99 protein-coding genes and 2 pseudogenes (1 of these 101 running past the window's edge) are annotated in these 112,674 nt (G+C 70.4%); 63 read left to right on the top strand and 38 right to left on the bottom strand.

Annotation, left to right across the window (positions count from 1 at the left end):
- Positions 1 to 39 precede the first annotated feature (39 nt).
- From ACWD02_RS12710 to ACWD02_RS12695, 4 genes are all read left to right on the top strand, one after another.
- Positions 40 to 618: a TetR/AcrR family transcriptional regulator gene (locus ACWD02_RS12710; protein WP_451208336.1), complete on the top strand. Its 579-nt coding sequence runs from the start codon at positions 40 to 42 to the stop codon at positions 616 to 618.
- Positions 619 to 711: 93 nt separating this feature from the next.
- Positions 712 to 1,494 carry an oxidoreductase gene (locus ACWD02_RS12705; RefSeq protein WP_451208334.1) on the top strand — a complete coding sequence of 261 codons (783 nt, stop codon included), beginning with the start codon at positions 712 to 714 and terminating at the stop codon, positions 1,492 to 1,494.
- 93 nt (positions 1,495 to 1,587) lie between these two features.
- On the top strand, positions 1,588 to 2,157 hold the full coding sequence (locus ACWD02_RS12700) for a TetR/AcrR family transcriptional regulator (RefSeq protein WP_451208331.1): 570 nt from the start codon (positions 1,588 to 1,590) through the stop codon (positions 2,155 to 2,157).
- A 100-nt stretch (positions 2,158 to 2,257) separates the two neighbouring features.
- Entirely contained in the window at positions 2,258 to 3,454 is a 1,197-nt protein-coding gene (locus ACWD02_RS12695) for a GDSL-type esterase/lipase family protein (protein ID WP_451208328.1), read from the top strand.
- A gap of 45 nt (positions 3,455 to 3,499) precedes the next feature.
- Here ACWD02_RS12695 and ACWD02_RS12690 read toward each other — a convergent pair whose 3' ends face one another.
- Positions 3,500 to 4,249, bottom strand: a complete 750-nt coding sequence (locus ACWD02_RS12690) for an ankyrin repeat domain-containing protein (RefSeq protein WP_451208326.1) — start codon at positions 4,247 to 4,249, stop codon at positions 3,500 to 3,502.
- A 295-nt stretch (positions 4,250 to 4,544) separates the two neighbouring features.
- Between ACWD02_RS12690 and ACWD02_RS12685 the strand changes: the two genes are divergently transcribed.
- Both ACWD02_RS12685 and ACWD02_RS12680 read left to right on the top strand, forming a co-directional pair.
- The gene (locus tag ACWD02_RS12685) at positions 4,545 to 4,742 is read left to right on the top strand and encodes a hypothetical protein (protein WP_451208324.1); all 198 of its coding nucleotides are present in this window, start codon (positions 4,545 to 4,547) and stop codon (positions 4,740 to 4,742) included.
- A 692-nt stretch (positions 4,743 to 5,434) separates the two neighbouring features.
- Positions 5,435 to 5,779: a MerR family transcriptional regulator gene (locus ACWD02_RS12680; RefSeq protein WP_451208321.1), complete on the top strand. Its 345-nt coding sequence runs from the start codon at positions 5,435 to 5,437 to the stop codon at positions 5,777 to 5,779.
- Positions 5,780 to 5,849: 70 nt separating this feature from the next.
- Here the strand turns inward: ACWD02_RS12680 and ACWD02_RS12675 are convergent, their stop codons facing one another.
- Complete coding sequence (locus tag ACWD02_RS12675; protein ID WP_451208318.1) at positions 5,850 to 6,578, bottom strand: sigma factor-like helix-turn-helix DNA-binding protein; 729 nt, start codon at positions 6,576 to 6,578, stop codon at positions 5,850 to 5,852.
- Positions 6,579 to 7,154: 576 nt separating this feature from the next.
- On the opposite strand from ACWD02_RS12675, the gene ACWD02_RS12670 reads away from it, so the two are divergent.
- Entirely contained in the window at positions 7,155 to 9,227 is a 2,073-nt protein-coding gene (locus tag ACWD02_RS12670; RefSeq protein WP_451208316.1) for a SpoIIE family protein phosphatase, read from the top strand.
- On the opposite strand, the gene ACWD02_RS12665 is transcribed toward ACWD02_RS12670, so the two are convergent.
- Positions 9,224 to 9,403, bottom strand: coding sequence for a hypothetical protein (locus ACWD02_RS12665; RefSeq protein ID WP_451208313.1), 180 nt, complete (start codon positions 9,401 to 9,403; stop codon positions 9,224 to 9,226). The two genes, ACWD02_RS12670 and ACWD02_RS12665, sit on opposite strands and share 4 nt — an antisense overlap.
- A 257-nt stretch (positions 9,404 to 9,660) precedes the next feature.
- Between ACWD02_RS12665 and ACWD02_RS12660 the strand changes: the two genes are divergently transcribed.
- A complete protein-coding gene (locus tag ACWD02_RS12660; RefSeq protein WP_451209187.1) occupies positions 9,661 to 10,500 on the top strand; it encodes an endonuclease/exonuclease/phosphatase family protein in 840 nt (279 codons plus the stop codon).
- A gap of 58 nt (positions 10,501 to 10,558) precedes the next feature.
- A complete protein-coding gene (locus ACWD02_RS12655; RefSeq protein ID WP_451208311.1) occupies positions 10,559 to 11,446 on the top strand; it encodes a DUF2268 domain-containing protein in 888 nt (295 codons plus the stop codon).
- 8 nt (positions 11,447 to 11,454) lie between these two features.
- Here the strand turns inward: ACWD02_RS12655 and ACWD02_RS12650 are convergent, their stop codons facing one another.
- From ACWD02_RS12650 to ACWD02_RS12635, 4 genes are all read right to left on the bottom strand, one after another.
- The gene (locus ACWD02_RS12650; protein WP_451208308.1) at positions 11,455 to 12,462 is read right to left on the bottom strand and encodes a DMT family transporter; all 1,008 of its coding nucleotides are present in this window, start codon (positions 12,460 to 12,462) and stop codon (positions 11,455 to 11,457) included.
- A 118-nt stretch (positions 12,463 to 12,580) separates the two neighbouring features.
- Complete coding sequence (gene uvrA / locus ACWD02_RS12645; protein ID WP_451208305.1) at positions 12,581 to 15,073, bottom strand: excinuclease ABC subunit UvrA; 2,493 nt, start codon at positions 15,071 to 15,073, stop codon at positions 12,581 to 12,583.
- Between the two features lie 68 nt (positions 15,074 to 15,141).
- The gene (locus tag ACWD02_RS12640; RefSeq protein ID WP_451208302.1) at positions 15,142 to 15,636 is read right to left on the bottom strand and encodes a hemerythrin domain-containing protein; all 495 of its coding nucleotides are present in this window, start codon (positions 15,634 to 15,636) and stop codon (positions 15,142 to 15,144) included.
- Positions 15,637 to 15,796: 160 nt separating this feature from the next.
- Entirely contained in the window at positions 15,797 to 16,285 is a 489-nt protein-coding gene (locus tag ACWD02_RS12635) for an ATP-binding protein (protein ID WP_451208299.1), read from the bottom strand.
- Between the two features lie 377 nt (positions 16,286 to 16,662).
- Here ACWD02_RS12635 and ACWD02_RS12630 point away from each other — a divergent pair, with 377 nt between their 5' ends.
- From ACWD02_RS12630 to ACWD02_RS12620, 3 genes are all read left to right on the top strand, one after another.
- The gene (locus ACWD02_RS12630) at positions 16,663 to 17,472 is read left to right on the top strand and encodes an alpha/beta fold hydrolase (RefSeq protein WP_451209184.1); all 810 of its coding nucleotides are present in this window, start codon (positions 16,663 to 16,665) and stop codon (positions 17,470 to 17,472) included.
- Between the two features lie 119 nt (positions 17,473 to 17,591).
- Complete coding sequence (locus ACWD02_RS12625) at positions 17,592 to 18,791, top strand: SpoIIE family protein phosphatase (RefSeq protein ID WP_451209181.1); 1,200 nt, start codon at positions 17,592 to 17,594, stop codon at positions 18,789 to 18,791.
- A complete protein-coding gene (locus tag ACWD02_RS12620; RefSeq protein WP_451208296.1) occupies positions 18,788 to 19,165 on the top strand; it encodes an STAS domain-containing protein in 378 nt (125 codons plus the stop codon). Before ACWD02_RS12625 ends, ACWD02_RS12620 begins: the two co-directional genes overlap by 4 nt.
- On the opposite strand, the gene ACWD02_RS12615 is transcribed toward ACWD02_RS12620, so the two are convergent.
- Together ACWD02_RS12615 and ACWD02_RS12610 are read right to left on the bottom strand one after the other, a co-directional pair.
- A complete protein-coding gene (locus tag ACWD02_RS12615) occupies positions 19,159 to 19,626 on the bottom strand; it encodes a peroxiredoxin (RefSeq protein WP_451208293.1) in 468 nt (155 codons plus the stop codon). The two genes, ACWD02_RS12620 and ACWD02_RS12615, sit on opposite strands and share 7 nt — an antisense overlap.
- A 252-nt stretch (positions 19,627 to 19,878) precedes the next feature.
- Positions 19,879 to 20,721: a SigB/SigF/SigG family RNA polymerase sigma factor gene (locus ACWD02_RS12610; RefSeq protein WP_451208290.1), complete on the bottom strand. Its 843-nt coding sequence runs from the start codon at positions 20,719 to 20,721 to the stop codon at positions 19,879 to 19,881.
- Positions 20,722 to 21,092: 371 nt separating this feature from the next.
- On the opposite strand from ACWD02_RS12610, the gene fdh reads away from it, so the two are divergent.
- Genes fdh through nrfD form a run of 3 tightly spaced genes read left to right on the top strand, consistent with a single transcriptional unit; the run spans position 21,093 to position 26,199 of the window.
- The gene (gene fdh / locus ACWD02_RS12605) at positions 21,093 to 24,341 is read left to right on the top strand and encodes a formate dehydrogenase (protein ID WP_451208286.1); all 3,249 of its coding nucleotides are present in this window, start codon (positions 21,093 to 21,095) and stop codon (positions 24,339 to 24,341) included.
- Positions 24,338 to 25,258 carry a 4Fe-4S dicluster domain-containing protein gene (locus ACWD02_RS12600; RefSeq protein ID WP_451208282.1) on the top strand — a complete coding sequence of 307 codons (921 nt, stop codon included), beginning with the start codon at positions 24,338 to 24,340 and terminating at the stop codon, positions 25,256 to 25,258. Before fdh ends, ACWD02_RS12600 begins: the two co-directional genes overlap by 4 nt.
- Before the next feature lie 50 nt (positions 25,259 to 25,308).
- A complete protein-coding gene (nrfD, locus tag ACWD02_RS12595) occupies positions 25,309 to 26,199 on the top strand; it encodes an NrfD/PsrC family molybdoenzyme membrane anchor subunit (protein WP_451209179.1) in 891 nt (296 codons plus the stop codon).
- Positions 26,200 to 26,238: 39 nt separating this feature from the next.
- On the opposite strand, the gene ACWD02_RS12590 is transcribed toward nrfD, so the two are convergent.
- The gene (locus ACWD02_RS12590) at positions 26,239 to 26,478 is read right to left on the bottom strand and encodes a DUF5133 domain-containing protein (protein ID WP_451208279.1); all 240 of its coding nucleotides are present in this window, start codon (positions 26,476 to 26,478) and stop codon (positions 26,239 to 26,241) included.
- Positions 26,479 to 26,568: 90 nt separating this feature from the next.
- Positions 26,569 to 27,507: a LysR family transcriptional regulator gene (locus tag ACWD02_RS12585; protein ID WP_451208275.1), complete on the bottom strand. Its 939-nt coding sequence runs from the start codon at positions 27,505 to 27,507 to the stop codon at positions 26,569 to 26,571.
- 73 nt (positions 27,508 to 27,580) lie between these two features.
- Here ACWD02_RS12585 and ACWD02_RS12580 point away from each other — a divergent pair, with 73 nt between their 5' ends.
- Entirely contained in the window at positions 27,581 to 28,408 is an 828-nt protein-coding gene (locus ACWD02_RS12580) for an EamA family transporter (RefSeq protein ID WP_451208272.1), read from the top strand.
- A gap of 75 nt (positions 28,409 to 28,483) precedes the next feature.
- Here the strand turns inward: ACWD02_RS12580 and ACWD02_RS12575 are convergent, their stop codons facing one another.
- On the bottom strand, positions 28,484 to 29,392 hold the full coding sequence (locus ACWD02_RS12575; protein WP_451208270.1) for an RNA polymerase sigma factor SigF: 909 nt from the start codon (positions 29,390 to 29,392) through the stop codon (positions 28,484 to 28,486).
- A 307-nt stretch (positions 29,393 to 29,699) separates the two neighbouring features.
- Between ACWD02_RS12575 and ACWD02_RS12570 the strand changes: the two genes are divergently transcribed.
- Entirely contained in the window at positions 29,700 to 30,860 is a 1,161-nt protein-coding gene (locus ACWD02_RS12570) for a PP2C family protein-serine/threonine phosphatase (protein WP_451208268.1), read from the top strand.
- 43 nt (positions 30,861 to 30,903) lie between these two features.
- Here ACWD02_RS12570 and ACWD02_RS12565 read toward each other — a convergent pair whose 3' ends face one another.
- Positions 30,904 to 31,401 (bottom strand): MarR family winged helix-turn-helix transcriptional regulator, encoded by a 498-nt coding sequence (locus ACWD02_RS12565; protein ID WP_451208266.1) that lies wholly within the window; start codon positions 31,399 to 31,401, stop codon positions 30,904 to 30,906.
- A gap of 708 nt (positions 31,402 to 32,109) precedes the next feature.
- Here ACWD02_RS12565 and ACWD02_RS12560 point away from each other — a divergent pair.
- The 3 genes from ACWD02_RS12560 to ACWD02_RS12550 all read left to right on the top strand — a co-directional run bounded on the left by ACWD02_RS12560 (position 32,110) and on the right by ACWD02_RS12550 (position 34,843).
- Entirely contained in the window at positions 32,110 to 32,352 is a 243-nt protein-coding gene (locus ACWD02_RS12560; RefSeq protein WP_451208263.1) for a hypothetical protein, read from the top strand.
- Between the two features lie 64 nt (positions 32,353 to 32,416).
- Positions 32,417 to 33,154 carry a FadR/GntR family transcriptional regulator gene (locus ACWD02_RS12555; RefSeq protein ID WP_451208260.1) on the top strand — a complete coding sequence of 246 codons (738 nt, stop codon included), beginning with the start codon at positions 32,417 to 32,419 and terminating at the stop codon, positions 33,152 to 33,154.
- Positions 33,155 to 33,391: 237 nt separating this feature from the next.
- Complete coding sequence (locus tag ACWD02_RS12550; RefSeq protein ID WP_451209177.1) at positions 33,392 to 34,843, top strand: exo-alpha-sialidase; 1,452 nt, start codon at positions 33,392 to 33,394, stop codon at positions 34,841 to 34,843.
- Here ACWD02_RS12550 and ACWD02_RS12545 read toward each other — a convergent pair.
- Positions 34,833 to 35,552, bottom strand: a complete 720-nt coding sequence (locus ACWD02_RS12545; protein WP_451208257.1) for a FadR/GntR family transcriptional regulator — start codon at positions 35,550 to 35,552, stop codon at positions 34,833 to 34,835. The two genes, ACWD02_RS12550 and ACWD02_RS12545, sit on opposite strands and share 11 nt — an antisense overlap.
- 188 nt (positions 35,553 to 35,740) lie before the next feature.
- On the opposite strand from ACWD02_RS12545, the gene ACWD02_RS12540 reads away from it, so the two are divergent.
- The 4 genes from ACWD02_RS12540 (at position 35,741) to ACWD02_RS12525 (ending at position 39,898) form a co-directional block, all read left to right on the top strand.
- Positions 35,741 to 36,700 carry a dihydrodipicolinate synthase family protein gene (locus ACWD02_RS12540; protein WP_451208254.1) on the top strand — a complete coding sequence of 320 codons (960 nt, stop codon included), beginning with the start codon at positions 35,741 to 35,743 and terminating at the stop codon, positions 36,698 to 36,700.
- Entirely contained in the window at positions 36,697 to 37,653 is a 957-nt protein-coding gene (locus ACWD02_RS12535; RefSeq protein ID WP_451208251.1) for an ROK family protein, read from the top strand. Before ACWD02_RS12540 ends, ACWD02_RS12535 begins: the two co-directional genes overlap by 4 nt.
- Positions 37,650 to 38,348: an N-acetylmannosamine-6-phosphate 2-epimerase gene (locus tag ACWD02_RS12530; protein ID WP_451208249.1), complete on the top strand. Its 699-nt coding sequence runs from the start codon at positions 37,650 to 37,652 to the stop codon at positions 38,346 to 38,348. The genes ACWD02_RS12535 and ACWD02_RS12530 overlap by 4 nt, the downstream gene beginning before the upstream one ends.
- A 62-nt stretch (positions 38,349 to 38,410) precedes the next feature.
- Entirely contained in the window at positions 38,411 to 39,898 is a 1,488-nt protein-coding gene (locus tag ACWD02_RS12525) for a sialate:H+ symport family MFS transporter (RefSeq protein WP_451208246.1), read from the top strand.
- A 6-nt stretch (positions 39,899 to 39,904) separates the two neighbouring features.
- On the opposite strand, the gene ACWD02_RS12520 is transcribed toward ACWD02_RS12525, so the two are convergent.
- A complete protein-coding gene (locus ACWD02_RS12520) occupies positions 39,905 to 41,530 on the bottom strand; it encodes a VWA domain-containing protein (RefSeq protein WP_451208244.1) in 1,626 nt (541 codons plus the stop codon).
- A 15-nt stretch (positions 41,531 to 41,545) separates the two neighbouring features.
- Positions 41,546 to 42,745 (bottom strand): AAA family ATPase, encoded by a 1,200-nt coding sequence (locus ACWD02_RS12515; RefSeq protein WP_451208242.1) that lies wholly within the window; start codon positions 42,743 to 42,745, stop codon positions 41,546 to 41,548.
- A gap of 214 nt (positions 42,746 to 42,959) precedes the next feature.
- Between ACWD02_RS12515 and ACWD02_RS12510 the strand changes: the two genes are divergently transcribed.
- Positions 42,960 to 45,371: a phosphoketolase family protein gene (locus ACWD02_RS12510; protein ID WP_451208239.1), complete on the top strand. Its 2,412-nt coding sequence runs from the start codon at positions 42,960 to 42,962 to the stop codon at positions 45,369 to 45,371.
- A 79-nt stretch (positions 45,372 to 45,450) separates the two neighbouring features.
- A complete protein-coding gene (locus tag ACWD02_RS12505) occupies positions 45,451 to 46,068 on the top strand; it encodes a TOPRIM nucleotidyl transferase/hydrolase domain-containing protein (protein WP_451208236.1) in 618 nt (205 codons plus the stop codon).
- A gap of 6 nt (positions 46,069 to 46,074) precedes the next feature.
- Here ACWD02_RS12505 and ACWD02_RS12500 read toward each other — a convergent pair whose 3' ends face one another.
- Positions 46,075 to 46,317 carry a DUF6411 family protein gene (locus tag ACWD02_RS12500; RefSeq protein ID WP_367047630.1) on the bottom strand — a complete coding sequence of 81 codons (243 nt, stop codon included), beginning with the start codon at positions 46,315 to 46,317 and terminating at the stop codon, positions 46,075 to 46,077.
- Between the two features lie 173 nt (positions 46,318 to 46,490).
- Between ACWD02_RS12500 and ACWD02_RS12495 the strand changes: the two genes are divergently transcribed.
- A complete protein-coding gene (locus ACWD02_RS12495; RefSeq protein WP_451208233.1) occupies positions 46,491 to 47,714 on the top strand; it encodes a phospholipase D-like domain-containing protein in 1,224 nt (407 codons plus the stop codon).
- A gap of 70 nt (positions 47,715 to 47,784) precedes the next feature.
- On the opposite strand, the gene ACWD02_RS12490 is transcribed toward ACWD02_RS12495, so the two are convergent.
- Complete coding sequence (locus ACWD02_RS12490; protein ID WP_451208229.1) at positions 47,785 to 48,435, bottom strand: hypothetical protein; 651 nt, start codon at positions 48,433 to 48,435, stop codon at positions 47,785 to 47,787.
- Positions 48,436 to 48,503: 68 nt separating this feature from the next.
- Positions 48,504 to 49,580, bottom strand: coding sequence for a methyltransferase (locus ACWD02_RS12485; RefSeq protein WP_451208226.1), 1,077 nt, complete (start codon positions 49,578 to 49,580; stop codon positions 48,504 to 48,506).
- A gap of 200 nt (positions 49,581 to 49,780) precedes the next feature.
- Here ACWD02_RS12485 and ACWD02_RS12480 point away from each other — a divergent pair, with 200 nt between their 5' ends.
- The 5 genes from ACWD02_RS12480 (at position 49,781) to ACWD02_RS12460 (ending at position 54,888) form a co-directional block, all read left to right on the top strand.
- A complete protein-coding gene (locus tag ACWD02_RS12480; RefSeq protein ID WP_451208223.1) occupies positions 49,781 to 50,773 on the top strand; it encodes a GlxA family transcriptional regulator in 993 nt (330 codons plus the stop codon).
- Between the two features lie 115 nt (positions 50,774 to 50,888).
- The gene (locus ACWD02_RS12475) at positions 50,889 to 51,518 is read left to right on the top strand and encodes a cysteine hydrolase family protein (protein WP_451208221.1); all 630 of its coding nucleotides are present in this window, start codon (positions 50,889 to 50,891) and stop codon (positions 51,516 to 51,518) included.
- A 145-nt stretch (positions 51,519 to 51,663) separates the two neighbouring features.
- The gene (locus ACWD02_RS12470; RefSeq protein WP_370443954.1) at positions 51,664 to 51,741 is read left to right on the top strand and encodes a 50S ribosomal protein bL37; all 78 of its coding nucleotides are present in this window, start codon (positions 51,664 to 51,666) and stop codon (positions 51,739 to 51,741) included.
- A gap of 162 nt (positions 51,742 to 51,903) precedes the next feature.
- The gene (locus ACWD02_RS12465) at positions 51,904 to 52,314 is read left to right on the top strand and encodes a VOC family protein (RefSeq protein ID WP_451208218.1); all 411 of its coding nucleotides are present in this window, start codon (positions 51,904 to 51,906) and stop codon (positions 52,312 to 52,314) included.
- A gap of 180 nt (positions 52,315 to 52,494) precedes the next feature.
- Positions 52,495 to 54,888 carry an ATP-binding cassette domain-containing protein gene (locus tag ACWD02_RS12460; RefSeq protein WP_451208215.1) on the top strand — a complete coding sequence of 798 codons (2,394 nt, stop codon included), beginning with the start codon at positions 52,495 to 52,497 and terminating at the stop codon, positions 54,886 to 54,888.
- Between the two features lie 551 nt (positions 54,889 to 55,439).
- Here ACWD02_RS12460 and ACWD02_RS12455 read toward each other — a convergent pair.
- Positions 55,440 to 55,730, bottom strand: coding sequence for a hypothetical protein (locus tag ACWD02_RS12455; RefSeq protein WP_451208213.1), 291 nt, complete (start codon positions 55,728 to 55,730; stop codon positions 55,440 to 55,442).
- A gap of 289 nt (positions 55,731 to 56,019) precedes the next feature.
- On the opposite strand from ACWD02_RS12455, the gene ACWD02_RS12450 reads away from it, so the two are divergent.
- From ACWD02_RS12450 to ACWD02_RS12430, 5 genes are all read left to right on the top strand, one after another.
- Positions 56,020 to 57,552 carry an alpha/beta hydrolase gene (locus ACWD02_RS12450; protein WP_451208210.1) on the top strand — a complete coding sequence of 511 codons (1,533 nt, stop codon included), beginning with the start codon at positions 56,020 to 56,022 and terminating at the stop codon, positions 57,550 to 57,552.
- Positions 57,553 to 57,877: 325 nt separating this feature from the next.
- Positions 57,878 to 59,041, top strand: a complete 1,164-nt coding sequence (locus tag ACWD02_RS12445) for an ATP-grasp domain-containing protein (RefSeq protein WP_451208207.1) — start codon at positions 57,878 to 57,880, stop codon at positions 59,039 to 59,041.
- A 165-nt stretch (positions 59,042 to 59,206) separates the two neighbouring features.
- Positions 59,207 to 61,945: an alpha/beta fold hydrolase gene (locus tag ACWD02_RS12440; protein WP_451208205.1), complete on the top strand. Its 2,739-nt coding sequence runs from the start codon at positions 59,207 to 59,209 to the stop codon at positions 61,943 to 61,945.
- 14 nt (positions 61,946 to 61,959) lie between these two features.
- Positions 61,960 to 62,922 carry an NAD-dependent epimerase/dehydratase family protein gene (locus ACWD02_RS12435; RefSeq protein ID WP_451208202.1) on the top strand — a complete coding sequence of 321 codons (963 nt, stop codon included), beginning with the start codon at positions 61,960 to 61,962 and terminating at the stop codon, positions 62,920 to 62,922.
- A 1-nt stretch (position 62,923) separates the two neighbouring features.
- Complete coding sequence (locus tag ACWD02_RS12430; RefSeq protein WP_451208199.1) at positions 62,924 to 64,894, top strand: aminotransferase class I/II-fold pyridoxal phosphate-dependent enzyme; 1,971 nt, start codon at positions 62,924 to 62,926, stop codon at positions 64,892 to 64,894.
- Positions 64,895 to 64,900: 6 nt separating this feature from the next.
- Here the strand turns inward: ACWD02_RS12430 and ACWD02_RS12425 are convergent, their stop codons facing one another.
- Positions 64,901 to 65,347 carry a hypothetical protein gene (locus ACWD02_RS12425; protein ID WP_451208196.1) on the bottom strand — a complete coding sequence of 149 codons (447 nt, stop codon included), beginning with the start codon at positions 65,345 to 65,347 and terminating at the stop codon, positions 64,901 to 64,903.
- Positions 65,348 to 65,439: 92 nt separating this feature from the next.
- Between ACWD02_RS12425 and ACWD02_RS12420 the strand changes: the two genes are divergently transcribed.
- Positions 65,440 to 67,221 carry a carbamoyltransferase family protein gene (locus ACWD02_RS12420; protein ID WP_451208193.1) on the top strand — a complete coding sequence of 594 codons (1,782 nt, stop codon included), beginning with the start codon at positions 65,440 to 65,442 and terminating at the stop codon, positions 67,219 to 67,221.
- Positions 67,222 to 67,262: 41 nt separating this feature from the next.
- Here the strand turns inward: ACWD02_RS12420 and ACWD02_RS12415 are convergent, their stop codons facing one another.
- A complete protein-coding gene (locus ACWD02_RS12415) occupies positions 67,263 to 67,934 on the bottom strand; it encodes a hypothetical protein (protein WP_451208190.1) in 672 nt (223 codons plus the stop codon).
- Between the two features lie 195 nt (positions 67,935 to 68,129).
- Here ACWD02_RS12415 and ACWD02_RS12410 point away from each other — a divergent pair, with 195 nt between their 5' ends.
- Together ACWD02_RS12410 and ACWD02_RS12405 are read left to right on the top strand one after the other, a co-directional pair.
- A complete protein-coding gene (locus tag ACWD02_RS12410; protein ID WP_451208187.1) occupies positions 68,130 to 69,608 on the top strand; it encodes an esterase in 1,479 nt (492 codons plus the stop codon).
- Between the two features lie 109 nt (positions 69,609 to 69,717).
- Positions 69,718 to 70,527 carry an SDR family NAD(P)-dependent oxidoreductase gene (locus tag ACWD02_RS12405; RefSeq protein ID WP_451208184.1) on the top strand — a complete coding sequence of 270 codons (810 nt, stop codon included), beginning with the start codon at positions 69,718 to 69,720 and terminating at the stop codon, positions 70,525 to 70,527.
- Between the two features lie 58 nt (positions 70,528 to 70,585).
- On the opposite strand, the gene ACWD02_RS12400 is transcribed toward ACWD02_RS12405, so the two are convergent.
- Positions 70,586 to 71,716, bottom strand: coding sequence for a hypothetical protein (locus tag ACWD02_RS12400; protein ID WP_451208180.1), 1,131 nt, complete (start codon positions 71,714 to 71,716; stop codon positions 70,586 to 70,588).
- 176 nt (positions 71,717 to 71,892) lie between these two features.
- Between ACWD02_RS12400 and ACWD02_RS12395 the strand changes: the two genes are divergently transcribed.
- Together ACWD02_RS12395 and ACWD02_RS12390 are read left to right on the top strand one after the other, a co-directional pair.
- The gene (locus tag ACWD02_RS12395) at positions 71,893 to 72,078 is read left to right on the top strand and encodes a hypothetical protein (protein ID WP_451208178.1); all 186 of its coding nucleotides are present in this window, start codon (positions 71,893 to 71,895) and stop codon (positions 72,076 to 72,078) included.
- Positions 72,075 to 72,920, top strand: a complete 846-nt coding sequence (locus tag ACWD02_RS12390; RefSeq protein WP_451208176.1) for an aldo/keto reductase — start codon at positions 72,075 to 72,077, stop codon at positions 72,918 to 72,920. Before ACWD02_RS12395 ends, ACWD02_RS12390 begins: the two co-directional genes overlap by 4 nt.
- Before the next feature lie 16 nt (positions 72,921 to 72,936).
- Here the strand turns inward: ACWD02_RS12390 and ACWD02_RS12385 are convergent, their stop codons facing one another.
- Together ACWD02_RS12385 and ACWD02_RS12380 are read right to left on the bottom strand one after the other, a co-directional pair.
- Positions 72,937 to 73,491: a GNAT family N-acetyltransferase gene (locus ACWD02_RS12385; RefSeq protein WP_451208173.1), complete on the bottom strand. Its 555-nt coding sequence runs from the start codon at positions 73,489 to 73,491 to the stop codon at positions 72,937 to 72,939.
- A gap of 49 nt (positions 73,492 to 73,540) precedes the next feature.
- A complete protein-coding gene (locus tag ACWD02_RS12380; RefSeq protein WP_451208170.1) occupies positions 73,541 to 74,860 on the bottom strand; it encodes an aminotransferase class I/II-fold pyridoxal phosphate-dependent enzyme in 1,320 nt (439 codons plus the stop codon).
- A gap of 46 nt (positions 74,861 to 74,906) precedes the next feature.
- Here ACWD02_RS12380 and ACWD02_RS12375 point away from each other — a divergent pair, with 46 nt between their 5' ends.
- Positions 74,907 to 76,223 carry an MFS transporter gene (locus ACWD02_RS12375; protein ID WP_451208167.1) on the top strand — a complete coding sequence of 439 codons (1,317 nt, stop codon included), beginning with the start codon at positions 74,907 to 74,909 and terminating at the stop codon, positions 76,221 to 76,223.
- 86 nt (positions 76,224 to 76,309) lie between these two features.
- On the opposite strand, the gene ACWD02_RS12370 is transcribed toward ACWD02_RS12375, so the two are convergent.
- Positions 76,310 to 77,377, bottom strand: coding sequence for a YncE family protein (locus ACWD02_RS12370; RefSeq protein ID WP_451208164.1), 1,068 nt, complete (start codon positions 77,375 to 77,377; stop codon positions 76,310 to 76,312).
- Positions 77,378 to 77,572: 195 nt separating this feature from the next.
- On the bottom strand, positions 77,573 to 78,532 hold the full coding sequence (locus ACWD02_RS12365) for an aminoglycoside phosphotransferase family protein (RefSeq protein ID WP_451208161.1): 960 nt from the start codon (positions 78,530 to 78,532) through the stop codon (positions 77,573 to 77,575).
- A 73-nt stretch (positions 78,533 to 78,605) separates the two neighbouring features.
- Between ACWD02_RS12365 and ACWD02_RS12360 the strand changes: the two genes are divergently transcribed.
- Positions 78,606 to 79,709, top strand: a complete 1,104-nt coding sequence (locus ACWD02_RS12360) for a hypothetical protein (RefSeq protein WP_451208159.1) — start codon at positions 78,606 to 78,608, stop codon at positions 79,707 to 79,709.
- A gap of 9 nt (positions 79,710 to 79,718) precedes the next feature.
- Here ACWD02_RS12360 and ACWD02_RS12355 read toward each other — a convergent pair whose 3' ends face one another.
- The 3 genes from ACWD02_RS12355 to ACWD02_RS12345 are packed head-to-tail and all read right to left on the bottom strand — an operon-like array spanning position 79,719 to position 82,723.
- Positions 79,719 to 80,663: an aldo/keto reductase gene (locus ACWD02_RS12355; protein WP_451208156.1), complete on the bottom strand. Its 945-nt coding sequence runs from the start codon at positions 80,661 to 80,663 to the stop codon at positions 79,719 to 79,721.
- Positions 80,664 to 80,708: 45 nt separating this feature from the next.
- Positions 80,709 to 81,647: an adenosine kinase gene (locus ACWD02_RS12350; protein ID WP_451208154.1), complete on the bottom strand. Its 939-nt coding sequence runs from the start codon at positions 81,645 to 81,647 to the stop codon at positions 80,709 to 80,711.
- 35 nt (positions 81,648 to 81,682) lie between these two features.
- Positions 81,683 to 82,723, bottom strand: a complete 1,041-nt coding sequence (locus ACWD02_RS12345) for a LacI family DNA-binding transcriptional regulator (protein WP_451208151.1) — start codon at positions 82,721 to 82,723, stop codon at positions 81,683 to 81,685.
- 335 nt (positions 82,724 to 83,058) lie between these two features.
- Between ACWD02_RS12345 and ACWD02_RS12340 the strand changes: the two genes are divergently transcribed.
- The 7 genes and pseudogenes from ACWD02_RS12340 to pulA all read left to right on the top strand — a co-directional run.
- Positions 83,059 to 84,330, top strand: coding sequence for an extracellular solute-binding protein (locus tag ACWD02_RS12340; RefSeq protein WP_451208148.1), 1,272 nt, complete (start codon positions 83,059 to 83,061; stop codon positions 84,328 to 84,330).
- Complete coding sequence (locus tag ACWD02_RS12335; protein WP_451208145.1) at positions 84,331 to 85,374, top strand: carbohydrate ABC transporter permease; 1,044 nt, start codon at positions 84,331 to 84,333, stop codon at positions 85,372 to 85,374.
- 5 nt (positions 85,375 to 85,379) lie between these two features.
- Positions 85,380 to 86,273: a sugar ABC transporter permease gene (locus tag ACWD02_RS12330; RefSeq protein WP_451209174.1), complete on the top strand. Its 894-nt coding sequence runs from the start codon at positions 85,380 to 85,382 to the stop codon at positions 86,271 to 86,273.
- A gap of 48 nt (positions 86,274 to 86,321) precedes the next feature.
- Complete coding sequence (locus ACWD02_RS12325) at positions 86,322 to 87,971, top strand: glycoside hydrolase family 13 protein (RefSeq protein ID WP_451208142.1); 1,650 nt, start codon at positions 86,322 to 86,324, stop codon at positions 87,969 to 87,971.
- Positions 87,959 to 89,044, top strand: a complete 1,086-nt coding sequence (locus tag ACWD02_RS12320) for a LacI family DNA-binding transcriptional regulator (RefSeq protein ID WP_451208139.1) — start codon at positions 87,959 to 87,961, stop codon at positions 89,042 to 89,044. Before ACWD02_RS12325 ends, ACWD02_RS12320 begins: the two co-directional genes overlap by 13 nt.
- A 392-nt stretch (positions 89,045 to 89,436) precedes the next feature.
- Positions 89,437 to 90,834, top strand: a pseudogene (locus tag ACWD02_RS12315) (alpha-amylase); the annotation flags it as partial.
- Positions 90,835 to 91,149: 315 nt separating this feature from the next.
- Positions 91,150 to 93,726 (top strand): annotated as a pseudogene (gene pulA, locus ACWD02_RS12310) (pullulanase-type alpha-1,6-glucosidase); the annotation flags it as partial.
- A gap of 37 nt (positions 93,727 to 93,763) precedes the next feature.
- Here the strand turns inward: pulA and ACWD02_RS12305 are convergent.
- Positions 93,764 to 94,681, bottom strand: a complete 918-nt coding sequence (locus ACWD02_RS12305; protein ID WP_451208136.1) for an MBL fold metallo-hydrolase — start codon at positions 94,679 to 94,681, stop codon at positions 93,764 to 93,766.
- A 164-nt stretch (positions 94,682 to 94,845) separates the two neighbouring features.
- On the opposite strand from ACWD02_RS12305, the gene ACWD02_RS12300 reads away from it, so the two are divergent.
- From ACWD02_RS12300 to ACWD02_RS12275, 6 genes are all read left to right on the top strand, one after another.
- Entirely contained in the window at positions 94,846 to 95,055 is a 210-nt protein-coding gene (locus ACWD02_RS12300; RefSeq protein ID WP_451208133.1) for a hypothetical protein, read from the top strand.
- Positions 95,042 to 96,451 (top strand): amidase, encoded by a 1,410-nt coding sequence (locus ACWD02_RS12295; protein WP_451208130.1) that lies wholly within the window; start codon positions 95,042 to 95,044, stop codon positions 96,449 to 96,451. The genes ACWD02_RS12300 and ACWD02_RS12295 overlap by 14 nt, the downstream gene beginning before the upstream one ends.
- Positions 96,452 to 96,505: 54 nt before the next feature.
- Positions 96,506 to 97,066, top strand: coding sequence for a TetR/AcrR family transcriptional regulator (locus ACWD02_RS12290; RefSeq protein WP_451208126.1), 561 nt, complete (start codon positions 96,506 to 96,508; stop codon positions 97,064 to 97,066).
- A 245-nt stretch (positions 97,067 to 97,311) separates the two neighbouring features.
- A complete protein-coding gene (locus ACWD02_RS12285) occupies positions 97,312 to 98,193 on the top strand; it encodes an MEDS domain-containing protein (RefSeq protein WP_451208123.1) in 882 nt (293 codons plus the stop codon).
- Positions 98,193 to 98,621: an ATP-binding protein gene (locus tag ACWD02_RS12280; RefSeq protein ID WP_451208120.1), complete on the top strand. Its 429-nt coding sequence runs from the start codon at positions 98,193 to 98,195 to the stop codon at positions 98,619 to 98,621. Before ACWD02_RS12285 ends, ACWD02_RS12280 begins: the two co-directional genes overlap by 1 nt.
- A 208-nt stretch (positions 98,622 to 98,829) precedes the next feature.
- Entirely contained in the window at positions 98,830 to 99,297 is a 468-nt protein-coding gene (locus ACWD02_RS12275) for a GNAT family N-acetyltransferase (RefSeq protein ID WP_451208117.1), read from the top strand.
- Positions 99,298 to 99,300: 3 nt separating this feature from the next.
- On the opposite strand, the gene ACWD02_RS12270 is transcribed toward ACWD02_RS12275, so the two are convergent.
- Positions 99,301 to 99,996 carry a class I SAM-dependent methyltransferase gene (locus ACWD02_RS12270; RefSeq protein WP_451208114.1) on the bottom strand — a complete coding sequence of 232 codons (696 nt, stop codon included), beginning with the start codon at positions 99,994 to 99,996 and terminating at the stop codon, positions 99,301 to 99,303.
- Between the two features lie 84 nt (positions 99,997 to 100,080).
- Here ACWD02_RS12270 and ACWD02_RS12265 point away from each other — a divergent pair, with 84 nt between their 5' ends.
- Positions 100,081 to 100,701 (top strand): helix-turn-helix domain-containing protein, encoded by a 621-nt coding sequence (locus tag ACWD02_RS12265; RefSeq protein ID WP_451208111.1) that lies wholly within the window; start codon positions 100,081 to 100,083, stop codon positions 100,699 to 100,701.
- A 20-nt stretch (positions 100,702 to 100,721) separates the two neighbouring features.
- On the opposite strand, the gene ACWD02_RS12260 is transcribed toward ACWD02_RS12265, so the two are convergent.
- A complete protein-coding gene (locus ACWD02_RS12260; RefSeq protein WP_451208109.1) occupies positions 100,722 to 102,779 on the bottom strand; it encodes a phosphocholine-specific phospholipase C in 2,058 nt (685 codons plus the stop codon).
- Between the two features lie 102 nt (positions 102,780 to 102,881).
- On the opposite strand from ACWD02_RS12260, the gene ACWD02_RS12255 reads away from it, so the two are divergent.
- A complete protein-coding gene (locus ACWD02_RS12255) occupies positions 102,882 to 104,051 on the top strand; it encodes a damage-control phosphatase ARMT1 family protein (RefSeq protein ID WP_451208106.1) in 1,170 nt (389 codons plus the stop codon).
- A 300-nt stretch (positions 104,052 to 104,351) separates the two neighbouring features.
- Positions 104,352 to 106,037 (top strand): ABC-F family ATP-binding cassette domain-containing protein, encoded by a 1,686-nt coding sequence (locus ACWD02_RS12250; protein ID WP_451208103.1) that lies wholly within the window; start codon positions 104,352 to 104,354, stop codon positions 106,035 to 106,037.
- A gap of 33 nt (positions 106,038 to 106,070) precedes the next feature.
- Here ACWD02_RS12250 and ACWD02_RS12245 read toward each other — a convergent pair whose 3' ends face one another.
- The 5 genes from ACWD02_RS12245 to ACWD02_RS12225 form a co-directional block, all read right to left on the bottom strand.
- Positions 106,071 to 106,538, bottom strand: coding sequence for an RDD family protein (locus ACWD02_RS12245; RefSeq protein ID WP_451208100.1), 468 nt, complete (start codon positions 106,536 to 106,538; stop codon positions 106,071 to 106,073).
- Positions 106,539 to 106,769: 231 nt separating this feature from the next.
- Positions 106,770 to 107,330, bottom strand: coding sequence for a DoxX family protein (locus ACWD02_RS12240; RefSeq protein WP_451208096.1), 561 nt, complete (start codon positions 107,328 to 107,330; stop codon positions 106,770 to 106,772).
- 82 nt (positions 107,331 to 107,412) lie between these two features.
- Positions 107,413 to 107,829, bottom strand: coding sequence for a hypothetical protein (locus ACWD02_RS12235; RefSeq protein ID WP_451208092.1), 417 nt, complete (start codon positions 107,827 to 107,829; stop codon positions 107,413 to 107,415).
- A 181-nt stretch (positions 107,830 to 108,010) separates the two neighbouring features.
- Positions 108,011 to 109,567 carry an alpha/beta hydrolase gene (locus tag ACWD02_RS12230; protein WP_451208089.1) on the bottom strand — a complete coding sequence of 519 codons (1,557 nt, stop codon included), beginning with the start codon at positions 109,565 to 109,567 and terminating at the stop codon, positions 108,011 to 108,013.
- An 80-nt stretch (positions 109,568 to 109,647) separates the two neighbouring features.
- Positions 109,648 to 110,481: a helix-turn-helix domain-containing protein gene (locus ACWD02_RS12225; RefSeq protein WP_451208086.1), complete on the bottom strand. Its 834-nt coding sequence runs from the start codon at positions 110,479 to 110,481 to the stop codon at positions 109,648 to 109,650.
- Between the two features lie 116 nt (positions 110,482 to 110,597).
- Here ACWD02_RS12225 and ACWD02_RS12220 point away from each other — a divergent pair, with 116 nt between their 5' ends.
- From ACWD02_RS12220 to ACWD02_RS12210, 3 genes are all read left to right on the top strand, one after another.
- Positions 110,598 to 110,969: a cupin domain-containing protein gene (locus ACWD02_RS12220; RefSeq protein ID WP_451208083.1), complete on the top strand. Its 372-nt coding sequence runs from the start codon at positions 110,598 to 110,600 to the stop codon at positions 110,967 to 110,969.
- A gap of 185 nt (positions 110,970 to 111,154) precedes the next feature.
- Positions 111,155 to 112,423 carry an aminotransferase class I/II-fold pyridoxal phosphate-dependent enzyme gene (locus ACWD02_RS12215; RefSeq protein ID WP_451209171.1) on the top strand — a complete coding sequence of 423 codons (1,269 nt, stop codon included), beginning with the start codon at positions 111,155 to 111,157 and terminating at the stop codon, positions 112,421 to 112,423.
- A 121-nt stretch (positions 112,424 to 112,544) separates the two neighbouring features.
- Positions 112,545 to 112,674, top strand: the 5' end (the start) of a protein-coding gene (locus tag ACWD02_RS12210) for a hypothetical protein (protein ID WP_451208081.1). It continues 806 nt past the right edge of the window; the window shows 130 of its 936 coding nt (coding positions 1-130); it begins with the start codon at positions 112,545 to 112,547; its stop codon lies off the right edge, out of view.

The raw sequence follows: 112,674 nt of genomic DNA, 5'->3' as shown, positions 1-112,674 counted from the left end.
TCTTGACCTCTAGGTCAAGAACCGTCTAGTCTCCTGGGCATGGGCAGGCCGAAGCAGTTCGATCCGGAGGCCGCCGTCGAGCAGGCCATGGACGTGTTCTGGCGCAAGGGGTATGCCGCCACCACGCCCCAGGACCTGGTGGACGCGCTCGGCATCGGCAAGGGCAGTCTCTACAACACCTTCGGCAGCAAGCACGCCCTCTTCGAGCGGGCGCTGCGCCGCTACCGCGACAGTCAGGCCGCGGCTCTCGTCGAGATGCTCGAGGAGTCGGGCCCCGTGAAGGAGCGGTTGCGTGCGGCGCTGTGGCTGCTCGTCGAGATGGACCTCGCCGACCCGGACCGGCGCGGCTGCATGGCGGTGAACGCTGCCGCCGAGCTGGCCGGGACGGACGCCGTGGCGACCGATCTGGTCCGGCGCATGTTCGACCGCACCGAAGACGCCTTCTCCGCGCTGGTGGAGAAGGGGCAGCGGGCGGGCGAGGTCGACCCCGGCCGTGACGCTCGCGCCATCGGGAGCCTGCTGCTGACCACGGTCGTCGGCCTGCGGCTGATGGCGCGGGTCGTGGAAGGTCCGGAGCGTCTCACCAGGGTGATCGACGCGACGATCGACTCTCTCTGAACCGACTGAACCCTCCCGTGTCTGAACCTCGTTGACGCGTACCTATGTTTTGTACCTGTAATTCAAAAATTGGTGTGAAGGAGCTTGAGAAGCATGGAACTCGACCTCAACGGCAAGACCGCCGTCGTCACCGGCGCCAGCCGAGGGATCGGCCTGGCCACCGTCAGGGCACTGATGAGTGAGGGCGTACGCGTCGTGGGCGCGGCCCGCACCATCACCCCCGAACTCAAGGAATCGGGAGCCTTCGCCGTGTCGGCCGACCTCAGCACCCCGGACGGGGTGGCCGTGCTCATGGACGGTGCCTTCGCCGAACTGGGCGGCATCGACCTGCTGGTGAACAACGTCGGCGCCGGTGACGCCGTGAAGCCCGTTGGCTTTCTCGACACCGACGACGACCAGTGGCACGGCGTCTTCGACCTCAACCTGCTGAGCGCGGTCCGCGTCAGCCGCGCCGCACTGCCGAGCCTGATCGAGCGCGGCGGTGCGATCGTCAACGTCTCCTCCATCAACTCCCGCCTCCCGGCGGCCGGTCCCGTCGCCTACAGCGCCGCCAAGGCGGCGCTCACCTCGCTGGGCAAGTCGCTGGCCGAGGAGTTCGGGCCGCGGGGCGTACGGGTCAACACCGTCTCGCCCGGCGCGGTGCGCACCGCCATCTGGGAGGACCCCGACGGCTTCGGGGGTGAGATCGCGGCCGGCGCCGGGATGGAGCACGGGGCGTTCCTCGCCCAGATCCCGACGGCGTTCGGCATCACCAGTGGGCGGATCACCGAGCCCCGGGAGGTGGCGGCGCTGATCACGTTCCTGCTCTCGGGCGTGGCGGGCAATGTCACCGGAGCGGATTACGTGATCGACGGGGGCACGGTTAAAACGGTCTGACCTCGCGCGCCCAGCTCTTCCTTCAGTGCTTGCTCATTTGCCTAAAGGTATTAGGTAGACGCATAATCGGTTAAGCCGAAGGAAGGGAAGGGCATGGTTCGCGCAGGACTGACCGCGGAGCGCCTGGCGCAGGCCGGAGCGGAGCTGGCCGACGAGGTCGGCTTCGAGCAGGTGACCGTCTCGGCACTCGCCAGGCGCTTCGACGTCAAGGTCGCGAGTCTCTACTCGCACCTGAAGAACTCGCAGGACCTCAAGACGCGGATCGCCCTTCTCTCCCTGGAGGAACTCGCCGACCGGGGCGCCGCCGCGCTGGCCGGGCGGGCCGGGAAGGACGCGCTGACCGCGTTCGCCGATGTCTACCGCGACTACGCGAGGGAGCACCCCGGGCGCTATGCCGCGGCCCGGCTGAGGCTCGACCCCAAGACGGCGGCCGCCAGCGCGGGTGTCAGGCATGCGCAGATGACGCGGGCGATCCTGCGCGGCTACGACCTGACGGAAACCGACCAGACCCACGCGGTCCGGATGCTGGGCAGCGTCTTCCACGGTTACGTCAGCCTGGAGATGGCGGGGGGCTTCAGCCACAGCGAGCCCGGCTCGCAGGAGTCGTGGGAACGCATCCTGGATGCCCTCGACGCACTGCTCCGGAACTGGCCCGCGGCCTGACCGGGGCCATATCGGCGGCCTCGGCGGCCCAGCTCAGCCGTGCCCCGCACCCCCACCGGCAGCCCCCCCAGACACGATGATCAGCAAGTGGAGACCGACCATGGACACCGAGCACGACGACTGGATCACCACGCCCATCACCGCCGACATCCTGCGCGGCGCCCTCGACCTGGAGCGCACCGAGCACGGCGTCCTGCCGCATCGGCTGCCCGCATGGGCCCGCGCCCAGTGCGCCGACGGGCAGCTGGCCATGGCGGAGTCCCAGCCCTCCGGCGTACGCCTTGCCTTCCGGACCCGCGCCACCGTCATCGAACTGGACACGTTGCCCACCAAGCGCGAATACGTGGGCGCCCCGCCTCGCCCGCAGGGCCTTTACGACTTGCTCGTCGACGGCCGCCTGGCGGATCAGGCCTCCGTGAGCGGCGGCAACGTCCTGACCATCGACATGACGAACGGGAAGACCGAGACCCGGCTCGGCCCGCCCGGCACCATCCGTTACGCCCAACTGCCGGACCGCGCCAAGGACATCGAGATCTGGCTGCCGCACAACGAGACCACCGAACTCGTCGAACTGCGCACCGACGCACCTGTCGAGCCCGCACCGGACCGGGGCCGCAAGGTGTGGCTCCACCACGGCAGTTCGATCAGCCATGGCTCCGACGCGGCGAGCCCCACCGCTGTCTGGCCCGCCGTGGCGGCTTCCCTCGGCGGCGTCGAGCTGATCAACCTCGGCCTGGCCGGCAGCGCGCTTCTCGACCCGTTCACCGCCCGCACCCTGCGGGACACCCCCGCCGACCTGATCAGCATCAAGATCGGCATCAATGTGGTCAACGCCGACCTGATGCGTCTGCGCGCCTTCGGTCCGGCTGTCCACGGCTTCCTCGACACCATTCGTGAAGGCCACCCCGGCACGCCGCTGATGGTCGTCTCGTCCGTGCTGTGTCCCATCCACGAGGACACGCCCGGCCCCAGCGCGCCGGACTTCAGCGACCTCAGCGCGGGACGGCTGACGTTCAGCGCCATGGGCGATCCGGCGGAGCGCGCCGGCGGGAAGCTGACGCTGCGCGTCATCCGCGAGGAGCTGGCACGGATCGTGCAGCAGCGATCGGCCGAGGACTCCAACCTGCACTACCTCGACGGTCGGGAGCTGTACGGGGAGGCCGACGTCGCCGAGCTGCCGCTGCCGGACCAGCTGCACCCGGACGCCGCCACTCACCGTCGTATGGGCGAACGCTTCGCCGAGCTGGCCTTCGCGGCCGACGGTGCCTTCGGGGCCTCGGCGGTCCGAGGGGCCTGACCAACTTCAGGTCGGCCGCCCCGGCGCACTGTTGGGGCAGGTGCCTCACCCGAGGTCCGCGCGCGCCTTGGATCCCTGGGTGAGCAGCCACTGGACGACGTCATCGGCGTCCTGCGCGCGGGCGATGTCCAGGGGTGTCATGTCGTCGTAGCCGATCCAGTTCACATCCGCCCCATGGCGCAACAGGAGCTTGGCCATGGGGAGTTGGTTGCCGTGGCAGGCACCCCAGAAGGCGCTGGTGATCGCGGCCTCGGTGGGGGTGGGGGAGTCCGGGGCGGAGAGGAGGGTCTCCACCTGGTCGAGCAGACCGAGGGTGGCCGCGTCCTGCAGGTCCGCGCGGGCCCCGTGCTCCAGGAGCCTAAGGGCCGCCCGCCACTGGCCGAAGCCGCGCGCGTCGGCGAGCGGGGTGCCGCCGCCGATGACGGCGCCGGACGCCTCGATGTCGGCGCCGGCGGCGATGAGGGCGTCCAGGGCGGCGACGTCGTCGTTGCTGGCGGCCCAGTGCAGGGGCGTCTCGGTGTGGGCGCCGACGAAGCGGGCGTCGGGGTCGGCGCCCGCGGCGACGAGGGTGGCGATGACCTCCGCGGTGTGCGGGCGGTGGCCGGGCCAATCGGTGGCGATGTGCAGCAGGCTGCGCCGACCCGCTGCGGGTCCGTCCTGACTGATCCGGCTGGTGGCCAGAGTGGGGTGGTCGGCCAGGAGCTGACGCAGCACTGGGACGTCGCCCTTCTGGATCGCCTCGGTCACCGAGACGGCCAGCGGATCCGGGGAGTCGAGGATGTGTTCGATGTGCATGACGAGGAAGCCTCCTGCTCGGTGCTGCTAGGTGCTGGTAGGTCCTGCCGGACTGCCTGGCCCAGCACTTTGCACCCCACTGCGAGCCACCATTCACGGCGCAGCGCTGCCCACGCACGGACATCATCCCGCCGTGAGCGACGGCTGCAGCAACAACGGTACGAACAGGACCCCCACCCAAAGCCTGAAGCAGCAGAATGCGGCGGCCTGTTCATGGTGTCGGCGGGTATGCGAACCCCACTGTCGTGGTGGCGGCGAGAGGTCCACCGACGCCACGAATACTGAAGGAGCCCCCATGATCTCTCTCCCCAACCGCAAGCGTCTCGCCACCTTGACCGCCGTCTCGACGGCTGCGATCGGTGGCACGACAGCTGCCACGATCGGCGCGGGAGCACCCGATGCCGTGACCCTCGCAGCCGCGGTCGCCGCCTTCGGAGTCGCAGCAGTCGTAGGCGCTGTCCGCCTCGGCGCCAAGCCGGCTCCCGCAGCCTGAACCCGCCGCGCACTCCTCGTCCCGCCCCTGGGCGACATCGACTACCTGTCTGACGGACACGCGTAAATCTATGTCGGCCGGAGTAGACATTGGGTGGCGGTGTGGTTATGGTTTCTCTCGTAGCCGAGATCGAGCAAGGCCCGGCAGACACGAACTGCCGGGCAGCATTACCAGCAGTACGAGCAGTGCCAGCAGTACGCAGGACGGTGCGGTGGTGGAGTTTCGAAGCCAGAGCGGTTGCAGGACGGCGACGGGACTGGCGACCGGACCGGGTGGCCCGCAGTGATCAGGGGCCGCCGTGAGCAGTACCGCAGGTTGCAGGAACAGCAGTAGGCAGTACGAGCAGTAGCAGTACATGCAGTTCGAAGTACCCGCAGTAACAGCAGTACGCAGTTCCCGTGTTGCAAGATCAGAGGGAAAGAACGGAGGGGCAACGCCATCAGGATCGCCCGGGCGGAAGTTTGAGTCCGGGTACCGCAGGACATCGACAGTGAGGTGGTCTTCGGTCGAGCAACGATCCCCGTACCCCCGGCGGCAGTTCGGTCGGGCTTGCGGAAACAGAGGGCCGACGCAGTATCAGGGTCGGCAGATGGTGTAGCAGTTCCTTCGGGGCCCGGGTGCAGACAAGGCATCCGGGCCCCTCCACGCGTTCCAGGCATACAAGCGTTCCATGCGTTGCATAGAGAGGTGCGATGACAGCAGACGACTTGTTCGGGCGTCTCGAAGACGATGACTATCCCGCGTTCACCATGGGCCGAGCCGCCGAGATGCTCGGCACCACCCAGGGATTCCTGCGCGCCATCGGCGAAGCCCGTCTCATCACCCCGCTGCGTTCCGCGGGCGGCCACCGCCGCTACTCCCGCTACCAGCTGCGCGTCGCCGCACGCGCCCGCGAACTCGTCGACCAGGGCACGCCCATAGAGGCCGCCTGTCGCATCGTCATCCTCGAGGACCAGCTCGAAGAGGCCCAGCGTCTCAACGACCAATACCGCGTCGCCGCCGAAACGGCAGAATCGTCCAGCTCACCCGCGGCCTGAGACAGGGCCCGTCGACGCCGGTGACCGGCGGCCTGCGAAGGTGAGCCACGGCCCGGTGGTCAGCGAACCATCACGGCGTGGTGGCGATGGTGAACGTGACGAGGGCGATGAGGATTGTCACGGCTGCCCAGACGCTGCGCGTGAGCGTGCGGATCCGGCGTTCGCCGTCCTCGCGTACGGAGGCCGGGTGACTCACGGTGCTGCCCGACATGCTTTCGAGGAACACGACGAGTGCTTGCCGCGTCGCGTCCCACGGTTGATCGGGGCGCAGTTCGCGGAGCGCCGCGCGCGCATACAGCAGTCTGTTGCGGGTGGCGGCGGTGCCGGCCTCGGTCTCGGCGGCTGCTTCGGACACGCGCAGGCCCAGTCCGTCGCACAGCATGAGCGCGCGGCGCTGCCGGGGAGGGAGATCGAGTATCGCGCGCAGGAGCGGGTCGGCCGGGACCGGGGAGGAGCGGAGGAAAATTCTGCGAAACCGGTGCCAGGGTGACAGGGCATAGGCGTGTGCCCGTATGCGTACCCATCCCACCGGGTCGGTGTCCCGGGCGACTTCGGGCCAGTGGTCCCACGCTTGGTGGAACGCGTGCTCCGCCGATTTGAAGGCCAATCGGAGACTCCCCGTAAGCACGTGTGCCTGGCGGATCAACCCAGGGGCGGCGTAGACGTACAGAGCGTCGAACGCGTCTTCCGGGGTGAGTTCCGGAGTGGGTGTACGAGGTGCGGGAAGGGCCGGGTGCGGAATACCGCCCGCGGGTGGAGCGGCTGTCACGGGCTCCGCGCCGAGCGCACGCAGCAGCATGATGCGGCTCCTGGCCGACGGCTCGGCGCGTGCGGTTCGGGGACGGTCGGCCGGGGGGCTCTCGTGAGGCGTCTCTCCTGGAGCGTCGAGGCGCCCGACTTGTGCAGCGATCTCTCGTCTCCTTGCTAGGGCCTACGCCTGCGCGGGCGGCCGACCGTCCGCATGCCAACGCTTCCAACACCGCTTGCCCTCAAGGGGTTTCGCCCCCGCGTTCCGGAATTGACGTTCGAGCAAAGGCAGTTGGCGACTGCCTCGCTGACATGGCTGACATGCGTGGTCCCGAGAAGGCGCCACGGCTCGGCGCTCGGGTCATATCGACCATACCGGCTCTGGATCATGTGGTGGTTCTCGGCATCCCCGGGGGAACTGGTGCAGCTCCCTGGCATATGACCCACAGGGCGCGACAGGCTTCTGATCAGGTGTGATGACCTTTGGAATATGCCAGAGGCGCGACCTTCACCGCTTCCGCCTCCGCCCTGGCAGCCCTGTCGGGTCGTGCTGAGCCCAGGCGCGGGTGAGCATGGAAGGGCCGTGCCCCGGCGATGGGCAGGGTGCGCGAGGCGGGAGGTGTTCGGCATGCGCGACAGCGAAGCGGAATCCGACGCCGATGGCCTCGGCGGGACCGTGCCACCGGGCGGGCTCATGGACCTGCTGGGTGTCTGCGCGGTCGTCCTGGACCAGTCAGGGCGCATCGTGCTGTGGAGCCCGCAGGCCGAAGAGGTCTTCGGTTACACGGCCAAGGAGGCGCTGGGGTGCTACGCCGCGCACCTGCTCGTCGACGAGCGGCACCGCGATCTGGCGGCCGGACTGTTCTCCGAGGTGATGGCCACCGGGACGAGCTGGGCCGGTGCCTTCCCGGTCCGCCACAAGGACGGGGTCAACCGACTCGTGGAGTTCCGCAACATGCGGCTGCTCGACGAGGACGGCGAGGTCTACGCGCTCGGGATCGCGGCCGGCCGGCAGGTGCTCCACCGCATGGAGACGGGCCTGGCGCTGTGCGAGAAGCTGGTGTCCCAGTCACCCATGGGCGTAGCGCTGCTCGACCGCGAACTGCGCTACCTCCTGGTCAATCCCGCACTGGAACGGATCAACGGCCTGTCGGCGGCCGACCACGTCGGCCGCCACCCCCGCGACATCCTCACCTTCCTCGACGTCGAAACGATCGAGTCCTGCCTGCGCGAGGTTCTCGCCACCGGGACACCGATCATCGACCGCTACGCCGTGGGCCGTACCCCCGCCGATCCGGATCACGACCATGCCTGGTCGGTGTCGTACTACCGCCTGGAGGGGGCCCACGGGCAGCTGATGGGGGTGGCCAACTCGGTGGTGGACATCACCGAACGCCACCGTGCCGAGGCCGAGGCGGAGCGGGGACGCCGCAGACTCGCCCTGCTCGCCACGGCCGCCGCGAGCGTGGGCACGACGCTGGAGGTGGAGCGGACAGCCCAGGAACTGGCCGACGTGATGGTGCCCGACCTGGCCGACATCGCGGCGGTGGACATCCTCGACTCGGCACTCGAACTGCGGCACGGCGCCGATGCCGACGGACCGCGCCGGTTCAGGGCGCTGGGCCTGGCGAGGGCCTATCCCTCCGAAGCGGCCGAGGCCGCCGACCAACTCGGCGGCCTTGCCTCATACCGCGCGGACCGCCTGATCACCCGCTGCGTCCGCACCGGCCGACCCGTCCTCGTGCCCGATGTCGGCGCGGCGGACCTGGAGCACATCGCCCGTGACCCGGACGCCGCGCGGCTCCTGGCCCGTTCCGGCGTCCACTCCTATCTCGCGGTGCCGCTCACCGCCCACCAGGAGGTACTGGGAGCCGTGGACCTGGTGCGCGCCCGCAACGCGGAACCGTTCGACGACGACGATGTCCTGCTGGCCGGCGAACTCGCCCACCGGGCCGCCATCGCCATCGACAACGCCCGCTGGCACCAGAGCATCCGTCTCACCGCGGAGACCCTCCAGCGCAGTCTGCTGCCAGGGCCCCCGCCACCGCTGCACGGACTGGACATCGCGTCGCGCTACCAGCCGGCCCAGATCTCGTGCGCGGTGGGCGGCGACTGGTACGACGTCATCCCCCTGGACGGCGACCGCACCGCACTGGTCGTGGGCGACGTCATGGGCCACGGCATCGACGCCGCCGCCACGATGGGCCGCCTGCGTACCGCCACCCAGGCCTTCGCCGACCTGGCCATGCCTCCCGACGAGGTACTGCGCCACCTCGACACGACCACCGCCAGACTGGAAACCCACATCGCCACCTGCGTCTACGCCGTCTACGACCCCCATCGCCACGCCTGCCACATCGCCAACGCCGGTCACATGCCCCCGGTGCTGATCCCCCTTGGCGGCCCGCCGCGCCTGCTGGCACTGCCCGAGGGCACTCCTCTCGGGGTCGGTCACGCGCAGTACCGCACCATCGAACTCGATTTGAACCCCGGCGACCGCCTCGTCCTGTACACCGACGGCCTGGTCGAGACCCGCCATCACACCATCGACGAACGCCTGGACGAGCTCCTGCGCCTCCTCGACCACAGTGGCCCCCTGCAGGCCACCTGCACCCACCTCCTGGAGGCTTTGCGCGACGGGGACACCACCGACGACATCGCGCTCCTCATCGCACAGGCCAGGCAGGGCACCGAGCGTTAGGCCCGCTTCGGAGGGCAGAGGATCGTCGTGTCCAGCGGACCCAGGGTGACGACGGACTCGGAGATCCCGGAGGTCCAGACGGTGTCGCAGACCGTGCAGGTGAAACGGTTGGAGAGGCCGTCCGTGTGACGGCCGCAGCTCGGGCACTGCTCCGTCGTGAAGTACGCGTCTGCCATGGCTGTGCACCCGTCACTAGGCTTTTCGTCCGATCAGGTCGCCGGGTCCCGCTGTGCGCCCTGAACATCTACGAGGACATGTACGGATGATGCCTCACCAGTGAAGCGGACGGGCAGGGCGGACGCGGTGGTGATGGTGGTGCCCGGTCGGCGTGCCGTAGCGGTGAAGGAACGGAAGCGCGTGTTGCCGGCGACCTCGTCCCATAACCTCGTGCGTGGAGACGTCAGATGCTCTGTGCAGCCACACCAAGGAGGCGATGGTGCTCGCAAGGACCACACGGTTGCTCGCGGGCGCCATGACCCTGGCCTGCATGGTGCTCATCGGTCCCAGCGCGCCGAGCGACGCCCTCTTCGGTGGATCGCGGCCTGTCGAGGCCGTCAGGGACGTCGTGCCGAACCGGGTGATGACGTGGAACATCTGCAACCCCTGCGAGGAGAGCGATGTGGACCGGGCCGCGGAGATCGCCTCGTACGCGCCTCAGGTCATCGGTCTGCAGGAAGCGTGCGTGGGTGACGTCCAACGGATCCGGGACTATCTGGAGTACCTGCACGGGCTGGTCTACCACGTCGAGTACGGCTCGGTGCTTAGCAGTTGGGGTCGCTGTGGGGGAGTGCCCTGGAGCCCCGGGGGCTTCGGTCAGGCGGTTCTCTCGGCGGCGCCGATGACCGACCGCGTGAACGAGGAGTACCCCGACGGCGGCTCCGAGGACCGCGGCTACATGGCGGTCACCACGACGGTGGGCGGGCGGTCCGTGCGGGTCTTCAACACACACCTCGCCCAGCGGCAGCAGGAAGAGGTCCGGGCGGACCAGGTCGGCGTACTGGCCACCGCCGTCGCCCGGCACGACCGCGCCATCGTGCTCGGCGACTTCAACGCCGTGCCCCAGGCTCCCGAACTCTCCCGGATATGGGATCTGGCAGCGGACACGGACGAGCAGTGCCGTCCCGTGTCCGCCGGCACCTGCAAGCCGACCACCGACTGGCTCAGCAAGTTCGACTACGTCTTCCTGCGCGGCATCGCCCCGCTGAGGCACCGCGTACACCTCACCTCGTACTCGGACCACAATCTGCTGCACACCGATGTGGACCCGGGCTGAGCGGTGCGCGAAGCGGCACTTGAACCTCCCGCTGCGTGAGGTCCTACGGTCCTGAGCCATGAAGATTGTTGTTCATGACACCGCGTCCGCCATGCACGACCTCCTGAAGCGACCGCTGGACGAGCGGCCCGACGCCCTGCGGGACATGCTCGCCCCTCTCCAGGGCGCGATGTCCGTGATGGGCGACCCGGACCTCGTCGCGATGCACCAGCAGGGCAGCGGCTTTCGGCTCGACCGTGACGATCCGCGGTATCTGCCCGCCCTGCGTCAGATGCGGGACGCGGGGGTGTGGGACCGGGTCGAGGAGTCCCTCGTGACCTCGTGGGAGCGGATCAGCGGCGCCGTGCCCGGCATCAAGCACGCCGACACCGTGCACGTCGTCCTCGTGCTGGGCAATCCCGACGACCCCCACCTGACGGAGCGCAGCGCCGGTTACTTCGGCATGGGCGGGATTCCGGGCGCGATCCATCTGACGATGTGGCCCACCGGCACGAGCCTGCGGAAGATCGGCCACGGCGCCGCGCACGAGCTCCACCACAACGTCCGCTACGCCAACGTGGCCTGGGACCCGGTGGCTGTCACCGTCGGGGAGTGGGTCGTCTCCGAGGGCCTCGGCGAGGCGTTCGTGCGGGAGATGGCCGGCGAGGAGGCCATGGGGCCGTGGTCGAAGGCGCTGACCGGCGCCGATCTCGACCACGCCCACAGGAAGATCACTGCCGACATCGACGTGGCAGGGATGGAGAAACTGACCGCGTACGTACTCGGTGACGCCACCGCCCAGCTCATGGGGCAGCAACCCGTGGGACTGCCGGACTTCGCCGGGTACGCGGCCGGGCTGCGCATCGTGGACGCCCACCTGGCGGCCTCCGGTCTGACCGCCGCGCAGAGCACCGCTCTGCCGGCCCGCGAGATCCTCGCCAACGCGGGCGTGCCGACCGGCGCGTGACGATTCGCTCACTGGCGCGCGGACGGGCCGTCCACTCGCTCCGCGTCCGCGGTACGCACCGCGCTGCCCGAGGCGACCACCCGGCCCGTCCGCGTGCCCGTCAGCGCCGCGAGCGCCACCGCCGCCAAGGCCAGCGCGACGCCCGCGACGGTGGCCGCCGTGACATCCGTGTCACCGTGCGGCAGCAGCAGATCGAGCGCCAGCGAACCGACCAACTGGCCGGTGATCGTGCACAGTCCGAGGAGCAGGACGCCGAGTTTCTGCACGGCGGCGACCGCGATGGTGATGAAGGAGATGCCGACCAGGCCGCCGAGGTAGACGTACGGCTCGGTCGGCAGGCGGGACGGCACCCCGGCGGCCACGGCGTGCACCAGGAAGATCACGCTCAGCGCGGCGGTACCGGCGACGAAGTTGAAGAACGTCCCCGCGTACGCGGACCCGGCGGCGTTCTTCACATGGCCGTTGACCGCCTGCTGCCAGCTCACGCACACGCCCGCGACCAGCGGCAGCAACAGCATCAAGTAGGGGAATCCGCCGCCCAGTTTGTCCGCCATCGACAGGCCCACGGCCGCGAGCACGAGCACCGCACCGACGACCCTGCGTCGGGTGGGCCGCTGCGGTCCGGCGGGACCGAGCCCCATCCGGTCGAAGAGCAGACCTCCGGTGACCTGGCCCGCGACGATCGCGACCGTGAACAGTGCGACCCCGAGCGCTCCCACGGTCAGTCCCTGCGCGAGCAGGAAGGCGGCTCCTCCGAAGCCGCCGAGCACCTGCCACCACTTGAGCCGCCTGCCCCGTACGTCCGCGAGCACCAGGCCGACCCCACGGCGCGGCCCGCGCAGGACGAGGAGCCCGAGGGTCAGTACGAGGAATCCCGAGCCGAACGAGATCACCGCGGCTGCGAAACCGTCGCCGCCGAGCCCGGCGGCGAGCTCACCGGTGATGCGCGCTTGCAGGGATATCAGGGTGCCGGAGAAGACGGCGAGGAGCAGCCAGGGGGCTGCGGCGGCGGGCATGTGCGTACGACCTCTGGGCGGGGGCGACTGATCGCTCCTTTCTAACCGATCAGTCGGCTCTCGGGCGGGGCGGGCCGGATGACGAGACAACCGGGGCCGCCCGCGTCGCCGACCCCGCTCAGGAGCGCCGCAACCGCGGCGCGAGGTAGGGGGCGGTGGCGCTGCGCCGTGACCGGGCGACCTTGGCGGGTGTGCCGGTCGCCACCACCCGGCCGCCCGCGTCGCCGCCGCCCGGCCCGAGGTCGACGACCCAGTCGGCGGTGGCGATCGTGTCGAGGTCGTGCTCGACCAGGACGACCGTGTTGTCGGCGTCGACGAGCCGGTGCAGCTGGCGGAGCAGCAGGGCGATGTCCGCGGGGTGCAGGCCCGCGGTCGGCTCGTCGAGCAGGTAGAGCGCGTGGCCGCGGCGGGCCCGCTGGAGCTCGGTGGCGAGCTTGATGCGCTGGGCCTCACCACCGCTGAGCTCCGTCGCCGGCTGGCCGAGGCGCAGGTATCCCAGGCCCACCTCCCGGAGTGTTTCGAGGCTTCGGGAGGCAGCGGGCACATCGGCGAGGAACGTGGCGGCGTCGTCGACGGACAGCGCGAGCACGTCCGCGATGTGCTTGCCCCGGTAGGTCACTTCCAGGGTCTCGGCGTTGTACCGCGCGCCGTGGCACGTCGGGCACGGGGCGTAGGTTCCCGGCAGGAACAGCAGCTCGACCGTGACGAAGCCTTCGCCCTGGCACGTCTCGCACCGGCCGTCGGGAACGTTGAAGGAGAAGCGGCCGGGCGAGTAGCCGCGCTCCCGGGCCTCGTCCGTCGCCGCGTACACCTTGCGTACGGCATCGAACATCCCGGTGTACGTCGCCAGGTTGGAGCGGGGTGTGCGGCCGATGGGCCGCTGGTCGACGCGGACGAGACGGTCGAAGGATTCGAGGCCTTCCGCGTCCCGTACGTCGACTTCGAGCGCCGCCTGGCCGGGCTCCCCGTGGTCCGCGTGCTCCTCGTCTTCGGGCGCGAGCCCGAGGTGGGTGCGCACGACCTCGGCGAGCACCTGCGTGACCAGCGTCGACTTCCCGGAGCCCGAGACGCCGGTGACCGCCGTCAGCACGCCGAGCGGCACGTCCACGGACACGTCCCGCAGGTTGTGCCGGGACACCCCGCGCAGGTGCAGCCACCCCTGCGGCTTGCGGGGGCGATGGGCGACCGGCTCGGCGCGTCCGAACAGGTAGCGGCTCGTGGCCGACTCCTCGACCTTTTCCAGACCGGCCACCGGACCGCTGTACAGCACCCGGCCGCCCGCCTCGCCGGCGCCGGGCCCGATGTCGACGACCCAGTCCGCCCGCCGTACGACGTCCATGTCGTGCTCCACGACGAACAGCGAGTTGCCCGCGGCCTTCAGCCGGTCCAGGACGTCGAGCAGTGGCTCCGCGTCGGCGGGGTGCAGCCCCGCCGACGGCTCGTCCAGCACGTAGACGACGCCGAACAGCCCGGACCGCAGCTGGGTGGCGATCCGCAGGCGTTGCGCCTCGCCGGGGGAGAGGGTCGTCGAGCGGCGGCCGAGGCTGAGGTAGCCGAGCCCGAGGCCGAGCAGCACCTCGACGCGTGCGACCACGTCGGCGCAGATCCGTACGGCGACCTCGGTGCTCTCCCCGGATCGGGCGGACGAGATCGCGGCCGAGGCCTCCGGCAGTTCCGCGACGGGCCGCAGCAGGTCCGCGACCTCGGCGAGCGGCAGCGCGTTGACCTCGGCGACGGAATGCCCCGCGAAGGTGACCGCGAGCGCCTCGGGCCGCAGACCGCTGCCCTCGCACTCGGGGCAGGGCACCCCTTGGACGAACCGCATCGCGCGATCGCGCATCCGCTGGCTCTTGGAGTCGGCGAGGACATGCATGACATGCTTGCGGGCGCTCCAGAACTTGCCGTAATAGCCGTAGTCGACGCGCCCCGGCTCGGGCTCGATGAGCACGGACGGCTGCTCGTCGGTATACAGCAGCCACTCCCTGTCCTTCTTCTTGAGCCTGCGCCACGGCCTGTCGATGTCGATGCCGAGGCCGCTCACGATGCTGCGCAGGTTCGCCCCCTGCCAGGCGCCCGGCCAGGCCGCGATGGCACCGTCCCGGATGCTCAGCGACGGGTCAGGGACGAGCAGCTGCTCGGTGACGTCGTGCACGGCGCCGAGCCCGTGGCACTCGGGGCAGGCGCCCGCCGACGTGTTGGGCGAGAACGCCTCGGCCTCCAGCCGTTCGGCGTCCGGCGGATAGGTCCCGGCCCGGGAGTAGAGGATGCGCAGCAGGTTGGACAGCGTGGTGAGCGTGCCGACCGTGGACCGCGAACTGGGTGCCCCGCGACGTTGCTGCAGCGCCACGGCGGGCGGCAGCCCGGTGATCTCCTGCACGTGCGGCGCACCGACCTGCTGCAGCAGCCGACGGGCATAGGGCGCGACGGACTCGAAGTACCGGCGCTGGGCCTCGGCGTAGAGCGTGCCGAAGGCGAGCGAGGACTTGCCCGAGCCGGAGACGCCGGTGAAGGCGACCATCGCGTCCCGGGGAATGTCCACGTCCACGTTCCGCAGATTGTGCTCGTTGGCTCCCCGGACACGCACGCAATGGCCGGCCGCGTTTTCTTCCATGGAATGTTCTTTAACCGTTTCGGCCGTGACGGCTGGCCGCCACGCGAATGAAACGGCTCTCAGGGACGTCAGTCCTTCACGATGCGGCGGACGTTGTCGACGCTTCCGCAGCCCGCCTTGAGGTGCTTGTCGCGTTCCTTGGTGAAAGCGGTGCCCAATTCCTCGCGGCGTTCCATGGCCACGTTCTCGCGTGCTCCGTTGAGGATCGTCCGCTCCTCCTCGTCGGTGTGGTGGGTCACCGCCTCGACGAGCTTCTCCAGTTTCTCGTCCCAGTCGTCGGAGCCGACGTCGTCCACCTCCAGGAGGGCAAGCAGCGCTTCGTTGCCCTCCTCGTGCTCCTCGACGCCGTGTTCGACCTCTTCGTTGTCGATGTCCCGGTAGCGCCTGAGGGCCGGGTAGACCTCGGCTTCCTCCGCGAGCGCGTGCGCGATGAGCAGGTCGGCGAACTTCTTCAGGGCCTCTGCCCGTTCGGCCTCCACGCTGCGCATGGCGCGGAACAGTTCTTCCATCCGCCGGTGATCGTCGAGGATCAGCTCCACGACGTCCGTTGCCTTGTCCGGCATGTCGGTTCTCCTTCTCGGCAGGGGGCAGCGGGCTCGGCACGCGAGCGCCGTACAGATACCTAGCGCGCTCGCCGTTCCACGAGGTGCCTCGTGTACCCGGCCGTCGCGTGTGTCACTCCTGCGGCCTACCGAGGGCGGGAGGTCCGGCGCTGTGAGCCGATCAGTGGGCGCTGTGGGGGACGCCGGCTTCTCGGACGCCTGTGGCCGGTTCGCCGGCCAGGGCGATGCGGGCGGTGACGCGCTTGCCGGCCGGTTCGAGCTGGACGTGGAAATCTTGGGCGACGGCCTTGACGATCTCCAGGCCGTGCCCGCCGATCCTGCGCGGGTCCTCGGAGCGTGCGACGGGGCGGGTACGGGCGCTGTCGTGCACGGTCACCGCCACCGTGGAGTCCACGATGCGCAGCTCCATCAGCATCGGCCCGGGTGCGTACTTGCGGGCGTTGGTGACCAGTTCGCTGACCACCAGCTGCGTCAGGTCCATCGCGCGGGCGGAGATGTCGACGTCCTGGTCCGCCTGGGCGCGGGTGAGGAAGTCGAGGGCGAGGTGACGTGCTTGCGCGATGGAGGAATCCACGTCGTTCAAAGGAACGGCGAGGCCCATGAGCTGTGCTGCCGTCGACCCCTCGCCGCCACTACCGGCTGACTCCATGTCCTCTCCACCTTCGTCCCCGCGTCCCCGTTTCCTGCTCCCTTACCCTGCTGGACGCGTCACATTCTGCTCCGGCCCCGGATCGACGGCCCCATCGAGCGAAGCCGTCCGCCCGAACCGTCGGGCACACCCGGCGCATGCCCGGGCCCCGCGCCGCACCAGCGAGTGCAGTCGAGAACATGGTGACAGACACACGCCAGGCACGCCCCGTGCTTCACGTGCGTACCCATCGCGAGATGAATGACGTGCGACACGCGGCGCGGGCCTGGTCGGGCGACCCGCCGGCCGGCGCGGCGGTGGAACAGGGCGTGACCAGGCACGGGCCGTACGGCGGCCTCGATGAAGCAGTCGGCGGGGATTCTGCGACGATGTGGCCCATGGCTGCAGTGAGCAGGAATCATGTGACGGTCACCGGCCGCGCCGGAGGGCCCGTGGTGATGCTGGCGCACGGCTTCGGATGCGACCAGAACATGTGGCGGCTCGTGGTGCCGATCCTCGAGCGCGATTACACCGTGGTCCTGTTCGACCACGTCGGAGCCGGGCGCTCCGATCTGTCGGCGTGGAGCGAGGAACGCTATTCCTCGCTCGAGGGCTATGTGGAAGATGTGCTGGAGATCTGCCGTGAGCTGGCGCTCGGCCCGGTGACGTTCGTGGGTCACTCGGTGAGCGCGATGATGGGCGTCCTTGCCGCGGCGCGGGAGCCGGAGGCATTTGCCGGGCTGGTGCTGCTGGCGCCGTCGCCGTGCTTCATCGACGATCCGGCCGAGGGATATCGCGGCGGCTTCAGCGCCGAGGACATCGATGAACTCCTCGGCTCGCTGGATGCGAACTATCTGGGCTGGTCGGGTGCCATGGCCCCGGTGATCATGGGCAATCCCGAGCGGCCGGAACTGGGCGAGGAACTGACCAACAGCTTCTGCCGCACCGATCCGGACATCGCCCGCGTCTTCGCCCGTGTCACATTCCTTTCCGACAATCGTGAGGACCTCGCCAAGGTCAGCGTGCCCACTCTGATCGCGCAGTGCTCCCGTGACGCGATCGCGCCCCCGGAGGTCGGAGCCTTCGTCCACGACCGGATCCCCGGCAGCCGTATCGTCACCCTGAACGCGACCGGCCACTGCCCCCAGCTCGCCGCACCGGAGGAAACGGCCGCCGCGATCACCGGCTTCGTCGGAGGCGCGAGATGATGAGCAGGACCAGCGACGGCGGGGGCGGCGAGCCCTCGGAGCCGGAGGAACAGTCGGAGGAACAGCCCGAGGAGTGGGTCGGAGAACAGCGTGAGGAGCGGTCCGCGGATCCCTCGGCGATGTTCTCCGCTCTGCTGGAGGACAGCGTCGAGGACCTGTACGAGCACGCCCCGTGCGGATACCTCTCCACGCTCCTCGACGGCACCATCGCCAAGATCAACATGACGTTGCTCGACTGGCTCGGATACGCCCGTGAGGACCTTGTGGGCCGCAAGACGTTCTCCGACCTGCTGACCGTGGGCGGCCGGCTCTACCACGAGACGCATTTCGGGCCCCTGCTGCAGATGCAGGGCGAGCTCAGCGGTGTCGCCCTGGAACTCAAAAGGGCCGACGGCAGCCGCCTGCCCGTCCTGGTGACCTCCACGGTCAAGACCGGCAGCGACGGGCAGCCGCTGCTCATTCGCACCACTGTCTTCGACGCACGCGACCGACGCTCGTACGAGACCGAACTGCTGCGCGCCCGGCAGGAAGCCGAACGCGAGCGCGAAGAGCTCAAGCGACTCAACGCCGTCCTCCAGCAGACGCTGTTGCCCCCGGCGCTCGTGAGCGTGCCCGGTCTTGAGGTGGCCGCGCACTACCACATCGCCTCCACGGACATGGTCGGCGGCGACTTCTACGATCTGTTCCCCCTGGCCGCCGGTACGTGGGGACTGTTCCTGGGGGACGTGTGCGGCAAGGGCGCCGCCGCCGCGGCCATCACCTCCCTGGCCCGCTACACCCTGCGTGCCGCCGCCGTCTACGACCCCGATCCGGCCGCGGTCCTCGCCAACCTCAACACGGTCCTCAACCACGAGTACAACGGCGACGACCCCCGCTTCTGCACGGTCATCTTCGGGCTGCTCACCCCCGACCCCGAGGGGGGCGGCTTCCGCGTCACCCTGGCCAGCGGCGGCCACCCCCCGGCCCTGCTCATGCGGGCGGACGGCAGCGCCGATCATCTGCCGACCCCCGGCGGGCAGCTCATCGGGGTCCTGCCCGACGCGCACATCGCCACCACGACCATCTGCCTCGCGGCGGGCGACACCCTGCTGCTGTACACCGACGGCCTCACCGAAGCCCACACGGCTTCGAACAGCGACGACGACCGCTACGGGGACGAAGCCCTCCTCGGCTTCACCCAGGCGCTGGCGCCGACGACGGCTCCGGCCACCGTGGCATCGATCCGCGACCTGCTCGACACCTTCGGCGCCGGCGTCGAGGACGACACCGCTGTCCTCGCCATCAGCGTGCCCCTACCGATCAGTGAAGAGCAGCAGTGACCCAGCTAGCCGTCCGCACCCGGACCACCGCCACGGGACCCGTCGTCGAACTGACGGGAGAGCTGGACCACGAGAGCTGCTCCCAGCTCCGCGGTGTCCTGCCCGGCCTTTCCGTGCGGCGTGGCCAGCAGCTCGTCGTCGACCTGACGGGCGTCACCCTCTGCGATTCGAGCGGCATCAGCGCACTGATCGCCGCCCGCAACCACGCCCTCGCCGCCGGTGCGGCCATTGCCCTGGCGGCGGTGCCGGGGCGCATCAGCCGCATCCTCGCACTGGTGGGCCTGAGCCAGGTCTTCCCCACGTACCCCACGGCGCTCGCGGCGGAAGAGGCCTGGTCAGCTTCCGCCGCCCGTCCTGGAGGGCGGGCCTACTGACCGGCGGCCGACCGCAGTGCCGCCAGCGCCCGGTCCGCGTGGGCGCTCATCCGGAACTCGCTGCGGACCACCTCGATCACGCGCCGGTCGGTGCCGATGACGAACGTGGTCCGCCTGGTCGGCAGGGGGCCGAAGCCGCGTGCCACGCCGAACCGCCCACGTACGACGCCCTCCGGGTCGGACAGCAGCGGGAACCCGAAGGTGTGCCGCCCCGCGAACTCGCGCTGGCGTTCCACGGCGTCCGAGCTGATCCCCACCGGCCTGGCGCCCACCGCCGCGAACTCCGCCGCAAGGTCCCGGAAGTGACAGGCCTGGGCGGTGCAGCCGGGGGTCATGGCCGCCGGGTAGAAGAACACCACGACGGGGCCTTCGGACAGAAGCGCCGTGAGGGACGTGGACGCGCCCGTCTCGTCGGGCAGGGTGAAGTCCTCGACGAGTGAGCCGACTTGCACGCGGGTCATCGCTGCACTCCTCGGCCGGGGCGGAGGAGGGCGGGAGCGGGGAGAGGCGGCGACGCGGACACAGGGTCTCCAGATGGCTCGGCATCACAAGGCAGCGTGACTCGCGATACTACTCGCCGGTAAGGAGTCGTGTGCTCGGCTGGGTTGGCCGTGAGGGGGAGCTCGGGGTCGGGCGGTGGTTGCTGAGCCCCTGGGGCGGCCCTGGCGCCCCAGGGACTCGGCGCGGGCGGCGCGTGGTTCACGCGCCCGCGGTCATGCGGCCTGAGCGTGCCCGGCGCCGTCTTCTCCGCGGACGGCTTCCGCGCGCACACGGGCGCAACTGGTGGTGATGAGGCGGGAGACGTGCATCTGGGAGATGCCGAGCTCCTCGGCGATCCTGCTCTGCGTCATGTCCTCGAAGAAGCGCAGGTACAGGATGGTCCGTTCACGCTCCGGCAGCCGTCGCAGACCCGTCTTGGCGGCCTCCCGGTCGGTGATGCAGTCGTAGGCGGGATCGGTGGCCCCAAGAGTGTCGGCCAGGCTGAAGCCATCGGGGTCGAAGGACATCTCGGCGTCCAGCGACAGGGCGCTGTAACTCGTCATGGCCTCCATCCCCTCACGGACCTCGCCCTCGGTCAGCCCCGCCAGTTCGGCGACGTCCGCCGACCTGGGCTCGGTGTCGCTGCCCGGCCGGTCCATGAGGTCGCGGCGCGCGACCCGGACCTTGTTGCGCAGCTCCTGGACGCGACGGGGCACGCGTACGTCCCACATGCGGTCGCGGAAGTGCCGGCGCAGCTCACCGGTGATGGTGGGCACGGCGTAGCTCTCGAAGGCGCCGCGCTCCGGCTCGTACCGGTTGACCGCCTTGATCAGGCCCATCGCGGCGACCTGCCGCAGATCCTCGAGGTTCTCCCCCTTGTTGCGGAAGCGGCCGGCCAGCCGGTGTGCCATCGGCAGCCAGGCCGTCACGATCTCCTCGCAGAGCAGGTCGTACTCGGGTCCGCCGTCAAGAGCGGCGAGCCGCGTGAAGGCCGCCGCGGTGTCGGGAGCGTCCTCGTGGAGGTGCCGGGGGCCATTGCGACGGCGGGCGGCGGGTGCGTTGAGATCGGTAAGCATCTGGAATCGCTCCTAAGCGGTGGGCTGGCAGGTGACCGCGGAGGAACGGAGTGGCCCGGAGCCGGGCATCCGACGGGAGAAGACATACCGCTCCCCGCGAATGCGCCTCCGGTCCGAAGCACGAAGTCCGCCTGCCCCTGGACTCGGAGGGGAAACAAAAAGCAGCTGAGGGCATGCGCACAGAACCGTCGGCGAAGGCCCATAGGCGAGGTGGTGGAGCATGTGGGGCGATGTATCGGCCGGCCGTTCACGGGTACCTGGTCGCACGCAGCGGCGGGACGCCCGGCTCGCCGCCCCAGCCGTACTGGGCGAGCCTGGAGCAGGTGCCCGTCGCCGGACGCGGGCGCCATGGACGCAGGGAAGGTCGTGCCATGGGCGTGCGCAGGCGGATCAGCCGATGGCCTGTCTACCGGCAGTTGTCCGAGAAGGACCCGCTGGGCCGCGGGCGGGCCGCCATGTCCGGGCACACGGAGCACATTCGGCCGCGTACGGACACCGCTGACCGGGTGGTTTCCTCGGTGTGTCCGTACTGTGCGGTCGGCTGCGGGCAGGAGATCTACGTCAAGGACGAGCGGGTGGTCCAGATCGAGGGCGACCCGAACTCGCCCGTCAGCCGCGGCAGGTTGTGCCCCAAGGGCTCGGCGACGCTCCAGCTCACCACCGGGGACGCCCGACGCCACCAAGTGCTCCACCGGCGCCCGTACGCCAAGGACTGGGAGCCGCTCGACCTCGACACCGCCATGGACATGGTGGCCGAGCGGGTGATCCGGACACGGCGCGCCACCTGGGAGTGGGACAACGGGCAAGGGCTGCGCACCGCCCGGACCATGGGCATCGCCAGCCTCGGGGGAGCGACCCTGGACAACGAGGAGAACTACCTCATCAAGAAGCTCCTCACGGGGCTCGGCGTGGTGCAGGTGGAGAACCAGGCCCGCGTCTGCCACAGCTCCACGGTCGCGGGCCTCGGCACCTCGTTCGGACGAGGGGGCGCGACCACTTTCATGCAAGATCTCCAGCACGCCGACTGCATCGTCATCCAGGGGTCCAACTTCGCCGAGGCGCACCCCGTGGGTTTTCAGTGGGTGATGGAGGCCAAGGCGCGCGGCGCCCACGTCATCCACGTCGACCCGCGCTACACCCGCACCAGCGCCCTCGCCGACCTGCACGTACCGATCAGGGCAGGCAGCGACATCGCCTTCCTCGGCGGGATCATCAATCATGTCCTCGCCGAGGAGAAGGACTTCAGGGAGTACGTCCTCGCCTACACCAACGCCGCCACACTCGTCGGCGAGGACTTCCGCGACACCGAGGACCTGGACGGCGTCTTCTCCGGCCTGGACGAGAACACGCGCCACTACGACCCGTCCAGCTGGCAGTACGAGGGAGTCCACGTACAGGCGCCCGCTGGTGACGTCGACGTGCAGTACGAGAAGCGCGTACGCGAATCAGGTGAGCCGGAGACGCACGGTTCGGGAGGGGCGCGGACGGGCGGGGAGCCGCCCCGCGACGAGACCCTGACGCATCCGCGCTGCGTCTACCAGATCCTCAAGCGGCACTACGCCCGCTACACGCCCGAAGTGGTCGAGGAGAGCTGCGGGGTGCCGCGTGAGACCTTTCTGCGGGTCTGCGACGCCCTGACCGCGAACTCCGGCCGCGAGCGGACCAGCGCGTTCGCCTACGCGGTCGGCTGGACCCAGCACTCGGTCGGCTCGCAGTACATCCGGGCCGCCAGTGTCCTGCAACTGCTCCTCGGGAACATCGGCCGGCCCGGAGGCGGCATCCAGGCGCTGCGCGGTCACGCCTCCATCCAGGGGTCGAGTGACATCCCGACCCTCTACAACCTGCTGCCGGGCTACCTGCCGATGCCGCACGCCCACGAGCGCCAGACGCTCGACGCGTTCATCGACGCCAGTCGTACGGACAAGGGCTTCTGGGCCGACATGCGCGCCTACTTCGTGAGCCTGCTGAAGTCCTACTACGGCGACGCGGCCACCGCCGAGAACGACTTCTGTTTCGACCACCTGCCACGGCTGACCGGCTCGCACTCCACGTACGAGACGGTCATGGCGCAGCTGGACGGCGTCTGCAAGGGCTACTTCCTGATGGGCGAGAACCCCGCGGTGGGTTCCGCCAACACCCGGCTGCAGCGCCTCGGGATGGCCAACCTGGAATGGCTGGTCGTACGCGACTTCTCGCTGATCGAGTCCGCGACCTGGTGGCAGGACGGCCCCGAGATCGAGACGGGCGAGATGCGTACCGAGGACATCGGCACCGAGGTGTTCTTCTTTCCCGCCGCCGCGCACACGGAGAAGTCGGGTTCGTTCACCAACACCAACCGCTGGGTGCAGTGGCATCACGCGGCCGTCGAGCCGCGCGGGGACGCGCGCAGCGACCTGTGGTTCACGTACCACCTGGGCCGGCGCATCAAGGCGAAACTGGCCGGGTCCAGCGACCCGATGGACCAGCCCGTGCACGACCTGACCTGGGACTACCCGGTCGAGGGGCCGCTGGAGGAGCCGGTGGCCGCCACCGTGCTCGCCGAGATCAACGGTCACGGCGCCGACGGCGCCCCGCTGTCGGCGTACACGGAGCTGAGGGACGACGGTTCGACGCGGTGCGGCTGCTGGATCTACTGCGGGGTGTACGCGGACGGCGTCAACCAGGCGGCCCGCCGCAAGCCCGGCAAGGAGCAGGACTGGGTCGCCGCCGAGTGGGCCTGGGCGTGGCCCGCCAACCGCCGCATCCTCTACAACCGGGCATCGGCCGCCCCCGACGGCACACCGTGGAGCGAGCGCAAGGCCTACATCTGGTGGGACGAGGCCGACGGGAAGTGGAAGGGGCACGACGTCCCGGACTTCGTGCCGGACCGGGCCCCGGATCACGTACCCCCGAAGGGCGCGACCGGTGCCGACGCGCTGCGCGGCGACGACGCCTTCATCATGCAGGCCGACGGCAAGGGCTGGCTGTACGCACCCGCGGGCCTTGAGGACGGTCCGCTGCCCACCCACTACGAACCGCAGGACTCGCCGTTCCCCAACGCGCTCTACCCCTCGACGCCGCGTTCTCCGGTACGGCAGTTGCTGCCACGGGAGGGCAACCGCTACCACCCCAGCGCGGGCGAGCCCGGCAGTCACGTCTTCCCGTACATCGTCACGACCCACCGCCTCACCGAGCACTTCACGGCCGGCGGCATGAGCCGCTGGTCGCCCTATCTCTCCGAACTGCAGCCCGAGTTCTTCTGCGAGGTCTCGCCGCAGCTCGCCGCGGAGCGCGGTCTCGAACACGCCGGGTGGGCCACCATCATCACGGCCCGCAACGCGATCGAGGCCAGGGTCATGGTCACCGCACGGATCAAGCCCCTCACCGTGCACGGGCGCACGGTCCATCAGATCGGCCTGCCCTTCCACTGGGGCCCCAACGGCGTGGCCACCGGGGACGCGGCCAACGAACTGGTGGCCATCGCGCTGGACCCCAACGCCCACATCCAGGAGGACAAGGCCCTCACCGCGGACATCCGGCCCGGGCGCCGCCCGCGCGGTCCGGCACTGCCCGAGCTGGTCGCCGAGTATCGCAGGCGGGCCGGCATCACTGCGACCACGGGTACGGAGGCCAGGAAATGACGGAGCGCCACCTGCTGAGCGGGCTCGAACCCGACCCGGCGCGCGACGCCGGTCACCCGGAGCCGCCCCCTCGGGTCGGCTTCTTCACCGACACCTCCGTGTGCATCGGCTGCAAGGCCTGCGAGGTGGCCTGCAAGGAGTGGAACGCGCTCCCGGAGGACGGGCTCTCCCTGACCGGGATGAGTTACGACAACACCCAGGGCCTGGGCGCGTCCACCTGGCGGCACGTGGCCTTCATCGAACAGACGGTGCCCGAGCCGCAGGGGCGTACGCAGCTTCCGCTCGCCGACGGGGACGGCGCCGCCCCGGCCGCCGCGCAGGGCATGGGGGAGACCCGCTGGCTGATGTCGTCCGACGTGTGCAAGCACTGCACGCACGCGGCGTGCCTGGACGTCTGCCCGACCGGCTCCCTCTTCCGCACGGAGTTCGGCACGGTCGTCGTGCAGGACGACATCTGCAACGGCTGCGGCTACTGCGTGCCCGCCTGCCCGTACGGAGTCATCGAGCAACGCCCGTCGGACGGCCGGGCGTTCAAGTGCACCATGTGTTACGACCGGCTCGGCGCCGGACAGGAGCCCGCCTGCGCCAAGGCCTGCCCCACCCAGTCCATCCAGTTCGGGCCGCTGGAGGAGCTGCGGGAGCGGGCCGCGCTGCGTGTCGACCAACTGCACGAGGCGGGCGTGACCGGCGCCCACCTGTACGGGGACGACCCTGACGACGGGGTCGGCGGCGACGGCGCCTTCTTCCTGCTGCTCGACAGACCCGAGGTGTACGGGCTGCCCCCCGACCCCGTGGTGACCACCCGCGACCTCCCCGCCATGTGGAAACACGCGGGCGCGGCCGCCGCATCCCTGCTCGGCGGCTTCGCCCTGTCCTTCGCCTTGCCCGCTCTGGCACGCAGGAGGGGAGTCCGGTGAGCCGCCGCCGTGGAGGCCGGGGCCGTCGGGGCGGCCGGGGCGAGCAACTCATGGTGCCGGAGGCCGAGTTCGCCTCCTACTACGGAAGGCCGGTGATCAAGGCCCCGTCCTGGTCCGCCACGGACATCGCGGGATATTTCTTCCTGGGCGGCCTCGCGGGCGGCGGTTCCGTGCTGGCGGCCGGCGCGCAGCTGACGGGGCGTGGGAGCACGGCCACCGCGATGAAGATGTCGTCGCTGGGCGCCGTGTCGCTGGCCGCGGCCGCGCTCATCCACGATCTCGGGGTGCCGAGCCGCTTCCCGAACATGCTGCGGGTGTTCAAACCGACCTCACCGATGAGCGTCGGGTCGTGGCTCCTCGCCGCGTACGGGCCCGCCGCGGGGGCGGCGGCAGTCTGCGCGACCACCGGGCGCCTGCCCAGGATCGGCGCCGCAGCCACCGGCACGGCCGCCGCGCTCGGTCCGCTCGTGGCGGCGTACACCGCTGTGCTCGCCGCCGACACCGCGGTGCCCGCCTGGCACGGAGCGCACCGCGAACTTCCGTACGTCTTCGCGGCGTCCGCCACGGCTGCCGCGTCGGGTATGGCCCTCGTGACCGGCCCCTTGGACGAGTCGGCTCCGGCCCGCTGTGCCGCGGTCCTGGCCGCGGCGGCTGACGTGGCGACGGTGCGGGCGGCCGAGCAGCGCCTCGGCATGGTCGCCGAGACCTACCGGCAGGGCCGCGCCGGGCGGTTGATGCGGTGCGCCCGGTGGCTCACGGCGGCGGGCGCCGCCGGGGCGGTGGTGTGGGGCGGTCGCAGCCGCGCGGGAGCGGTGGCCGGCGGTGTGGCCCTGCTCGCCGGTTCCGCCTGCACTCGCTTCGGGATCTTCGCGGCCGGTGTCGCCTCGGCACAGGACCCGAAGTACACGGTGGTTCCGCAGCGGGCCGGAGAGGCCGGATAACAGGGGTGCCACCCGGGCGGGCGGAACCCCTTGGATGCGTCACAGAAGGGCTTCGCCCGACAGGAGGGAGTCGTCGGTGGGGCGGGCGCCGGGCAGTTGATGGCTGGCGGCCACCAGGGCGGCGTCGATGTCGCTGGTGCCGGTGGCCAGGCACAGGCTGTAGGCGACGTCTTGATACTCCTGGCGGCTCTCGGCGCTTCCCTGGTCGGCCCGCAGCAGGGCGAGGGCCTTGTAACGTTCCACCAGATCCGCCAGGACCACAGGGTGTGCCAGCAGCATGAGCATCCTCTCTCGGGGCGCGGTGCGTCCATCGCTCCGCCCGTGTGCCCGTGGAAGATCAGATCAATCTGAGTGCGGGTGAGGCGAGGCTCACGTCGCAGAGGACTCTGCCGACGCCCCCGCGTGAGCGGCCGACGCCTCGCCCAGAGCGTGCAGTCCGGCCGCCACCAGCGGGTGTGAACCGCTGCCGCGCCGTACGGCGGTCAGGTAGCGGCGCGCGGGAACGGGCGTGCCCAGCAACGGGACCCGGGTGACGGCGTGCTGGGGGAGCGGCACGATCCTCGGCATGAGACAGACGCCGAACCCCCCGGCGACGAGCAAGGAGACCGCGTACCACTCCTTGACCTGATGGGTGACGCGCGGCGTGAAGCCGGCCGCCGTGCACGCCGCCATCACCAGCGGATAGGTGTCGTTGTTCGCCTTCTTCACGACCCACGCCTCCCCGGCGGCTTCCGCGAGCGCGACTCCTTCGGGCCGGGCGAGCCGGTGCCCGACCGGAACCAGCAGGTCCTGGCGGTCGGTCAGCAGCGGGGTCTGCTCGAAGCGGGAGTCCGTGACGGGCGGCGCGTCGGGGCCGGGCAGCACGAGGGCCACGTCGGTCTCACCGGCGAGCAGCATTCGGTAGCACTCGGCGCTCTCCTCCTCGATGATCAGCGACTCCACAAGGGGGTGGGTCTCCCGCAGCCGGGCGGCGGCCGGAGCGGCGAGCGCGGCCAGCGCCGAGGACACCCCGCAGATCCGCAGCGTGCCCCTGGCGCCCTGGGTCCCCGCGCCGTGCTGGGCCAATTCCGCCTGAGCCGCCTCCCATTGGGCCCGCAGGGCGTCGGCGTGCCGGAGCATGATGTGCGCGGCCGGTGTCAGGCGCACGCGACGCCCCTCGGGGCGCAGCAACTCCACCCCCAGATCACGGGCCAGCAGCCGTAGCTGCTGGGAGACGGCCGAGGGAGTCAGATGCAGGGAGCCCGCGGTCGCGGTGACCGTGCCGTGCTCGGCGAGCGCCTGGAGGACGTGCAGCCGGTGGTCAATCATGCAGGGAAGCCTAAAGGGTTTCGTGCACATTCATTTGCTGGATGTGCACGTTCAGGGTGCAGAGCCTTGAGGCATGACGAAGCTTCCCGCTCCCGCGCTGATGCTCGGCAGCGTGCTGAGCCTTCAGTTCGGGCAGGCCTTTGGCAGGCAACTCGCCGACGCCGTCGGCGCGTCCGGGGCCGTGGCCCTGCGCCTCGGACTGGCCGCGGTGCTCCTGCTGGTCCTCTACCGGCCCTCCATGCCGCGCAGCCGTACGGATGTGGCGCTGATCCTCGGTTTCGGGACGGCCATCGCCGGGATGAACCTGATCTATCCCGCGCTGCTCCTGCTGCCGCTAGGACTGGCCAGCGCGCTCCAGCTGCTCGGCCCGATTACCCTGGCCGTGCTGACCTCGCGCCGATGGCGTGACGTGGGCTGCGCGGTCCTTGCCGGGTGCGGGGTGTTCCTCTTCCAGGTCCCCCACGGCGCCGACTTCCCGCTTCCCGGTGTGCTGCTCGCGCTTGCCGCGGGTGCGTCGATGGCCGCCTATCTGCTCCTGAGCAAGAAAGCGGGCGGCAGGAGCGCGGGAGGCGGCCCGCTGGCCCTGGCGGTGACCTGGGCGGCCGTGCTGACACTCCCGCTGGGCGTGGCGGACCAGGGAGCCGCCCTGCTTGCCCCCTCGCTTCTGCTCCCGGCGACCGTGGTGGCCGTGCTCTCGGCGGTCATCCCGTACTCCCTGGAACTGGCGGCCCTGCGGCGGTTGCCGGTCCGGACGGTGAGCGTGCTGACCAGCCTGGAGCCGACGAGCGCGGGCCTGGCGGGCGTACTGGTACTCGGCGAGGACCTGAACGTCACGCAGTGGCTGGCACTGGGATGCGTGGGAGCGGCGAGTGCGGGCGCGGCAAGGGCCCCGGAGCGCTGATGGCGCTCCGAGGCCCGCAGTTGGTGACGTGTCTGTAGGGATGTCCGATGGAAAATGCGCCGGCCGGCGGTGGCGTCAGGCCAGCATGCCCCTGCGGAGCTTGTTGAGGGTGCCGGTCAGCAGGCGGGAGATGTGCATCTGGGAGACGCCGAGCTCGGAGCCGATCTGCGACTGCGTCATCTCCTGGCCGAAGCGCAGTTCGAGGATGCGGCGCTCCCGGTCGTCGAGCTCGTCGAGGAGCGGTGCCAGGGTATGCAGATTCTCCACCGCTTCCATGGCCGGATCGGGCCCGCCCATCACATCGGCCAGGGTGCGCGTCGGCGTGGCCGCGCTCTCACCGCCGTCGGTGGGCGCCTCCAGGGAGCCCGCGGTGTAACCGTTCGAGGCGACGAGGCCGTCGATGACCTCTTGCTCGGTCAGGTCCAGGTACTCGGCGAGCTCCTTGACGGTCGGGTCGTGGTCAAGATGAGCGGCGAGTTCCTCCTTGGCCTTGGCGAGCTCCACACGCAGCTCCTGGAGGCGGCGCGGCACATGCACGGCCCAGGTGGTGTCGCGGAAGAACCGCTTGATCTCGCCGAGGATGTAAGGGACGGCGAACGTGGCGAACTCGACCTCACGGCTGAGGTCGAACCGGTCGATCGCCTTGATGAGGCCGATGGTGCCGACCTGGATGATCTCTTCCATGTCGCCGTTGCCGCGATTGCGGAACCGCCGGGCCGCGAACTGCACCAGCGTCAGGTTCATCTCGATAAGGGTGTTACGTGCGTACTGGTATTCGTGCGTGCCTTCTTCCAAGGTCTGCAGCCGGTCGAAGAACATCTTCGACAGCGCCCGGGCATCCTTGGGGGCGACCTTGTCCGTGTCCTCGATCCACGGCAGGTCACCCTCAAAAGCGGACGTCTCGGTCGACGTATGTGTGTCGAGCGCGGCTGACATCCGGTCCTCACGTGTGGTCCCGGCAGCCTGCTCAGAGATCAGTGCCATGTCTCTACCTCCCCTGGTCTACGAAGCTTCCTCGTACCGCCCCTGCCCCGGCTCAAGGCAGGCATGTGCGTTGAACCAAATTTTCTTGCTGTGGGGAAATAGTTGTCCCCGTGCATCGTACGATGTGGGAGGTTGCCCGGCTTCAGCCTGGCATTCGCCCATACCTGGCAGCCTCAGCCACCGGAGTGACTCTTCGGGCGCTCCGTGTTGGACTGAGTGCATGTCCCCGAGCGCCGAAGGCCGACGGAGCGGGGATGCTGTCGGCCGGGCCCTCAATTCGGCGTGGCTAAACGAGAAGCAGGATCACGTGGACAGATTCGCTGCCGTCGAGCGGGCGCTGCGCAACGCGGCGCCCCATTTGCTGCTCGATGTCGTGACGGGGGCGTTGCGCGAGGAGTACGGCGCACAGAGGGTGGAACTGCGGCTCGCCGACTACGGCTTGACCACCCTCCAGATGGTGGAGGAAGTGCCGTACACCACCGAGCCGGTGTCGATCCATGACAGTCCGCAGGGCAGGGCCTACGGCGCCCAGGAGCCGCGCGTCGAGTCGAGGGGCGAGGGCACGGCGACGATACATCTGCCGGTGACGGTCCGAGGGGACCGGATGGGCGTACTGACGGTCACCATCCCCGAAACACGCTTCGAGCTCGCGCACCTGCCGGAGATCCAGCGCGTCTGTGAGGCGCTGGGCCACGAGATCCTGGTCGCCGAACGCGACACCGACCTGTACCTCCTCGCGCGCAGGACCGTCCGTCTCACGCTCGCCGCCGAGATGCAGTGGCAGCTGTTGCCCGGCCGCTCGGTGTCGCGTCCGGAGTTCCAGCTGGGCGCCCACCTGGAGCCCGCGTACGCGATCTTCGGCGACAACTTCGACTGGTCGGTCTCCTCCCAGCACCTGACGCTCACCGTGACCAACGGAATGGGCGAGGGGATGGAGGCGGCGCTCCTCACCAATCTCGTGGTGAGCGCGCTGCGCAATGCCCGCCGCGCGGGGCTCGACCTCGCCGGCCAGGCGAGCCTCGCCGACCAGGCCGTCTACGCGCAGTACCGCGGCGAGCTGCACGCCTCCGTCCTGCTGCTGAGCTTCGATCTCGCCACCGGAGAGGTCGAGGTCGTCGACGCCGGATCGCCCCGCATGTGGAGGTACCGAAACCGGGCGGTCGAGTCCGTCGATGTCGACGCGCAGCTTCCGCTCGGCATGTTCGAGGAGACGGTCTACGTCGCGGAGCGTCTGCGACTGGAACCGGGTGACCGCATTCTGGTGAGCAGCGACGGGGTCTACGAGAGCGTCTCGAAGGCGGGGGAGCGGTACGGGGAGCGGGCGCTGGCGCGGTCCCTGTCGGCGCATCGCCTGCTTCCCGCGGCGCAGGTGCCACAGGCGGTGCTGCGTGATCTCGGGGAGTACCGGGGTGCGCTGCCCCTGGAGGACGACGCTCTCGTGGTCTGCCTCGACTGGTTCGGACGGTAGTCGGGGGCGAGGGCGAGCCGGCCTGCGCGCTCAGCGGTGAGGTCTAACCGGCCGAGCGCCAGGATCTGGCTCCCCCGTCGTCCTTCTCGGACGCGGTCGCCACGTCACGAAACGCCCTGAGCCCTTCGAGCAGGGCGCGGCGTGCCTTGGGCGGCATGGCGTCGATGGTGGCCATCAGTATGCTCTCGCGCCGCGCTCGCAGGTCGGTGAGATAGGCCCTGCCGTGGCCGGTGAGGCGGAGCTCCAGTTCCCGTCTGCTGACCGGACTGGGCGTGCGTTCGATCAATCCGGTGGCCTGAAGGCGGTCGCACAGGCGGCTCACCGAGGGGGGAGCCGATCCAAGGGCCTCGGAGAGCGTCCGCAGGTTGATGCCCTCCTCGCGGTCCAGCGCGTACAGCACGCGCAACTGGGACGGGGACACGGGGCCGGTCGGAACGGCCTCACGTCCCTGTTCCCACATGACCTCGAGCAGTTCGATGAACTCGGAACCCGAGTGAGCCGCATCCCGGGACCTGTGATCGGGTTCGGGACTCAGACCCATATCGATGACACTCCGATCGGCGTTGACTCACGTGTACATGTTGCCACCGGGGCACGGTCCACACCCCGGAACCGAAATAGGCCTACAAGGACACGCAGGTCGCGGAGCTTCTCGCTGGCGTTGGAGCACCGGATCGCATCTCGGCGCGGGCGGTTGTGCGACGAAGCATAGTGGAAAGCGGTCTCGGGCTCGCTGCCGAGGGGTGGGCGGGCTCATCGAGTGGAGAGTGACAGGAGCGCACGGCGGAGCGACACCGCCTCGTCGAACTCTGCCCCGAACCGATCGGCAACGGTGTCCGCCTCGCCGCAGAGCTCATCCCCATCCACGCCTCTCCCCACGTTGTGGTCGTCCGTCGCTCGTCCAGGCTCCCGCGTTCGTTCGCGGCGCCCGGCATCAACAACGCGTAAAGACTGCCGACTTACGGCAATGCGTGGCAGTCGCCCTCAAGGCCAGGATGACGAAGGCAGGAACGGGGGGCGAGTTCCGGTGCCGGGTCGCGCGAGCGGGTCCCGGCACCGGGACCCGTGCTGCTGCGAGTACGCGAGGGCGGAGGGGGCGAGGGGATGGGGGAGTTCCTGCGGGCCGTGGCCGGGTTCCCGGGCATTCTCTTCAGCGCCGCGCTCCCCGTGGTCCTGTGTTTCTGGCTGCTGGTCGCGCTCGGTGGCGCCGATGCGGAGAGCTTCGAACTCCGACGCGGACGCTCGCGCGGTGGGCCTCGGCGATGTGCCGGTCGCCGTGGCGGCTTCCTCGGTGATCGTGGTGGGCTGGTTCACCAGTTTGTCCGGGTCGGTTCTGATCGGCCGGACCGCTCTCACCGGCCTGGCCCACGCCGCGGCTGATGCTGCTCTGCTCCTGGTCTCTCTTCTGATCGCCTGGCAGGTGACGCGCCACCTCGTGCGCCCGCTGGCCAAGCTGCGTGTCGTGCGGAAACCTAAGACGTCAGATGTCTGATGCCTTGGTAGCGTGGGACGGTAGCCCGGTGGTCGAGAGGGGTCAAGAGGTGGGGAGTTCACCCGTGGTCGGTGCGAAGTCCGGTCGGCAGCTGCTCCGGCAGGAAGTCGTCGAGGGCATCAAGCGCTACATCCTCGAGGAGCGACTGCGCCCCGGGGATCCGCTGCCCACCGAGCCGGCGCTGTGCGAGGCGCTGGGCGCGAGCCGTTCCAGCGTGCGCGAGGCCGTCAAGATCCTCGACGCCCTGGACATCGTCGAGGTCCGCCACGGCCACGGCACCTACGTCGGCCGGCTGAGCCTCTCGGCCCTGGTGGAGAGCCTGACCTTCCGCGGGCTGCTCTCGCCGGGCGACGACTTCCAGGTCCTGGCCGACCTCGTCGACGTACGCGAACTCGTCGAGCGCGGGATGGCCGACCGGATCGTCACCACGCTCGGCTCCAGTCAACTCGACGCGCTGGAAAGCCTCGTGGCCACCATGCGCGAGCAGGGTGCGGGGGAAGGGGAGGGGCGCGGCTTCGTCGAGGCGGACCGGGCGTTCCACGCGCTGCTCGTGGAACCGCTCGGCAATGAACTCGTCGGGCAGCTCTCGATGGCCTTCTGGGATGTGTTCGCGATCGTCGCGCCGCATCTGGACGGCTTCACCCACGCCGACGAGGCCGAGACCGTGGCCGCGCACCAGAGCATCGTGGACGCCGCGCGGGCCGGAGACGTCGCCGCCTTCACGAAGGCGCTGGGCGAGCACTACGCGCCGGTGCGACGCCGGATCTCCGAGGCTCGCGCACGGGACGCCGCACAGGCCTGACCTGCGCGTAGTCCCTCCTCGCTGCTGCGTCGGAGTGCGTCCTCGGCAGGGCGGGACCCCTTGACGCCCTTCGGATGGTCCTGCGGGACCTGCCCCGCCGCGCCGCGATACCCCCTGTCTGCCGCGCGCGTCACCGCTTCGGCGGCGTTCTTGATCGCGACGATGGATGCGATCTGCCTGCCCTCCACCTGCTCCGGCGCCTACGACCACCACGCGGAACCCGAGGACGGATCGTCCATGCAGCGAAGAACTCCCCTTGCCCTGCTGTCCGCCGCGGCGCTCGCCGTCACCGCGACCGGCACCGCGACCGGCACCGCGCACGGCGGCCCCGCCGCCCCGGGCGAGCCGGCCTCCCAGGACCTGACCACCAACGGAGTGGGCTCGCCCCACTACCGCATCCCCGCCCTGACCACCTCGGGGAAGGGAACGCTGCTCGCCGCCTACGACGCCAGGCCCACCCTGGGTGACCTGCCCGGCAACATCGGCGTCGTCCTGCGCCGGAGCACCGACGGCGGCAAGACGTGGACGGCGCAGCAGGTGGTGCGCAAGGACGCCGCCCCCAAGGGACACGGCGATCCGAGCCTGCTCGTCGACCGCACGACCGGCCGGATCTTCGTCTTCTACGCCTCCTCGGTGAACAAGGGATTCCCCGGCTCGGGCACCGGCAACGACGAGAGCGACCCCGACATCCTGCAGGCCGACTACAGCTACTCGGACGACGACGGGGTGACGTGGTCCCACCGGCGCATCACCGGACAGCTCAAGGACCCGTCCTGGGCCGGCATGTTCGCGGCGTCGGGCGAGGGCATCCAACTGCGGCACGGCCCACACAAGGGGCGGCTCATCCAGCAGTACGTGATCCGCATCGACGAGGCCAACTACGCCGCGAGCGCGTACAGCGACGACCACGGGGCCACCTGGACGATGGGCAATCCGGTCGGTCCCGGCGGCGACGAGAACAAGACCGTCGAGCTGTCCGACGGCAGGATCATGCTCAACAACCGTTCGAAGCCCTACCGCACGATCGCCTACTCGACCGACGGCGGCGTCAACTACACCCCGTTCGAGCAGGACAAGCGGCTCACCGACCCCGCGAACAACGCCTCGATCATGCGGTACGAGCCCGGGGCCCCGGCCTCGCATCCACGGTCCTCGTGGCTGCTGTTCAGCAACACCGAGGACAGCACGGAGCGACGCGACCTCACCGTGAAGATGTCCTGCGACAACGGCAGGACGTGGCCGGTCAGCAAGGCCGTCGACCCCGGCAGGGCGGCCTACTCGACGCTGACCAAGCTGCCGGACGGGCGCGTCGGACTGCTCTACGAGCGCGGCGGCTACGCCCACATCACCTACGCCTCCTTCGACCTGGACTGGCTGGGCGGCACCTGCGCGGACATCACGATCGCCCCGCCCGCGGCCCTGAAGGCGGGCGCGAACGGCAAGGTGGAGGTGCGGGTGGTCAACCGGATGGACGCACACCGCGCGCAGGGCACCCTCGATCTCACGGTGCCCGGCGGGTGGACGACGCGTCAGGTCACGGTGCCCGCGCTCGACGCCGGCCGGGGCGCGACGGTCAAGGTCCCGGTCACCGTGCCGCCGGACGCCTCGGGCAATGTCGACCTGACCGCCACCTACCGGACGGGCGGCAAGCGGGCCTCGGCCGGCGCGACGGTGGCGATCACTCCCTGAGCGCCTCGGCCGGCCCACCCTCCGCGGCCGGTTCCAGGCGGGTGCGGATGCCGTCGAAGTGGGTCCGCATGGCGCGCACCGCGCGTTCCCCGTCCCCCGCCGCGATGGCGTCGACGATCTCGCGATGCTGCGCGCAGGTGATGGCCGGGTCCTGATGGCCGTCGTCGAGGTCTTCGCGTACGCGGTCCATGGCGGCCCAGAAGGCGTCGAGCACCTCGCTGAGCAGATGGCTGTCGAGCGAGGCGTAGAGCGCGAGATGGAAGGCACGGTCGGTGGCACGCGCCACCCGGCCCTCGCGGGCCTCGCCCTCCATCTCGCCCACGAGGGCCCGCAGCACCGCGAGGTCATCGGCGGGAATCCCGGCGGTGACCGCGCCGACCAGGCCCGCCTCCAGCGCCTCCCGCACCTTCATCAGCTCGAAGAGTCCCGGCTCGCCCAGGCGGTGCCTGACGGCGGCCCGGAAGGCGAGGCCTTCGGCGAAGGGTGACAGGGAGAGTGAGCCGACGAAGGTGCCCGAGCCCCGGCGGATCTCGACGACGTTCACGGCCCGCAGTGCCTTGAGGGCCTCGCGCACCGTCACCCGGCCGACCCCGAAGAGCTCCATCAGCTCTGCCTCCGTGGGCAGCGCGTCGCCTGGAGCCAGCCGGCGCTCCAAGATCAGCTCCTTCAGCTGACGCTCGGTGTCCTGGGCGGTGGTGGGGCGGGCCACTGCGTCCTCCTGGGGTGCGGGGTGCGATTGCCCCTTGACCGTCGGCGGGAGCATCTGTTTAAGGTGAGGCAAGACGTAGGACATCTTACGTCCCACCTCTTCGAGTCGCGTAATCGCCCAGAGCGGCGGTTCGACGCATGCACCTTTGCCATCCGAGTCACCCGAGCCACCTGAGCTGGAGCCCCACCATGTCTCTGTCCGCACCGCTGCGCGGCGTCGTCCCGCCGGTCTGCACCCCGCTCGACTCCCGGGGCGAGGTCGACACCGCCTCCCTCGCCCGGCTCGTCGACCACCTCGTCGACGGGGGAGTGCACGGCCTCTTCGCCCTCGGCTCCACCAGCGAGGTCGCCTACCTCACCGACGAGCAGCGCGCCACGGTCCTCAAGACCGTGGTCGACGCCGCCGACGGCCGGGTCCCGGTGCTCGCCGGCGTGATCGACACGACGACCTCACGCGTCGTCGAGCACGCCAAGGCCGCGGCCGCGCTGGGAGCCGACGCCCTTGTCGCGACCGCGCCCTTCTACACCCGCACGCACGAGAAGGAGGTCGCCGGGCACTTCCGCCGTCTGCGCGCGAGCGTGGACCTCCCGCTGTTCGCGTACGACATCCCCGTCGCCGTGCACAGCAAGCTGGCCCCCGCGATGGTGCGTGCCCTGGCCGAGGACGGCACGCTGGCCGGGCTCAAGGACAGCAGCGGCGACGAGGGCGGACTGCGCCGCCTGATCGTCGAACTGGGCGGCCGCGACGGACGCGCCCAGGGCCCCGCCCCGCTCTTCAGCATCCTCACGGGGTCCGAACTGACCGTGGACGCCGCCCTGTTGGCCGGCGCCGACGGCGTGGTTCCCGGCATCGGCAACGTCGACCCGGCGGGGTACGTCCGCCTCTACGAGGCCGCGCTGGCCGGCGACTGGGCGCTCGCCGCGAAGGAGCAGGAGCAGCTCGTCGAGCTGTTCGGCATGGTCGACGTGGGACCGGACGCCGACATGGGCCGCAGCTCCTCCGCGCTCGGCTCGTTCAAGGCGGCGCTGCGCCTGCTCGGCGTCATCGAGTGCGGCGACACCGCCTTCCCGCAGATCCAGCTGTCCGCCGAGTCGGTCGCGCTGGTGGCGCGGCGACTGCGCGCCGCCGGTCTGCCGCCGGTCCGATGAGCTCCGGCTCCCCGGCGGGCGCCACCGGCTCCGCACACATAGGCCTCGACCTCGGCGGCACGAAGATCGCTGCCGCGCTCATCGGCGCCGACGGTACCGTGCTCGCTCGGCACACCCGGCCCACCCCGGCCGGCAGCGGCGCCGACGCCGTGCTCGACGCGCTGGCGGCGGCCGCCGCCGAGGTCGACCCCGGCCGCATCGCCACGGCGCTCGGCGTCGCCGCCGCCGGGGTCATCGATCCCCGCACCGGCCTGGTCACCAGCGCCACCGATTCCATCGGCGGATGGGCGGGCACGGCCCTGGGCGCCGGGCTCGCGGACCGTACCGGCATACCGGTGGCCTGCGACAACGACGTACGCGCCACGGCCGGGCCGGAGCTCGCGGCGCTGGGCACGGCGCACGGTTCGCTGCTGTTCGCCGCCATCGGGACCGGCGTCGGGGGCGCCGTCGCCGTCGACGGGCGGATGCTGCACGGCGCCGCGGGCATCGCGGGCCACCTGGGGCATGTGCCCAGCCCCGCGGCCACCGGGCTGCCCTGCTCCTGCGGGGCGAGCGGCCACCTGGAAGCCATCGCGTCGGGGCCGGGCATCACCGTCCACTACCAACGGCTCACGGGCACCACGGCGGAGAACCTGGAGACCGTCGCCGCACGCGCCGGCCGGGGAGACGCGGACGCCGTGCACGCGATCACCACCGGAGCGCTCGCCGCCGGACAGGCCCTCGGCGGCCTCGCCAACGCCCTCGGCCCGGACCGGGTCGTCGTCGGGGGCGGCGTCCCCCGGATCGGCGCCCTGTACGGGGACGCCCTGGCCGCCGCCTTCGCCGCGGAACTGATGCCGCCGCTGCGCGGCCTCGTACCGCAAGCCCCCGTGTTCGGAGCCGACGCGGCCGTGCGCGGTGCCGCCGCCCTCACCACCCACCTGCCCCTTCACCACCCTGGAGTCCGTCGATGACCACGCAGCAGCCGTGGACCGCGAGCGATCTGGCCGCCGCGCTCCGAGGCCGCCTGATCGTCTCCTGCCAGGCACCGCCCGGTGACCCGATGCGGGAGACCGGCACCCTCGTACGGCTCGCCCGGGCCGCGGAGGCCGGGGGCGGTGCCGCGATCCGCGCCAACGAACCGGACGTCGTCGCCGCCGTCGTCGCGGCCGTCGAACTGCCGGTCATCGGCCTGTGGAAGGACGGCGACACCGGCGTCTACATCACCCCGACCGTCCGGCACGCCCTGGCGGTCGCGGAAGCAGGGGCGGCCGTCGTCGCGGCGGATGCCACCGACCGGCCGCGCGCCGACGGCTCCACCTTCGCCGAGCTCGTCACCGCCGTCCACGCGGCCGGCGCGCTGGTGATGGCCGACGTCTCCACGCTCGCCGAGGGCGTCGCCGCGGCCGCGCAGGGCGCCGACCTCGTCTCCACCACCCTGTCCGGCTACGTCCCCGGAACACCGAAGCAGCCCGGCCCCGACCTCACCCTGGTCGCCGGCCTCGCCGCCGCGATCGACGTCCCCGTGGTCGCCGAAGGCCGCGTCACCACTCCCGAAGAAGCCGCCGAAGCCCTGGCCCGCGGCGCCCACTCCGTCGTCGTCGGCACCGCCATCACCGCGCCCACGGCCCTGACCGCCCGCTTCGTCGCGGGCCTCGCCAAGCACTGACCTGTCCCCTTTGGGCGACCGGCTGCTCAAGGACGAGCGCCGCCCCGCATCCTGGAGTCACTGTGCAGACCTCAACACCCGCCAAGCCCCGCTGGTACCGCGAAGTGAGCACCACCCAGTGGAAGTCGTTCTTCGCCGCCTGGATCGGCTATGTCCTCGACGGCTTCGACTTCGTCCTGATCACACTGGTCCTCACCGAGATCAGTGACGAGTTCGGCCTCAGCACCGTGCAGGCCGCGAGCCTGATCTCCGGCGCCTTCATCACCCGCTGGCTGGGCGGCGCGGTCCTCGGCGCCCTCGGCGACCGGTACGGCCGCAAGACCTCCATGGTGCTGAGCATCCTGCTCTACTCCCTGGGCACGTTCGCCTGCGGGTTCGCCTGGAACTACCACAGCCTCTTCGCCGCGCGGCTCGCCATCGGCATGGGCATGGCCGGTGAGTACAGCGCCAGCGCCACATACGTCATGGAGAGCTGGCCCGCGAAGCTGCGCAGCCGGGCCAGCGGCTTCCTCATCTCCGGCTTCTCGGTCGGCTCGGTGCTCGCCGCGCAGGTCTACAACTGGGTGGTGCCCTCGCTCGGCTGGCGGTGGATGTTCTACATCGGTCTGATCCCGATCGTGGTCGCGCTGTGGATGCGGCGCGCGCTGCCCGAAGCGGCGGAGTGGACCGAGACGGTCGCCGAGAAGGGCGCCAAGCCCAACCCGTTCCGCCCGCTGTTCGCCACCCGTGGCCGGGCCACCGCCAACACGGTCCTGACCGTGGTCGCCACGCTCTCGCTCTTCCTGGTCTTCACGCCGGGCGGCGCCGGCCTGGTGCCCGTGCTCTCCGTGGTCGCCGGTCTCTCGCTGGCCGCCTTCGCGGTCCAGCTCGGCGGCAAGCGCGGCTGGGCGCTGTACCTGTCGATGATCGTCACGCTGTTCTTCGCGTTCCTCTACTCCTGGCCCATCCAGGCGCTGCTGCCCACGTACCTCAAGACCGACCTCGGCTACAGCACGGACCAGGTCACCGACGTCCTGTACTTCGCGGGCTTCGGCACCATGGTGGGCTGCTGGGCGGCCGGCTTCCTCGGCGACCGGATCGGCGCGAAGAAGGCGTACGCGCTGACGCTGCTCGCCTCCCTCGCCTTCGTCTATCCGGTGTTCGCGGTGCGGGACAACCTGCTGCTGCTCGGGGTCCTGCTGTTCCTGCTCCAGGCGACCAGCTTCGGCATCTCCGGTCTGCTGCCGCGCTACATCGGCGGCCATTTCCCGACCCAGAGCCGGGGCGCGGCGCTCGGCTTCACGTACAACGTGGGCGCGCTGGGCGGCGCGGTCGCACCGGTCCTCGGGGCGCATCTCGCCGACGGCATGGATCTGGGGCAGGCGCTGGCCGTCCTGACGTTCGCGGGCACGGTGATCGTGGTGCTGCTCGTGGGCTTCGACGTCCCGGCCCGGCTGAACCGGCTCACGGACCCGGAGGCGGAGCGGGACCACTTGGCGGACGCCTCCCCCCAGCCGCAGGAACCGTCGAAGGAGCGGGCCGGGACGCTCGGTGACACCGCCCGCACGTAAGGGCGGTCAGATCACGCGGAACAGATCGGCGGCCGCGTGGACATCGGTGAGGTCCTCGATGGAGCGGAGGTTGTCGCACAGGGCATCGAGGACCGAGCCGGCCTCGGCGGCGGGCGGGGCACCGACGGCCACGCCGAAGACGCGGAATCCCAGCCGGTGCCTGGCGCTGTTCCAGCCGCGCATCCACTCCTCGGTGACGCCGCATTCGTCATCGGTGAGCATCACGATGTCGCCCCGTGAGCGGGCGGCGTCGGCGAACTCCTCCTCCAGCAGTCCGACGGCCGCCGAAAGCGGCCTCTGGTAGCTGGTCCCGCCACCGAGGAAGGTTTCCGCGAAGTCGAGTACCCGGGCGATGTCGGCGCCCTCGTCGGCGGGGAAGCGGAAGACCTGGAGCTTGTCGGCGGCGGCGAACAGGATGCCGACGAAGTCACGTCCGGCACGGCGGGCCTGATCGAGGAGGGCCAAGGCGCACCCCTTGGCCCACGCCTCCCGGGTGACTCCGCCCGGTCCCTCCACGTACATGGAGTGCGAGGTGTCCACGCACGCGATGACGGCGCCCTTGCCGGTGCTCTGCTCGCCCTGGCTGTCGTAGAGCATCAGTTCTCCGGCGGCGTAGCGCGCGGCGAACACCGCCCGCAGTGCGGGCAGGCCGAGGTTGGCGAGCTCGGAGGGGATCACGCGGGAGAGGTCGTCGCCGAGTGTGACGCCGATCAGTTCACCGGTGGCGTTCTCCACCTTGCGGGCGCGCTCGCCGTCGGCCATCTGCCGGAAGCGGCCGATCAGTTCGGCCCACTGGGCGAGGCGGCTGGTGCGCAGCCGCTCGGCGAGCCGGGCCCGTTGCTCGAACGGCAGCCGCTCGAGCTCGCCGGGTCCGACACCCCAGGCCCGCATCAGGGCGGCCTCGTCCCGCACGGCCCGTGCGCCCTGAGCCGCCGCGCCCCGTGTGGCGGCACGGACGCCGGGAGCCCCCGCGCCAAGAGCCTGCTCGGCGACCCGGGATGCCGCGCGCGCGGCGGACTCGGCGGACTCGGCGGCCTCGATCGCCGATCGGACGGCGTCCGCGGCAGGGGCGGGCACGGTGCCTTCTTCGTCGGCCCATGCCGCGGCCTGCTGGAGTGCCTCGCCCACGGCGGCCGCGGCTTCCCCGGCGTCCTGTTCGGCCTCGTCCGCCCGCTCGGCTCGCGCCTGCGCCTCGCGGGAGCGGTCGAGGAGCCGGCGCATCGCAGGGGCCTGGGCGAGTACGGCCATGGCTGCGGCGTAGGGGTCCTCGGCCGTCTCGCGGTGCAGCTCGGCGAACTCCGGTGACTCCAGCAGGGAGGCGATGACCTGGTGGTTGACCATCCGCGACGGGGCCATGCGCGAGCGCTCGCGAAGACGCGGGCCGGCCTTGTACGCGGCCAGGAACACGTCGGTCAGGAGATCCGTGGCGTAGGCGAGCCGCTGGTTCAGCTCGTCGGCGAGCTCGCGCAGCCCGGCCGACTGCTCCAGGGTGTCGCGCCACGCGATCCGGTCGAACCGGTCCGCGACCACGGCCGCGGTGTGCCGCTCGGGGACGGCGGTCGCCCCACCGAGCCACCTCCCGGCCTGGTTCGTCAGGCCGGGGAGCTTGCCCGGTATCTCGTCCACGTCCATGCGTACTCCCCGATGTCAGAACTGGGCCTGCACCATGCTCGCGTCCACCCCGAGTGCCTCGGTGAGAACACGGGCGCGGACGGCGCGCTGGCGGCCGGTCACCCGGTCGATGGCCGCGGTGGAACGGCCCGCCCCTGCCGCCTCCGCGCGCAGCGTCTCAAGACGCTTCCCCGCCATGGCGAGCTTGTTGTGGGCCTTCTTGATGACCCAGTCGCTCAGCGCCTCGCGGGACTGCCCGGCCATCGCGTCGAGCTGGGCCTCTATCTCCTCGATGGCGTCGGCCAGGTCGAGCGCCTCCTTGGCGTCGGGGTTGACCAGGTGCAGCACCTCGCGCTCGACGGTCGGGCGCTCGGCGGGGGAGTCCCACAGCACATGGGTGAGGACCGACAGGTCGCTCTCGGCCACCGCCGGGCGGTCGTCGAGGTACGCGGACGCCTGGAGCAGGCCCACCGCCTGCCGCCAGCGCCGGTCCGAGGCGACGAGCTCCTTGCGGCGCAGGGCCGCCCGCAGCGTGCACACCGCGTCCACGATCACATCGGGGACGGCCACGGCCGGAACGGCTTCGGCCACGGCGTGCTGCAACGCGTCCAGTTCGACCGTGGTCCGATGTGGGGCCGCGGGGCGGCCGACGGCGGAGCGCACCAGCGCGGCGAAGTTCGAGGGGTCCGCGAGGTATCCGACCTCGATCCGCACGAGGAGCCGGTCGTAGATCGCGGCGGAGTCCTCCCCGGTGGGCAGTTCGTTGCTCGCGGTGATCGCTCCGATCAGCGGGCAGCGGATCGGTTCGCCGCCGCTCTCGGGGTGGTAGATCCGCTCGTTGAGGAAGCCCAGCGTCTCGTTCAGGGCGGCCGTGGAGCACTTGAAGATCTCGTCGATGAACGCCACATGCGCGGTCGTGGCGCGGCCCTCGTAGACCTGGCGGTATTCGCCCCGGGCCAGCGCGGCGACGTCGACGGGACCGAACATCCTGGTCGGCGCGGTGAACTTCGACAGCAGGATCTCCCAGTACGACGCGCCGTCGACCCTGCCCGTGAGCTCGCGGGCCATCTCGGACTTCGCGGTGCCGGGCGGGCCGAGAATCAGCGAGTGCTGTCCGGCGAGCAGCGTCACCACCAGCGTGCGCACCACGTCGGCCCGCTCGTAGAAACGCTCCGACAACTCGTCACTGATCGCCCGCAGCCTCTTGGCCGTGTCCTGCGCTTTCGGTGCCCCCACCAGTTCACTCCTTGCCTGTACCCCGCCGGGCCCGCTCTCCCGTGCGGCCCTTCGCTTTCCTGTACGGCCCCTTCGCCCGAGCACGATAGCTGTGTAGATCTCTCCCAATGGGAACCCGGGGGCGCTGAACATGCGTCCGGCCGACTCCGGGAGGCGTGTGATCCTGCGCGCCGTTACGTTGAGCGTGGCCGGTCATCTATCGGAAGGAACAGCCATGGGCGACCCCGCGGTGCACCCGGCCTCACCCGCCGAACCACCCTCCGACGCCGAACTGCAGGAGCTGGAACGGTACTGGAGGGCAGCGAACTACCTCTCCGTGGGCCAGATCTATCTGATGGACAACGCACTGCTGCGACGTCCCCTCACCGTCGAGGACATCAAGCCACGCCTCCTCGGCCACTTCGGCACCTCGCCCGGACTCAACCTCGTGCACGCCCACCTCAACCGGGTCATCAAGGCGCGGAACCTGGACACCATCTGCGTCTGGGGCCCCGGACACGGCGGGCCCGCCGTCCTGGCCAACTCGTGGCTGGACGGCACGTACACCGAGACCTACCCCGACATCACCCGGGACGAAGAGGGGATGACCCGCCTCTTCCGGCAGTTCTCGTTCCCCGGCGGAGTGCCGAGCCACGTCGCCCCCGAGACGCCCGGCTCCATCCACGAGGGCGGCGAGCTCGGCTACTCCCTCTCGCACGCCTACGGAGCCGCGTTCGACAACCCGGACCTGCTGTCGGTGTGCGTCATCGGCGACGGAGAGTCCGAGACCGGACCGCTGGCGGCCTCCTGGCACTCCAACACCTTCCTGGACCCGGTGCACGACGGCGCGGTGCTGCCCATCCTGCACCTCAACGGCTACAAGATCGCCAACCCGACGATCCCGGCCCGGCTGCCCCAGGACCAGCTCGACGACCTGATGCGCGGGTACGGGTACGAGCCCGTGCACGTCACCGGCGACGACCCCATGGCGGTCCACCGGGACTTCGCCGTCGCCCTCGACCGCTGCCTGGACCGCATCGCGGCGATCCAGCGCGAGGCCAGGGCCGCCGGGGACACCGAGCGCGCGAAGGATGCCCCGGCCCCCCGCTGGCCCATGATCGTGCTCCGTACCCCGAAGGGCTGGACCGGCCCCAAGACCGTGGACGGGAAGCCGGTGGAGGGCACGTGGCGCGCGCACCAAGTGCCGCTCTCCAACGTCAGGGAGAGCGACGAGCATCGCCGGCAGCTGGAGGAGTGGCTGCGCTCCTACCGACCGGAGGAACTGTTCGACGCCGAGGGGCGCCCGGCAGCCGGACTCGTCGACATCGCCCCGCGGGGCGAGCTGCGCCTGGGCGCCAACCCGCACGCCAACGGCGGGCTGCTGCTGCGCTCGCTGCCGCTGAAGCCGCTCGAGGAGTTCGCGGTCGACGTGGACAAGCCGGGCGCCACCCTGAACGAGCCCACGCGAGTCCTCGGCGGCTACCTGCGCCAGGTGATGGCCGACACCGCCGAGCGGCGCGACTTCCGGATCGTCGGCCCGGACGAGACGGCCTCCAACCGGCTCGACGACGTCTACGGGGCGTCCGGAAAGGCCTGGCAGGAAGACATCTACGACGTCGACGAACACCTCACCCGGCACGGGCGGGTGATGGAGATCCTCTCCGAGCACACCTGCCAAGGCTGGCTCGAGGGCTACCTGCTGACGGGACGTCACGGACTGTTCTCCTGCTACGAGGCGTTCGTGCACATCGTCGACTCCATGGTCAACCAGCACATCAAATGGCTGCGCACCACCCGCGAGTTGCCCTGGCGGGCACCGATCGCCTCGCTCAACTACCTGCTGACCTCCCACGTGTGGCGCCAGGACCACAACGGCTTCTCGCACCAGGACCCGGGCTTCATCGGTCACGTCCTCAACAAGAGCCCGGAGGCCGTACGGGTCTATCTGCCCCCGGACACCAACACGCTGCTGTCCACCGCCGAGCACTGCCTCGCCTCACGTGACTACGTGAACGTCGTCGTGGCCGGCAAGCAGCCCGGCTTCGACTGGCTGAGCCTCGACGACGCACGGGCCCACTGCGCGCGGGGCGCCGGAGTGTGGACCTGGGCCGGCACGGAAGCCCCCGATCAGGAGCCGGACGTCGTCCTTGCCTGCGCCGGGGACGTACCCACCCTGGAGGTGCTGGCCGCCGCGAGCCTGCTGCGCAGCCACCTGCCGGAGCTCGCGGTGCGTGTGGTCAACGTGGTGGACATCGCGCGGCTGATGCCTGAGGGCGAGCACCCGCACGGCATGCCGGACGCGGAGTTCGACGCGCTGTTCACCCGCGACAAGCCGGTCATCTTCGGCTTCCACGGCTACCCGTGGCTGGTGCACCGCCTTGCCTACCGGCGTGCGGTCCACCCGCACCTGCATGTCCGCGGCTACAAGGAGCGCGGCACCACCACCACGCCCTTCGACATGGTCGTCGCCAACGACCTGGACCGTTTCCGCCTGGTGATGGACGTCGTCGACCGGGTGCCCGGACTCGGTGTCCGTGCCGTCGAGGTACGCCAGCGGATGAACGACGCGCGGCTGCGCCACCACGCCTACGTGCGCGCGCACGGCGTGGACCTGCCGGAGGTACGGGACTGGTCCTGGCAGGACTGACCGACGAGGGCGCGGCCCGGACCATGCCGGGCGTCGAATATCGCGTGCCGTGGCGTCGATGACGGTGCACACTCGCCCCATGGCGGACATGGGGGCGTTCCGGGACGCGGTCGCCGCGTGGGCGGCCGGCGGGCCCGGCGGGGCGGCGAGCGAGCTGGCCGTGCGGGTCGGGGTGCGGACGGCGGTGCTGCTCGAAGGGCCGAGTGACCGCGAGGCAGTCGAGGCGCTGGCCGCGCGGCGCGGCCGGGACCTCGCCGCCGAAGGGGTGTGCGTCGTCGCGATGGGCGGCGCGATGAGCATCGGCCGCTACGCCGAGCTCCTCGGGCCGCCCGGTCTCGACCTGCGGCTGGCAGGACTGTGCGATGTGGGCGAACGGCGCTTCTACGACCGGGGCCTTGAGCGGGCCCGGGCGCCGCGCCGGGACTTCTTCGTCTGTGTGTCGGACCTGGAGGACGAACTCATCCGCGCGCTGGGCACGGCGAGGGTCGAGGAGACCGTCCGGGACGGGGGTGACCTGCGGGCCTGGCAGACCTTCCTGCACCAGCCGGCCCAGCACGACCGCCCCCGGGGACAGCAGTTGAGGCGCTTCCTCGGAACGAAGAAGGGCCGCAAGATCCGCTACGGCCGCCTCCTCGTCGAGGCCCTCGACCCGGAGCTGACACCGGCCCCGCTCGACGACCTCCTCGCGAGCTTGTGAGCCGGGTCAGAAGGGCATGCGGCCGCGCGTCCGGCGGCCGGCCGAGCCACTGCGGCCCACGGCCTTGGAACTGCTGCGGAACGGCTTGCTGAAGAGCCGGCCGAGGATGCCGGGGGCCTTGCTTCCGGCGCGTGAACCGGCCCCCAGAGTGCGCTGGGTTCCCCGCTCGGGGTGCCGCGAGAGGCGCGGCACGAAGAACGCGAGAACGGCCAGAACGATACAGACAGCGACTATGCCGACAATGATCACGAAAGGCTCCCTGTTTCGAGGCGTGAGTGCCGTGTGCCCGAGCGGGCCAGGTGTATGCGCGGGGGCCCGATCGCCCCGGCGAGTGGACCGGTACAGTCGGCTCGCCGCTCAGCCCGTGCCGGACCGGGCGCCGCGGCCTGATGACTCCCTTCGCGTACCGGCCAGGTGACACGATGACCAGCACGCAGGAACCGCCCGAGCTGACTCCGGGGACCCGGGACGGGGTGGGCGCACCGTCCATGGAGGACCGCGTCACGCGCATACGACGGCGCCTCGAGCGGCTGATAGGCATCGCGGCGACCGAGGGCAACTCGCTCACGCCCCTGCGCAACGGGGACGAGATCTTCGCGGCCATGCTCGCCGGGATCCGCCGGGCCGAGCACACCGTGGACATGATGACCTTCGTGTACTGGAAGGGTGACATCGCTCACCAGTTCGCCGAGGCGCTCGCGGAGCGGGCTCGTGCCGGGGTGCGGGTGCGGTTGCTCCTCGACGGGTTCGGCAGCCGGCTGATCGAGAGCGAGCAGCTCGACGCGATGGACCGGGCCGGGGTGCAGGTGGCGTGGTTCCGCAAGCCGCTGTACCTCTCTCCGCTCAAGCAGAATCACCGTTGCCACCGCAAGGTTCTCGTCGTCGACGAGGAGAGCGCGTTCACGGGCGGGGTGGGAATCGCGCAGGAGTGGTGCGGCGACGCGCGCAACGAGAACGAGTGGCGCGACACCCATGTCGAGGTCCGCGGACCCGCGGTGGACGGCATCGCCGCGGCGTTCGCGCAGAACTGGGCGGAGAGCCACGACGAGCTCTTCGACGAGCGCGACCGGTTCATCGAGCAGGCCCCGCAGGGCGACGCCATCGTGCAGGTGGTGCGCGGCTCGGCCAGCCTCGGCTGGCAGGACATGCAGACCCTGATCCGGGTGATGCTGGAGTCGGCCGAGGAGCGCTTCCGGCTGTCCACCGCGTACTTCTCCCCGGACGCGTACTTCATCGAGCTGCTGTGCGAGGCCGCGCGGCGCGGCGTCGAGGTGGAGATCCTGCTGCCGGGACCGCACACCGACAAGAGGGTCAGCCACCTCGCCGGCCAGCACTATTACGAGGATCTCACCGCGTGCGGGGTGAAGATCTTCCAGTACCAGCCGACGATGATGCACGCCAAGATCATCACAGTCGACGGCGTCGCCTCACTCATCGGCTCGACGAACTTCAACCGCCGCTCCCTCGACCATGACGAGGAAGTCATGCTCGCGGTCCTTGACCCGGAGTTCACCGCGACGCTCGACGAGCACTTCGACGACGACGTGACGGTCAGCGACCTGATCCGCCCTGGCCGCTGGAAGAGACGCTCGGTCCTGCAACGGGCCCGCGAGTTGTCCGTACGCCCGATCCGCCGCTTCCTCTGACGGGCTCGAGCCCGATCTGAAGGCGAGGCCGATCCGGGGCGCCGCGCTTCCGCGGACCCGCCGCTCCAGGTCAGCCGGTGATGGCTCCGGTGTACTCCGGGAAGTCCAGGTTCGCGGCCTCGCTGCTGCGCTGCACCGTGACGATGATCTTCTTGCCGTACTTCGTCTCCAGCACGTTGTCGTTGGTCTTCGTCGCGGACACCCCTGGGGCCAGGCGCCCTTCGAGTGGTTCCGCTCCCTTCTCGAACGCGGTCTGCGAGGCCTCGCCGCCCTTGGTGGCGCCCTCGACGATGAGGGAGAGGTCGTCGAGGGCGACGGCGGACTTGCCGGAGTTCGTCAGCTTCAGCCGCACACGGAAGTCGGTGTTGCCGGGCTCGGCGGACTCCATCAACTCGGCGTTGTGGTCCGTGAATACCTTCGCCTCGGTGACGGTCACCTTCAGGCCGTCGGGCCAGGTGTAGGACTCGCCGAACTTCAGGCCCGTCGCCTTCTCCTCGGCCCCGTCCGCTTCGGCGCCGGCGCCCTCGTCGGAGCAGTGCTTCGTCCAGTCGGCCTGACTGATGTCCTCGTCCGAGCAGTCGACCTTCTTCGAGGCCGAGCCCTCCGAGTCGTTCACCGACTTCGGGTCGTCCTTGTCGCCGTCCCCGCCATCGCTTCCGCCGCACGCGGTCAGAGCGGCCAGAAGCATGGCGGCCACGGCCGCGGTAGCGCGAACGCGCATATGTCCCCCCAGAGTTGTGCCAGGTGGAACACGCTAGATCACCTGCGGTTGAAACATGGAGTACGTGATCAGGTCGTGACGCGTGTCGCCGTCGCCTCGAGCAGGCAGAACGGCTCCGCCCGCGTCAGCGGGGTCACCGAGGTCAGGGTGAGGTCTGCCCTGCGGCACAGGTCCTCGAAGTCGGGTCGCGTCCGTTCCCTGCCGCCCACGTTGACCATCATGTTGAGGTCGCTGAGATACGTGAGCCCGGCGGTTTCCGCGTCGACGACCTCGGGCAAGACCGGCTCCACGATCAGTACGCGCCCCGACGGCGGCAGCACCTCACGGCAGTGGCGCAGGATCGCCACCGACTGGTCGTCCGACCAGTCGTGCAGGATGCTCTTCATCAGGAACGCGTCGGCGCCCTCGGGAACCTCGCGGAAGAAGTCCCCGGCCACCAGGGAGCAACGCTTCGTGAGTCCTTGGCGCTCCAGCGTCGCCGGAGCCTGGGCCAGGCCCTCCTGCGTGTCGTAGATGATGCCCGTCAGGGAGGGGTGCGCGCGGAGCACCGCGCTCAGCAGGGTGCCGTCCCCGCCGCCGACATCGGTCACGGTGGTGAAGCGGCCGAAGTCGTAGGCGTGCGGCAGGACGGCGGCGGTCGCCCTGACGGCCTGGCTCATGGCCGCGTTGAACTCCGCGGACAGGTCGGGTGATTCCTTCAGATGGGCGAAGAAGTCCTTCCCGAAGATCGCGTCGAACGCGACGTCACCGGTCCGGACGCTGTCGTCCAGGTGCTCCCAGGCACGCAGCATCGTCGGCTCGGTGAACATCCGTACGAGCGAGGTGATCGAGTCGGGGTGCCCGGGGTCCAGCGTGGCGCCCGCGGGGGTCACCGAGAACGAGCCCGCGGTGTGTTCGCGCAGCAGCCCCAGGCTCGCCAGAGCGCGCAGCAGCCTGGTCATGGGCTGGGGGCGTGCCCCGGCCTCGGCGGCGATCTCTGCTGCCGACCGCTCCTTGTCGCCGATCAGCTCCATGACCCGCAGCCGGACGGCGGCGCGCACGGTCTGTGCGGCCAGGCTTCCGAACACGAGCTGCGCGACCAGCTCGCGGGCGCCCTCGTCCCGGACGTTCTCGGAGTCGTTCGTCGTGGTGTCGTCGTACGCCATCGTTGCTTCCCTTCGACTGATGCTGAAGCCCCTCGGTCGTGCGCCCTCAGACTTGCCGAAGCGGGAAGCGGCCGTATTGGACGAATGTTCCCTCCGCGCATGTCCGGATGTGCCGGCCGGATGCGATGCCCGTATGCGATGTCCGGATGTGACAGAGAACCGTCATTGCGGCCATCGGTCGGCGCGGTGAGGATGGGTGCATGCCCACTCCGCACCGTGTCGTCATCGCGGTCTTCCCCGATGTCGACCTCCTCGACGTCACCGGCCCGGCCGAGGTCTTCGCCCTGGCCGGGCGGGAGACCGCGGGCCGCGCCGGATACCAGGTCCGCCTGGCGGGACCGGTCGCCGGTGAGGTCCGTACGTCGGCCGGGGTGCGGCTGCTGGCCGACCTGGGTTTCGACGAGGTCCGCGGGCAGGTGGACACCCTGCTGGTGCCCGGGGCGGTCGACATGACCGACAAGGGCCCGGTCGCCCGCATCGACGCGGACGTCGTGGAGTGGGTGAAGGCGACCGCTCCGCAGGCCCGCCGGGTGGCTTCGGTGTGCGTGGGCGCGCACGTGCTCGCCGCGGCCGGACTCCTCGACGGGAAGACGGCGACCACCCACTGGTCGACCGCCGCCCAGCTCGCCGCCGAGCACCCGGCCGTCGTCGTCGACCCGGACCCGATCTTCGTGCGCACCGACCGAGGCCGGTTGTGGACCGGGGCCGGGATCAGCGCCTGCCTGGATCTCGCCCTGGCGCTCGTGGCCGAGGACCAGGGCGAGGACGTGGCCCTTGCGGTGGCCCGGCAACTGGTCATGTACCTCAAGCGCCAGGGAGGGCAGAGCCAGTTCTCCGTACCCCTCAGCCGCCCCGCCTCCGCCCGCCGTGACATCGACGAACTGCGGCTGTGGATCGCCGAGCACCTCGACGAGGACCTGTCGGCGGCGGCACTGGCGGCCCGGATGTGCCTGAGCGAACGGCACTTCGCCCGGGTGTTCAAACAGGAGACGGGCACCAGCCCCGCCGACTACGTGGAGGCTGCCCGCGTCGAGGTGGCGCGCCGTCTCCTGGAGACCACCGACGGACCGCTCGACCAGGTCGCGACCGCCGCCGGGCTCGGCTCGGTGGAGACGTTGCACCGGGCGTTCAACCGGCAGCTCGCCACCACCCCGGCGGCCTACCGCCGCCGCTTCCGCGTCCAGTCCACCTGACCCCGTCACCGCACAGGCACGCCCACGCACAGGCGAGACCCGCGGCTTCGCCATGCCTGATTCCTCCATGTCCCATGCCGTGATCCACGGCGGAACACGAAAGGTTCCTCACCCCATGACCACGCACACGAACCAGCCCTCCACCCCCCTGCGCGCCGTGATCGGCCTGGACAATCAGCCGCCCCGGCTGAGCGAATCCGCACTGGTCCTGATCGACTTCCAGAACACCTACCGCACCGGCGTCATGGCACTGAACGGCGCCGAGGAGGCCCTCGCGGCCGGGGCCCGCCTCCTGGAGCGTGCCCGCGCCGCGGGCACCCCGGTCGTCCACGTCCTCAACGACGGCGGTGAAGGCACCCCCTACGACATCCGCGCCCACATCGGGGCCATCAGCGACGAGGTCGCCCCGGTGGAGGGCGAGGCGGTCGTGGTGAAGCAGTTCCCCAACTCCTTCCACGCCACCGAACTGGAGAAGACGCTGACCGATCTGGGTATCGCCCCGGGCAGCGGCAAGGACCTGGTCCTTGCCGGCTTCATGACCCACATGTGCGTCAACTACACCGCCCAGGGCGCCTTCAACCTCGGCTACCGCCCCACCGTCGTCGCCGAGGCCACCGCCACCCGCTCGCTCACCGCCCCGGACGGCACCGTCCTGCAGGCCGCCGCGCTCCAGAGTGCCGCGCTGACCACCATCACCGACCTGTTCGGCACCGTCGTGCCCACCGTCGAGGCGCTCCCTGCCTGACCGAGCGCCCTGTGGGGCGCGGGCTGACACAGGTGGTCCACATCGTGTCGTAGGACACGTCATTACCCGGCGTCGTCCTGGGTAGGGAGTGCATGATCGCCTGGGCTCGCGCCCGGGAAGCAACACCGGAACCACGGAGGTACCCATGTCCTCGAAGCGACGTCGCAAGAAGAAGGCCCGCCGCAAGAACGGCGCGAACCACGGCAGCCGCCCCCAGTCCTGACGACGGGCGCGGCGATCGGGGGCGGCACCATCCGGTGCCGCCCCCGAAGCATGTCCTGACCTGCCCTGACCTCGTTGATCTGCCCCGGCTGAACCCCGGCCGGGCCCGACCGGTCAGGAATCGAGAAGCGCCGGCCCCCGAGCCGCGCCTAGCGTGAACTCCATGGACGTCACCATTCACGCGAGCTTCCTCCCGCACAACGACCCGGACGCCTCCCTGGCCTTCTACCGCGACTGCCTCGGCTTCGAGGTCCGCCACGACGTCGGATACGACGGGATGCGCTGGATCACCGTCGGCCCCGCGGACCAGCCCGGCACCTCCATCGTCCTGCAGCCCCCGGCGGCCGACCCCGGCATCACCGAGGCCGAGCGCCGAACCATCGACGAGATGATGGCCAAGGGGACCTACGCCGGCATCCTCCTGACCACCGCCGACCTGGAGGGCACCTTCGCGCGGCTGCGGGCGAAGAACGCCGAGATCGTCCAGGAGCCGACCGAGCAGCCCTACGGTGTGCGCGACTGCGCCGTCCGCGACCCCGCGGGCAACATGCTCCGCATCCAGGAGCTGCGCTGAGGGCGGCGCCCCCGCGATCGTGCGCCACGACCTGACGCCGCCAAGCGGAAGGACAGCGACCCGTTGCCGCGATCACGCCGACGAAGTAGAACCTGACATAGCGCTCGACGAAGATCAGATCGAGCCAGGCGACAACGACGGAGACCGCGCGAGCGGCTCCGCCCGACAGATGGAGAAACCATGAGCCCGGCCAAGAGGAAGACCACGCAGTCGCCTGCGCTCCACGCCGCCGACAGCCACGACTTGATCCGTGTGCACGGCGCGCGTGTGAACAACCTCAAGGACGTCAGCATCGAGCTCCCCAAGCGACGCCTGACGGTGTTCACCGGCGTCTCCGGGTCGGGCAAGAGCTCCCTGGTGTTCAGCACGATCGCCGCCGAGTCGCAGCGGATGATCAACGAGACGTACAGCGCCTTCGTGCAGGGCTTCATGCCGACGCCGGCGCGGCCCGAAGTCGACGTTCTCGACGGTCTCACGACCGCGATCATCGTCGACCAGCAGCGGATGGGCGCCGACCCCCGCTCGACGGTCGGCACCGCCACCGACGCCAACGCGATGCTGCGCATCCTCTTCAGCCGCCTCGGCAAGCCGCAGATCGGCCCGCCCAGCGCGTACTCGTTCAACACCGCGTCGGTCAGGGCGAGTGGCGGGATCACCGTCGAACGCGGTAACGCCAAGACCAAGACCGTGAAGGCGACGTTCAACCGCACCGGCGGCATGTGCACGCGCTGCGAGGGCCGGGGCACGGTCTCCGACATCGACCTCACCCAGCTCTACGACGACTCCAAGTCGCTCGCCGAGGGCGCGTTCACCATCCCCGGCTGGAAGTCCGACAGTCAGTGGACCGTGCAGGTCTACGCCCAGTCCGGCTTCGTCGACCCGGACAAGCCGATCCGCAAGTACACCAAGAAGGAACTGCGGGACTTCCTCTACGGCGAGCCGGTCAAGGTCAAGGTCAACGGCGTCAACCTCACCTACGAGGGCCTGATCCCCAAGATCCAGAAGTCGTTCCTCTCCAAGGACAAGGAGGGGATGCAGCCGCACATCCGGGCCTTCGTGGAGCGCGCGGTCACCTTCACCACCTGCCCCGAGTGCGACGGCACCCGCCTCAGCGAGGGGGCCCGGTCCTCGAAGATCAAGAGGATCAGCATCGCCGACGCCTGCGCGATGGAGATCCGCGACCTCGCCGAGTGGGTCCGCGGCCTCAAGGAACCGTCCGTGGCGCCGCTGCTCACCGCCCTGCAGCAGACCCTCGACTCGTTCGTGGAGATCGGTCTCGGCTATCTCTCGCTCGACCGGCCCGCGGGCACGCTGTCGGGCGGCGAGGCCCAGCGCGTCAAGATGATCCGCCACCTCGGCTCCTCGCTCACCGACGTCACGTACGTCTTCGACGAGCCGACCATCGGCCTGCACCCCCATGACATCGAGCGGATGAACAAGCTCCTGCTGCGACTGCGGGACAAGGGCAACACGGTGCTCGTCGTCGAGCACAAGCCCGAGGCCATCGCGATCGCCGACCACGTCGTCGACCTCGGGCCCGGCGCCGGTACGGCCGGTGGAGCCGTCTGCTTCGAGGGCACCGTCGACGGGCTGCGGGCCAGCGACACCGTCACCGGCCGTCACCTCGACGACCGGGCCGCGCTCAAGGAGACGGTGCGTAAGTCCACCGGCACGTTGGAGATCCGCGGCGCCACCCGCCACAACCTGCAGGGCGTCGACGTCGATGTCCCGCTCGGGGTGCTGTGCGTGGTCACCGGTGTCGCCGGTTCCGGCAAGAGCTCCCTGATCCACGGCTCCGTCCCCGCGTCCGCCGGGGTGGTCTCGGTCGACCAGGCGCCGATCAAGGGCTCGCGGCGCAGCAACCCGGCGACGTACACCGGGCTCCTCGAGCCGATCCGCAAGGCGTTCGCCAAGGCCAACGACGTGAAGCCGGCGCTGTTCAGCGCCAACTCCGAGGGCGCCTGCCCGACCTGCAACGGCGCGGGCGTCATCTACACCGACCTGGGGATCATGGCCAGTGTCGAGACCCCTTGCGAGGACTGCGAGGGGAAGCGGTTCCAGCCTGCGGTCCTCGAATACACCTTCGGTGGACGGGACATCAGCGAGGTGCTCGCGATGTCCGTGGCCGAGGCGGCGGAGTTCTTCGGGGAGGGCGAGGCGCGCACCCCGGCCGCCCACAAGATCCTCGAGCGGCTCTCCGACGTGGGGCTGGGCTACCTCAGCCTCGGCCAGCCGCTCACCACGCTGTCCGGCGGCGAGCGGCAGCGGCTCAAGCTGGCCACCCACATGGCGGAGAAGAGCGGTGTCTACGTCCTCGACGAGCCGACGACCGGTCTGCACCTCGCGGACGTGGAGCAACTGCTCGGGCTGCTCGACCGTCTCGTCGAATCGGGGAAGTCGGTCATCGTGATCGAGCACCACCAGGCGGTCATGGCGCACGCCGACTGGATCATCGACCTCGGCCCCGGCGCGGGCCACGACGGCGGCAAGATCGTCTTCGAGGGCACGCCCGCGGATCTCGTCGCCGACCGCTCCACGCTCACCGGCGAACACCTCGCGGCGTACGTCGGCTGAGCACCAGGCCGGGCGGAGAGTATGGACCGACGAGGTTCCGGGCAACCGACTCGCACAGATCTGTCACTCAAACGTGTGTCGCACTTTCAAGAGCGACACTGACGCCGAAGGTCGGCGTTGAATGGGTGCGAGCACGAATTCGAGGACCGCGCCCAGACGATCCATGGAGTCAGCGATCTGATTCCGACGCTCCATCAAGCCCGCGGCATGCGCATGCCGCGGGCTTCATGCCGGACGCGGACGAGTTCTCGAAGTGCCGGGAGCGGAAAGGATCGTTGGACTGCGCATGAGCGATGCGGGGAACGGGGTCCCTTCGCCGCGGCCGCCCCGTGCCGAGACCAGGACCGGCGGCGTCGGGGAGCCAGCTTCGCAATCCCCGATCTATGACGCGCTGGTACGTGAATGGCAGGCCCAGAACCGCGAGGTCCCGCGGGTGCCCGCCCCGCGCTCACGCTGGGAGCGCGTCGACACGCAGGACCTCTTCCACCGGGGCTGACCGGCTGTCCTTGCGTTGCCGCCGCGGGCGGAACGCGGTGAACCGCCGTGCGGTGTCACGTGAGCGGGGTCGCCGGCTGGGCATGGGTGCTGAGCCAGCGGCAGATCGCGAGGGCGACGGTGTCGTCGAGCGTGCTCAGTGCGTCGATGGCCTTGGCGTCGTCCGGGTGGGGAGGGATGCCGGCCGTGGTGAGCGTCGCGTGCAGGCTCAGGCGGTGTCGGTCGCGGGGCGTGAGAACGGTCGGGGCGGCCATGTCCAGGCGCTGCGTCGGGTCGGGCGGGGGCAGCAGGAAGTCGGCCTCCGCGTCCCAGTCGACGGTCGGCAGGATGATGGCGGGTGAAGTCATGGCGGCTTCCTCACGACGTGCGGGCAATGCCTGTGTCGGTCAGGAAGCGTTCCGGGGTCCAGCTGGTTGCACCGGGTCCGCCACAACACCCGAACGCGGTAATCGCCGGGCATCGGGCCATATGAACTGCTCGCGAGTCCTGTTGGGTACTCCTCCCAGCGGAGTAGACGCAACCGCCGGACATGGCGCGTGAGTTGGAGATGGTCGGGCCTTCCGGATGAGTCGCGGGACAGGCGCACCAGGACATGATCGCTCATGTCCCGCGATGTCCATCGGAAGGATCGTCCGCATGCAAAGACGACCGCTCGTACCGCTGTTGGCGGTGAGCGTGATGGCGGCTCTGGCGCCCGGCCTGGCCGCGTCCCCGGCCGCCGCGAGCCCATCGGCCCGCTCGGCGCCCGCCTCCGTGGAGGCCGCGGGCCTGCGTCCGTACACCCAGCAGAAGCCGGTCTGGGGGCGGTGCGGCAACGACACTCCCGCTACTCTCCGGTGCGCGACCCTGAAGGTTCCGCTGGACTACCGCGCCCCCGGCGGCAAGAAGATCGACATCGCGATATCCCGGCTCAGGACCGGCGCTCCCGACAAGCGCCACGGCGTACTGCTCTCGAACCCCGGCGGCCCCGGCGGGCCCGGCCTCGAGATGCCGCTCGAACTGGACCGGCAGCTGCCCCAGCGGGTGAAGGACCGCTACGACCTCATCGGGTTCGACCCCCGGGGAGTCGGAAGGAGCACACCCGTGCGGTGCGGCATCAGCGCGGAGGAGAACACGCTGCTGCGCCCGCTGCGGACGTTCGACAAGAACGTGGTGTGGGCCAAGACCGTGGCCGACAAGTGCCGTTCGAAGGCGGGGAACACCCTTCGGCACATCACCACCCGCAACACCGCGCGCGACATGGACATCCTGCGGGCGGTCCTGGGCGAGCGCAGGATCTCGTACTACGGGGTCTCCTACGGCACCGCCCTCGGCGCCGTCTACATGCAGCTCTTCCCCCGGCGTGCCGACCGCTTCGTCCTGGACAGTGCCGTCGACCCGACGCGGATGTGGCGCGAGATGTTCCGGGTCTGGGGCAAGGAGGCGGAGCCGGCGTTCGCGCGGTGGACGAAGTGGACCGCCGCACACGACGCGACCTACGGCCTCGGTGACACACCGGCCGCGGTGAGCAAGACCTTCTGGGATGTGGTCGCAAGGGCCGACCGGGACCCCATCGTCGTCGACGGGATTCCGCTCGACGGCGCGGGCGTCCGGGACCTGGTGCGGGCGGACCTCTTCACCGTCCGGCACGCGGCCGAGCGGGTGGTGCGGCTGAAGGAGGCAGCCGGGGGGAGCGCGAAGGGCCTGGACCTCGCCGAGCCTCCCGAGGAGCCCGACATCTCGGCCACCATGGCCGTGGTGTGCGGTGATGCCTCCTGGCCGAGCGACCCCGAGACGTACCGCAGGGACTCGGTCCGGGATGCGGCGCGCTATCCGCTGTACGGGGACTTCGCCGCGGGCGTCATGCCATGCGCCTTCTGGGACAAGCCTGTTGAGCCCGCCACCGAGGTGAACAACCTGGTCCCGGCGTTGATCGTGCAGAACGAGTGGGACTCGCAGACCCCCCTGGTCACCGCGCGCGCCATGCACCGCCAGCTGAAGGGCTCGCGCATGGTGACGGTCGACGAGGGCGAGGGGCATGGCGTCTACAGCACGAATCCGTGCGCGGATGCCACTGCCGACTCCTACCTGGCCACCGGTAAGCTCCCGGCTGCCGACGTGACATGCCGGGCGACCCCGGGCGAGCGTCGCGCCGCGTCCTCGCTCCCGGCTCCGGGGCCCCTCGGCTGACCGCCGCAATCGCGTTCTGACAGCGCCCGGAGCGGGCGGCGGCGACTGCCTCCCGCTCCGGTACACGCACCGGCGTCGAGCGTTTCTCGCCTTCTCTTCCGTATGCGGTGCCATATGGGCTTTTGTTTGCTTGTTCCGGTGGAATTTCGTTCCGTGGAGCTGCGGCGGAATGAATCATTCCATGCCTATTCGACTAAAGCTTTACTTGTGAGTTAAATCACATCTCATCGATCAAATGATCATGCTTGCGCATATCCACACGGCTGTTACCCGTGTGACAGGATGCGACGAGTTGGTTGGCTAGCTTTAATTCGGGGAGACAAGCATGCCGACGATGATTGTCATCGGTTACAGGGATGACCTGGACCAAGTTCTCCGGCGCAGGGGATTGGATCCCTGCTATATCGTGCAGGCGCCTTTCGGTGCCCCGAAAGGGCGACGCTTCAAGCGGGTCGCCGACATCGAGAACATTCAAGAAATATGGCGAGCGGTGCTCTCGGCGCATGTCGATGATGTGGCAGGAGTACTCACCGTCCATGAAATGGGCGTATTCGGCGCCACCTATTTGCGTCAACAGCTGAACCTCCCCGGGAACGTCGACTCAAGGGCCGCCCTGAACTTCCGGGACAAATATCTGCAGAAGAGCAAACTGCCGCCGCACGTAAAGCGCGCGCGGTGCCGGTACGTATCGAAGAACACGTCGTTCCTGGAACTCTCCAGGGACCTGGGCGACGTCTTCGTCATCAAGCCCGCGATCGGAGCCGGTTCACTGCGCACGAGCATCGTGCGATCTCCCGAAGAGCACGCGCGGGCCCTGGAGTTGTTCCCGGGCCAGTCGGACGTCGAGATCGTCGCCGAGTCCTTCGTCGACGCCCCCGAGGTCTACATGGACGGCATCTGGCGGAACGGCCGTCTCCAGTGGTCGTCCATGAGCAGCAACCACATCTCGCCGCTCAGCGCCGTGCAGGGTGGCATCCTGTCCGCGCACATCCTGGACCGCCGGCTGCATCCTGACCTGTTCCGGCAGGCCGAGCAGCTCGCCGGGGAGGCGCTGGAAAGCCTTGGCGCACCGGACTGCGTGTTCCACATGGAGGCATTCGCGCGAGAAGCCGGGCTGACGTTCGGCGAGTGCGCCATCAGACTCCCCGGTGCGCTGTCCCCGCAGGTCAATCAACTGACCTTCGGTGTCGACCTCTTCGACGTGGAAATCAGCCTGGCGCTCGGCGAAGAGCCGAGGCGGATCCCGGACGACCACGTACCCGACCGCTTCTACGGATACATCCTCCTGCGCCGCTCCGGCGACGACACACTGACCCAGCAGGATTTCGAGCGCAACTTCTCCTTCGACGAAATCAAATACCCCCTGTCGCCCGACGCGTCGACCGGCCCGTACGGCCGGTTCGGTCAGGCGATCGTCTCCGACCCGGACGAACTGAAGCTGCAGAAGACGATCGACGAGATCGTGCGCTTCAACGAGGTCGGCGTTTGACGGGATCCGCCACCCGCGGGCGGTCGTCACGAGAAAAATTCTGGATCGCGAGAAATTGCGAGCTCGCCACCTTTTGCCGGGTGCTCAATCGCGCCCGCCCCGAGGCCTGGCCCGAGCCGCATCCCCAGCCACGGTGCTTTTCTCTGATCGGAGGTCGTCATCCCCATGCCGGATCAACGTCACGCTGCGACGCTCCCGCAACTGCTCGAGTGTGCGGCTCGGGACACATCGCGCGGCATCACCTTCATCGGCGGGTCATTCCTCTCGTACGCCGACTTACGGGAGTGTGCTTGCCGGATCGCCCAAGGGCTGCGCGACCACGGCACCGCCCCGGGCGAGCGGGTTCTGATCTCCGCCCACGACCCCGAGAATTTCTTCCGCGCCTTCTGGGGGTGCGTACTGGCCGGTGTCGTGCCCTGCCCGGTCGCGCCGCCCGCCGATCCCTCCCGGTGGCGCATGCAACTGGAGCACCTGCGCACGCTGTTGGCCGACCCGTTGGTGATCCTCTCCAAGGACTCCCGAGGTGACCTGCCCGAAGTCGGCCTGCGGGCGGTGACGGTGGAGGAACTGAGCCATGCCGCGGCCGACGGCGACCAACTGCACGCGCCCGCACCGGACGATCTCGCCGTACTGATGCTCACCTCCGGGTCCACCGGATCGAGCAAGGCGGTCAGGCTCACCCACGCCAACCTCCTCGCCGCGCAGGCCGGCAAGGCGGGGGCGCTGGATCTGGGGCCCGACGACACCTCGCTGAACTGGATATCGGCCGACCACATCGCCGCGATCGAGGCGAACCTGCTGCCGATGTTCAACGGAGCCGACCAGGTCATGGCGACTCCGGCCACCGTGCTCGCGGACCCCGTCGAATTCCTCAGGCTGCTGGCCGCCCACCGGGTGCGGGTGACGTTCACGCCCAACTTCCTGTTCGGGCAGATCAACCAGGCTCTGGCGCAACGCCCGCTTCCGCCCGAGGAGTTGGACCTGTCGCGGGTGCGGCACATCATCTCCGGCGGTGAGGCCACCGTGACCGGCACCGTCCGGGCGTTCCTGGACACGCTCGCGCCCCACGGACTGCGCGCGGACGTGGTTGTGCCCGCGTTCGGGATGACCGAGACGTGCGCGGGCAGCGTCTTCAACCGTGAGTTCGCCGCCCGGGACCTGGACACGGAGTTCCCCCCGCTGGGCCGCCCCGTGCGCGGCCTGCACATCCGCGTCGTGGACGGCGACGGCACGGTCCTCGCCTCCACCGACCGGCCCACCACGGACGAGTCCGGAGAGGTGCAGCTGCGCGGGACGATGGTCACCGACGGCTATCACGGCAACGACCGGGCCACCGCCCAGGCCTTCACCCCCGACGGCTGGTTCCGTACCGGGGACCTGGGACGCCTCGACTCCGAGGGCCGGTTGACGCTGGTCGGCCGGACGAAGGACTCCGTCATCGTGAACGGCGTCAACTACTACAGCCACGACCTGGAAGCGGTCCTCGACGAACTGGACGGTGTACGGCGCGGCCAGGTCGCGGCCTTCCCGATCCGGCCCGACGGCGCCGATTCGGAAGCGCTCGCCGTCGCGTTCGTCCCCGCGGGCGACCCCGCCGACGACTCGGCCGTGTACCGGTCCCTGGTCGCGATCCGCAGCTCCACGGTGATGCACTGGGGCTTCCGGCCCCAGCTGATCGTGCCCGTCACCGAAGCCCAGATCCCCCGCGGCAACCTCGGCAAGATCCAGCGGTCGCGGCTGCGGGCGGCCGTCGAGACGGGCGATCTGGACGCCGCCGCCCGCCGCTCCGACGAGGTGAGCACCCGCTTCCTCGGCGGTTACGTGGCGCCGCGGGGAGAGGTCGAGATCACCCTGACCGGCATCTACGCCCGCGTACTGAACACCGAGAAGGTCCCGGCGACCGCCAGCTTCTTCGACCTGGGCGGCACATCGCTCGACGTGCTGCGGCTCAAGCTGGAGATACAGACCGAGTTCGGCATCGACGACGTACCGATGTCCACGCTCCTTCAGGCCCCCAGCGTGCGCGCGCTGGCCGGCCGGCTGGCCGCCGCACGCGGCGCCGGCGGCGACCGTGCCTACGACCCGCTGGTGCCCCTGCAGGTCACCGGGGACGGCACGCCGTTGTTCTGCGTCCATCCCGGCCTGGGGGAGGTGCTGGTGTTCGTCAACCTCGCCAAGTACTTCACCGGCGAGCGGCCCTTCTACGCGCTGCGGGCCCGCGGATTCGGGCAGGGCGAGAGCCACTTCGCGTCGTTCGACGAGATGGTCACCACCTATGTGGAGGCGATCCGGCGGACCCAGCCGAGCGGACCGTACGCCGTGGCGGGCTACTCCTACGGCGCGGCCGTCGCCTTCGAGATCGCCAAGCGCCTCGAGGCGGACGGCGACGAGGTCAAGTTCGTGGGTGTCTTCAACCTGCCGCCGAGCATCTCCGGCCGCATGAACGAGATCACCTTCACCGACGGCGCGATCAACCTGGCCCTCTTCCTCGAGCTGATCGCCCCCGCCGACATCGAGGGCCTGAACGCCACCCTGCGCCCCCTGCCCGAAGCCGACCAGCTCGCCTATCTCGTCGACCACGCGCCCAAGCGGCGCCTGATCGAACTCGACCTGACCGTCGAGCAGTTCACCACCTGGGTGCACCTGGCGCAGAGCATGGTTCACCTGGGCCGCACCTACGAGCCCTCGGGAGCGGTCGGGGACGTACGCGTCTTCTACTGCACCCCGCTCAAGGGCACCAAACAGGAGTGGCTGGACGGCCAGCTGCGCCACTGGGACGACTTCACCCGCGACCCCAACCGGTACATCGAGGTCGACGGCGAGCACTACACCCTGATGAGCCCCCAGCACGTACAGACCTTCCAGGCAACCTTGCGCCACGAACTGAGCCACGCGCTCGGCTAAGGACGGACTCACGAATGCACGGCAAGAAGATTCTCGTCACGGGTGGCACCGGGCAGGTCGCGATGCCTGTCGCCGAGGCTCTCGCGGCGGACAACGAGGTGTGGTGCCTGGGCCGGTTCGGCGACCCGGCCTCACGCAAGGCCCTGGAGGAGATGGGCGCACACACCTTCACCTGGGACATGTCCACCGATGAACTGAGCGGCCTGCCGGGCGACTTCACCCACGTACTGCACTCGGCGGTGCACCGGGGCGACGGCAACGACTTCGCGGAGACCGCGCGCGTCAACGCCGCGGGCACCGCACGCCTGATGACCCACTGCGCCACCGCCGAGGCGTTCTTGTACGTGTCGTCCGGAGTGGTCTACAACCGGGCCGACAGCACCCATCGCTACCGCGAGGGCGATGCCGTGGGCGGCGCGGTGCCCTGGCTGCCGACGTACCCCGTCGGCAAGCTCGCCGCCGAAGGGGTGGCGCGGGGCCTGGCCGAAGCGCTCGGACTGCCGACGGTGATCGCCCGGCTCAACATCGCCTACGGGCCGTACGGCCACGGCGGTGTCCCCATGATCCTGTTCAGGCAGATGCGGGCCGGACAGCCGTGCGCGGTGCCACGACAAGGGCAGAACCACTGCAATCTGCTGCACACCGACGACCTCGTCCGGCAGGTGCCGCTCCTGTGGGGCGCGGCGCGGACGCCCGCTCGGGTGGTGAACTGGGGCGGGGACGAGGAGGTCGGCATGACCGACCTGCTCGAGTACATGTCCGCGCTCACCGGCGTACCGCTGCAGTTGGACCGCAGCGACTACAGCCGCGAGACCGCGATCTTCGACCACGAGGTCCGCCGGGGTCTGATCGGCGACTGCTCCGTCGACTGGAAGGTGGGCATCGCCCGCACCCTGGCCGAGCTGTTCGAGGAGTACCGCGACCGCGTCGAGGCCCACGTCGGCCACCCCGCGACGGAACGAGGAGAGGAGCACTGACATGCGCAGGCCCACAGACACGGAGGCGCTGCAGGAGGCGCTCGGTGCCGCCCTCGGAGGCCGCGAACCGGTGGGGACCCTGGGCCGACTGGTCGCGGGAGCGGACGCCTTCGGCTCCTTGGGACCCGAAGCCCTGGAGCGCCCCACCCTGATCGGCGGCGCGGCCCTCTATAACCCGACGAGCCCCGCTCCCTCCGCCCACGCCGTCGAGGAGTTGGTGCGCCGCGCCAAGGCGCTGGACGTGCGGCAGATCCTCGTGCCCAACGTGCGCCGCACCGACGACGCCCGCACGCTGCGGGCAGCCGGTTTCGAACCCCTGGCCGCCGATTCCGAGTGCGTCGTGCGGCTGACGGGGGACGTGGACGATGTGCTGCGCGCCCGCGTGGGCGGCGGGCGACAGCGCGCCCTGCGCCGCCGCCATGACGCGCTCTCCCGCGACCTCACCTGGGAGCGGATCCGCTTGAGTGAGCTCGGCGGGGCACCTTGGGCGCGGGATGCCTTCGTGCAACTGCACCGGCGCCGGGCGGAGCGCGACGGCGGCGGCCACGACCCGTACGACGCGGCGGCCCTCGACGCCCTGGCGGGAGGCGTGTTGGCGGAGCGCACGGAGATGCTCGTGCGCCGCAGGGGCGAGACCGTCGTCCAGGTCGCACTCACCGCCCGGTCGCACAACGGCAGGGGGCTCTACCACCTGACGCAGGCCATCGATCCCGACGCCTGTGATGCTGAACCGAGTGATCTTCACGCCGCGGCCCTGTACGGGCTCTACCTGGACGCCCGACGCTCTGGCCTGCACTGGGTCCACCTCGGCCCGGGGGATGCCGACGGCAAGCGCCGCCTCGGGGCCGACCTGTTCGTCCCCCTCGACCACTGGCTGCGCGCCGAGGGCCGCACGGTCCCGGAGGCAGCCGGGGTGGAGCCGGCGCTGTCGCGCTTCGCGGCTCCGCCCGTCACGACCGTGCCGGTGCCGGGCCCGGCGCGCGCCCGCCGTCAGCCACGTTTCGACACCATCGACCTGTCGAGCAACACCAACCCGTTCCTGGGCGCCGCGGGCCAGTACCCCCACCTCGACACGGCGGAACTCGCCCGCGTCTACCTGGACACGATCTCGAAGCTGCCGGGCCACGAGGGCACGGACACCCTGACAGCGGACCATCTGCTGTTCTCCAGCGGTTCGGTCGACGGCGTCATGCTGCTCCTGGCGGCGCTCGCCTCGCCCGGCGAGAGCGTGTGCGTCACACCGCCCACCTTTCCGCTCTACGCCCACTTCGCCCGCCTGCTGCGCCTGCCGCTGGTCGAAGTGCCCCTGCGCGGCGACGAGTTGTCCGAGCTCGACACGGAGCGGATCCTGGCCGCCGATCCGCGGGTCACCATCCTGTGCGATCCGAACAACCCGGTGGGGACCAGGCTTGACCCGGAGCAGGTGCGCGCTCTTGTCACCGGCACGCGAGGCCTTGTCGTGATCGACGAGGCGTATGTCGAGTTCAGCGAGAAGCCCTCGTACGCCGGTCTGGTCGCCGAGCACGACAACCTCATCGTGCTCAGGACGCTCTCCAAGGCCTGGGGGCTCGCCGGCGCGCGGTGCGGGATCGCCCTGGCGCACCCCGGAATCATCGAGGCGCTGCGGCGGGTGCAGGTGCCCTTCGGGTTCACCGACGCCTCGCAGGCCGCCGTGCGGGAGCGGCTCAGCGACACACGCCGGGTGCTCGCCAGCATCCGGCACATCCGGGCCGAACGTGACCGGATGGCCGGAATGCTGGCCGAACACCCCGCGGTGGAGCGGGTGTTCCCCTCGGAGGCCAACTTCCTGCTGGTGCGGCTGCACAAACACGAGCGCGTCATGGAGCAGTTGCACCACGCGGGGATCGTGGTCGCCGACGTGGGTTTCCTCATCCCCGCCACCTGCCGCGTGTCCATCGGCAACCGGCGCGCGAACGACGCACTGCTCACCGCGCTCTCCGCCGCACTGTGAGCCGGATCAGGGGCCTTCGAGGCCATCCGCCAACGGAAGAGGCTTGTTGGCCCCGTCTTTTATCTCGACGACCAGGAACGACAGAACAGAGTCGCCGATATTTTTCAGGTCATGGAGGTGATGGCTCTCTTCGGTAAAGCTGAAATGCTGGGTCTGCCCGCGGACATACGAGATTTCCCGGCTGCTGCCGTCGCTCGCGTGTTGGCGGGCCAGGCCGTCGGTGAGGGCCGTCCACACATAGTCGAGTACGTGCCGGTGAACAGGAATGCGTTCTCCCGGCTGGAGATGGGTTTCCCAGACACGCGCCGATTCGGTCTCTTTCACGAGCGTCTGTCCCACCCGGCCGTTCTGGGTGTTGGTCTCGAATTCCTTGTGCAGCGGAGGACTCCAGCGGTCAAAGCCTTCGGCGACGACTGTGCTGGTCAGAGGGGTTGTAGAAGCATTGTTTCCCACGAACGGATCCTTTCGGTCACGGGTGTCCGGCCCCAGGTTATGACCGCCCGAATTGCAGTGGCAAGGTGTTCCGACAAGGAGGATGAAAGCCCGTGATCGTGCTCGGTTACAACGGATTCACCAGGGGTGCGGAACTCTTCGGACGCCTCTACGGGGCGACCGGTGTCGGTCGTAATCTTCTGGTGGGTCACGACGCGGCGGCTGCCCTGACCATCGACGGCGAAGTGGTCGCCGCCGTCGAGGAGGAACAGCTGAGCCGGGTCAAGAAGACCTCCGATTTCCCGGCCAACGCGATCAGCTGGTGCCTGGAATCCGCCGGTGTCGCCCTCGACCAGGTCGACGTCGTCGCTTTCCCCTGGCGCTTCTCGCCGACCGTGGCCGAGGAGATGATCGCGGGGATATGCGACTCCGGCATGCCGGTCGCGGAGAAGTTCGACTCACTGCGGCGCACGGGCGAGCTCTACACCGGGATGCTCAGCCGCGAGGCGGTGTACGACGACTTCGTCCGGCGCACCGGCCACGCGCTGGACCCCAACAAGCTCACCCTGGTGCCGCATCACCTGGCCCACCTCATGTGCGGCGCCTACCTGGCGGGCGGGGGCGACGCCGCCTTCCTGGTGAGCGACGGCCGGGCAGAGACCCTCTCCGCCGTCATGGGCGAGCTGCGCGACGGCGTGGTCCGCCTCTTCGACGAGGGCACCGTCGACATGGCCAGCTCGCTCGGTGTGACCTACGGAAGGATCACCCGCTATCTGGGGTTCGTGCCCAACAACGACGAGTACAAGGTCATGGGCCTGGCCGCCTACGGCCCTGCGCCCCAGCACAACCCCCTCCTCGAACACGTCGTACGCCTGCATGAGGACGGCTCGTACACCCTCACCGTCCCCGCTGACGTCGGGGCCTATTACGCGCTCTTCGACGAGCTGTTCGGCGGTGACAGCGTCAAGCGCGAGGAGTTCGACTTCCGGGTCAAGGTCGCCGGGTTCGCCCAGCACATGGTCGAGGCCGTCACCGCCCATCAACTGCGGAAACTGACCGCCGCCTCCAGCCTGGACACCCTGCTCTTCGAGGGCGGCCTCGCGCTCAACTGCGTGGCCAACACGAAGATGCTCCAGCGGTCGTCGTTCACCGGCATGGAGGTCAGCTTCGGCGCCAGCGACCCGGGCGTCGCCATCGGCGCGGCCGTATGCACGGCCGGTCTCAGGAACCGGCCCGCGGACGCGGTCACCACGCCCTACCTGGGGCCCTCGTACGACGAGCGGCAGATCCTCGGCGTACTGGGGGAGTACGCGGACCGTGTGGAGTGGCAGGAGGAGCCCGATGTCCCCGCGGCCGCCGAGAGGACGGCGGGGCTGCTGGCCGGCAAGAACGTCGTGGGCTGGTTCCAGGGCCGTGCCGAGTTCGGGCCACGCGCCCTGGGCAACCGCAGCATCCTCGCCAACCCGTCCTTCCCCGACATCAAGGACATCATCAATCTCCGGGTCAAACACCGGGAGCCCTTCCGCCCGTTCGCGCCGGTCGTCCTCGCGTCCGAGGCGCCCCGCGTCTTCGAGATGGGCAAGAAGACCTCGTCCCCGTACATGACCTTCGTCTTCCCGGTGCGCAAGGAGTTCCAGGAGCGGATACCCGGCGCCTGCCACGTGGACGGCACGGCGCGCGTCCAGACGGTCGACGACCGGCAGAATCCCGCGCTCGCACAGCTGTTGCGCGCCTTCACGGCGCGAACGGACGTGCCCTGCCTGCTCAACACCTCGTTCAACGTGGCCGGAGAACCCATCGTCTGCTCGCCGCGCGACGCGCTGGAGTGCTTCCTGGCCACCGAGATCGACTACCTGGTCATCGACCGGTTCGTGGTCACCAAGAAGGCCCGCTGAACCGCGTCACCCGGAAGGCCCGCCGAACCGCCGGGCGTCGCTCACGCCTTCTCGTACCAGCCCAGCGCCCCGCCGCCCTCGGACGGGTCGAAGGACTGGTGCAGGGCCACCAGCGCGGCCACCACACGCAGGTCCAGGTCCTGGCCGAGCACCCGGTACTCGTCGGCGAGACCCCGGAAGACGAGCCGCGCCCGGCGGGACGCGTCACGCCAGATGATCCGGCGCGGGGCGCCGAAGCCGCCGTCGCCCTCACCCAGCAGCGAGGTGATGCCCCATACCAGGCTGAGCGGCAGGCCGACGGGCCACCACACGGCCCACCACACCAGGCGGCCCCGGTAACCCAGGAGCGCGGGCCCCGCGACGGGCTCCACGGTCCACCGCGCGCGGCCAAGGCGCAGCAGGGGGCGGCGCCGGAAGGTGATCCTGGCGAGCGGGACGCCGCCGGCGTCGTCGACGCGGTAGACCGCGGGGCGTCCGCTCGCACGGGAGCCCAGCGGCTGCTCGGTGGTCACCCGCACGATCGGCGCCCGGCCGTCGGGAACGATGTGGAAGGAACGCAGCGAGCGGCGCGGGTCCCGCTCGGGCCCTGCGGGGTCACGCCAGAGGCGGCCGAACGCGTCGTCGGCGCCGTGCCGTTCGCCGCCGCCCCAGTTGACGACGACCGGCGGATCCGTCGCGTACACCACCCGGCAGGTCACTTGGTTCTGGGGCACGCGCTGGCTCTCCCGTTCTGCGGCGGTCCTGTGGCGGCCATGATCTCAGAGGGAATGACAGGCCCCGCTTCCGCGCAGGAGGTCGCGTACAACCCTTGTGCCCCATGCGGTGTCGAACAGGGCGCCGGACAAGGAACGGGCCCTTTCCGGACACCCTCGCGCCTGCCCGGCCACTTTCCTTCTCAGGAGCCGCTCGTGCGCAAGAACCGTTCGGCCGCCCTCGCCGCGGCCTCATTCCTCCTTCTCACCGGAGCGGGCATCGTCGCCGCCCCCTCCGCCGTCGCAGGCACCCCCGGGGGTACGCGCGCCGACGACCGCAACAGTGACTTCAACGGCGACGGATACGAGGACGTGCTGGTCGGAGCCCCGGGGGCGACGGTGAGCGGGCAGAAGGGCGCCGGTCTCGTCACCGCCCAGTACGGCTCCTCCAGAGGCATGAACACCACCTCCGTCGACCGGTTCAGCCAGTCGACGGCCGGTGTCGCGGGCGCCGCCGAGGCGGCCGACGGCTTCGGGACGGCCGTCGCCACCGGTGACCTGGACGCCGACGGGTTCGACGACGCGATCGTCGGCATCCCCGGCGAGGACATCGGCGACACGGCGGACGCGGGTGGGGTCGCGATCCTGTGGGGCTCGAAGGACGGCCTCAGTGGTGCCTCCAGCGACTGGCTGGAGACCCAGGAGCCCACCAAGGGCGAGCAGTTCGGACTGAGCCTGGCCGCCGCGCACCACACCGACGAGACGCCGGGCGACATCCTCGCCGTACTGGACCGAGACGACCTGGAGCTCTTCGCGTACGACGCCGCGCCGCAGGCCGACGGACAGGCCCCGCTGCGGCACCAGGAGACCAAGCGGCTCGCCGCGGCGGCCGAGGAGCGCGACATCACGCCGAAGTCGCTCACCACCGGTGACTACGACAAGAACGGATACGCGGATCTCGTCGTGTCCGGCGTGACCGTGGGCGACGAGCCGGGGCACGGCTGGTCCGCGTACTTCTCGGGCAACGCCGACGGCCTCAAGTACGAGCACGACCTGCGCGGCGGACCCGTGGCCGCGTCCGGCGACATCAACCACGACGGCTTCGACGACCTGGTGACCGGTGAGCCCAACTCCCCGGACGACGGGGGCGAGACGCAGACCGGCGGCCTGGTCGGCGTCCGCTACGGCGACGCGGGCGGCCTCAAGGACGAGGCCAAGTGGTGGACGCAGGACAGCGTGGACGTACCCGGCGTCGCCGAGCGCGGCGACGGCTGGGGCGCCGATCTGTCCGTGGCGGACACGAACGGCGACGGATACGCGGACGTCGCCATCGGCGCTCCCGGCGAGGACATCGGCACGGTCGCGGACGCCGGGGCGGCCTGGGTGCTGCGTGGCTCCGAGCACGGCCTGACGGGGGTCGGTGCCAAGTCGTGGGACCAGAACTCGACGGACATCCCCGGCGCGGCCGAGAAGGGTGACAAGTGGGGTGCCCAGGTGCGCCTGACGGACCCGAACAACGACGGCCGCTTCGGTCTGCTGGCCGCCGCGCCCCGCGAGAACGCCGGTGACGGCATCGTGTGGGTCCTGTCCGCCGGGGCGGGTGGCGTCACCGCGTCCGGGTCGTGGACCTACGGGGCGGAGTCGCTGGGCGCGCCGGGCACGGGCGCGGCGTTCGGCGCGGCGATCGACGAGTAGGGCCGACGGCCCGCGAGGGCCTTCGGGCAGGCCATCCGAACGCGGTCGTGAGCGGCCTACGTATGATCGCGGGCATGTGCTCACGACCGCGTTCGGAGGCTGAACAGGCATGACGGAGAGTCGAGTTGTCGTCGTCACGGGCGGCGGGACGGGCATCGGTGCCGCCACCGCCCGGCAGCTGCGCGCGGCCGGGCACCGCGTCGTCGTCTCCGGGCGGCGCCCCGAGCCGTTGCGCCGCGTCGCCGAGGAGACCGGTGCGCTGGCCCACCCCGCGGACGCGGGTGATCCCGCGGAGGTCGCCGGTCTCGTCGCGGCGGCCGTCGAGGCCTACGGGCGCATCGACGGGCTGGTGCTCAACGCCGGGGTCGGGCGCAGCGGGGCGGTCGGCGATCTGTCCGACGAGGACTGGGACGCCGTGCTGCGCACCAACCTGACGGGCCCCTTCCTGCTGATGCGGGCCGCGCTTCCCCATCTCCTGGAGGCGCGTGGCTCGGTGGTCGCGGTGGCCTCGGTCGCCGCGCTGCGCAACGGCGTGGCCAACGCCGCGTATGCCACGTCCAAGGCGGCGCTGCTCCAGCTGTGCCGCTCCCTTGCCGTCGACTACGGCAAGGCCGGGCTTCGCGCCAACACCGTGTGCCCCAGCTGGGTGCGCACCGAGATGGCCGACCGGCGGATGACCCGGTTCGCCGAAGAGGCAGCCCTGGGGGACGGCGGGGCCGACGCGGCCTACGAGGAAGCGACGCGGCTCGTCCCGGCGGGCCGGCCGGGGCAGCCGGAGGAGGTCGCGGAGGCGATCTCCTGGCTGCTCTCGCCCGCCGCCTCCTTCGTCAACGGCGCGACGCTGACCGTCGACGGCGGGGTGACGGCCGTGGACCCCGGAACCTCCGCCTTCGACTTCAGCATCACGCCGAGGGCCTAGGCGCCGGGTCGGGGGCGGCGGGCTCAGGCGTCAGGGAACAGACGTCAGGGGTCAGGGGTCAGCCGAAGCGTTCCACGCGGACCTGGGCGGGTGGGTACGGCGAGAAGGAGGTCGTGCCCACCGACCAGTGGCCGCCGTCCGTGCCGGGGATCGGGGCGATGGCCTGGGGCAGATAGGTGGACGGCGTCTCCGGTCCGCGTTCGCTGCGCCAGGCCGTGCCGTCCCAGCGCAGGTAGTGGGCGCGCTTCTGGTCCCAGAAGTCCCAGCCGCAGATCCGGTCCGGCTGCCCTGTGGCGTCCCCCGCGATGCCGCTCAACAGGCCTACGGTGAACGGCGCCTGGACGTTGGTCCACTGGGTGCCGTCCCAGTGCTGCAGCGTGACACCGGGCGGTTTGCCGGGCGGTCCGCCCACGCCGTACGCGAATCCGGTGAGCCAGATGTCGTCGTGCGCGACCGGGAGCAGTCCCGTCACGGAGGCGCGGATGCCGAGTGTGCGGGGCACCACCGTCCAGGCGCCGTCCCAGCGGGCGATGATGTCGCCGTAGACCCACACCTCACCGCCGGGCGCCACATGGACGCCGGTCGGCGTGGGGGCGGCCTCGTCCGGCAGCGGTCGGCACCAGCGCCACGTCGTGCCGTCGCCGCGCATCAGGCCGGCGCGGTCACCGTGCCGGCCCGAGACCCAGAACCGGCCGCCGGGGGCAGCGGTGACATCGGTCAGCCGTGTTCCCGGTTCACCCCGTCCGGGGAAGTCCGTCTCGCGCCAGGTGGTGCCGTCCCACGCGAGGAGCTGGTCGTGCCCGGCGGTGTCCGTGCCGATGGCCCAGGCGGTGCGATCCGCCGACGCGCCGTCCGGTGAGGCGGCGACCGCGCGCAGTCCGCCTCTGTACGTCAGGTGGGAGAGGTCGGTCCGTGACCAGGCGGAGCCGTTCCAGCTGAGGGCGAGCGGGGTGCCGAGCGTGCCTCCGTTGCGGCCCTGTTCGCCCACGGCCCAGGCGAGTTCGGGTCCGGCGGCGGTGACCGCGAGGAGGTGGGCGGCTTCCTGCGCGGCCGGTGCGGCGACTTGGTGCCAGGCCGCGGCCGCGGCCGCGGTGCTGGGCCGTGCGGTGGCAGCAGCGGCCGACGGGACGGGCAGGGTCAACCCCGCGCCGGTGATGGCCAGACCGCGGACAAAGACTCGTCTTCGCATGAAGGGAACCCTTCGTGAGGTCTTTCGGGAGGCAACACCCTGAACCGGGCGTGATGAGCCGTCAATGCACGGGGATGCGCAATTCCCGCCGGGATCGACGGGATTGGTGAAGTCGGCGGGAACCGATCACGCATTCGGTTCGTCGTCGTGGTGACAGGTGTGGCGCGAGGAGGAGCATGGCCGAGGAACCGTCCGCATGGGAGCTGCTCCTGCTGTACCTCCTCGTCGGGGGCACCGTCACCCTCGTGGGCGGGGCGGTGGTGCTGTCATTGGTGGGGCTCGTGGTCTGGGTGAACCACCTTCTGCGCAGGCGGCGCCGACCCGGCCCGGTCACATCAACCCAGGGGAGAGACGACACATGACATCGAGCACCTTCCGCATCGGCGGTGACATCCCCGTCCGCCGCATCGGATTCGGGGCGATGCGCCTGGCGACCGAGGCCGGAACGGCCAGGAACGCCTCCATCGCGGTGGCTCGGCGGGCCGTGGAGCTGGGCATCACGCTGATCGACACGGCGTTCATGTACGGGTGGGGCGCCAACGAGGAACTCCTGGCCGAAGCGCTGTATCCGTACCCGGACGACTTGCTCGTCGCGACCAAGGTCGCGATCGAGCGCCCGGCTCCCGGCGAGGAGGCGCGGATCAACGGACGGCCGGAGTTCCTGCGCGAGCAGGTCGAGCAGGCCCTGCGGCGGCTGCGCGTCGAGCGGATCGGGCTCCTGCAGATGCACCGCCTCGACCCGAAGGTGCCGCTCGCCGATCAGCTCGGCACGCTGCGGGAGTTCCAGCTCGACGGCAGGATCGGTCACATCGGCCTGTCGGAGGTCACCGCCGACGAGCTGCACGAGGCGCGACAGATCGTCGACGTGGCGAGTGTGCAGAACCGCTACAGCGTGCTGGACCGGGAGCACGAGGCCGTGCTCGACGCCTGTGACGCGGCGGGCATCGCTTTCCTGCCCTGGCGGCCGGTCCACCCGGCGGCCTCGACCGGCGCGGCCGAGATCGCGGCTGTCGCGGCCGAACTCGACGCCACCGCGGCGCAGATCGCCCTGGCCTGGCTGCTCGACCGTTCGCCGGTCGTGCTGCCGATTCCCGGCACCGCCTCGCTCGACCATCTGGCGGAGAACGTCGCCGCGGCCGGTCTCCGGCTGAGCGCGGAGCAGCGGGAGCGTCTCGACCGCATCGCGCTCCCCGCGCGGGGCTGAGCCGGGGCCGGCCCGCTCACGGCGCGGGCCGGTCGATCCGGTAGAGATGGTGGGCGCGGTCGTCGATGGGGTTGTCGGGTTTCAGCGAGACCTCGGCGATCCGCCGCAGGCCCGCCTTCTCCAGGGCGCGCCAGGACGCGTGATTGCCCACGTGTACGGGGACGATCACCGCGGTCGCCTCGGGGTGATCGCTCCAGGTGGCCTCGACGATCGCCCGGATCATGCGCGTGCCGAGCCCCCGGCCGGCATACGCGGGTTCTCCGATCAGGTAGTCGATGCTCATGGCGCCCTCGGGAATCTCCGCCTGCCCGGCCAACTCTTCCCCGTACTCGGGGTAGTCGGCGTAGTGGCAGCGCTGGACGAGGCCGAACGGTTCGCCGTCCAGGAGCATGAGCAGATCCTCCGACGGCTCCTCGCCACGGGCAGCCGGGCCGAAGTCGCGCGCCACCGCCTCGGGTGACGTCTCGTGGTTCCACCAGCGTGCGACGAACGGCTGCTCCAGCCACCGCCGCAGCATGGGGAAGTCCGGTTCGCCGAGCCGACGCCAGCTGATCATCCGCTTGCCACCCACGGCCTGCCTCCTGCCTCTCGTCCCGTGTCTCTTGTCCCGCGCCGGGCACTCAACCTCCGTACGTGGCCTCGGAGTCGACGAGCACCGAGGCGAGGTCCGCGGCGAACCGGGCCGCGTCCGGCACCTCGAGCGTGGCTGCGGTGATCCGTACGGCGGTGGGTGTGGCGATGCGGAAGCGTGAGCCCGCCGCCACCCACCACCCGTGTGAACGCAGGCCGTTGACCACGGCGGACTCGTCCCGCACCGGAACCCACACGTTCATCCCGCTCGCGCCGTGCGCCGCGATCCCGTGCCGCGCGAGCTCCGCGATCAGCGCCTCGCGCCGCTCGGTGTAGGCCTGTTGGGCCCGCCCGACCAGCGTCCGCGCGGCGGGGTCGGGCATCGTGCGCTCGACCGTCTCCTGCAGCAGGTGGCTGACCCATCCCGAAGTGAGCAGCATCCGGCCCTCGTGCCGGGCCAGTGTGGTCGCGTCGCAGGCGAGCGCGGCCCACCGCAGGTCGACGCTCAGATGCTTGGACACGGTCCGCACCTGGGCCCACCGGGCAAGGCCGCCGGAAGCCAGCGAGTACGAGGGTGCGCCCGCGACCTCCGCGTTGTGGTCGTCCTCGATGACCAGGACGTCCGGGAACCCGCCGAGCGCTTCGAGCAGGGCGTCCCGTCGCGCCTCCGAGAAGCAGCCGCCCATCGGGTTCTGCCCCCGCGGACTGCACACCACCGCCCTGGCCCCGGCCCGCAGCGCGACGGTCAGCGCGTCCGGCCTGATCCCCTCGTCGTCCACCGCGACCGGCACCATGCGCAGGCCCAACGCCGGTACCAGATCGAGGAGATGGTGGAAGCCCGGGTCCTCGACGGCCACCGCGTCACCCGGCTTCAACTCCGCGGAGAGCAGCCGCGCCATGCAGTCCAGTGCCCCGTGCGCGAAGGTCACCCGTCCGTCAGGGATCTTGTCGCGGGCGAACCACTCACGGGACAGCTCCTCGAGTCGTGTACGGCGCGGCGAACCGCGATGCGAACCGAGGACGGGGACCACTCGCTCGGGCGGCAGCAGTACGGGCATCAGTGCCGGGTCCGGATGTCCGCCCGCTAGATCGCACACCCCGTGCGGCACTCTCGGGGGTCGGCGCGCACCGACCGCGGGTGCCTGCGCGACCACCGTGCCGCCCCGTCCGCGCGTCACCACGATCCCGCGCTGCCGGAGTTCCTTGTAGGCCGTCGCCACCGTACCCGCGCTGACCCCGAGGTCATCGGCCAGTCGCCGTACCGGAGGCAGGGCGTCGCCCGGGCCCAACCCGCCGTCGGCCACGACCTGTTCGACCGACGAGGTAATGCCCTTGGCGGTCGTGCCACTGATCGCATATTGTGCTGCCACGTAACTGAGTATGTATCAGTACAAAAGTTGAGTCAAGTGGGACGACATGGGAAGCCAAGGGGGAGTGGTGGGCATCAGTCGTAGGCGGGCCGCGCTGTACGCACGCATACCAGGGGGTGTCGACGGCCGCCGCATGCTCTGGATCGCCCTGATCAACAAGGTCGGAACGGGGCTGTGGATGGGGGCGGCCGCCCTCTACTTCACCTTGGTCACCGGGCTCTCCGTCGCCGAGGTGGGCGTGCTCATGGGGGTCTCGGGTGCCGTCGGCATCGCGGGTGCGCCGCTCGCGGGCCACCTCGCCGACCGGTTCCCCGTCACCCGTGTCATCATCGGCGCCCAACTCCAGCAAGCCGTCGCCCTGTTGGCCTTGCTGACGACGGACAACTTCTCCCTGCTCCTGCTGTACTCGTCCGTGAACAGCCTCGCCGACCGCGGGGCCAACGTCTTGACCAAGCTGTACGCCGCCCGCATCGCGGGCCCCGACCGCACCAGGTACCAAGCCGTGCAGCGCACCGTGTCCAACGCGGGCTGGGCCATCGGCGGCCTTGCCGGGGCGCTCGCCCTCGCCGTCGGCACGGACCACGCCTACCAGGCCCTGCTCGTCGGCAACGTCCTCAGCTTCCTCGTCGCCGTCCTCCTCACCCTGCGCTGCGCGGAACCGCCGTCCCCCTCCCGGGTGGTCACCGATTCCACGGCGTCCGAGCTTCCCGCTCCGCCGTCGAACCCATGGCGCGACCGTCCCTATCTGCTGTTCACCGCCACCGAGGCGGCCCTCTTCCTCGACGACGCCGTGCTCCAGGTCGGCATGCCCCTGTGGATCGTGCACGCCACGGACGCCCCGCACGGCCTCGCGCCACTGCTCATGGTCCTCAACTGCGTGCTCGTCGTCTGCTGCCAGGTCCCGCTGTCCCGCTTCGGGGGCACGCCGGACGCGGCCCGCGCACTCCTCGTGCCGCTGGCCGCCTGCTTCGTCGTCGGCTGCGCCGCGATGACCGCATCGGTGGCGGGCGACACGTGGCTGGCCGTCACCGCCCTGGTGGCCGCGGCGATCGCTTTCACCTTCGCGGAGATACTGCACGCCATCGCGTCCTGGGAGCTCTCCATCGCGCTCGCCCCCGATGACGCCCAGGGTGCCTACCTCGGCGTGCACGGCCTTTCCTCCTCGGCCCAGCGCAGCGGGGGTCCGCTCCTGGTCACGGCGGTGATCGCCGCGGGCCCCCTTGCCTGGCCGCTGCTCGGTGCGGGGGTGATCGCGACGGTCGCGGCGCAGAGTCGCCTCGTACGCAAGGGCCTTGTCCGTGCGAGTGGTCCGGTGGATGTGCCCGGCGCGGTGAGTGTCACCGCACAGCGGCTCATCCCGTAACCCGTCGCCGCGTACGAAAGACGCCCCGCCCGCCACGGTCGTGTGGCGGGCGGGGCGTCGTGCCGGTTCTCGGTGTGCGCGTGAGCTCAGCGGCCGATGCGGATGCGGTGCGCCTGGTCCTGGCCCTCGGGGCCGGAGCCGGACTTGTCGACCACGAACGCCGTACCGCCCGTCACCTGCACGTGGTTGGGGTTGGCGCCGGTGGCCAGCGTCTCGATGACGGCGCCCTTGGCCGGGTCGACGACGGTGACGTTGCCGGGGGTCCGGTTGGCGACCAGGACCTTGCCCGAACGCCGGTCGGTGGCGACGGACAGGGCGCCCGCGCCGGTCGGCACGGACTTCGTCACGGTGCCCTTTTTGAGGTCGACGACCGAGAGGCCGCCTGCGGCCTGGTCCGCGGTGTAGGCGGTGCGGCCGTTCTTGGAGAGCGCGATGGAGATGGGGCCGTCGCCGGTCGGGATGAGGCGCGGGCTCTCGCCCTTCGGGGTGACCTCGATGATCCGGTCGCCGTTGAGGTCGGCGGCGTACAGGGTGCCGGTCCGCCCGTTCACGGTGAGGCCGGTCGGGCCCGCCCCCTCGACCGTGACGCGCTTCTTCTCCTTGAGGGTGCGGGTGTCGAAGGCGACGACGGTGCCGTCGCCGAAGCCGCTCGCCCACGCCGTGTTGCGCTTGGCGTCCACGACGACCTCACGGGCGTGGTTCACGCCGGGCAGCGAGGTGAGGTGCTTGCCGGTGCGCTGGTCGTAGACGGCGACGGAGTTGTCGCGGGTGTTCGTCGTCCAGACGGTGTTGTGCTCGTCGTCGACGGCGATCCCGTAGACGGCCTCGACGGCGCCGGTCGTGGGGTTGGTGACCGGAGGCGCGTAGCTGGCCTTCACCTTCAGCGTGCGCGGGTCGACCTTCAGCAGGCTGGAGGTGGTGACGGGCGGCCGGCCCACCGCGGAGGTGGCCCACAGCACGTTGTTCCGCTCGGAGTACGCGGACTGGTAGAGCCCCTTCACGAGCGGCGCGGACTCGACGGTCGAGCCGGACGCTTTGCCGGAGGCCTGGCCCGGCTGCGCGGAGGCGGTACCGGTCAGGGCCAGCGCACTGCCGGCGGCGAGGGCCACGGCGACTGCGGCGGTACGGCGGATGCGGCAGGTGAGTGAGGACATGCTGCGTCAATCTCCTTGACTGAGGCGCCTCCGAGAGAGGCGATCACTCGATAACTTAGCTTAGGCTAACCTAAGTCACACACCCTGGATCGTGTGGCACGCGCCACATCTGCCCCTCTCGACTCTACGGCTCCACGCGCCAAGGGGGCCGTCAAATGCTCACCTGTGCAGGCCAGTTGAGGGGCAACGGCGGGTTCAGGCCAGCAACTCGGCGGTGTCCAGGAACGGTCGCCCCAGATCCTCCGCGCCGAAGTCGAGCACGTAGAGCCCGGTGGAGACCCGCTCGAGAAAGCCCCACTCCCAGATCGCCCGCTCGTCCACGCCCGTACGGGCCGCGAGCAGCCCGCAGTACGAGCGGATCAGACCGCGGGCCGAAGGTCTGTCCCGGCCTCTCAACTCCGCGCACCAGTCGCGGAGTACGACCCCCAGGTCGTACGCGGGATCAGCGAGGAACCCGTCGGGATCCACGAAGACGAAGCCGGCCTCGGCCCCGGCCCGGGGCGCGGCGACCCGCAGTGCGTTGCCGGGATGGGCGTCACCGTGCACGACGACGCACCGTCCGGGGTCGAAGGCGGTGGCACGCCGCTCGGCGAAGGTGAGCGCCTTGGTCACGACCCGCTCCGAGCAGGGCCGCCCGAGGTTCTCCCACGCCCGCCCGACCATCTCGCCGAGGCAACGGGCCTTCTCCTGTGCCGGATCGAAGGCTGGGCCCCCATCCGGGGCGTCGGCACGGGGCACCCGCCAGGCGCTCCGCAGCATGGCGCACAGGGTCTCCATCTGCCGCCGAGGAGCGAGGCCGAGCCGGTCCATCGACGGCCCGAGCGCTTCCAGGAGCATCGCGTGCCGGTCGGGGTCGTCGGCATGAAGCCGCACATACCCCCGGCCCTCCGCCCGACGCAGGGTTCGCGCCTCGTGCGTGAGGTCCGCCGCGGGAAGCGCGACCTTGAGCACCAGGTCCCGGCCGTCGCAGGCCGTGGCCCGCGCAACGTAGGCGGAGGTTCCGCCGGACAGGGGCGGCCCGGCCTCGACCGACCAGCTACGCTCCAGATCACGGACGAGACCCGGCAGTTCGGCGAGCCACCGCTCACCGAGGGCTCCAAGGCTGTGGGCCTTCTGCCGCACGACGGGCTGAACTTCGACGGCGGGCTCGGTCACAGCATCGATGATGGCAGCAGCGAACGGACGAGATCGCACCCGACGTGATCAACTTCCGTCTACGCTGCCTGACATGGGCGGGATAGATGTGGCCAACGGCGTCGTCGGCGCCGTACTGGGAATGCTGTTCGCGGTGCTCTTCCAGCAGCCGCTGCAGAACGGCTTGTACCGACTGCGCACGCGATCCACCCGCGCGATGCGCACCTTGCGCCAGCGCAAGGAGTCCAGCCCCGCCTGGCGGACCTTCTCGGTGGGTCCGCTGCACACCTCGGCGCTGATCGTCGAAGGGGACGGCGAGTCGACCATCCCCGCCGATGCCGTCTACATCCAGGTTCTCGACGAAGAGATCGAGCTGCCACCCGACATGGTCGCCTGGCGCGCCGAGATCGAGGAGGAGAGCACCCGGTTGCGGGCCGAGGGCCGTACACCGCTGTGGAACGGTCCTCGCTATGCCGTCGAGTCCTTCGACGTCTCCCGCACCGCACTCGACGAGCACCCTGAAGTGCACCTGAGGCTGCGCCCGACGGACTACTACACCTTCCTCGCCGCCCAACAACTGGACCGCCGCCTGGCCGACGGCGGCACACCCCGCTCCCGCCACCTCGACCCGGACGACCCCCTGCGGGCCCCCGCTTTCCTGCAGTGCAGTTTCGCCGTCAACATCGCCGTGGTGACCGCCGACGACATGCTCGTCGTCAGCCGCCGCAGTGACCGGGTCCGGATGGCGCCGGGAGTGTGGAACTCCTCCGTCAACGAAGGGATGTCCCGGCACATCGACTCGTCCGGCCGAAGCGCCCCGGACCTGCACGCCGTGGCCCGGCGCGGCATGCGCGAGGAGCTGGCCATCGAGCCGCACGAGTACTCCCTGGAGCTGCTCGCCTTCGTCCTGGACATCGAGAAGCGCCACTGGAGCGCCCACTTCTACGCGCGGCTGAAGGATCTGACCCGCGAAGGCCTGCAAGCGCGGATGAGCAGGGGAGTGGCCGACAGGTGGGAGCACCAGACCATCGACTACGTGCCGTTCCGCCCCGCGGCAGTGATCAAGTACGTACTGCGGCCCGACCGTGTTCACCGGTGGGCACCGCTCGCACCGGCGCTCTTCCACCTCGCCCTCGTGCACGTCTACAGCCGTACCCCGGTCGAGCGGGTGGGTGCGCAGATCGTCCGGCGGCTGTAGGCGCGGCGCCTAGGGCAACGGGCCGCCCCGAGCGGTGATCCAGAGGTCGTACCACTCCTCGTGGGTGAGGTCGGGTTCGCGGTGTACGGCGTCGCGGCAGGCCAGGATGCGGTCCGGGCGGCTGGTGCCGATGACGGGGGCGATCTGTGCCGGGTGCCGTTGGAGCCACCACAGGAGGATCGTCTCCGGGGTCGTCCGCTTGCGTGCGGCGAGGTCCGCGACGAGCCGTGCGGTCGGAGTCTCGCCGCCGCCGGTGAAGCGGCCCCGGGCGAGGGCTCCCCAGGCCTGCAGCTGGATGCCGTTGGTCGTGCAGTACTCCAGTGTCCCGTGCGGGAAGCCGCTGTCGGCCGCGGCCGGGGTGTTGACCAGGACCCCGGCCTCCACCCAGTCGCGGCACTCCAGGCTCATCTCCAGTTGGTTGGCGACCAGCGGTACGTCAAGATGTGCCCGCAGGTGTGCGATCTGCGCGGCGCTCATGTTCGACACGCCGAACCGGCGCACCAGGCCCTGTCCGTGCAGCGAGGCCAGGGCCTTCGCGATCTCCTCCGGTCCGGTCAGCGGGTCGGGGCGGTGCAGGAGCAGGACGTCGATCACGTCGGTGCGCAGCCGGGTAAGGCTCTCCTCGACCCGCTGGACGATGGTCGGCCCGCGCAGGTCGTAGAGACCGGGCCGGTCGCCGTCGGCCAGACGGATGCCGCACTTGGTCTGCAGGACGATGCGTTCGCGCAGTCCGGACGCCCTGGCGAGCACCTCGCCGAACACCGCCTCGGACTTGCCGTGCCGGTAGATGTCGGCCTGGTCGAACACCGTGATGCCGGCCTCCAGCGCGGCGTCCACGGCGGCCTCGGCCGTGGCGATGTCCTCGGCGGCGTACGGCGTGGTGTCCCAGGAGCCGCCGAGCCCCATGCATCCGTACAGCACACGACCGGTGCGCACGTCGGTCCGCGATGCCATGTCTCTTCCTCCGTGTCGCTGCGTGGTGGACCCGGCCATCGTCGCTCAGGCCCGCGGTGGTTCAGCGGGCGGTCCGCCCACTGACTCGGCGGCCAGGGAGAGGAGTTGTTCCCTGGTGATGACGTCGGTGCCGGTGGCCGGGACGGTGCAGGCGTACGCGCCGGCGATCGCTCCGTAGCGGGCGCACCGCAGGGGGGACTCGCCGGCAAGGCGGCCGAAGAGGTAGGCCGAGGCGAAGGCGTCACCGGCGCCGTTGGAGTCCACCACGGGCGCCGGGGGCGTGACGGCCGGCACGTGGGACAGCTCGCCGTCGACGAGGAGGTGGGCTCCCTCGGCCCCGGCCGTCGCGATGACCGCCTCGGCCCGGCCTCGCGCGGCGATCCGGCGCATGGTCTTCTCCGGGTCGGTCAGGGCGGTGGCCGACAGGAAGACGACGTCGGCCTGGTGGGCGAAGGCCTCGTGGTACGGCTCGGCTCCGTCCCAGTTGTGCAGGTCGGTCGAGATGCTCACACCGGCCGCGCGCAGCGTGGGCAGGGCGAAGGCGCACGGATGGGTGAGGGAGACGTGGGCATGTCTGCTCACCGCGGCGAGGGCCTCGACCGCGGCGGTGGGCAGCCGTTCCGTGCCCTGCGCCCGGCTGCTGTCGTACAGCGAGAGGCGCCGCCCGTCGGGACCGACCAGGTTCACCGCACGCTTGGTGCCGCCGCGCTGCGGTACCTCGGTGAAGGGGATCGCGCGCTCGCGGTGCAGTGCGCGGACCAGGTCGCCCTCGTGGTCGTCGCCGATGAGGTCGATGTGATGGGTGCGCAGCCCCAGCGCCTGCACGCCCATCGCGACGAAGTCGCCGGTCTGCCCGGCGCGCATGTCGATCGCGGGCACCATGTAGCTGTCGGCGTAGGGGAGCGGCAGCTCGGGGACGTACACGATCGAGTCCACGCCGGCGCCGCCGAGCACCAGGACGTCGATCTCGGTCTCAGTGGGCACGGGTGCTCCTGCTCGTCAGTGCTCGGCCGGGCTCGTCAGTTCTGGTCCGAGGGCTGCTCGGACCGGCCGGACGCGGTCGAGCCGCGGACCACGAGCTCCGGCATGAAGAGGAACTCGCTGTGCGGGGCGGGGGTTCCGCCGACCTCTTCGAGGAGCGTACGGACGGAGGCCTGTCCCATCGCCTGGACCGGCTGGCGGATGGTGGTCAGCGGGGGGTCGGTGAACGCGATGAGCGGCGAGTCGTCGTAGCCGACCACCGAGATGTCGCGCGGCACCCGCAGGTCCCTTTCCCGGGCGGCCCGGACGGCGCCGAGCGCCATCATGTCGCTGGCGCACACGATCGCGGTGCAGCCACGGCCGATCAGCGTGCCCGCCGCGGCCTGACCGCCCTCCAGGGCGTAGAGGGAGTGCTCGATCAACTGCTCGGAGTCCGCGGGCGCCATCCCCAGGCGTTCGCGCATGCCGATCTGGAAGCCCTCGATCTTGCGCAGGACGGGCACGAACCGCTTGGGACCCACCGCGAGCCCGATACGCGTGTGACCCAGCGAGGCGAGGTGCGTGACGGCGAGCCGGGCCGCGGCGCGGTCGTCCGTGGAGACGAAGGGTCCCTGCACCTTGGGGGAGAAGCCGTTGACGAGGACGAAGGGCACGCCCTTGCCGCGCAGCACCTCGTAGCGCTCCATGTCGGCCGTGGTGTCGGCGTGCAGGCCCGAGACGAAGATGATCCCGGAGACGCCGCGGTCCACCAGCATGTCGGTGAGCTCGTCCTCGGTGGAGCCGCCGGGCGTCTGGGTGGCCAGGACCGGCGTGTAGCCCTGGCGGGTCAGGGCCTGGGCGATGACCTGGGCGAGGGCGGGGAAGATCGGGTTGTCCAGCTCGGGCGTGATCAGACCGATCAGGCCGGCGCTGCTGCGCTGCCGCAGCCGCGAGGGACGTTCGAAGCCGAGCATGTCCAGGGCGGCCAGGACGGATTCGCGGGTCGCCGCCGCCACACCGGGCTTGCCGTTGAGGACGCGGCTGACGGTGGCTTCGCTCACCCCCGCCTGCGCTGCGATGTCGACGAGCCGTGCGGTCATGCGGGGACTGTACCGGTGATCCGCCGGATTGCACACCGGTTGTGAAAGCTTGCAGAAAGTCCTGGTTCTGCAAGGACCTTGCGGGACATCTGGGGCCAAGTGGGGGCGACTACTGCCACCTCAGGGGCCTGGCAGGCGCAGCAAGAGAAACCGTAAGGACACACGGCGGTAACGATCAGCAGTCCTTGCAGAAATTTCCCGCAAGGTCTTTCGGGCGCTTTTCAATCCTGTTACGTTCCCTGGCAACCCGGCGCCGCGTCGAGTGCGGCTCGTAGGAGGCAGCTCTGTTGGGGGTTTCGCCTCCCCTTGTTCCGGGATCAGTTGAAGGAGTTCACATGCGGCGTGGCATAGCGGCCACCGCACTGGTCGCGACCCTGGCCCTGACAGTGGCAGCGTGCGGTGGCGATGACGGTGACAGCGGCAACAAGGGTTCGGGCAAGCTGTCCGGAACCGTCACTTTCTGGGACACCTCGAACGACGCCGAGAAGGGGACCTACGAGAAGCTCGCCAAGGGCTTCGAGAAGCTCCACCCGGGCGTCAAGGTCAACTATGTGAGCGTCGCGTTCGGCGAGGCCAACGCCAAGTTCAAGAACGCCGCGGGCGGCAACTCCGGCGCCCCCGACGTGATGCGCACCGAGGTCGCCTGGGTCGCGGACTTCGCCAACCTGGGCTACCTCGCCCCGCTGGAGGGCACACCCGCCCTGGACAAGGCGGACGACTACCTTCCGCAGGCCGCGGCCAGCACCAAGTTCAAGGGCAAGACCTACGCCGCCCCGCAGACGATCGACACCCTGGCGCTCTTCTACAACAAGAAGATGCTCAAGGAAGCCGGCGTCGAGGCCCCCAAGACCTTCGACGAGGTGAAGACCGCCGCCAAGAAGATCAAGTCGAAGTCCGGCAAGACCGGTCTCTACCTGCGCGGCGACGACCCGTACTACTACCTCCCGTACCTGTACGGCGAGGGCGGTGACCTCCTCGACACCAAGAGCAAGAAGATCACCGTCGACGACCCCGAGGGCGCCGCGGCCTTCAAGGTCATGAAGGACCTGGTCGACTCCAAGGCCGCCACCACCGACGCCAGCGACGGCTACAACAACCAGCTCAACGCCTTCAAGGACGGCGACGTCGCGATGGCACTCGACGGCCCCTGGTCGATCGAAGGCGCCATGCAGGGCAAGGAGTTCAAGGGCGACAAGGGCAACCTCGGCATCGCCCCGGTGCCCGGCGGCAGCGACCGCCAGGCCTCCCCGCAGGGTGGCTGGAACCTCGCGGCCTACGCCGGATCCAAGAACCTCGACGCGAGCTACGAGTTCATCAAGTACATGAGCTCGGCCAAGGTGCAGCAGCAGACCACCGAGAAGCTGAGCCTGCTGCCCACCCGCACCTCGGTGTACGACGTGCAGTCCGTCAAGGACAACCAGATGGTGCAGTTCTTCAAGCCGGCCGTGGACAAGTCCGTGGAGCGGCCGTGGATCCCGCAGGCCAACGCCCTCTTCGAGCCCATCCGGCTGCAGATGGAGAAGGTGCTCAGCGGCAAGACCTCGCCCGAGAACGGGGCGAAGGGTGTCGGCGACGCCTACCGCAAGCTGCTGAAGGACTACAAGTAAATGGCTGTTGACAGCAGCCGGTCTCTGGCCAAGGCCGCGGACGCCAAGGCCGCGGACGCCAAGGGCGCCCGCGGCCGCGGCCGGCGGACCGGCGACACCGGTAACACCGGCAAGACGCCGGGGCGACTGCGCAGGTCGCTCTCCACCCACTGGTACGCCTGGAGCATGGTCGCGCCCGTGGTGGCCGTCATCGGCGTGATCATCGGATACCCGCTGGTGCGGGGCCTGTACCTGTCGACGACCGACGCCAACGAGGCGAACGTCGAGCGCACCATCGGCATGAACCACATTCCGGCGACCTACAAGTCCGTCGGCCTGGACAACTACACCGCCGTCCTCTCCGACGGCGTCTTCTGGGACCGGCTGACCTGGACCATCATCTGGACCGTCTCCTGCGTCGCGATCTCCTTCACGCTCGGCCTGGTCCTCGCGAACATGCTCAACCGCAAGCTGGCCGGGCGCTCCCTCTACCGGATGGCGCTGATCCTGCCCTGGGCGGTGCCGGCCTTCGTCTCCGTCTTCACCTGGCGGCTGCTGTTCAACGAGAAGAACGGCATCCTCAACAAGATCCTCGCCGGTGGCGGCATCGACGCGATCCCGTGGCTAAACGACCCCACGTGGGCCAAGCTCTCGGTGATCACGGTCAACGTCTGGCTCGGCGTCCCGTTCATGCTGGTCGCCATGCTCGGCGGACTCCAGTCGATCCCCGGTGAGCTCTACGAGGCCGCGGAGATGGACGGCGCGAACGCCTGGCAGCGCTTCAGGCACATCACCCTGCCGGGCCTGCGCACCGTCAGCAGCACCGTGATCCTGATCAGCGGCATCTGGACGTTCAACATGTTCCCGGTGATCTTCCTGCTCACCCGGGGCGGTCCGGGAGATGCCACCGAGATCCTGGTGACGTACGCCTACCGGCTCTCGTTCGTCGTGAGTCCGCGTGACTTCGCGGGATCCGCGGCCTGGGGCGTCATCATTCTGCTGCTCCTTTCGCTCTTCGCGGTCGTCTACCGCCGCGCGCTCCGCAAGCAGGGAGAAGTGTGGTGACCACCATGACCGATCCGAAGACCTCGTCGTCCCCGTCCGCCTCGTCCGCGAGCCGGCCCAAGAAGGTCAGGGAGCGCGGCGAGCGCGGGCCGCTGGCCTCGGTCGCGCTCCACGTGGGCCTCCTGATCGCCTCCGCCACCGCGATCCTTCCGCCGCTGTGGCTGCTCATCACCTCGTTCAAGCCGACCAGCGAGGCGTTCTCCACCGATCTGGTCAAGGACTTCACGTTCCGCAACTACGACCACGTCGTCAACGACACCGAGTTCCTGAACTGGCTCGCCAACTCCCTGCTCGTCGTGGGCCTCACCACGGTGATCGGCGTCTTCATCTCGGCGACCACCGGCTACGCCGTCAGCCGCTTCAAGTTCCCCGGCATGCGGCCGCTGATGTGGCTGCTGCTGATCACCCAGATGTTCCCCGTCGCGGTGCTCATCGTGCCGCTCTACAACCTCCTGGCCAGCCTCGGCCTGCTCAACCAGCCCATCGGTCTCGTCGTCACCTATCTGACGATCGCCGTGCCCTTCTGCGCCTGGATGATGAAGGGGTACTTCGACACCATCCCGGTGGAGATCGACGAGGCCGGCCGGGTGGACGGACTCAATCCGTTCGGCACGTTCTGGCGGCTCATCGTGCCGCTGGCCAAGCCCGGTCTCGCCGTCACCGGCTTCTACAGCTTCATCACCGGCTGGGCCGAGGTCGCCTACGCCTCCGCCTTCATGACCGGCGAGGAGAACCTCACCCTGGCGGGCGGCCTGCAGACCTTCGTCAACCAGTACACCAGCGACTGGGGCTCGTTGACGGCCGCCGCCGTGATCGTCGCCGTGCCCGCCGCGGTGATCTTCGGCTTCGTACAGCGCCACCTCGTCGGCGGTCTCACGGCCGGCGCGACGAAGTCCTGACACGACGCACACCCCCCTCGCACTCGACCTCTCGATCTCAGGGAAGACATGACCCAGCATCTCGCTGCCCCTGCAGCCCCCGCCTCCGGCACCCACACGGACTGGTGGCGTGGCGCGGTGATCTACCAGGTCTACCCGCGCAGCTTCGCCGACGGCAACGGTGACGGAATGGGTGACCTCGACGGCATCCGTGCCCGCCTGCCCTACCTCAGGGACCTCGGCGTCGACGCCGTCTGGCTCAGCCCCTTCTACTCGTCGCCGCAGGCCGACGCCGGTTACGACGTCGCCGACTACCGCGCGATCGACCCGATGTTCGGCAGCCTCCTGGACGCCGACGCCCTGCTGCGGGACGCCCACGGCCTGGGCCTGCGAGTCATCGTCGACCTGGTGCCCAACCACTCGTCCGACCGGCACGACTGGTTCCGGCGCGCCCTGCGCGAGGGCCCCGGCTCCCCGCTGCGCGAGCGCTACCACTTCCGGCCGGGCAAGGGCGAGAACGGTGAACTCCCGCCCAACGACTGGGAGTCCGTCTTCGGCGGCCCCGCCTGGACGAGGACACCGGACGGCGAGTGGTACCTCCACCTATTCGCCCCCGAGCAGCCCGACTTCAACTGGGAACACCCCGCCGTCCACGACGAGTTCCGTTCGATCCTGCGCTTCTGGCTCGACATGGGGGTCGACGGCTTCCGCGTGGACGTCGCCCACGGTCTGGTCAAGGCCGAGGGGCTGCCCGACATCGGCCGCAGCGACCAGCTGAAGCTGCTGGGCAACGATGTCATGCCGTTCTTCGACCAGGACGGCGTGCACGAGATCTACCGCAGCTGGCGCAAGGTCCTCACCGAGTACGCGGGCGAGCGCATCCTTGTCGCCGAGGCGTGGACCCCCACCGTCGAGCGCGCGGCCGCCTATGTGCGCCCGGACGAGATGCACCAGGCCTTCAACTTCCAGTATCTGGGCACCCATTGGGACGCCGCGGAGCTGCGCGAGGTCATCGACGTGTCGCTGGCCGCGATGCGCCCCGTCGGCGCCCCGGCCACCTGGGTCCTCTCCAACCACGACGTCACCCGGCACGCCACGCGGTTCGCCAACCCGCCGGGGCTCGGCACGCAGCTGAGGACCGCGGGCGACCGCGAGCTCGGCCTGCGCCGTGCCCGCGCGGCCTCGCTCCTGATGCTGGCACTGCCCGGCTCCGCCTACGTCTACCAGGGCGAGGAACTGGGCCTTCCCGACGTCACCGAGCTGCCGGACGAGGTGCGCCAGGACCCCTCCTTCGTCCGCGCGAGCGGCCAGGACGGGTTCCGCGACGGCTGCCGGGTGCCCATCCCGTGGACCGTGGACGGCTCCAGCCACGGCTTCGGCACGGGCGGCAGCTGGCTGCCGCAGCCCGAAGGCTGGGGCGAGCTCAGCGTCGAGGCGCAGACCGGCGACCCCGCGTCCACCCTGGAGCTGTACCGCAGGGCGCTCGCCGTGCGCCGTGAGCTGCCGGGGCTCGGCGCCGGCGACTCGCTGGAGTGGCTCGACGCCCCCGAGGGAGTGCTCGCCTTCCGGCGTGAGGGCTTCGTGTGCACGGCCAACACCACCGGCGAAGCGGTGCGGATTCCGGCTCCCGGCCGGATCCTGCTTGCCAACGCCGAGGTGGAGACGGCGGACGGCAAGGTCGAGCTGCCCGCCGACACCACCGTCTGGTGGGCGGTGTGACCCTTTCCCTGCCGCGGCCCGCCGACCGGGGGGACGGGGGAGACCGGTCGGACCGGGGCGTCCCGCGCCTCGCGGACATCGCGGCCCAGTCCGGCGTCAGCGAGGCCACCGCGAGCCGGGTGCTCAACGGCAGGCCAGGGGTGGCCGCCGGCACCCGGCGCCGGGTGCCGGCCGCCCTGGACGTCCTTGGCTACGAGCGGCCGATGCGGCTCAAGCGGCACAGCGCAGGTCTGGTCGGACTGGTCATCCCCGAGCTCAGCAACCCGATCTTCCCCGCCTTCGCGCAGGTCGTCGAACAGGTCCTGTCCGGGCACGGCTACACGCCGATGCTGTGCACGCAGATGCCGGACGGGGCCAGTGAGGACGAGCTGGTCGAGCAGCTGGAGGAGCGCCGGGTCAGCGGCATCGTCTTTCTGTCCGGGCTGCACGCCGACACCACGGCCGATCCCACCCGGTACCTCGAACTGCACGCCCGCGGCGTGCCGTTCGTCTTGATCAACGGCTACAACGAGCACATCCCGGTGTCCTTCGTCTCACCCGACGACCGCGCGGCCGCGCGGATGGCGGTGCGTCACCTCGTCGACCTGGGCCACCGGCGGATCGGGCTTGCCATCGGCCCGACCCGCTACGTCCCCTCGCTGCGCAAGGCGGAGGGGTTCACCGCGGCGCTGCACGCGCTGCTCGGCCTGGACCAGGGGGAGGCCGAACAGCTCGTGCAGCGCACGCTGTTCACGGTCGAGGGCGGGCACGCGGCGGCCAGCGTCCTGCTGGACCAGGGGTGCACGGCGATTGTCTGCGGCAGCGACATGATGGCGCTCGGGGCCGTCCGGGCGGCGCGTGAGCGCGGCCTCTCGGTGCCCGGGGACGTCTCCGTGGTCGGCTTCGACGACTCGCCCCTGATCGCCTTCACGGACCCGCCGCTCACCACGGTGCGCCAGCCGGTGCAGGCGATGGCGAGCGCCGCGGTGGGCGCGCTGCTCGAGGAGCTGCACGGCAACCCCGTACAGCACACGGAGTTCGTCTTTCAGCCCGAGCTCGTGGTGCGCGGCTCGACGGCGCAGGCGCGGCGCTGAGGCGGTCGAGGCGCTGAGAGGGAGGCCCCCGGTGCCGGCCCCGGTCGGGGCAGCGGGGTGATGACGTGGCGCCGGGGCCTCTCCGTCCCACGACTCCGGTCCGGACGGCCGGGCGCGTGGGGCCCGTTGACCGGGTCCCCCGGCCGTCCGGACCGGAGTCGTGGTTGAACGTAGCACCGTCGCAATGTCTTGCGAAAGGTTTTGCGGCGCGTGAACTCCCGGGATCTCGCATCTGGCGCCGGAGTGTGCGCGGAGGGTTGACCGGGGTTCTTGAGGGTCGTACGGTCTCGACCGAAAACGGCGTTGAAATGTTTCTGCAACATCCTTCAACAACCTTACGGGCACGGCGCGTTGCCGGACAAGGTCACACCTCACTCATGCAGGAGGCCCTCATGGCTGGCCGGAAGTCCAGAGTCCGCAGACCCATCGCCGCCGCTGTCGCCCTGGTCGCGGGAGCTGCGGGCAGCATCGTCGCCGGAGCGCCGCAGGCGCAGGCCGCCCCGCCCGGGGGCAAGGACGTCACCGCCGTGCTCTTCGAGTGGAAGTTCGCCTCGGTGGCCAAGGCGTGCACCCAGCAGCTCGGCCCCGACGGCTACGGCTACGTCCAGGTCTCCCCGCCCCAGGAGCGCATCCAGGGCGAGGCGTGGTGGGCCGCCTACCAGCCCGTCAGCTACAAGATCGGCACCCGGCTCGGCGACCGGGCCGCGTTCAAGAACATGGTCGACACCTGCCACAAGGCCGGGGTCAAGGTCGTCGCCGACGCGGTGATCAACCACATGACCAACGCCAACGGCACCGGCTCGGCAGGGTCCTCCTTCACCAAGTACGACTACCCGGGCACGTATTCGGGCGCCGACATGGACAACTGCCGCGCGGACATCAGCAACTACCAGGACCGCTGGAACGTCCAGAACTGCGAACTGGGCGGTCTCGCCGACCTCGACACCGGTGAGGACTACGTCCGGGGCCGGGTCGCGGCCTACCTGAACGACCTGCTGTCCCTGGGCGTCGACGGCTTCCGGGTCGACGCGGCCAAGCACATCCCCCTGGACGACCTGAAGAACATCAAGTCCCGGCTCAGCAACCCCGGCGCCTACCTGAAGCAGGAGACCATCTACGGGGCCGGCGAGGCGGTCTCGCCGAGCGAGTACACCGCCACCGGTGACGCCCAGGAGTTCCGCTACGGCTGGGACCTGAAGCGGGTCTTCAACAACGAGAAGCTCGCCTACCTGAAGAACTTCGGCGAGGGCTGGGGCTATATGCCCAGTGGTTCGGCCGCCGTCTTCGTCGCCAACCACGACACCGAACGCCACGGCCAGACCCTCAACTACAAGGACGGCGCCAACTACACGCTCGCGCACGTCTTCATGCTGGCCCTGCCCTACGGCTCACCGGACGTGCACTCCGGCTACGAGTTCAGCAGCAACGACGCCGGATCACCCAACGGCGGCCAGGTCAAAGCCTGCTACAGCGACGGCTGGAAGTGCCAGCACGCCTGGCCCGAGATCAAGAGCATGGTCAAGTTCCGCAACACCGCCCGTGGGACCGGCATGACCAACTGGTGGGACAACGGCAACGACGCCATCGCGTTCGGCCGCGGCGACAAGGCGTACGTGGCCATCAACCACGAGGGCTCCTCGGTCAGCAGAACCTTCCAGACATCCCTCGCCGCGGGCGGCTACTGCGACATCCAGAGCGGCAGGAGCGTCACCGTCAACGGCTCGGGCCAGTTCACCGCCACCCTGGCGCCGAACACCGCCCTCGCCCTGCACACCGGGGCCAGGAGCTGCTGAGCGCCGCCTGACCGTCGTACCCCCAAGGTGGGCCGCCCGGCATGTGCTTCCCCGCCGCCGGGCGGCCCACCCCGACCCGGGGCTCCGCCCCCGGGACCCCGCTTCTCGAACGCCGGAGGGGCTGATCCCTGCCCCCGGCACCTCACTTTCCGCACCCCCGCAACGCACAAGGAGAAGTTCCCCTTGACCGGCTCCCCCCGCCGCACCCTCGTCACCACGGCCCTCGCCCTGCTCGCCGCGGTCGCGCCCCTGACGCCCTCGGCCGTCGCGGCACCCCGGGCATCGGCCGCCGCCGACGCGCCCGCCGCACTCGACCTGTCCGCCTCCCGGGCCCAGTGGATCGACAAGAACACCCTCGCCTGGGAGGTCCAAGGCAACGCCGCATCACAGGAGTTGGTGTACGCCCGCGACGGGAAGCTCGCCGTCAAGGACGGCGAACTCACCGGCGAGGGACAGCGGATCCGCCTCACCCCGGCCGAGGGCGGCCTCACCGATGCCCAGCGCAAGAAGTACCCGCACCTGAAGAGCTACGCCGCCTTCACCGTCGACCCGCGCGACCGCGACCGCATCCGCCATGCCCTCACCGGCCAACTCGTCGCCACCCGCAGCAGCGCCGACGGCACCCTGCTGACCGCCACCGGAGTCCAGACGCAGGGCATCCTCGACGACCTCTACAGCGCCGCCGCCACCAAGGCCGCCCTCGGCCCGCAGTTTCGCGACGGGCGCCCCACGCTCGCTCTGTGGGCCCCCACCGCTCAGTCCGTGAGCCTCGAACTCGACGGCAAGCGCGTGGCGATGCGGCGCGACGACGCCAGCGGCGTGTGGTCCGTCGCCGGCACGAGAAGCTGGAGAGGCAAGCACTACCGGTACGTCGTGAAGGTGTGGGCGCCCAGCGTCCAGAAGGTGGTCACCAACAAGGTCACCGACCCCTACTCCACGGCGCTCACGGCCGACTCGCGACGCAGCATCGCCGTCGACCTCGACGAACCGAGCCTCGCCCCCAAGGGCTGGCAGCAGCTGAGGAAACCGAAGGCCGAGCCCCTGCGCGACGCGCAGATACAAGAGCTGCACATCCGTGACTTCTCCGTCGAGGACAGCACGGCGCGCCACCCCGGCAAGTACCTGGCCTTCACCGACACCAAGTCCGACGGCATGAAGCACCTGCGCAAGCTGGCCAAGGCCGGCACCTCCTACGTCCATTTGTTGCCCGCCTTCGACCTCGGCACCATCCCCGAGCGCGAGGCCGACCAGACGACACCCGACTGCGACCTGACGGCCTTCGCCCCGGACTCCGAGGAGCAGCAGGCCTGCGTGACCAAGACCGCCGCCAAGGACGCCTACAACTGGGGCTATGACCCCCTGCACTACACGGTGCCGGAGGGCAGCTACGCGAGCGATCCGGCCGGGACCCGGCGCACGGTCGAGTTCCGGCAGATGGTCCAGGGCCTCAACGCATCCGGCCTGCGGACCGTGATGGACGTCGTCTACAACCACACCGTGGCGAGCGGACAGGCCGACAAGTCGGTCCTCGACAAGATCGTGCCGGGCTACTACCAGCGGCTGATGGCGGACGGCTCGGTGGCCACCTCCACCTGCTGTGCCAACACCGCGCCCGAGAACGCCATGATGGGCAAGCTCGTCGTCGACTCGCTGGTCACCTGGGCCAAGGAGTACAAGGTCGACGGTTTCCGCTTCGACCTGATGGGCCACCACCCCAAGGCCAACATCCTGGCCGTGCGCAAGGCCCTCGACGCGCTGACCCTCAAGAAGGACGGCGTCGACGGGAAGAAGATCGTCCTGTACGGAGAGGGCTGGAACTTCGGCGAGATCGCCGACGACGCCCGCTTCGTGCAGGCCACGCAGAAGAACATGGCGGGCACGGGCATCGCCACCTTCTCCGACCGCGGCCGCGACGCGCTGCGCGGCGGCGGCCCCTTCGACGAGGACCCCGGCGTCCAGGGCTTCGCCAGCGGCCTGTTCACCGATCCCAACGCCTCCAAGGCGAACGGCACACCCGCCGAGCAGAAGGCCCGCCTCCTGCACTATCAGGACCTGCTCAAGGTGGCCCTGACCGGCAACCTCGCCGCCTACACGTTCACCGACTCCGCCGGAAAGCGGGTCAAGGGCTCCGAGGTCGACTACAACGGCGCATCGGCCGGATACGCGGCTGCTCCCGGTGACGCGCTGTCCTACTCCGACGCGCACGACAACGAATCCCTCTACGACGCCCTCGCCTTCAAGCTGCCCGCGGACACCACGGCCGCCGAGCGCTCCCGCATGCAGGTGCTCGCGATGGCGACCTCGACCCTGGCCCAGGGCCCTTCCTTGTCCCAGGCCGGCAGCGACCTGCTGCGCTCGAAGTCCCTTGACCGCAATTCCTACGACAGCGGCGACTGGTTCAACGCCCTGCACTGGAACTGCGAGGACGGCAACGGCTTCGGACGCGGCCTGCCCCCGGCCGCCGACAACAAGGACAAGTGGCCGTACGGGAAGCCCCTGTTGACGTCCGCGAAGCTGACCCCGGGCTGTGCCGAGATCAACGGAACCTCGGCCGCCTATCAGGACCTGGTGAAGCTGCGCGCGACCGAGCCCGCGTTCTCCCTGGCCACGGCCGACCAGGTCCAGTCACGGCTCTCGTTCCCGCTCTCGGGCACATCCGCCGAGACGCCCGGCGTCATCACCATGGAGCTCGGGAACCTCGTGGTCGTCTTCAACGCGACCCCGCAGGCACAGGAGCAGCGAGTGGCGGGCTTTGAGGGCGCCGCGTACGGGCTGCACCCCATCCAGGCACAGGGTGCCGACCCGGTGGTCAAGTCGGCCTCGTACGAGCGCGGTTCAGGAACGTTCAGTGTCCCCGCCCGCACTGTCGCCGTCTTCGAACGGGGTTGACCCAAGGCCCTGACGCGGGAGTCCGCTACCCGCCCCTCTAGGAGGCAGGCACGAGCCGGTAGGAGTCGCCGTCGGTGATCAGGTGGCCTGCCGTGGGGGGCGGGAAGTGGCTGCCCAGCACGAGAGTTGAGGTGCCTGCAAGTTCGCTCAGGAGCTGGTGGCGGGTCCTTGCCGCTGCCGCAGGGTCGATGTCGACGCAGCTGCCCAGGTCGGGGCGGACCAGCTGGACGGGGTGGTGGATGCAGTCGCCGGTGATGAGCGCGCTCTCGCCGCGGCTGCGCAGTTCCACCGCCACCTGGCCCGGGGTGTGACCCGGGGTGGGGCGCAGGCGCACACCCGGGGCGATGTCGATGCCCCCGGTGGGGACGTCGACGAGGTCGAGCAGGCCGGCCTCCTTGATGGGATGCACGGAGTCCCGGAACATCTGGCGCCGGGGCTCGTCCATCTCGACGCCTGCCCAGTGGTCCCATTCGGAGCGGGCCGTGAGGTAGCGGGCGTTGGGGAAAGTGGGCACCCAACGGGCGCCTTCAGCGCGGGTGTTCCAGCCGACGTGGTCGGTGTGCAGATGGGTGAGGACGACGAGATCCACCGTTTCGGGGGTGAAACCGGCCTGCGTCAGGCGCGTGAGGTAGTCGCTGTTCAGGTTGTCCCAGGCGGGGTTGGCCCGCTGTTTGCCGTTGCCGATGCCGGTGTCCACGAGCACACGCAGCCCGTCGGCCTCGATGGCGAAGCTGTGGCTCGCCAGCCGCAGGACGCTTTGCGCGTCCGTGAAGTCGGGTCGCAGCCAGGGGGACCGGGCGACGATTTCCGGGGTTGCCCCCGGCAGCAGCCACGGGCCTGTCTGTGCGGGGAGGGGTACCTCGTCGACGCGGTGGACGGTGAGGTCTCCGACCGTCCAGGCCGGGGCGCCGGGGAGGGGACCGGAGGTGGCGTGGTGTGCGGCGGTCGTGGCCATGCGGTGATCCTTTGGTCGGCCTGGCGGCGGCCCCGAAGCTAAAAGCAACGGGTTTGCGTTAACGCAGCGTAGGTCCTATCGTCTCGTTAAAGCAAACCGTTTGCTTTTGAGTCCGCCGGGTGGGCCGTCGCCCCAGCGCAGCGCCACGAGACGAGAGGCCGCACATGAAGACCGCCGAATTCACCCCCGAGGAGGCCGCCCGGGGCGCGCTCCGAGCGGGACTTCCACTGGGAAGCGACCGTCACGAGGTGGTGGCGGCGACCGCCACGCACATCCAGTCCGTCATCGCCACGCTGCGCGAACTGGACTTCGGCGACACGCCGCCCGCGATCTCCTTCACGGCAGGGCAGGAGGGCACCGATGCAGCCGTTTGAGCTGACCCTGGCGGATGCCTCCCACGCCATGACCGCGGGAGAACTCTCGCCGGTGGAACTCACCGATTCGGTCCTCGATCGCATCGGGGCCGTGGAGGAACGCCTCCAGGCATACGTCACCGTCGCGGCGGACTCCGCCCGGGCGGCGGCGACCCGGGCCGAGCGTGAGATCGCCAGGGGGGAGTCGCGCGGTCCGCTGCACGGCATCCCCATGGGTCTGAAGGACCTGATCGACGCCAAGGGCATGCCCACCACGGCGAGTTCGCGCGTCAGGGCGGGTCATGTCGCCGCACGCGACAGTGTTGTCGCCGCGCGTCTGTCCGAGGCCGGCGCGGTCTTGCTGGGAAAGACCCACACCCACGAGTTCGCCTACGGCCTGACCACCCCGCAGACGAGCAACGCCTGGGACCAGGGCCACGTCGCGGGCGGATCGAGCGGGGGCTCGGCCGTCGCCGTCGCGGCGGGGGAGGCCACCTTCGCGCTGGGCACCGACACCGGCGGCTCGATCCGCGTACCCGCGGCACTGAACGGCGTGGTCGGCCTCAAGCCGACGTACGGCCTGGTCTCCCGTCAGGGCGTCACCTCCCTGTCCTGGTCCCTGGACCATGTGGGCCCCCTTACCCGCACGGTGCGGGACGCCGCGCTCGTGCTCGCCGCCTTGACGGGGCGGGACTCCTCTGCCCCCGCTGCCTTCTCTGCCCCGGGAGTCGATGCCTTCCCGGAGGGCGACCTGACGGGGCTGCGGGTGGGAGTGCCCCGCAACTACTACTTCGAGCGGATCAGCCCGGAGGTCGAGGAAAGCGTGCGCCAGGCCATCGGGCGGCTTCAGGAGCTCGGGGCCGAGCTCGTCGAGGTCGAGATCCCGCTGGCGCGGTACATCCAGGCCACCCAGTGGGGCCTGATGGTCCCCGAGGCGACCGCGAACCACGAGCGGACGCTTCGCTCGGTGCCTGATCTGTACACGGCGGAGGTCCGCGTGCTGCTGGAGGCGGGCGAACTCGTGTCCGCCGGTGACTACCTCCGGGCCCAGCGCGCACGGGCCCTGATGTGCGAGGCCTGGACGCGGATGCTCGGCCGCGTCGACGTGATCGCGGCTCCGGCGGTGCCGATGACGGCAGCCAAGGCCGGTCAGGAGAGCGTGGAGTGGGCGGACGGCACGGCCGAAGCCGTCTCCGACAGCTACGTCCGTCTCTCCGCGCCCGCCAACATCACGGGGGTGCCGGCGCTGACGCTGCCCGTGGGCCGGGACCGCGCGGGCCTGCCGATCGGCATGCAGTTGATGGGACGCCCGTACGACGAGGCGACCGTACTGCGGGTCGGGCGCGCCTACGAGGTGGCCGGCTCCGGGGCCACCACCGGTGTCCGGGCGGGACGGCAGGACCCCGTCGTGGCGTGAGCCGTGGACCCGGCTAGAAGCAACGAATTCGCATTAAGGGGTTAGGGTGGAGTCATGAGTCCCAAGCCCATGGTTCGGCCCGGAGGGCGCAGCGCCCGTGTCCAGGAGTCAGTCCACGCGGCGGTCCGCGAGCTGCAGGCCGAACTGGGGCGCGAGGCGCTGACCGTCCCCCTCGTCGCGGCGCGCGCCGGGGTGACGCCGTCGACGGTCTACCGCCGGTGGGGCGACCTGCAGGAACTCCTGTCCGACGTCGCGGTGGAGCACCTGCGCCCCGAGGCGCCCCCGGCCGACCTCGGCGCCCTGCGGGCGGACCTCGGCGCGTGGGCCGAGCAGTTCCTCGACGAGATGGCCTCCCCGCCCGGTCGCGCGTACATCAGGGACGCCCTTCTCGGCGACCCGGACGGGAGCAACGCCGGGCAGTGCTCCGCCTACGCCGCCGAACAGATCGACACCGTCCTGGCGCGCGCGGCGGAGAGGGGCGAGGCCGCCCCGGACACGGAGCGGGTCATCGACCAGGTCGTGGCGCCGATGATGTACCGCATCCTCTTCCGCCCCAGTCGGCTGGACGCCGCTTACGCGCGCACACTCGTCGACCGGGCCCTCGCGGCATCCTGACCCCGCATCAACATCCGCATCCGCGTTCCCGTCCGTTGCCGTCAACAGCCCGCACAAGCATGACGGCATCCCGCGATCAGAACCCGCCCCCAGGGGATCGTTCAGGCGCATTCCCGATCGCCAAGAGGGTCCGCCTCGTCAGCTACCTGTCGGCGGCCGCGGGAATACTCCGCCGTGAGGTACGGGCCGCTAGCGTGTGGGCCGCAGTTGTCCCCGTCGGGCCGTCTCGGCCCCGGAGGTGAGAGATGGCGGATGCCGCTTCGGCGTCGGTCGGAACGATCCCGGTCCAGCATCTACGGGCGGGCGACCACGCGTTCGTCAGCTACGAGGACGACGAGGCGGGCCGCGACGTGGTGTCCGCCTTCGCGTGGGCGGGTCTGGTCAAGCGGGAGAAGGTGATGGTCTTCGCCGCTCCGCACATGGACGACGAGCAGGTGTGGGCGCAACTCGACGCCCCCGGTGCCCTGCTGGGATCCGCCCGGGACCACGGGCAGCTGGTGCTCAGCAGCATGCGCGCCCTCATCCACCCCCAGGACGCCTTCACTCCCCGCCGGCAGTGGGAGCGCATCACAGAGGAGACCGACCGGGCCTTGGCCGAGGGCTACAGCGGGCTGCGCACCTATATCGACATGCACTGGGTGGGGCACCTGGGCGCCGACGTCGAGGTGATGATGCACCGCGAATCGCACGCCCAGCATCTGTTCACCGAGCGCCCCTACACCGAGATCTGCGCCTACGACCGCCGCTGGTTCGACCCCGACGTCCTGACGGCGATGCATGAGGCGCACCCCTGTCGGCTGCTGCCCCGCCTGGGCGCTCTGCACGCGGAACAGGCGGACGGCCTTGTGCGGTTGGTCGGCGAGGCGGACCTCGCCACCCGGGAGGAGTTCATCGCCGCCGTGCGCCAGGGGCTCAGGGGCGGCACGGACTCCCGCCGGCCGCTCATCGTGGACCTGACCGGACTCGTGTTCCTCGGCGTCGCCTGTGCCGTGGACCTGTTGCGGCTGGTCCTGGAACACCCGCGGGGCCCGGTCCAGGTCATCTGCCCGCCGACACCGGCACGCATACTGCGCCGAGCGGGGGCCGACCAGGTGCCCCACATGGTGATCAGCGAGGTGGACCGCTGATGACGAGCACGCCGGACCCACGCGAGGTCCCCCCCGTCACCCTCCTGGAATCGCACTTCACCCAGGACGATCTGCCCCGGCTGCGCATGCTCGTGGACCAGTACGCCGACCACCAGGGGCTGACCGAACCGCGGCGCAGCGATTTCATCGTGGCCCTGGACGCGGTGGCGGTCAACGCGGTCGAGCACGCGGGCGGCGGCGGCACGCTGATCCTGCAACGCAGCAACGGCCATCTGGCCTGCCACATCCACGACATGGGCCCCGGATTCAGCGCCGACGTCATCCCCGAGCTGGCTCCCGGCCTGGACGGGCACCCGAGCGGGCGGGGTCTGTGGCTCGCGGGCCTGCTGACCGACGAGCTCACGATCTCGGCGGGCCCCGGCGGCAGCAAGGTGACACTGACCGTGCGCCTGCCCAAACACGGGTAGACCCCCTGTCCTACACTCGACCGACGCGCGAACGACGCGAGCACCTGCGACGAGGGAGGCTGATGAATATGGCCCGCCAGACGCTTCATCAGCATGCCCTTGTCCGGGCCGCGTGAGGGTGTCGAGCGGCCCGGTCGTCTGAAACGACCAGGAGTATCGCGTGTCTTCTTCTTTCTCTTCGTCTTCGTTCCCGACGTCCGGTACGGACGTGACCACCGAGCGCCTCGTGCTGCGGCCCTGGCCCGCCGACGAGGTCACCGCCGTCCTCGGCGACCGCCGCCTGGCGCACTGGGCCGAGGACTTCCCCGCCGACGAGGGCCGGGTGATCGCCGGATTCATCGCGGACCGGCCGGACGCCCTGAGCCCGTACGGGCAACGTCAGGTCATCGAGCGGACGACCGGCCTGGTGGTCGGAGCCATCGGGCTGTTCTGGCCGCCGACCGCCGGCGCCCTCGAGATCGGCTACGGCATCGTCGCCTCGCGCCGCGGCCTGGGCTACGCCTCCGAGGCCACCCGAGCCCTCACGGCGTACGCCCTGACCGCACCGGGCGTGCACACCGTGTACGCCGATGTGGAGCTGACCAACCCGGCCTCGGTCCGCGTGCTGGAAAAGGCCGGGCTGCGGCGCTGGAGCGGCGACACGATCACGGCCCGCTTCGGCACGTCGGCGGGGTGATCGTCACCCGTCGGACCGGCGCCGCCGCAGCTTGACGGTGTAGTTGGTCCGCGTGGAGGGCGTTCCGTCGGGGGCCGTCAGGGAGTGCTCATGGGTGTCGCACACGAGTACGTCCCACTGCGCGGCCGGCAGGTCGAGCGCGGCCAGGACCTTATGGGGGCTGGGGAAGTCCACATCCGGATGCGATGCGGTCTCCCAGGCGGGGAAGCCCATGTGCCCGACGATCAGGAGGGTGCCGCCCTCGGTGACGGCCTCGGCGGCGGCGCGCAGGATCTGCTCGCGCGGCATCTCGTGGAGGGAGTGCAGGAACTGGGCGGAGACCAGGTCGTAGCTGCCGGCCGGGAAGGTGACGCCCAGGTCGTGGTGGAGCCAGTCGACGCGGTCGGCGACCTGGGCCCGGGCCGCGTGCTCGACGGCACGGCCGAGGGCGACGCGGGAGATGTCGGTGGCGGTGACGCGCCAGCCCTGCCGTGCCAGCCAGATCGCGTCGCCGCCCTCTCCGCAGCCCAGGTCCAGGGCGCTGCCGGGGGCGAGACCCTCGGTCTCGCGGACGAGTGCGGCATTGGGCTCGCCGCTCCACAGGCGGCCGCCCTGGTTGTAGCGCTCGTCCCAGAACGCCGCGGCTGAATCCGCGGCGGGTGGGGTGCCGGCGCCGTCGGTGCGGGCGGTGTCGGCGTGGTCGGTGGTGTGGTCGCTCATGCGGGGCTCCTTCTGCTCTGCGGCAACCCTGCGCGCGGCATGGGCAGCTTGACAAAGCTATTTGCCGCCCCGGCAAATGAGGGGATGAGCGACGACGCCCAACTCACGGATGTGCTCACCGCCGTCGGGCCGCGCCTGCGGGCGCTGCGGAAGGCGCGGGGCGCCACCCTGGCCCGGCTGAGCGAGGAGACGGGGATCTCCCTGAGCACGCTCTCGCGCCTCGAGGCCGGGCAGCGGGAGCCCACCCTGAAGCTCCTGCTGCCGCTGGCCAAGGCGTACGGCGTACCGCTGGACGAGCTGGTCGGCGCGCCGCAGACCGGTGACCCGCGCATCCACCCGCGGCCGTTCACGCGCCACGGCAACACCTGGGTCCCCCTCACCCGCTACCTCGGCGGAATGCACGCCTACAAGCAGGTCATGCCGGTCCCCAGAAGCGGCACCCGGCAGAGCACACGTCCCGAGCAGGGCATGCACGAGGGCTACGAATGGGTGTACGTCCTCTCCGGGCGGCTGCTGCTCGCCCTGGGCGAGCACGACCTGGTGCTGACCGCGGGCGAAGCCGCCGAGTTCGACACCCGCACCCCGCACGGCTTCGCCAACGCCGGTGACATCCCCGTCGAGTTCCTCGCCCTGTACGGGGCCCAGGGGGAGCGCATGCACGTACGCGTCAGGCCGGGCAGCGACGAGGAGGTGGGCGGGGCCTAGCCCGCTCCCGGGGGCGGCGGTCAGCCGGTGCGCAGCGCCGGGTCGCTGGTGCCGGGCTTGCCCGTCTCCACGTGCCCGGCGAACCTGCGCAGGTAGGCGCTGTCGCTGTCGGACCGGACACGCAGGTCGTACCAGCGTTTGCTGTGGCCGAGGTCGACCGAACGGGACTGCCTGCCACCTGCCGCGACGGTCAGTTCGGTGCTCTTGCCGCCGTAGGCGTTGGTGATGGTCAGGCGGCAGGCGGCCTTGGCAGGGTTGGTGACGGTGAGCCTCACGCGCCCGGTCTCCCGGTCATGGCGGCAGGTGATCTCCGGGCTCGGGGTGGCGGCGGTTCCCTCGTACGTCCGCAGGTAGCCGTTGGGGCCGTGCACGCTCAGCTCGTACGTCCCGCCGGAAGGGCCCGTGCTCCAGGTGTCGGAGATCTTCTTTCCTGCCGCGGCGGTGTAGGTCCAGGGCCCGTCGTCGCGGTTGCCCGAGGTGACGAGGAAGCAGGCGCCGGTTTCCTCGCCCGGTGCGAAGGTGAGCTCGATGGTGCCGTCGGAGGGCTGCACGGCCGCGGTGACCAGCGGCGTGTAGGGCAGGGGCCGGGTGGGCCGCGTGCCCTTCTCCTGCTTGGGCAGGGCGGAGGAAGCGGGCGGCGAGGGGGTGTAGCTGTCGTGCCGTTCCTGGTCCGGCGGTGCGTAGCCGTCGGTGCTCGGCAGGTCCGCGCGCCCGGTGTGCTTGAGGCCGAAGTCGAAGGCCGAGGTGAGGTCGCCGCAGATGGCCCGGCGCCAGGGGGAGATGTGCGGCTCGCGCACGCCGAAGCGGCGTTCCATGAACCGGATGACGGAGGTGTGGTCGAAGACCTCGGAACAGACGTAGCCGCCGGTGGACCACGGGGAGACCACGAGGGTGGGGACCCGTATGCCCAGCCCGTAAGGGCCCGCGCTGTACTCGCTGTCGCCGGGGAAGAAGTCGAGCTCGGTGTCGACGGTGGACGCGCCCCAGGAGGAGTCGGCCGGAGGGTAGGGCGGTGGCACGTGGTCGAAGTAGCCGTCGTTCTCGTCGTAGGTGATGAACAGGGCCGTCCTGCCCCACACCTCGGGGTCGGACGTCAGGGCGTCCAGGACCTGCGAGATGTACCAAGCGCCGTAATTCGCGGGCCAGTTGGGGTGCTCGCTGAACGCTTCCGGAGCCGCGATCCAGGATATCTGCGGGAGTTTCCCGGACGTGACGTCCGCGCGGAGGTCGTCGAGAAGGTGGCCGCTCTCCTTGATGTTCGTTCCCTTGCGGGCCTTTTCGTAAAGAGGGTCCCCGGGCTTGGAGTTCCGGTACTTGTTGAAGAACATCAGTGAGTTGTCGCCGTAGTTTCCGCGGTAGGCGTCCTCCAGGACGCCCCACAGTCCGTCCTCGGTGAGTCCGTCGCCGGTGTCCTGGTAGATCTTCCAGGACACCCCGGCCTTTTCCAGGCGCTCGGGATAGGTGGTCCAGTCGTAGCCGACTTCTTCGTTCCCGAGGACCGGTCCGCCGCCCTTGCCGTCATTTCCGGTGTGCCCGGAGTAGAGGTAGTAGCGGTTGGGGTCGGTCGCGCCGATGAAGGAGGAGTGGTAGGCGTCGCAGACCGTGAAGGCGTCCGCCAGCGCGTAGTGGAACGGTATGTCGTCCCTGGTCAGGTGGGCCATCGTGCCGGGGGTCTTGGCTGAGATCCAGTCGTCGTACTTGCCCTTGTTCCACGCCTGATGGCCGGTTTCCCAGTCATGGCTCAGCCCGGCGATGAACTGCATTCCCAGGTCGTCGGCCTCGGGGTGGTAGGGCAGGACTTCCTCGCCGCCACCGGACTGGTGCCATACCGGCTTTCCGCTCTCCAGGAGCAGCGGGCGGGGGTCGCCGAATCCCCGGACGCCGCCCAGCGTGCCGAAGTAGTGGTCGAAGGAGCGGTTCTCCTGCATGAGGACCACGATGTGGTCGACGTCGTCGATCGATCCCGACCGGGTGGCGGCGGGGATGTCGAGGGCGCGCATGATGCTGGCGGACAGAGCCGCGACGCCGGCGGTGCCACCCGCGGCCTGGAGGAAGCGTCGACGGTTGAATGCGGGCATGGAAGCTGAACCTCTGGAACATGGGGGATAGAGGGCGGGTCACCGTAGACCGGCTTGCCCACAAGCCGTCAAATAGTGAGAAGAAAAGGTGAAGGAGCAACCATGTCGGACGCAGTCGAAGCCCCCGTCATCCTGAGCGACGTACCCGGCTCCTTCCCCAGGAGCGTGCTCGCCGAGCGGCACCCCGCGCTCATCAAGAAGGTGCGCGACGCCTTCCCCTACGGCCCGCGGCAGCATCGCGCCCTCGACGCACTGCTGACCCAGGCCACGGAAGGCGTGATTGAGCCGCCGCGGCCCGAGGACCACGACCGTCACCTGTGGCAGGAGTGGGGGCGTGACCACATCGGACTGTCCTGGTTCGACGTGCCCTTCCTGTGGTCCGAGAGCTACTTCTACCGCCAACTCCTCGCTGCTGTCGGGTACTTCGAGGACGGCCCCTGGCAGGGGATCGACCCGTTCCGTCCGTTCAAGCAGGCGGAACTCCACACCGGTGAGGCCGACGAGGAACTGGCCGCGCTCGACCGGCTGGCCCCGCGGCCCCTCGGCGAGCAGCGTCAGGCCCTGCTCCTGGGCTCACTGTGGGGAAACCGCGCCGACCTGGGCTTCGCCGTGGGCGGCGGCGGGGCAGGGACCGCCGACTCACGCCTCGTCGCCGACGACTCCGAGCTGCTGTGGTCCCTGCTGCCCGAGGGCGGCGCGGCCACGCTGTGCCTGGTCGCGGACAACGCCGGACGCGAGCTGCTGCCCGACCTCATCCTCGTCGACCACCTCCTGCGCCATCGGCGCGCCGAGCGGGTCGTGCTGCACGTCAAGCCGTATCCGTACTACGTCTCGGATGCCATGACGGCCGACGTCATCGACTGCCTGCGCCGCCTGAACGGCGCGGGGGGCGTCGCGGCGGAGGTGGGCGACCGCCTGTGGTCGGCCATGGGCACCGGTCGGCTCACCGTCCGCAGCCACGTCTTCTCCTGCGCCCCGCTGCCGTACGCACAGATGCCCGACGACCTGCGCCAGGAGTTCGCCGAGGCCGACGTGACCGTCATGAAGGGCGACCTGAACTACCGACGTCTGGTCGGCGACCGGATGTGGCTCGCCACCACACCCTTCGAGGAGGTCACCGCGTACTTCCCCGGACCGGTGGCGGCCCTGCGGACGCTGAAGTCCGACGTCGTCGTCGGGCTCGACGAGCAGACCGAGACGGAACTCGTCGCCGCGCACGGTCAGGGCTGGCGCACCGGCGGCACCCACGCCCTCGTCCAGGCGCGGCGGTGATCTTAAAGCTTTGCCATTCCCTCGTGCGGTCGTTATCGTTTCAAGGGTCCTGTTGTCTCCGATAGAGGTGGACGTTGCGCATCTGAGGTTCGCGATCATCGCGCCGTACGGCCCTCGCCGTACGCCCGTCACGCCGCAGTCGGCCCTGCCGCCCTGCCCGTGGCCCCGCGTGGATGCGACCTCGGTGCATGAGCCGTCCCCCTGTCTCCCGGACCGCCGCACCCCTTTTTTCCCGGTCGGTCGCCGCGTGGTGCTCGCATACGACGCCCCCTGCCCGCGCCTGCGACTGCGAGATCCATCATGTCCGTACCCACCACCCCCAGCACCTCCCTGACGTGCTCGGCCCTGTCGTTCCAGTGGCCGGACGGCACGAGCGTCTTCGACGGCCTCTCCGTCAGCATCGGCCGTGGCCGCACCGGGCTCGTCGGCACCAACGGCAGCGGAAAATCAACCCTGTTGCGCCTGCTGGCCGGGCAACTGCGCCCGTCCCACGGGTCGGTGACCGTCGGTGGCAGCCTCGCCTACCTGCCGCAGAACATCACCCTCGACACGAACCTGCGCGTCGACCAGGCCCTGGGCATCGCCGAGCGGCGCGACGCCCTGCGTGCCATCGAATCCGGCGACGTACGCGAGGAGCACTTCGAGACGATCGGCGACGACTGGGACGTCGAGGAGCGGGCCCTGGCCCAGTTGGGGTCCCTCGGCCTCGGCGACGTCGGACTCGACCGGACCGTGGGTGAGATGTCCGGCGGGGAGACCGTGCTCCTGCGCCTGGCGGCGCTGCTCCTGGAGCGCCCGGACGTGCTCCTCCTCGACGAACCGACCAACAACCTCGACCTGTTCGCGCGCCGCAGACTCTACGAAGCCGTCGACTCCTGGCGCTCCGGCATCCTGGTCGTGGTCAGCCACGACCTCGACCTGCTCGAACGCGTGGACCGCATCGCCGAACTGCGCGCCGGATCGGTGAGCTGGTACGGCGGCGGCTGGTCCGCCTACGAGGAAGCGCTGGCCACCGAGCAGGAAGCGGCGGGGCGGATGCTGCGGGCCGCCGAGGCCGACGTACGCCGTCAGAAGCGCGAACTGGAGGAGACCCAGGTCAAGGTGGCCCGCCGCCAGCGGCACAGCAAGAAGATGGACGCCCAGCGGCGCGCCCCGCGCATCGTGGCGGGGGAGAAGAAGCGCTCCGCGCAGGAGTCGGGGGACAAGCTCCGGGGCCTGCACGAGGAGCGGCTCAACGAGGCGCGCGAGCGGCGCGAGGAGGCCGCGGACGCGATCCGTGACGACGCCGAGATCCGCGTCAGCCTTCCGCACACCGCTGTCCCGGCGGGCCGCACGGTGCTGAGCGTGAGCGAACTGCGCCCCCGCTTCGGCAAGTTGAAAGAAGGCAGCCTGCATGTGCAGGGGCCCGAACGGATCGCTCTGGTGGGCCGCAACGGCGCCGGCAAGACGACGCTGCTTCGCACCCTCGCCGGGGAGCTGCCTCCGGTGTCCGGCGAGGTCAGGACGTCGGTGCCGCTGAGGTTTCTGCCGCAACGCCTGGACGTCCTGGACGACGGTCTCAGTGTCGCGGCGAACGTCGCCCGACTGGCTCCCGGGCTCACCGACAACCACATCCGTTCCCAGCTGGCGCGCTTCCTCTTCAAGGGGGCACGCGCCGAACAACTGGCGGGCACCCTCTCGGGCGGCGAGCGATTCCGCGCCGCGCTCGCGGCGATGATGCTCGCCGCACCGGCCCCGCAACTCCTGATGCTGGACGAGCCGACCAACAACCTGGACCTGGCCAGCGTGCGCCAGCTGGCCGGCGCCCTGGAGTCGTACGAGGGTGCGCTCCTGATCGCCGGCCACGACCTGACCTTCCTGGAGTCGGTCGGCGTCACCCGCTGGGTCCTGGTCGCGGAGGAACTCGTGGAGACCACCGCTGAGGAGGTACGCGACCTGCTGGCGGCGGCACCGGGCCAAGGGGATGCGGGAGAAACGTCGTCGTAGGCGCCCGGCAGGCAGGTGGGATCGTCCGTGGGGTCAGGAACGAACCGTCCGGCGGCGCACACGCACTCCCACCGCGTCCTGCTGCTCCACATCGCTGTCCGTCGCCACGTGCACCGGGACGAAGACGATCATCCAGTAGAAGCCGAACAGCCAACGGCCGGTGAGCCGGACGAGACCGGGGCGCCGGCCGTCGGAGGCGCGTACGACACGCAGCCCCGTCATCAGTTTCCCGAGACTGCCCCTGGCCGCCTGCGTGAGCAGGACATGGTTGACGAAGGACACCCCGAGGGCCACGCCGAGCGCCGCACCCCACACCGAGGGGGACTGCGGCCGCAGTTCGACCACCCCGTCACTCACTTCCACACCGGTCGCGGCGCCGGCCGCGAGGCCACACATCAGGGCGAACAGCGCGTCGATGACCGCTGCCGTCACTCTGCGCGCCTGGGAGGGGAGCACGACACGGGCGGGAGTGTGGGTGGGGATGTGCTGCTGATCGACCACGTCTCTGTTTCCGGTCTCTTCCCTGTCCGGTGTGCGAACGGGCCGACAACCGCCGCACCCGGCCCGCACGCTACTGTCCGAGATCGCGCGACGGTTGAGCGGGGTCCAGTAGTCCGGGGCTCGGGTTGCGCCGCTCGCCCCCACCGGTCCGGGCCCGAGGCCGATCGCACTGGGGCGAGCGCCTGTTGACCGGGCCCGTCCCGGCGGGGACGGTACGGGACTTCTTCCTGGTCAGTCGTGCAGGGCCACCAGGACCACGGCGGCCGAGACGGCGCCGAGGGCCACCGCGGCGATGCCGTGGGAGAGACGGTGGGTGCGCGGGACCGGCAGGACGTGGTCCGCGGCGAACCGGCCGGGGCCGGCGAGGGCAAGGCTCACGGCAGCGGTGAGCAGGACCAGGTCGTACTCGATGCCGGCCGGGTTGAAGAAGCCGTTGCCCCACTTCATGGCGATGGCGTTGAGCATGATGCCGACGATGCCCGCCCCGGCGAGCGGGGTGAGCAGGCCGATGGCCAGTCCCAGGCCGCAGAGCGTCTCCGTCAGACCGGCGACCGTGGCCATGGCCTTGGGGGCGGAGTAGCCGTCGCTCGCGAAGAAGCCCGCGGTGGCGTCCAGGCCCGCGCCGTTGAACCAGCCGAAGAGCTTCTGGCTGCCGTGCACGGCCATGGTCAGACCGACCGCGCAGCGCAGCAGAAGCAGGCCGATGTCACCGCCGTACCGTGCGGAAGCAAGCGGGGAGTGGGGGCCGCCCGGGGTGGCGGTGTGGGTGCTGGTGGAAGCGTAAAGGGGCATGCGGATCTCTCCTGTTGTCGAGGAAGGTGCTGCGGGGCTGCCGACCGGTCCTGTCGGCGGGGTGCGGGTGGAGAGATCCCGTCTACGTTCTGATGACCTGGGTTCTGTAGAGATCGACGGACGTCGCGTCCGGGGGAGAAGCGCAGGGCGGCGCGGGGGCCTCGTCCGGCGGCTCGTACGGCGCGGGCGCCGCCTCGAAAGCGGGCGAACTGGTCCGCTCGGGAGCGGGCAACGCCCCGCGCGGCGTCCTGTTCTCGCCCTCGTGGCAGCCACGGCCACCGTCGCGGGACCGGTCACGGCCGCTGTCACGGCTGTCGGCCGCGCGCTCGGCGTACGGGCCGAAGGCGACGGCGGACGCGCCACGGTCGTCGGTGACGGCCGCGACCGCGGTGCCCGACGGTCCGTCGATCCCGAGCAAGGGGACGAGAAAGAGAAAGGCCATGGCGAACAGGGCCGTGCGCACCGCACCGCCCTGGGGTCGCATCTCCCGTGTGGCCATGTCCGAGAGATGGTAGGCCAGAGTCGGCGCCGGGCACAGGAGGCAAATGAGGCACCTGCCGTGAAGGGTCGTACCGTGCGGGAGAACGGCCGCGGCTCTTCAGCCCGTCCAGCCCGTCCAGCCCGTCCAACCCTTTCCAACCGCTCCTAGCCCTTCCCGACTTCCTGGCCCTTCCCGCCTTTTACCGTCGGGCGCAGTTGATGTCGTGGGCGGGCAGGACGCCGGTGCGCAGGTAGTCGTTGACCGCGCTGTCGGCGCAGGGGATGGGGCGGAGGCCTGCGAGATCGCGGCCGTAGACGCCGTGGGAGCGGATGTCCGCGGTGATCAGGCGCGAGCCGGTCAGCTTGCGGTGCAGGGCCAGGGCCCCGTCGTAGGGGGTGTTGTTGTCGCGGCGGGCCTGCAGCATCAGTACGGGTACGTCGTTGGCGATGGCCGTGCCCGGTTCGCGGGGCTCGGCGGGCCAGAAGGCGCACGGGGCGATCATGCCGTTGACGTAGGGGCCGAACACGGGCTGGGTGCCGCGGCTGCGCTCGCTGTTCTGCCAGTACGTCTCGGGGTTCTCGGGCCAGCCGCCCGCGGGCCAGCCGCCGTCGCCGCACATGTAGATCGCACCGCCCACCATGCTGTCCGCCAGGTCGGGCGAGGCGAGGAGCTCCAGCATCGCGGCGAGCTCGGGGCCCGGCTCGGTGAGCTTGCCCGCCGCGGCGCCGACCAGGTCACGCACGATCGCGGCCAGCGTCGGATCGTTCTCCTCGTGCTGAATGGGCTGCTTCAACAGCAGCCGCAGGACCGGGGCGTTGAGGCGTTGCCCGTCGACGCTGATCGGCCGCCGCTCGGCCTGTAGGAGGAGCCGCTCGACGCGCATCCGGACGTGAGAGGCCGTGCGGCCCAGTTGGTAGGTGTCGTGGCGGCGGGCGGTCCAGGCGGCCCACTCGTCCAGCGCTTCCTCGGCCGGTTCGCCGGAGCTATGGAACAGTTCGTACTGGGTGGCCGCGGGGTCCGTCGAGGAGCCGATGACCATGCGGTCGGTGCGGCGGGGGAACATCTGGGTGTAGACGGCGCCCAGGTCGGCGCCGTAGGAGATGCCGTAGTACGAGAGCTTCCGCTCGCCGAGGGCTGCCCTGATGACGTCCATGTCCCGGGCCACGTTCCGGGAGGACGCGTGTGGCAGCAGCTCCGCGTTGTCCCCGTGCTCCTGGCAGCGCCGCGCCGTGTCCCGCGCGTTGCGCACCGAGGCGTCGAAGTCCGCGCGGGGGGAAGTCGAGGGTCCCGGTGGGGTCGGCGGATCGGCCGGTGCGCAGGTGATCGGGGAACTCTCGCCGAGGAACCGCGGGTCGAACCCGATGAGGTCGTAGCCGTCCGCCACCTCCTTCAACGCGGGCCGCAACGCGAGGGTGTTGGCGATCCCGCTGCCACCGGGCCCCCCGGGATTGGACAGCAGGATGCCGCGACGCTGCGAGGAGGCCTTGGCCTTGATGCGCGAGACCGCGATCTGAAGGGTGCGCCCGCCGGGAGTGGAGTAGTCGAGAGGAACGGTCACCTCGGCGCACCGCGCCCCCGCGGCGTTCAGCTCCTCCTGCGCCTTCGAACACGGCCCCCAGCTGAGCCGCTGCTGGTGATGGGCGGAGGTGGGGCGCGTTCGGGTCCCGGGAGAAGACTCCGCCACCGAAGGCACCGCTCCGGCAAGCAACCCGGCCAGACCGAGACCGACCGCGAATAAGAGGTTTTGGCCGCGCATCGTGCTCCTAGGAATCAACTGACACAAAAAAACAAGGACACGGCCGACGCTATGAGCACGGAAGACGCCAGAACATCAGGTCACCTGGCCGATGCCTCCGGGGGGTAGCCCCCGCCCCGTCCGTAACGTCCGGGTGTTGTGCCCACGTGGCGTGTGAAATGCCGGTTCAGGTGGGCTTGGTCGTGAAATCCCACGGTGGTCGCGACGTCGGCGGGACCAAGTCCGTCGAGCAGGAGGTGGCGGGCCCGGTTGATGCGCTGACCGGTGAGGTAGGTGTGCGGTGGCAGGCCGTAGGTCTGCTTGAAGCAGCGGATCAAATGGGTCGGGTGCGCGTGCAGGATGGAGGCGGCCTCGTCCAGCGAGAGGCCTTGGGTTGTCCGGGAGTCCAGCAGTTCACGTAGCCGTGCCGCCAGACGATTTGCCTCGCGGCCCGGCGTGCGGGGCCGGAGCGCTTCAAGGTGGCCGCGGAGCCGCTCACCGATGAAGGAGAGTCGTGATTCGGCCTCGAACTCGTCTCCCGGGCGGCCGAGCGAGGCGTGCAGTTGGTGGATCCGCCCGCGCAGCAAGGCGTCGTCGATGACCGGCCCGTCCACCGCGCCACCGGTCAGCCGCCGGGGGAGCACGGAGTCGTCGAGGTAGAGGACGCGTTTCCGGAAGCCCGTCGCGGTGACCGTCCGCCCGTCATGGGGCACACCGGGAGGCAGCAGGAGGACGTTCGCGGTGCCGGTCGCGTCATGGCGGCGGCGGTCGAGCGCGAAGTCGACCGCCCCGTCGTCAAGAATCATCAGGTCCCACGTGTCGTGGGTGTGGGCCGGATAGGCGTGGTCGGTGAAGTGCGCGTGAAAGACCTCCGCGATGCCCGGGACCGGCGGCCGCCAGGCTTGGACGGACGTGCGGGGGAGCTCTCCGGTCATGCCAGGAACGTACAAGACCGGCGAAGCCCGGTCCCGGCAGGCTCGGGGCATCAGCCGGACAGCGGTGGGCCCCAGTAACTGGGGCTTCGTCCGCCGGCTCCAGGAAGGAAGACCGCATGCCCCAGCAGCACGCTCCCGTCAACATCACTGAAAAGCTCGCGGAGTTCAGCGAGCTGTGGTCGCAGAAGACCGTGGCAGTACTGAACGACTACGAGGTCAAGCTGGCCAAGTTGCACGGGGAGTTCGTCTGGCATCGCCACGAGGACACCGATGAACTGTTCCTGGTTCTGACCGGGCGCTTGACCATCCGGCTCAGGGACGGTGACGTGGAGCTGGCCCCCGGTGAACTGTTCGTGGTGCCTCGCGGTGTCGAACACTGCCCGGTGGCGGCGGTGGAAACCGCCATCCTGCTCTTCGAGCCTGCCGGGACGATGAACACTGGTGACGCCGGGGGACCGATGACCAAGGCGGCCGAGCTCGTTCGCTGAGGGTCCCCACCGCCACCCGCGGCCGGATCGGTGGGCGGCCGCGGGCCTCCGGAGAGTGACGCGCGCCACCTGGCCGGGCACGGGTGGGGCATTGCTTTGTATCCTCGGCGGGCAGTGCCGATGCCCCCGGCGCGAGCCCGTGCAGCTCACAGGCCCGGGCAGTGCCGACAACGTAAGGACACATGATGACCACCGAGCTGAGCCCCGACGCCGTGACCGGGCTCCTTGAGCGGGCCCGCCAGGACTACCAGGACCTCGCAGGACGCGGGCTCTCGCTCGACCTCACGCGCGGCAAGCCGTCGCCGGAGCAGCTCGACCTCTCCGAGGACCTACTGAGCCTGCCGGGCGGGCGGCACACCTCCGCCGACGGCACGGACGTGCGCAATTACGGCGGTCTGCAGGGTCTGGTGGAGCTCCGGGAGATCTTCGCCGACGTGCTTCAGGTGCCGGCGGGCCAGCTCCTCGCGCTCGGCAACTCCAGCCTCGAGCTGATGCACGACTGCCTGGTGCACGCGCTGCTGAGTGTGGTGCCGGGTGCCCAGTCGCGCTGGGTGGACCAGGAGCGGATCGCCTTCCTGTGCCCGACCCCGGGCTACGACCGGCATTTCGCCCTCTGTGAGCGGTTCGGGATCGACATGATCCCCGTGCCGATGACCGCCGAGGGCCCGGACATGGACGTCGTGGAGCGGCTCGTCGCCGAGGACCCGTCGGTCAAGGGCATCTGGTGCGTCCCGAAGTACAGCAACCCCGACGGTGTCTGCTACAGCGACGAGACCGTCGCCCGGCTCGCCTCGATGCAGGCCGCCGCACCCGATTTCCGGATCTTCTGGGACAACGCGTACGCCGCTCACCACCTCACCGAGAAGCCCGTCGAGATCGCCGACCTGCTCGCCGCCTCCGCGGCTGCCGGGAACGCGGACCGCGTCTTCGTCTTCGGCTCCACCTCGAAGATCACCGCGGCGGGTGCCGGCGTCGCCTTCTTCGGCTCGTCGCCCGCGAACCTGAAGTGGCTGCTCGCCAACAACGCCAAGCGGTCGATCGGCCCGGACAAGATCAACCAGCTGCGGCACGTCATGTTCCTGCGGGACGCCGAGGGAGTGCGGGCCCACATGGAGCGTCAGCGCGCCCTGCTCCAGCCGAAGTTCGAGGCCGTGGCCCGGATTCTCGAGGCAGAGCTCGGCGGGACCGGTCTCGCCCGCTGGACCGACCCCAAGGGCGGTTACTTCGTCACGCTCGAGGTGACCGACGGCTGCGCCAAGGAGGTCGTGCGCCGTGCCGCCGAGGCGGGCATCGTGCTGACCCCGGCCGGCGCCACCCACCCGTACGGCGACGACCCGCGCGACGCCACCATCCGCATCGCGCCGAGCTACCCGAGCCTGGCCGAGCTGGAGCAGGCCATCGCCGGGCTCGCCGTGTGCGTGCGCCTGGTCGGCTACGAGCAGCAGGTCGCCTAGCTCCGAAGGCGCCGAGCTCCGGGGACCGCCCGTTCCCGGTCCTCGGTCCTGGTCACGCCCGTTCGGTTCCGGCCAGTAAACTGCGCGCGCTCAGAAGCGTCGCAGGAGGCGAGGGGGAACCGTGGCACACGGGGGATATCAGGGCTGGGGCCCGGGAAACGGCCGTCCGCAAGGCGGCGGCCCCTATCCGTACGACCCGCAAGGAGGCGGCGGCCCGAATCCGTACGGGCCGCCGCAACCCGGGCCGTACC

The sequence above is a fragment of the Streptomyces sp. NPDC002853 genome (assembly GCF_053591915.1).
The sequence above is the reverse complement of the archived record's forward strand: the minus strand, read 5'-3'. Positions and strand labels throughout refer to the sequence as shown.

What these genes read in the sequence shown, in the direction of transcription:
- ACWD02_RS12710 (WP_451208336.1), top strand. Translation starts at nt 40, where the DNA reads ATGGGCAGGCCGAAGCAGTTCGATCCGGAGGCCGCCGTCGAGCAGGCC.
- ACWD02_RS12705 (WP_451208334.1), top strand. Translation starts at nt 712, where the DNA reads ATGGAACTCGACCTCAACGGCAAGACCGCCGTCGTCACCGGCGCCAGC.
- ACWD02_RS12700 (WP_451208331.1), top strand. Translation starts at nt 1,588, where the DNA reads ATGGTTCGCGCAGGACTGACCGCGGAGCGCCTGGCGCAGGCCGGAGCG.
- ACWD02_RS12695 (WP_451208328.1), top strand. Translation starts at nt 2,258, where the DNA reads ATGGACACCGAGCACGACGACTGGATCACCACGCCCATCACCGCCGAC.
- ACWD02_RS12690 (WP_451208326.1), bottom strand. Translation starts at nt 4,249, where the DNA reads ATGCACATCGAACACATCCTCGACTCCCCGGATCCGCTGGCCGTCTCG.
- ACWD02_RS12685 (WP_451208324.1), top strand. Translation starts at nt 4,545, where the DNA reads ATGATCTCTCTCCCCAACCGCAAGCGTCTCGCCACCTTGACCGCCGTC.
- ACWD02_RS12680 (WP_451208321.1), top strand. Translation starts at nt 5,435, where the DNA reads ATGACAGCAGACGACTTGTTCGGGCGTCTCGAAGACGATGACTATCCC.
- ACWD02_RS12675 (WP_451208318.1), bottom strand. Translation starts at nt 6,578, where the DNA reads ATGCTGCTGCGTGCGCTCGGCGCGGAGCCCGTGACAGCCGCTCCACCC.
- ACWD02_RS12670 (WP_451208316.1), top strand. Translation starts at nt 7,155, where the DNA reads ATGCGCGACAGCGAAGCGGAATCCGACGCCGATGGCCTCGGCGGGACC.
- ACWD02_RS12665 (WP_451208313.1), bottom strand. Translation starts at nt 9,403, where the DNA reads ATGGCAGACGCGTACTTCACGACGGAGCAGTGCCCGAGCTGCGGCCGT.
- ACWD02_RS12660 (WP_451209187.1), top strand. Translation starts at nt 9,661, where the DNA reads ATGGTGCTCGCAAGGACCACACGGTTGCTCGCGGGCGCCATGACCCTG.
- ACWD02_RS12655 (WP_451208311.1), top strand. Translation starts at nt 10,559, where the DNA reads ATGAAGATTGTTGTTCATGACACCGCGTCCGCCATGCACGACCTCCTG.
- ACWD02_RS12650 (WP_451208308.1), bottom strand. Translation starts at nt 12,462, where the DNA reads ATGCCCGCCGCCGCAGCCCCCTGGCTGCTCCTCGCCGTCTTCTCCGGC.
- uvrA (WP_451208305.1), bottom strand. Translation starts at nt 15,073, where the DNA reads ATGGAAGAAAACGCGGCCGGCCATTGCGTGCGTGTCCGGGGAGCCAAC.
- ACWD02_RS12640 (WP_451208302.1), bottom strand. Translation starts at nt 15,636, where the DNA reads ATGCCGGACAAGGCAACGGACGTCGTGGAGCTGATCCTCGACGATCAC.
- ACWD02_RS12635 (WP_451208299.1), bottom strand. Translation starts at nt 16,285, where the DNA reads ATGGAGTCAGCCGGTAGTGGCGGCGAGGGGTCGACGGCAGCACAGCTC.
- ACWD02_RS12630 (WP_451209184.1), top strand. Translation starts at nt 16,663, where the DNA reads ATGGCTGCAGTGAGCAGGAATCATGTGACGGTCACCGGCCGCGCCGGA.
- ACWD02_RS12625 (WP_451209181.1), top strand. Translation starts at nt 17,592, where the DNA reads ATGTTCTCCGCTCTGCTGGAGGACAGCGTCGAGGACCTGTACGAGCAC.
- ACWD02_RS12615 (WP_451208293.1), bottom strand. Translation starts at nt 19,626, where the DNA reads ATGACCCGCGTGCAAGTCGGCTCACTCGTCGAGGACTTCACCCTGCCC.
- ACWD02_RS12610 (WP_451208290.1), bottom strand. Translation starts at nt 20,721, where the DNA reads ATGCTTACCGATCTCAACGCACCCGCCGCCCGCCGTCGCAATGGCCCC.
- fdh (WP_451208286.1), top strand. Translation starts at nt 21,093, where the DNA reads ATGGGCGTGCGCAGGCGGATCAGCCGATGGCCTGTCTACCGGCAGTTG.
- ACWD02_RS12600 (WP_451208282.1), top strand. Translation starts at nt 24,338, where the DNA reads ATGACGGAGCGCCACCTGCTGAGCGGGCTCGAACCCGACCCGGCGCGC.
- nrfD (WP_451209179.1), top strand. Translation starts at nt 25,309, where the DNA reads ATGGTGCCGGAGGCCGAGTTCGCCTCCTACTACGGAAGGCCGGTGATC.
- ACWD02_RS12590 (WP_451208279.1), bottom strand. Translation starts at nt 26,478, where the DNA reads ATGCTGCTGGCACACCCTGTGGTCCTGGCGGATCTGGTGGAACGTTAC.
- ACWD02_RS12585 (WP_451208275.1), bottom strand. Translation starts at nt 27,507, where the DNA reads ATGATTGACCACCGGCTGCACGTCCTCCAGGCGCTCGCCGAGCACGGC.
- ACWD02_RS12580 (WP_451208272.1), top strand. Translation starts at nt 27,581, where the DNA reads ATGACGAAGCTTCCCGCTCCCGCGCTGATGCTCGGCAGCGTGCTGAGC.
- ACWD02_RS12575 (WP_451208270.1), bottom strand. Translation starts at nt 29,392, where the DNA reads ATGGCACTGATCTCTGAGCAGGCTGCCGGGACCACACGTGAGGACCGG.
- ACWD02_RS12565 (WP_451208266.1), bottom strand. Translation starts at nt 31,401, where the DNA reads ATGGGTCTGAGTCCCGAACCCGATCACAGGTCCCGGGATGCGGCTCAC.
- ACWD02_RS12550 (WP_451209177.1), top strand. Translation starts at nt 33,392, where the DNA reads ATGCAGCGAAGAACTCCCCTTGCCCTGCTGTCCGCCGCGGCGCTCGCC.
- ACWD02_RS12540 (WP_451208254.1), top strand. Translation starts at nt 35,741, where the DNA reads ATGTCTCTGTCCGCACCGCTGCGCGGCGTCGTCCCGCCGGTCTGCACC.
- ACWD02_RS12535 (WP_451208251.1), top strand. Translation starts at nt 36,697, where the DNA reads ATGAGCTCCGGCTCCCCGGCGGGCGCCACCGGCTCCGCACACATAGGC.
- ACWD02_RS12530 (WP_451208249.1), top strand. Translation starts at nt 37,650, where the DNA reads ATGACCACGCAGCAGCCGTGGACCGCGAGCGATCTGGCCGCCGCGCTC.
- ACWD02_RS12520 (WP_451208244.1), bottom strand. Translation starts at nt 41,530, where the DNA reads ATGGACGTGGACGAGATACCGGGCAAGCTCCCCGGCCTGACGAACCAG.
- ACWD02_RS12510 (WP_451208239.1), top strand. Translation starts at nt 42,960, where the DNA reads ATGGGCGACCCCGCGGTGCACCCGGCCTCACCCGCCGAACCACCCTCC.
- ACWD02_RS12505 (WP_451208236.1), top strand. Translation starts at nt 45,451, where the DNA reads ATGGCGGACATGGGGGCGTTCCGGGACGCGGTCGCCGCGTGGGCGGCC.
- ACWD02_RS12495 (WP_451208233.1), top strand. Translation starts at nt 46,491, where the DNA reads ATGACCAGCACGCAGGAACCGCCCGAGCTGACTCCGGGGACCCGGGAC.
- ACWD02_RS12490 (WP_451208229.1), bottom strand. Translation starts at nt 48,435, where the DNA reads ATGCGCGTTCGCGCTACCGCGGCCGTGGCCGCCATGCTTCTGGCCGCT.
- ACWD02_RS12485 (WP_451208226.1), bottom strand. Translation starts at nt 49,580, where the DNA reads ATGGCGTACGACGACACCACGACGAACGACTCCGAGAACGTCCGGGAC.
- ACWD02_RS12480 (WP_451208223.1), top strand. Translation starts at nt 49,781, where the DNA reads ATGCCCACTCCGCACCGTGTCGTCATCGCGGTCTTCCCCGATGTCGAC.
- ACWD02_RS12475 (WP_451208221.1), top strand. Translation starts at nt 50,889, where the DNA reads ATGACCACGCACACGAACCAGCCCTCCACCCCCCTGCGCGCCGTGATC.
- ACWD02_RS12470 (WP_370443954.1), top strand. Translation starts at nt 51,664, where the DNA reads ATGTCCTCGAAGCGACGTCGCAAGAAGAAGGCCCGCCGCAAGAACGGC.
- ACWD02_RS12465 (WP_451208218.1), top strand. Translation starts at nt 51,904, where the DNA reads ATGGACGTCACCATTCACGCGAGCTTCCTCCCGCACAACGACCCGGAC.
- ACWD02_RS12460 (WP_451208215.1), top strand. Translation starts at nt 52,495, where the DNA reads ATGAGCCCGGCCAAGAGGAAGACCACGCAGTCGCCTGCGCTCCACGCC.
- ACWD02_RS12455 (WP_451208213.1), bottom strand. Translation starts at nt 55,730, where the DNA reads ATGACTTCACCCGCCATCATCCTGCCGACCGTCGACTGGGACGCGGAG.
- ACWD02_RS12450 (WP_451208210.1), top strand. Translation starts at nt 56,020, where the DNA reads ATGCAAAGACGACCGCTCGTACCGCTGTTGGCGGTGAGCGTGATGGCG.
- ACWD02_RS12445 (WP_451208207.1), top strand. Translation starts at nt 57,878, where the DNA reads ATGCCGACGATGATTGTCATCGGTTACAGGGATGACCTGGACCAAGTT.
- ACWD02_RS12440 (WP_451208205.1), top strand. Translation starts at nt 59,207, where the DNA reads ATGCCGGATCAACGTCACGCTGCGACGCTCCCGCAACTGCTCGAGTGT.
- ACWD02_RS12435 (WP_451208202.1), top strand. Translation starts at nt 61,960, where the DNA reads ATGCACGGCAAGAAGATTCTCGTCACGGGTGGCACCGGGCAGGTCGCG.
- ACWD02_RS12430 (WP_451208199.1), top strand. Translation starts at nt 62,924, where the DNA reads ATGCGCAGGCCCACAGACACGGAGGCGCTGCAGGAGGCGCTCGGTGCC.
- ACWD02_RS12405 (WP_451208184.1), top strand. Translation starts at nt 69,718, where the DNA reads ATGACGGAGAGTCGAGTTGTCGTCGTCACGGGCGGCGGGACGGGCATC.
- ACWD02_RS12400 (WP_451208180.1), bottom strand. Translation starts at nt 71,716, where the DNA reads ATGCGAAGACGAGTCTTTGTCCGCGGTCTGGCCATCACCGGCGCGGGG.
- ACWD02_RS12395 (WP_451208178.1), top strand. Translation starts at nt 71,893, where the DNA reads ATGGCCGAGGAACCGTCCGCATGGGAGCTGCTCCTGCTGTACCTCCTC.
- ACWD02_RS12390 (WP_451208176.1), top strand. Translation starts at nt 72,075, where the DNA reads ATGACATCGAGCACCTTCCGCATCGGCGGTGACATCCCCGTCCGCCGC.
- ACWD02_RS12375 (WP_451208167.1), top strand. Translation starts at nt 74,907, where the DNA reads ATGGGAAGCCAAGGGGGAGTGGTGGGCATCAGTCGTAGGCGGGCCGCG.
- ACWD02_RS12370 (WP_451208164.1), bottom strand. Translation starts at nt 77,377, where the DNA reads ATGTCCTCACTCACCTGCCGCATCCGCCGTACCGCCGCAGTCGCCGTG.
- ACWD02_RS12360 (WP_451208159.1), top strand. Translation starts at nt 78,606, where the DNA reads ATGGGCGGGATAGATGTGGCCAACGGCGTCGTCGGCGCCGTACTGGGA.
- ACWD02_RS12355 (WP_451208156.1), bottom strand. Translation starts at nt 80,663, where the DNA reads ATGGCATCGCGGACCGACGTGCGCACCGGTCGTGTGCTGTACGGATGC.
- ACWD02_RS12345 (WP_451208151.1), bottom strand. Translation starts at nt 82,723, where the DNA reads ATGACCGCACGGCTCGTCGACATCGCAGCGCAGGCGGGGGTGAGCGAA.
- ACWD02_RS12340 (WP_451208148.1), top strand. Translation starts at nt 83,059, where the DNA reads ATGCGGCGTGGCATAGCGGCCACCGCACTGGTCGCGACCCTGGCCCTG.
- ACWD02_RS12335 (WP_451208145.1), top strand. Translation starts at nt 84,331, where the DNA reads ATGGCTGTTGACAGCAGCCGGTCTCTGGCCAAGGCCGCGGACGCCAAG.
- ACWD02_RS12330 (WP_451209174.1), top strand. Translation starts at nt 85,380, where the DNA reads ATGACCGATCCGAAGACCTCGTCGTCCCCGTCCGCCTCGTCCGCGAGC.
- ACWD02_RS12325 (WP_451208142.1), top strand. Translation starts at nt 86,322, where the DNA reads ATGACCCAGCATCTCGCTGCCCCTGCAGCCCCCGCCTCCGGCACCCAC.
- ACWD02_RS12305 (WP_451208136.1), bottom strand. Translation starts at nt 94,681, where the DNA reads ATGGCCACGACCGCCGCACACCACGCCACCTCCGGTCCCCTCCCCGGC.
- ACWD02_RS12300 (WP_451208133.1), top strand. Translation starts at nt 94,846, where the DNA reads ATGAAGACCGCCGAATTCACCCCCGAGGAGGCCGCCCGGGGCGCGCTC.
- ACWD02_RS12295 (WP_451208130.1), top strand. Translation starts at nt 95,042, where the DNA reads ATGCAGCCGTTTGAGCTGACCCTGGCGGATGCCTCCCACGCCATGACC.
- ACWD02_RS12290 (WP_451208126.1), top strand. Translation starts at nt 96,506, where the DNA reads ATGAGTCCCAAGCCCATGGTTCGGCCCGGAGGGCGCAGCGCCCGTGTC.
- ACWD02_RS12285 (WP_451208123.1), top strand. Translation starts at nt 97,312, where the DNA reads ATGGCGGATGCCGCTTCGGCGTCGGTCGGAACGATCCCGGTCCAGCAT.
- ACWD02_RS12280 (WP_451208120.1), top strand. Translation starts at nt 98,193, where the DNA reads ATGACGAGCACGCCGGACCCACGCGAGGTCCCCCCCGTCACCCTCCTG.
- ACWD02_RS12270 (WP_451208114.1), bottom strand. Translation starts at nt 99,996, where the DNA reads ATGAGCGACCACACCACCGACCACGCCGACACCGCCCGCACCGACGGC.
- ACWD02_RS12265 (WP_451208111.1), top strand. Translation starts at nt 100,081, where the DNA reads ATGAGCGACGACGCCCAACTCACGGATGTGCTCACCGCCGTCGGGCCG.
- ACWD02_RS12260 (WP_451208109.1), bottom strand. Translation starts at nt 102,779, where the DNA reads ATGCCCGCATTCAACCGTCGACGCTTCCTCCAGGCCGCGGGTGGCACC.
- ACWD02_RS12255 (WP_451208106.1), top strand. Translation starts at nt 102,882, where the DNA reads ATGTCGGACGCAGTCGAAGCCCCCGTCATCCTGAGCGACGTACCCGGC.
- ACWD02_RS12250 (WP_451208103.1), top strand. Translation starts at nt 104,352, where the DNA reads ATGTCCGTACCCACCACCCCCAGCACCTCCCTGACGTGCTCGGCCCTG.
- ACWD02_RS12240 (WP_451208096.1), bottom strand. Translation starts at nt 107,330, where the DNA reads ATGCCCCTTTACGCTTCCACCAGCACCCACACCGCCACCCCGGGCGGC.
- ACWD02_RS12235 (WP_451208092.1), bottom strand. Translation starts at nt 107,829, where the DNA reads ATGGCCACACGGGAGATGCGACCCCAGGGCGGTGCGGTGCGCACGGCC.
- ACWD02_RS12230 (WP_451208089.1), bottom strand. Translation starts at nt 109,567, where the DNA reads ATGCGCGGCCAAAACCTCTTATTCGCGGTCGGTCTCGGTCTGGCCGGG.
- ACWD02_RS12225 (WP_451208086.1), bottom strand. Translation starts at nt 110,481, where the DNA reads ATGACCGGAGAGCTCCCCCGCACGTCCGTCCAAGCCTGGCGGCCGCCG.
- ACWD02_RS12220 (WP_451208083.1), top strand. Translation starts at nt 110,598, where the DNA reads ATGCCCCAGCAGCACGCTCCCGTCAACATCACTGAAAAGCTCGCGGAG.
- ACWD02_RS12215 (WP_451209171.1), top strand. Translation starts at nt 111,155, where the DNA reads ATGACCACCGAGCTGAGCCCCGACGCCGTGACCGGGCTCCTTGAGCGG.